The organism is Scytonema hofmannii PCC 7110 (assembly GCF_000346485.2).
In the GTDB taxonomy this organism is placed as follows: Bacteria; Cyanobacteriota; Cyanobacteriia; order Cyanobacteriales; family Nostocaceae; genus Scytonema; species Scytonema hofmannii.
Window position 1 is genome coordinate 8413381 of record NZ_KQ976354.1, and the last position, 115343, is coordinate 8528723.

Sequence of the window (115343 nt, forward strand, 5' to 3'; positions counted from 1 at the left end):
CCGGCATATTGGGCATTGATGTTATGGCTTCAATAGGCACTATAATCGCTTCTTGGGTGTGCCTCATGGGCAACACGGCGGATGTTTGTCTGTTTAACTGAAACTTGAGATAGCCATCTCCCAAGTTATTTTGAGTAACTTTTGTCGAAAGAGTAATTTTAGAACTGTTCATTAGAATTAAGTCGCCACAGATTTAATAGCCCGGAGGAGCTGCTCGCGAGTGTAAGGTTTTGTTACATAAGCATCAGCTCCTTGTCTCATTGCCCATAATCGATCGATCTCCTGGTTTTTAGAACTGCAGATCACGATTGGTACTTTTTGTGTTATCGGATTTCTTTTCAAAGAACGACACAGTTCAAAACCACTCATTCCTGGCATAACAACATCTGTCACGATCGCATCCGGGTTGTGTAAGTGGGCTTTTTCCAAAGCTTCTTTTGCACCATTCGCTTTAATAACGTTGTAACCACTTTCTTTGAGATAATGGCTCATCAACTCTAATTCACTGGGAGAATCTTCAACAATCAAAATTGTGCCTAACAAAGTAATGCTCACTTCTAAATCTCCTAAATAAATGACTAAATTTATCTTGTTTGTTACTTAACTACCAATGTGTTTAAACACCATTTTTAGCAAGTCTGACTGGGAAAAAGGCTTTGTTAAATATCCTGATGCTCTGACCATTTTTGCTTTGGCTCGGTCTATAAATCCCGTTCTGCCAGTCACCATAATTATTGGAGTATTTTTAAAAGCCGAATGCCTTCGCAACAAAGAGCATAGCTCGTAACCATCTAGGTTAGGCATCTCAACATCTAGTAAAATAATGTCAGGCTTGCTGCGAAGTATTTGCATGAGCGCTTTCACTGGATCGTTAATTGTCACCACTGAAAATGCGCTTTCATCTAAAAAGTGTTTGATAGAATTTAATACCGTTGGGCTGTCGTCAATACAAGCGACAGTGTACGTGTTTTTACTATTTTGTTGTTGGTATTTACTACCGTTGAAATGAGAATTGTCAAAATTGTTTGTGTTTTGCAATTGCTCCCCTAGTTTCAGTTGAGATGGTGATGGCTGAAGTTGGGGTTGTGAAACAGGTGTTGAATAGTAAGCTGGGGTATGAACTTGTGCTGTAACCGTCGCTTGAGGATTTTGTCGATGGCGAAGTTGCTTTTGGCAGTATTCTACAAGCAATCGCAAATCCAATCGGCAAAATCTAGGCATTTGATTCAAGGGAGATTCACCATTGAATTCGTAGTTCCCTTGTTTGATGGCAAGAAATGCCTCCAGTAATTCCTTAGCCATTTCATCAATCAATATGGCTGCTTGAGGAGGAGTTATATATTCCTCATTAACTAACCAGCAAATAGCTTGATAATCTGGTACGGACATGGATTGATTGTCACCGTTTGCTTCAAATATCAGCCGTACCTGCATCATAATTGTACTGTTGAGCGTAGGAAATTGCTGACTTAAGCCAGATGCATGATTCTCCAGTCGGTCGAACATTTTATCTGAGGACGCATAAATAAGTTTACCGTCCTCTAGATAAATTGACCAAGACACCGACTCTGTGAATACTTGTAAGCAGCCTGTAGCACGGCGACTGGTAAGTTGTGCTAATAGAGATAGCGGGTGCAGTTTTTGGAAAAACTTGTAGCTACCTATAGGAGTTGTGCTCATGAGTGCTGTTTTTGGCTAAATTCAATTAGGTGTGAGCTTATCTGTTGCAGAGTTTTTCCACAAGTCAAGAGAATTTGCTAGAATTCTTGTTGCAAAGAATACAAAATTTTGACTTTGAGGCTTGTAGAAAACTCAGTGGTAGCACCCTTCTTTTAAGATGAAAAATCTCAGTCAACACGTAAATTGCAATTAAATTTACTAATGATACTGAGATTAGCAGACATTTTTACACGGCAAGTAAAAAAAGTGTAAAGACTAGATGAATTCATCTACCTAAAGAGAACCTGTGTGACAGCAACCGAAATAATACTGTACGTGAGTGACTTTGACTTGCAAGGGTGAACCTGCTATTTTGAGTACTTATCTTTCAGTATAATACGGTTTCTTAGGACAGGATAAAGTCTCAGGCGATATTTACCCTGTCGTCAGTATTTTTACTTGCAAAACGTGTAAACCTAACATAAAAATGCCCTCACCGTAGAATAGTGCCACTGTCTGTTATATACCCTCTCAGGTACATTTGCCAGCTATGATATTAACTGCACGAATGAAAATCGTGAAGTTGAAGTTTATACGAAATAAAATTTAACAGTATGAATATCAAAAACCTTCCGGATAGCTTTTATTTGGTACTTCAGGGTATCAAATTGTTTCACGAACAAACTCTATCATTACACGTAGAAGACCAGCCAAATTTGACAAGACATAAGTTTAGGGCTTGGGGTATGGGAAAAGAATTATTTCACCAATCTCCTTTGCTCTAACGATGTTCGCGATCGTAGCTATACAAACAAAGCCCGCCTATGCGAGCTTCAGGAACTTATTAACTTAATTATGCGGATGAAAGGACTTGAACCTTCACACCTTACGGTACTAGAACCTAAATCTAGCGCGTCTGCCAATTCCGCCACATCCGCATTAATATCTCATGTTATCACAAGAAATTATTTTTGGCAATAATCTAAGGGTTAGTGGTTTTAACCAGTGACCAGTGACCAGTGACCAGTGACCAGTGACCAGTGACCAGTGACCAGTGACCAGTGACCAGTGACCAGTGACCAGTGACCGCTAACCACTAACCACTAATTATTACCCAATGTTACACGAGGCAAGCGATGCTTGAAGCTACAGAGAATTTCCCAAGAAATTGTGTTTAGCTGCTTTGCCCAATCTTCAGCAGAAATTTCTTCTTCTCCTTCTGTCCCCAGTAAAGTCACAACTTCACCTTCTTGTACATCTGCTGGTAATGCACTGATATCCAACATTAACTGATCCATTGTAATTGCACCAATTTGTGGCACTCGCTGACCTCGAATTAACACTTGCATTTTGTTGGAAAGATTGCGAGGTATACCGTCGGCATAACCAATTCCCACCACTGCCAAGCGGAGTTCTTGCGGTGCTACAAAATGATGGCTGTAGCTGACGCCAGTTCCGGGAGCAATAGTTTTTACTTGGGTAACTCGTGCTTTTACTTGCATGACGGGCTTCAGATCGATGCTGGAGTCTAAATGAACGGCTGGGTAAAGACCGTAAATCGCTAAACCCGCACGTACAATGTCATAATGTGATGATCGATTGCTCAAAGTGGCAGCTGAGTTTGCTAGATGCAAACAAGGAGGTTCTATCCCCAATGCTCTAATTTGAGCGATCGCAGTTTCAAACCTCTGCTGTTGCTGTTTCATCACTGTAGGGTCTGGGCTATCAGCTGTTGCTAGGTGAGAATAAATGCTTTTAATAGCAAGATGGGGCAAACGCTGCACTAACTGAACAAACTCAGCCGCTTCTTGCCAATTTGTTCCCAATCTGGACATTCCCGTATCTAACTTAATATGTACGGGTAGGGGAGAATCATATTTAATATCTTCTAGAGTATTAGAAAAGACTAAAGCTTGTTTGGGGCTTGTCAGTGTTGGTTGAAGTTTCCAACGGGCAATAGCTTGGATTTGTTCTGGCGTATGAGTTGCGCCTAGAATCAAAATGGGAGCTTCAATACCCGCTTCTCTTAATTGAATTCCCTCTGGAACTGTCGCAACTCCAAGCCAACTCGCGCCTGATTCTAAGGCTGTTTGAGCAACAACGATCGCTCCATGTCCGTAGGCGTCAGCTTTCACTACCGCCATCAGTTGGGTACTTGGTGACAGTAACTTTACCAGTTGACGCACGTTATGGGACAGCGCCGCCAAATCTATTTCGACCCAAGCACGTTGGGACATCCAGGCATAGCTATCACGCTGCTGATTAAAGGTAAGATGGTTTTTCTCGTGGCTTAGCATTTTTGCTTACTCTCCTATCACACCACTTTATTGGCTGCAAGTATTATTCCCAATACTCACAACTTTTCGCGCTCATCGGAAAGTTTAACAATAATTAGGGAATGGGGAGTAGGGAGTAGGGGGACAAGGGAGAAGTATTAATAATCAATCCCCAATTCAATATGCCCAATCCCCACTCCCTACTCCCTACTCCCTAACTCTTGACTATTTCCCCAATTCCTGCTTTTGTAGGAAGTATAATTTATCCTCATAACCAAAGTGAGAATAGATTTGTGTTAATATATGTAAAAATAATAGCCTGAGCGCTTATCAATGGGGAAGGTTTTAGTTCTAAACGCCTCTTACGAACCGCTCAATATCACGAGCTGGCGGCGAGCTGTGGTCTTGTTGATCAAAGGCAAAGCTGAACGGGTTGAAATCAATAACAAGCAACTCTATTCAGGCTTTCCACTTCCAACCGTTATTCGGTTGCGACACTACGTGCGCGTTCCATACAAGGAAATTCCTCTCACTCGAAGGAATCTCCTCCATCGGGATGGTCATACGTGTCAATACTGCGGTTACACGGGGGATGACTTGACTCTAGACCATGTTGTACCGCGATCGCGTGGGGGCGGCGATACTTGGGAAAACATAGTGACAGCCTGTGTTCGCTGTAATGTCAAAAAGGGAAACCGTACACCAAGTGAAGCTCACATGATGTTACGCCATTATCCCCGAAGACCTTACAGCAGTCTCTATTTCGAGGTCAGCAAACATCTCAAAAGCGGATTGCACAAAGAATGGCAAAAATACGTTATTGGACTCTGACAAACCTTGTTCCTATCTGAGAACGGCGGTACATTGTCAGGTAAAAAGCGCTGTTGCCCTAGCTTGGTGAAGCTTTGTTTGTCTGTGAGTTTCCCTAAAGTTGACAGAAGAGCCTGCGAAATTCTCTGCAAGCTTGCAAGCAACTTTGTTAATATAACATAGACTGGCGAAAATGCAACCAGGGTACGCTATAAATTTGCCAAGTTTGGGCGACAAAATTGTTTGGTCTTAGTAGCAACCCAATAATATCAAGTTGATTAAAAAACTTTGACCCAAAATCTAGACTGACAGATATAGTGCCAGTCTCCAAGAATTCTGCGAAGATTGTAGATGTGTGGCTAAAGTAGCAAATCACTAACTGTAGTAGTTCTTAACGAAAGTCAGTGAGCCCCACACTCTTAAAGACCTTACATATGCAATTTAATTCTTCCCTAACCCAGTTTGAAAATTTTCCACTGACAACAGATTCAATACCAGAGGATGGAGAGGTAGAGGATAAAGACTCAATTGAAGCTCCGCTCAATCGACACTCAATTACAACGACGTTGACTAGTGAGTCTGGCAATTCTTCAAATCAGCGTAACAATGTAGCGAGCGATCGCAAAGCGGAAGAGCTACGTGCCATGCTTCTAGCTCACAGACAAGAACGGCATCTTATCATCTTGCAAGATTTTCCCGATCCGGATGCTTTGTCTTCAGCTTGGACATACCAGCTCATCGCACAGCAATACGAGATCAAGTGTGACATTGTTTATGCGGGAGCTTTGAGCCACCAAGAAAACATCGCTTTGGTAAAGCTGACGAATTTACCTGCCCAGCGTTGGACGTTGCAAACACTAAAAGGCAAAGATTTGCCATCATCCTATCAAGGTTTTGTACTGATTGATAACCAAGGAACAACTTCTCAGCTAATGCCTGTGGTAGAGCAGGTCGGTATTCCATTGGTAGCAATTATCGACCATCACAGTTTGCAAAGCGATATCAAGTCAGAATTTCTTGATATTCGTCCTTCTGTAAGAGCAACAGCAACAATTTTTACACAGTACCTGCAGGCAGGATTGCTATCGCTAGATAGTAGTATCAACCAACACGTAAAATGTGCGACTGCCTTGATGCATGGCTTGCGATCGGATACGAATAGACTGATGCAAGCACAGGAAGATGATTTTATGGCAGCAGCGTATCTGAGTAGATTTTATGATGCACAACTGCTAAATGCGGTACTGCAAGCGAATCGTTCTAAACGAGTGATGGATGTTATAGAGCGATCGCTAAAAAACCGCATTGTGCAAAATAACTTTTCCATTGCAGGTGTTGGTTACTTGCGCTACGATGACCGTGATGCCATCCCGCAAGCGGCAGATTTTCTTGTTACGGAAGAAAATGTTCACACTGCCGTAGTTTATGGCATCGTTCACGATGAAGATGATGAATTAGAAGTTGTGATTGGTTCCCTCAGAACAACCAAGCTAACCCTCGATCCCGATGAGTTTATCAAAGAAGCTTTTGGAAAAGATAGTAGCGGGCGCTTTTTTGGTGGCGGTAGAACAAGCGCAGGTGGATTTGAGATTCCCATGGGTTTCTTATCAGGCAGCAATGAGAATTCTGCTTATGCGAAAATGAAATGGGAAGTTTATGATGCTCAAATTAAGCAAAAGCTTCTGAGATTGGTAAATCCTAAAGATAATCCAATTCAATCAGAATAGGGAGTAGGGAGTGGGGAGTAGGGAGTAGAGGAAGACGATTCTACTTTATCCTCCGTATCCCCAATCCCCAATCCAAAATCCAAAATCCCCAATCCAAAATCCAAAATCCAAAATCCAAAATCCAAAATCTCCAATTGACAAGTGGAAATATATTTAATCCGTCACGGCATAGCTGAAGAGAAACAACCAGAGATTAAAAAAGATGAAGAGCGATCGCTTACAAAAGAGGGAAAGCAAAAAACAGAAAAAGTAGCCCAGCGACTCAAGCAGATGGGTTTCCATTTTGATTTAATTGCTACAAGCCCCTTAGTGAGAGCGCGTCAAACAGCAGAAATACTCATAGCAGAGGGACTAAGCTCTCACATAGAAGAATGTACCCACCTGACACCAGAAGGGAATATCTATAATTGGGTGACAGAATGGCTAGAACCGAGAAATTACGCGACTGACACCCAACTAGCATTGGTTGGACATGAGCCAAATTTAAGCGCTTGGGCAGAAATTCTTGTGTGGGGACAAGACAAAGCATCCTTAGTCCTGAAAAAAGCGGGTATGATCGGGATAAAACTACCAGAAAAGGGATCTCCTCTGGGTTGCAGTCAAATGTTTTGGTTGACGCCACCCAAGTATTTGCTTTAGCAGTAGTGTAACGTTTTTGAAAGAAATTCCAAGGAAACGGATACTGTTATGGTGATAAGAATTTCTGGGATGTTGCTTTCTTAGAAATATTTTACTATTCAGATGGTGTTGCCATGATGGTGTGCGAATTCAAGCCTGGGCTGGATGGCATTCCCGCCGCCCAATCCAGTATTAGCAGTGTTGATGGGCATTCGGGAATATTAGAATACCGTGGCATTCGGATTGAGGAGTTAGCAGAAAAGAGTACATTTTTAGAAACGGCTTATCTCTTGATCTGGGGTGAATTGCCCACATCCGAAGAATTGGCAGCATTTGAGTCTGAGGTTCGCAGTCACAGGCGGATCAAATATCGCATTAGCGACATGATGAAATGCTTTCCCGAAAGTGGTCACCCAATGGATGCTTTGCAAGCCTCTGCGGCTGCATTGGGCTTGTTTTATTCACGCCGGGATTTGAACAATCCAATTTACATTCGGGATGCTGTTGTTCGCCTGATAGCCAAGATTCCCACAATGGTGGCGGCTTTCCAATTGATGCGAAACGGTAATGATGCGGTACGCCCCCAAGATGATTTGGATTATGCCGCTAATTTTTTGTATATGCTCAATGAGAAAGAACCCGATGCACTGGCGGCGCGAATCTTTGATATCTGCTTGATACTTCACGCCGAACACACGATGAATGCTTCCACATTCAGTGCTAGAGTCACAGCCTCTACCCTAACAGATCCATACGCTGTAGTTGCTAGTGCGGTAGGAACATTAGGGGGACCACTACACGGAGGGGCGAATGAAGAAGTGATTCAGATGTTAGAAGCGATTGGTTGTGTGGAAAATGTTCGTCCTTATATTGAGGATTGTCTCGAACGCAAAGCCAAGATTATGGGGTTTGGTCATCGCGTGTACAAGGTAAAAGATCCACGCGCCACAATTCTACAAAATATGGCAGAGAAACTGTTTGACAAGTTCAGTCCGGATAAATACTATGACATTGCCCAAGAAATGGAACGAGTTGTAGAGGAAAAACTGGGACACAAAGGCATTTATCCTAATGTTGACTTTTATTCCGGTTTAGTGTATTTGAAATTGGGAATCCCGACAGACTTGTTTACACCAATCTTTGCGATCGCCCGTGTTGCCGGTTGGCTAGCCCATTGGAAAGAACAACTCGAAGAAAACCGAATTTATCGTCCCACCCAAGTTTACAACGGCAAACATTCTATTCTTTACACCCCAATTGAGAAGAGGTAGGGGATTTTGGATTTTGGATTTTGGATTGGGGATTGGGGATTTTGGATTGGGGATTGGGAATTAAAAAACTTCTCTAACCCCTACCCCCTACCCCCTAACCTCTACCCCCGATCAAAAAATCCCTATTCATACCATAAGTAGAAATTCTCGTTGAGCGCGTAAGGGACTCAAACGATCCAACGATATACTAGGCATGGGAATCGCAAAAGATCTTAAATTTTGCGTGATTTAGACAGAAATAGTAAGAGGTGAATTTACAGTTATTAACATACAAGGGTCAAGGATAAGGATAAAGGATGAAGGATAAAGATGAATTCAGGAATTGATCTGCAAGGAACATTTATTGAATCCCTCATGGAGTTAGGGCTGCCCGCCGATGCCGCTAAAGCCATTTGGATGCCACTACCGATGATACTAATGATAATTGGTGCCACGGTAGGGGTACTAGTCTGCGTTTGGCTGGAACGAAAGATTTCAGCAGCAGCACAGCAGAGAATTGGTCCTGAGTACATAGGTCCTTTTGGTTTGCTGGCACCTGTAGCAGATGGTCTGAAGCTGGTTTTTAAAGAAGATGTGGTGCCAGCCAAGTCCGACAGAATACTATTTACCCTCGGTCCAATCATTGTCACAATTCCGGTATTTTTGTCCTATTTGATTGTGCCTTTTGGACAAAACCTAGTCATAACAGATGTTTCGCTTGGGGTCTTCTTGTGGATTGCCCTGTCTAGCGTTGCGCCGATTGGTTTGTTGATGGCTGGCTACTCATCCAATAACAAATACTCTCTCTTAGGAGGCTTGCGGGCAGCAGCACAGTCAATTAGCTATGAAATTCCTTTAGCACTCTCGGTGTTAGCTATAGCTATGATGTCCAACAGCCTCAGCACAATTGACATTGTCAATCAACAATCTGGTTATGGCATTCTTGGCTGGAACATTTGGCGACAACCAGTTGGCTTGATCATCTTTTGGATAGCCGCCCTTGCGGAATGCGAACGATTGCCGTTTGACTTACCCGAAGCAGAAGAAGAAATCGTAGCTGGTTATCAGACTGAGTACTCTGGTATGAAATTTGGTTTATTTTATCTGAGTTCTTACGTTAACCTAGTTCTTTCTGCCCTGCTGTTCGCAGTTTTGTACTTAGGCGGTTGGGATTTTCCGATTCCCCTGAATTTGATAGCCGGTGTGTTTGGAATTAGTGAAACAAATCCCATTCTGCAGGTTGTTACTGCCTCATTGGGAATCACCATGACCGTACTCAAAGCATACTTCCTCGTCTTTCTAGCGGTATTAGTACGTTGGACAGTGCCACGAGTTCGCATTGACCAATTGCTAGATTTAGGATGGAAGTTTTTGCTACCAGTAGGCTTGGTTAACTTGCTACTAACCGCAGCCCTGAAAATAGCTTTCCCCGTCGCTTTTGGCGGATAAACGAATTTTAGATTTTAGATTTTAGATTTTGAATTGGATCTGAAATCTAAAATCCAAAATCCAAAATCCAAAATTCTCAACAGAGAGACACAAAAAATGTTGAAATTCCTGAAACAAGTTGGTGATTACGCCAAGGAAACCGTGCAAGCAGGTCGGTATATTGGTCAGGGGTTATCTGTTACTTTTGACCATATGCGGCGGCGTCCGGTAACCGTACAGTATCCATACGAAAAACTTATTCCCAGCGAACGGTTTCGCGGTAGGATTCACTTTGAGTTTGATAAGTGCATTTCGTGCGAAGTCTGTGTTCGAGTGTGTCCCATCAACCTACCTGTTGTGGATTGGGAGTTCGACAAAGCAAGCAAAAAGAAAAAGCTTAAACACTATAGCATTGACTTCGGAGTTTGTATCTTCTGCGGTAACTGTGTGGAATATTGCCCAACCAACTGCTTATCAATGACAGAAGATTACGAACTTTCCACCTATGACCGTCATGAATTGAACTATGACAACGTGGCATTAGGTCGTTTGCCTTACAAAGTCACCCTAGATCCCATGGTGACACCTTTGCGCGAACTGGTTTACCTACCCAAGGGCGTCATGGACCCCCACGATTTACCAGCAGATGCACCCCGCCCAGGTGCCCGTCCAGAAGATCTTGTGGAAAAAGAGTAATGGGCAATGGGCAATGGGCAATGGGCAATGGGCAATGGATAACTTTGAGTAATTCTCAATGCCTCATGCCCTATGCCTAATTCCCAATTCACCATGCCCTATGCCCAATTCCCAATTAGCAAAGGAATAAAAAAGTGAATCTAGCAGCAGGAGTACAGTTTGTTTCTTTTGGCATATTAGCAGTGATGTTACTTGGGGCAGCACTGGGTGTTGTTCTCATCGAGAACATCGTTTACTCTGCCTTTTTGCTTGGAGGTGTATTCGTCAGCATTGCTGGTCTATACCTGTTGCTGAATGCTGACTTTGTAGCAGCAGCGCAATTACTCATCTACGTTGGTGCTGTCAACGTGTTGATTTTGTTTGCCATTATGTTAGTGAATAAGCGGCAAGCTTTTGTACCCTTTCCTACAGCTTGGATACGTAAAGCACTAACAGCAGTCGTAAGTGTAGGATTGTTTGCGCTTTTAAGTACAATGATTTTGGCAACCCCTTGGTCATTGTCCAATGCTCTACCCGTGGCAAACTCTATTGTTATCATTGGCGAGCATTTCTTCAGTGACTTTTTACTGCCTTTTGAACTAGCGTCTGTCTTGCTGTTAATGGCAATGGTAGGCGCAATTATTTTGGCGCGTCGCGAGTATCTGCCAGAACAAACTCTCTCTCAAGATCGGCAAACCGTTTTGACTTTGCCTGAACGTCCTAGAGAACTAGTCTCGGCGGGCGACGCAAGTCGAAATATACAGTGACCAATGACCAGTGACCAGTGACCAGTGAGCAATTAATAACTGATAACTGTTAACTGGTAACTGATAACTAAATAGAAGGGGTATTAAGATTCATGCAAATCCAGTACTTTTTGTTACTATCGGCAGCTTTGTTTTGCATCGGTATTTACGGATTAATTAACAGTCGCAATGCTGTGCGAGTCCTGATGTCTATTGAGTTGTTGCTTAATGCCGTTAATTTGAACTTAATGGCATTTTCTAACTACCTAGACCCAACCGCAATTAAGGGTCAAGTATTCACTATATTTGTGCTCACCGTAGCAGCAGCAGAAGCGGCGGTAGGTTTGGCTATTGTACTTGCCATCTATCGCAACCGCGATACTGTCGATATGGAGCAGTTCAATCTCCTAAAATGGTAAATTCGTGGATCTCAAGCAGGTAATTATTGCTTATAAAGCACGAGACCCCCAAAGCAAACGTTGGGCAGAAATGTGTGCAAAGCAACTGGAAAGTCGCCAATGCCAAGTTTTGATGGGACCAAGCGGACCAAAGGATAATCCTTATCCGGTATTTTTGGCTTCGGCTGGTCAGCCAATCGACATGGCTTTGATACTTGGTGGCGACGGTACTGTTTTAACTGGTGCGCGACACTTAGCCTCAGCTGGTATCCCAATATTAGCTGTTAATGTGGGAGGTCATCTGGGGTTTCTTACTGAATCACCAGATGAGTTTAAAGACACTGAGAAAGTTTGGGACAGATTGTTGGAAGATCGCTACGCTATCCAACGTCGGATGATGTTACAAGCTGCAGTGTTTGAGGGTAACAGTACCAATTTAGAACCAGTGAGCGATCGCTTTTTCGCTTTAAATGAAATGTGTGTCAAACCCGCTTCTGCCGATCGCATGATCACCTCAATTTTGGAAATGGAAATTGATGGTGAGGTTGTGGATCAGTACCAGGGCGATGGGTTAATAGTCTCTACACCCACTGGTTCAACAGGTTACACTGTTTCTGCCAACGGTCCAATCGTGCATGATGGTATGGAAGCGATTACCATCACTCCTATTTGTCCGATGAGTCTTTCGAGTCGCCCCCTCATTTTACCTCCTGGTTCCGTTGTGAGCGTTTGGCCTTTAGGTGATTACGATCTCAGTACCAAACTATGGACTGACGGGGTGTTGACAACTTCCATTTGGCCCGGACACCGTGTTGATATACGCATGGCAGATTCTCGGGCTAAGTTTATTATTCTACGAGAAAATAACTCGTACTATCAGACGTTGCGAGAAAAATTGTTGTGGGCTGGTACAAGGATTCACTACAGTAGTAACAACCACGCAAATTGATTTGTTGCAACGTTATCAGCATCAAAAAGCCCTCACCCCAACCCCCTCTCCCATGGGGAGAAGGGGGGTTTTAACCCCACAATCGCTTGTGCTTAGGGACTAGCGTGAAAACAGGGCATTGGGCATTGGGCATGGAAAAAGAATTATTTCCATTCCCTCGTTGTGAGCTATTGCCCGTGGGTGTCTAGCTTGAAAATAGAATACCAGTTTGTAGGGGCGCAATGCCTTGCGCCCCTCCAATTGTTTTAATGAACTGGTTGGTACATTATTTAAATGCGACGCGACTCCCTTATCAACAGGGGTTAATTAATTTTTAATATTTCTAAAAAAGTAGCAAAATATACTTTTTTTCAGATAAAAATAACACTAAGATTTCAATTCGATGATTAATACTATCAGCTGCATACCGTATTTAGCTGATTCATTTAAAGCCAAATTATTTAGATATGACAAAACAATTTAATCGACGCAAGTTTTTAGTTTACGGTTCTGCTTCCTTTGGTGCAAGTATTTTGTTAAAGGGTTGTGTTAACAATTCTTCAACTAATAACACAGAAAGTTTAGCACCTACTGCTTCTCCTGTCAGCGCTTCTAGTACTGGAAACGCAATTAAAGTAGGAATCTTGCATTCTCTCAGTGGAACAATGGCAATTAGTGAAAAAAGCGTTGTAGATGCTGAAAAATTAGCAATTAAAGAAATTAACGCTGCTGGTGGTGTTTTAGGCAAACAAATTGAAGCAATTGTTGAAGATGGTGCTTCTAACTGGGACACTTTTAGGGAAAAAGCCACCAAACTCATCGATGGGGATAAGGTTGTTGCCGTTTTTGGTTGTTGGACTTCTGCTAGCCGTAAGAATGTCAAATCAGTATTTGAAAGCAAAGACCATATGCTCTGGTATCCAGTGCAGTATGAAGGTCAAGAATGTTCCAGAAATATCTTTTATACTGGTGCTGCTCCCAATCAACAAATCGAACCATCGATTGATTGGTTGCTAAAAAATAAGGGCAAAGAATTTTTCTTGGTCGGATCTGATTACGTTTTTCCCCGTACAGCCAACACAATTATTAAATCCCAATTAGAAGCACTTGGTGGTAAAACCGTTGGGGAAGATTACTTACCACTGGGTAACACAGAAGTTACCCCTATTATTACGAAAATTAAGCAAGCATTGCCAAATGGTGGAGTCATTTACAATACGCTAAATGGTGATAGCAATGTTGCTTTTTTCAAACAATTAAAAGCAGCAGGATTAACAGCAGATAAATATCCTTCTATGTCTGTCAGTATTGCCGAAGAAGAAGTGAAGGCAATTGGCGTGCAATATCTCAAAGGTCATTACGCCGCCTGGAACTACTTCCAAACCGTAGACACTCCTGCTAACAAGAAATTTGTTGAAGCCTTTAAGAAAGAATATGGTGCAGAACGGGTTACAAATGACCCAATGGAAGCAGCTTACACTGGTGTTTATTTGTGGAAACAAGCAGTAGAAAAAGCTGGAACGACCGATCTAGCTAAAGTGCGTGTAGCAGCATACGGACAAACTTTTGATGCACCTGAAGGCAAAGTCACAATGAATACCAATCATCACATATCAAAAATTGTGCGGATTGGTCAGGTGAGAGATGATGGTTTGTTTGATATTGTCTATGCTACGCCTGCTCCTGTTGAACCAATTCCTTGGAATCAATTTGTGAAAGAAACCAAAGCCTTTTCTTGTGATTGGTCCGATCCAGCTAAAGGTGGTAAGTATAAGAAGGTGTAAGTTGTCATTTGTGATTTGTCATTAGCACTAACCACTGTACGGGCGCAAGGCATTGCGCCCCTACCTTATATGGAGGAAAAAGTGTTTGCAGGATTTTTAGAAGCCGTATTTAATGGTATTAGTATTGGTGCTGTGTTATTAATTGCAGCGCTGGGACTAGCCATTGTCTTTGGACTCATGGGCGTTATTAACATGGCTCATGGTGAATTGATGATGTTGGGAGCCTACACAACATTTGTGGTACAGAATTTTTGCAAACAACTGGGTGGAGTATGGTTTGAGGCTTATATCTTTTTTGCCCTGATTATTGCTTTTTTGCTAACAGCTGCTGTGGGATGGCTGTTAGAACGGGGGGTGATTCGATATCTCTACGGGCGTCCTTTAGAAACTCTGCTGGCAACTTGGGGCGTAAGTTTGATTTTGCAGCAGTTTGTTCGTAGTGTAAATTGGGTGCTTGTCATTGGAATTGCCCTGTTTTCTCTGCTGTTTTTTGGTGGTTTGTGGATTTTAAAGCGGCGCACAGATTTTGGCAGAATTCGTTCCTTGGTTGTGGCAGTAATATTGTTCCTGTCAGTGGGGGTGGCAATGGCAACAGGTAAGTTTTTGAGCGAAACTTATAAGTTAGCAATAACCCAACCTTGGTTTGGTGCTCAAAATTTGGATGTCACTGCTCCTAGTTGGTTGCAAGATGGAATATCTTTGCTCGGCGTGCAATTGCCTTATCCAAGATTATTTATTATTGCTTTAACGATTCTTTGTGTAACGGGCATTTATCTATTTTTGCAACGCTCTTCTTGGGGATTAAGGATTCGCGCTGTCACACAAAATCGGAGCATGAGCGCTTGTTTGGGCATTCCGACTCAAAAAGTTGATGCAATGACTTTTGCACTGGGTTCGGGATTGGCTGGTGTGGCTGGTTGTGCGATAAGTTTACTCGGTTCGGTGGGGCCAAATACCGGACAAAACTACATTATCGATACTTTTATGGTTGTTGTTGTGGGTGGTGTGGGCAACCTAGTGGGAACTATTGTAGCAGCGTTGGGAATTGGTACGGCAAATTACTTGATTGGTTCTGCAACTTTGGCTTCGTTGTTGACTCCTGTTAAACCTCTGGCTGATTTGTTTGCGTTCTTTGCAACAACTAGTATGGCAAAGGCGACGGTGTTTGTGCTGATTATTGTGTTTTTACAGGTGAAGCCTGGGGGGATTTTTCCACAAAAAGGTCGTACTGTTGATGTTTAAATTGAACCGCAAAGTATATGACAGGCATCTTGCCTGTCCCACAAGGACGCAGAGAATGAGAAGAGGAAGGTTCATTTTAATTGAGGCGGGGGTGGTGGTGGCGATCGCTCTCATCCTCATCTTGATTATGCCAGCTGTGCTTTCAGGGTTTCGTCTGAATTTGTTGGGGCGATTTTTATCTCTAGCTATTGTTGCTTTGGGGATTGATTTGATTTGGGGTTACACGGGGTTACTCAGTTTGGGACACGGGATTTTCTTTGGTTTGGGTGGGTATGCGATCGCCATGCATCTCAAATTGCAAGTTCCTCCAGGAGAGTTGCCTGATTTTATGGGGCTTTATGGTGTCACGGAACTCCCCTGGTTTTGGACACCTTTCTATTCGTTCCCTTTTGCAGTTATAGCTGTTGCGATTGTTCCTGCAATACTTGCGGGACTACTGGGATATTTGGTGTTCCGCAACCGAATTCGCGGAGTGTATTTTTCTATATTGACTCAAGCCGCAACGATTGTATTTTTCAACTTTTTTAATGGTCAACAAGGGCTGTTCAACGGTACAAATGGGTTAATCGATTTTACGACTTTATTTGGAGCAACAGTTAGCGATACAAAAACCCAATTTGTTTTCTACAGCCTCACGATATTGTTTCTCGCAGCTACTTACGGACTCTGTCGTTGGCTGACAAGTGGACGCTTTGGACGGTTGTTAATAGCGATTCGTGATGACGAAAGTCGGGTGCGTTTTTCTGGCTACGATCCGACTGATTTTAAAGTGTTAGTCTTTGCAGTTTCGGGTGCGATCACGGGTATAGCAGGAGCATTGTATACTGTGCAAAGTGCTTCTGTCTCACCTAGAGCAATGGACATCGCCTTTTCCATTGAAATGGTGATTTGGGTAGCAGTAGGAGGACGTGCTACTTTAGTTGGAGCCATTTTAGGCGCTTTGTTAGTCAACTATGCTCGTGCTTTTTTAAGCGAACAATTTGCCGAAATTTGGCTATTTTTCCAAGGAGCGTTGTTTTTGATAGTCGTTACGGTACTTCCTGATGGGGTAGTGGGGTGGTTCCGCACTCAAGGGATTCAGCTTCTCAAACGCCGTCAGCAAATTGCCACTTATCCCAGCTTAGAAGAAAACTCTGAGGTGCACCATGAAAGCCAAAATCTTAGAAACTAAAAACCTCACGGTTAGTTTTGATGGCTTTAAGGCACTTAATCAGCTAAACTTCAGCATGGATGTGGGTGAATTACGGGTCGTTATTGGTCCCAACGGTGCTGGAAAAACGACATTTCTTGACGTCATCACGGGTAAAGTGAAACCAACCGAGGGAAGAGTTTTTTTAAAAGGCAAAAGTTTGCATTCTTTATCAGAACATCAAATTGCCAGACGGGGAATTGGACGTAAATTCCAAACTCCTCGAATCTATCTCAACTTAACACCTCGCGAGAACTTGGAACTTAGCAGTAACCGCAATAAAAATGTGTTTTCTACTTTGTTTGGTCGTTCCAGTAATGCTGAAAAGAATAGTATTAAAGGGTTACTAGAAACCATAGGCTTAGCCGATAAAGCAGACAGACTAGCTGGTTTACTGTCTCACGGAGAAAAGCAACGCTTAGAAATTGGGATGTTAGTCGCGCAGTCTCCCGATGTATTACTTGTTGATGAACCTGTTGCTGGTTTAACAGATGAAGAAACTTACAATATAGGGGAACTGCTTTTAGCACTATCACAGAGTCATTCCATTTTAGTCATTGAACATGACATGGAATTTGTGCGTCAAATTGCTCGGAAAGTAACAGTCTTGCATGAAGGTTCAGTGTTATGTGAAGGCACTATCGAAGAAGTACAAAACGACAAGCGTGTCATTGAAGTTTATTTGGGATTGAGTTCCCAAATAGGTGCAAAACCAGATTGCTCTACTAGTCTTTGACCTTCAATGCTTAAGAGCAAGTTGGCATAAGCAGTACCAGCTTTCTCACTTTTACCGCCGTCTTTTTTGAAGATTACATAGAGCCTCCTAGTAATTGGATAAGAGTTATCGGCAAAAGCTTGCTCATTAACTAATTTGCTATTGTCATCCCTAAATGGAGGTACAAAAGGTCTTTATGCACCATCCGCTCCACCCAATCAGCTTCATCCTCACCTTCTTTAATTGAAAATTCATTGTTGAGGATGATTTGGAAAAGCTTTTGAGCAAGCACTGGTTCCGCTCTAGTCGGTGACAGTACTCGTCTAATGACAACTAAAGGGTTATTGCCTGTGCATCTACTAACTTTATTTGACCAGTCTCATCTTCAAAGACTAAGCCATTTTCTTGCGAGCCATGCCCGGAAAAGTGTACAATGTGAGGCTCATAGTCCAGAATAGCTCTATGTATGTCCCTGTAGCGTACTGCTTGCTTGTACAGTATCTATTAGATACTGGTCACGCTTTTTTGAGCGTCGCAATCCCTCCTTGATTTCTCGCATTTCCTCATCTAAACGAATCTGACTTGTATCTCTAGGATTAGCTGACAAAAGTAAGATTTTTCGGATTTGGCTGATATTATTACTCATTAGAAGTCCAGATTTTTAGAGACTGACACCTTCAGTAAATCGCAAAGTTTTCTATAAGCCTTGTCGGTAAATGATTTGAGCCTTCCAAGCCAATTAGTTAAAATGCCCGTATAATCAGCGCTTGAACTATTGCTTTGTAGCTAGGCTCTCCCGACTAGAACAGGCGTTCGCATTAAGCAGTTTTGGATAAAATCTAAATCTTCCTCATTTTTTTACTTACTTTGTAGAAAAATTAAGAATTTTTTCTAGTTATAACTACTCATCAAACTGATATATAGATGACTTGCACCTCTATTATGGCGATCGTACTCTGAACAACGAGAGTAAACATTGAGGAAAAAATTCGATTTGAGTGAGTCTGGAATTTAACTAGATTGATAGTATACTTTATTACTATTAATTTTGATGACCGAGAAAATTTGTGACGGAACAACAAGCTAGCTATGACTCCCCTTGGAAGGAGGCGCTAGAACTCTACTTTGAAGCATTTATTGACTTTTTCTTCCCTCAAGCTTACACAAATATTGATTGGCAACGAGGATACGAGTTTTTGGATAAAGAATTTCAGCAGATAGTGAGAGAAGCAGAGGTTGGTAAACTGTTCGTAGACAAGTTAGTGAAAGTCTGGCGACGAGATGAGGAACAAGCGTGAGTCCTAAATTTGCTGCTAACATAGGAAATACAGAATAGTACATAAGTAATTTCGGTCTAAGAACTAGTTAGTATATACATAGATTTGGTATAGCTAACAGTTTAGTATCTCTATAAATTATAAAATTGTCTTAAAACTATCCAGAGGGATGAATTAATGAGACCACAGAAACCGAAAAAGAAAAGTAGTCATCCACAAATATTTTATAAATTGAAAAAGGTCTTGAACAATTTTAAAAAAAAAATAAAAATACTGAACTAACTTACAAATCACGGAGTGTAATCAAACTTATAATATTTGCCATATTTTGTGTATTTATTATCGAGATTATACAATTTTTATTTGAATTAGCTCGACTTAACGAAATTCTTAAGAATTTTCCTTTAAAAATTCCTCAGATAGGATTTGATTTAATACCAGAAATTATAGGTTCTATTGGTGTTTACTGGGTACTAGATAGTAGTATTAAACAGTTGTTTGGTATATCCGAAATTCCGAAGCTTCCCCTCTCAACTTTTGTTGAAAATGTTAAGATTGCTAAACATATTCAGATTTTAGAAACTTTTACGGATTTGGCCAATAACGATATTCTCTTTGAGAAGTTTTCTGAAGCAATTAAAGAAGCTTTGAGGGGTGACTCAAGAATTGAAATACTTCTTATTCATCCCGAATCCGAAGCTGCGAAACAACGTGCTGAGGAACTTAGTAGAGCTATTAAACCTATCAAAGATGTGCCTGAGTTAATTCAGAAAACACTAGCTCGCTTTTACAGATTAGAGACAGAGAAAGTTGGAAAAGACAAAATAGGTACACTAGAAATTAAGCTGTACGATGCTTTTCCTACAATAGCAATGCATAAATGGGATCAAGAAGCTTATATAAGCTTTTATCCTGTAAATCAACGTTCTGATGAAGCTCCTAATCTCAAAGTTTCTACATTGACTACATTTGGTAGTTACGCTGCATCGAAATTTGACGAGTTGTGGAATGAAGATTCAGCGATTCCTTTGTCTTCATATATGAGGCTTAGAGTAGAAGTTCAGGGTGAGCCTGAAGAATTATTGTACTATGCCTTTGAAAACACTAATAGACAAGCTCTATACGCATCATGTAAATTTAAAGATAATTTCTTTAGTGCATTAGAGCGAGAAAAATTATGTATAGTTTCTTTTGGAAAAGATAAATATGAAGCCGAACATACTACATTAAGACTATTGGATGAAAAACTTCAAGCAATTGAATTGATTAATAAAAGGTATGACTGGAAAGAACGAGAAAAATATATAGATAGCGATCCCAGAGTTTTTCAGATAAAATTGTTAAAGAAAAAGACTAATTAACAAGCAATGCAAAGTAATATTTCACATTTAACTACTGGAAATTCAGCAGATAATAAGAATACCAAGATTCAAAGTTTATTTCTTAATTATTGGCAAGTGCTAGAGGAATATCCAAATTCTATTGATCTTGGGATGGGTATGCCTTCTACTAATATATTTAGATCCAAGTTAGAAGCGGACGAGGAATTTGTTGAGGGCAGACGGTTATGGCAAGCAGATTACCAACATCAGGCAGGAGATAGAAAGCTTCGAGAAGCATTCTCAAAGTTTGAAGAAAAGCGTACAGGGATTTCTTATACAGCCAGCAATGTTATGCTTGTCTCAGGAGGACTTCGAGGGTTTTCATTAGTTTTAGATTGTTTGGCAAAGAAAGAATCTAATATTGTTGAAATAGTCCCAACTTATCCCCTTCTTGCTGGTCAAGTACGCAATACTTTAACAAGATTAGGAGCTACACTCACTTCTATTATTCCAAAGGACACTAAAACTTTTCAAATAACGCTTGATGAAATCATACCATATATAAAATCTTCCTCCATAATCTATTTAACCAATCCTAACAATCCGACAGGACTTTATGTACCAAAGGATGTTTTATTTAAGATAATAACTACCTGTGAGCAAGTGGGAGCATATATTATTATTGACGAAGCGTGTGATATTTCTTTAAACTTAAATCAAGATGAAAAGACTTACTTGAACAGCCCAATAGTGATCCGTATTTTGAGTTTGTCAAAAACATATTTATTGGCAGGTTTTAGACTTGGATATATGGTTGCTCATTCTGAACTTATTAAAACCTTTTCAAACGCTTATTCATTTTCTGATGGGAATGCACCTCTTGTTGCAAATAAAGCAATTATGAGCTATCTCAATAACCCTTGGTTAATGCCATTTATTTCACAGGTAGTTGGTAGTAAGGTGAAACTGGCTTCGGATATATTTTCGCAGTGTCATTCAATTATAGAGTATATCAAACCAGAGGCATGTTTTTATATTTTTCTAAAGATAAAATATTACAATAATAGTTGGTTTCTTTTTAAGGAACTACTAGCAAAAGGAATTAATATTGTTCCTGGTTGTTTATTTGGTGTTGATGAAGACCCTTGGATTCGTGTTTGTTGTTGTAGGGAAGATGACATCTTGATAGACTATTTAGATAAACTTAATAAAGCTCTTGATACTTTGTAATTGTAGGCACATCTCTTTGATGTATTCACACCATTCAGATCCCCGACTTCTTTGAGAAGTCGAGGATCTAACTTTTCACGAATGATTTAGGAGCACTATAGCAGCGTTACCTAATTAAATAGATTTTGCTGTTCAGTCTGGTTACATGGATGCATCTACAGGACAAGAAATTTACGCCCACTACAACCAGGTTTTGTCTGGTGAGCGCAAATATGATTAATAATCCATCTCAAACCTTTTCAGCGCTACTGAAACTCAGATGCAGAAACTCGTCCTTCAATCGGCTCATATTCATCCTCAAGCAACCAAAGTTGAGCCTCTTCGTAAGTTGAACTGGTAAATATCATTTTGTATCCCTCAGCAGGATCGTATACACAACACTTTCCTGCTTGATCGCTTAAGAGCAGTAATACATAGGGAGGTGATAGCATTGCATCAATCCAGACTTCAACAAATTCCCAGTTACTCTTCACTGGGTCGAGTGCGAGGAGTGACGTGGTATCTATTTTCTGCATCTATTTTTACCTCTACGTAGAATAGGGGGATGGTTGACCCGTCGGGACTAATTCTGTAACCAACCGCTTCAGCAAAGAATAGACCATAACGCTCGTATCCCCGAACAGTTCCAGTATACTCTCCGATTTCGATAACGATTTGAGCAACTCTATTCATTGTAGCTTCATCATTAAAAACGTGAGCGGCTCTTCCTCGACTCAACAATCTTTGCATTTGAGGGGTATCAGGTAAATGCTTGGAAATGTGCCGAGAATCGAGAATAATTTCGCGTTCAATGCCACTCATACAGTCGGTTAGTCCCTTCTTTCTAAGACTGCTGACTGTAAGGCATTTTCAGCAACTGCAAGCGTTGATTTGTCAATAATTTGGAATAATCCTATGGAGAGCCCGTAGGTGAGGCAGTTTTTATCCATGCTCTTTAATCTACTACTTATATGTACCTATTCTTTGCAGTAGCGTTTGGGAATCCTGTGAACGGTTACAATCCTTCAGCTTTTCCGTTTGATTGACTGGATGATGGCTTTACCACCAGATTTAGAACGAGTGTTAGATAATAAAATAAATCTTTATGAAGAACAAAAGATGCCTTTGCGTGAGATTTTTATACTATTATTAAACTCAATACTTAAAACTTTTCGATGTTGCAAATCTCTAACCTTGACGTTTACTACGGCGAAAGCCATATTTTACGTAATGTAGATTTGAGTGTTCCAATGGGGCAAATGGTATGCCTAATTGGACGCAATGGCGTAGGTAAAACAACCCTCCTCAAAACAATCATGGGGTTACTTAAACCTCGCAATGGCACAATAACTTTTGCTGGAGAATTGATAAATTCAAAATCTCCAGATCGAAGAGCAAAGCTGGGAATTGGTTACGTTCCCCAAGGACGAGAAATTATTCCCCGTTTGACAGTAAAAGAAAATCTCTTACTGGGATTAGAAGCGAGACGCAGCCGGAGCAAAAATCAAGAAATTGCTGAGGAGATTTTTAGCCTATTTCCCGTGTTGAAATCGATGCTTTCGCGGATGGGCGGTGACTTAAGTGGTGGACAGCAACAACAATTAGCTATTGCTCGTGCTTTAATGGGACAACCCCAATTACTCTTATTGGATGAGCCTACCGAAGGTATTCAACCTTCAATTATCTTAGAAATTGAAGCTGCAGTTCGTGGCATAGTTGCTACCACTGGTATTTCTGTTTTGTTAGTAGAGCAACATTTACATTTTGTCCGCCAAGCCGATTACTATTACGCGATGCAAAAAGGCGGTATTGTTGCTTCTGGTTCCACCAATGAATTGAGTCAAGATGTGATTCAAAGATTTTTAGCTGTTTGATGGAACGATGTCAGAGCAATTAATACCAGTGTGGGCAAAATTTTTTGGCACTTCGGGAGCGACAATCTAAATTAAGGAACTATGGCATTTATTTTTAGTTTATCGACTGAATGTGGTAATCTTCAAGAAGATGCAGAAAGCTTTGCAAAACACTTTGATCAAATTTCTTGGCAGTTGAAGAGCGGAGTAAAGTCAAAATGTAACACGGGAATTTTTCAAGACAGTGAAGACAATTGGTGGGTTAGAGTTTATCCGAGTGGTGTTAGTCAAATTAGCATTACTACTCCTGAAGATGCTTATCAGATGACTGAAATCGGCATACTTTTATATCAACCTTTGCACTCCGCACCTCCATTTCGCTATGCTTTAGTGGGTGTAGAAGTTGATGAATTTAGAACCTACAGCGAACTACTATCAACAAATAGTAACACCAATTTAAATTTTCCTGGGCTGGTGTTGAGTAAGGCTTTATGGCAAGAAATGAATTGTCCTATCGGCTTCAGAATTTTTACTTCTGGTTACCTTTGGAAACCTTATGAAGGGGAAGTTTACAAACCTTTACTAGTATCTTCTGAACTGAGAGATAAACTTGACGAATTGTTTGCTATCCAATCCTACTCCCTTTCCGCCATAAGATTACCGATCTTCTTCTCCTCTTTCTTTGTGCTCTTTGCGTCTTTGCGGTTTATTTAATTAAGTAATCTTCAAGAGGGATAGGAGTAACCTTAGTTTTTTATAGCAATTTTTAGGTAAAGAGACCACAGTGGTTGCAATACTGCTCGGTTAAGAGAAAACGAGAACCCCGGTATCTTAAAGATACGGGGTTTTGGCACCTCAACTATCCTTAACCGACAAGTATTGACAGTGGTTGAACCAACCAAAGACATTATGAGTTGATCTTCGCTAAGTTCAAATCTGCCTGGATAAAACCGCTTTTGCGCCAATCAATGCTAAAAGCCATTGATGTGATTGTGGAACAGGATTCTACTGCCATTGAAACTCGATATCCTTACCAACCCACCAAAATCAGACTACCAAACGAAGAGGTGATGATTTACGCTCTCGAGCTTTATCATGAATGGTAGCAGGTGTGAGCAAAATCCCCCTGCAAACGTCCAACTCTAAAGATTGAGTTAGGAATTTAACAAAACTTTGCAAAATTCTTTATAAAGATAATAGTGAAATAACCATCGCCAAATTATTATGTCTACACGTTTCCAAGTAAAATTGGCGATACGGCTTTAGCCGTTAAGCTTCGCTTATCGCAATTGCAATTTAGTCGGGTCTTTCACTCTCGTCACTTTACACAAATTAATTGAGAAGCTGTTTATGCGGCAAATCAAGCTCGCTCCTTATTGGTTGCGGTTTCTAATTATTACGGTGTTTGCGATCGGTGTATTCTTTCGTTTCTATAATCTTGATACCAAGGTTTACTCCCACGATGAAACCCATACCTCATTACGTATTTCAGGATACACATTTACAGAAGTTCAACGACAAATTTTTAACAGTCGTGTCATAAAAAGGGAAGCTTTTGATAAGTTTCAAAGCCTTAATTCTGAAAAAGGTTTAGGTGATACACTCAAGTCTTTAGCTATCGATGACCCTCAACGTCCACCCTTGTATTACTTACTCATACAAGTGTGGACTCAATTTTTTGGCACTTCGGTGGCAACAATCCGAAGTTTTTCTGCAATTGTGAGTTTACTAGTCTTTCCCAGTATTTATTGGCTTTGCCGAGAATTATTTATTGTACCGCTATCTGTTCCCTACGTTGCGATCGCACTCACAACAGTCTCCCCAATTCATCTTGTCTATGCTCAAGAAGCACAAGAATATATTTTATGGCTGGTCACAATTTTAGTATCAAGTGCGTCACTGCTGCGAGCTTTGCGACTCGAAACCACAGAAGAACACAAGCAAGATTACATTTATGTATGGGGACTCTATACAGTCACCTTAGCACTAAGCCTTTACACATCTTTATTAAGTGGATTTGTCGCAGTTGCTCATGGAATTTATATCACTGCAACAGTAGAATTTCGTTGGACTAAAACACTCAAAGCTTATACGATCGCATCCCTAGCAGGATTTTTAAGCTTTATTCCTTGGATATTAATCGTACTCACAAATCTCTTGCAATTTCATCAAACAACAGCTTGGGCATCATCTAAATTACCTTTTTTTGATCTCTTTCAAGCATGGCTAATTCAATTGAGACGGATTTTTTTTGATTTAGATTTTGGACTTGAAAATCCATTTAGTTACTTGGTGACATTAACATTTTTCCTAGGAATAGGATACTCAATTTCTATTCTTTGTCTGACAACCCATCCAAAAGTTTGGTTATTTATCGTACTGTTAATTGCTGTACCAGCAATACCCCTCATGCTACCAGATTTAATGTTTGGAGGAATACGATCGACTGCCGAACAATATTTTATGCCTTCTTACTTAGGTATCCAACTCGCTGCTGCATATTTGTTGGCTACTCAACTCTATAATGGTAATATTTTACGCCGAAAAATATGGGAAATAATTTTTATTGTAATTATTTTGAGTGGCGTCATTTCCTGTGCAGTCATTTCCCAACAAGAAACTTTATGGAGTAAAGGTGTAAGTTATGGTAATGTACAAATTGCTAAAATTATTAATCAATCTTATCGTCCACTGTTAATAAGTCATGCTTCTAGTAGTCATTCTGGAAATACCTTTTCTCTTAGCTATCTTGTTCAGCCAAAAGTACGCTTTCTCTTGGTAAAGGGTAAAGCGCTTCCCAAACTTCCCAAAGGATTTACTGATGTTTTTTTACTCAATCCTTCAAACAGCCTACGTAAGGCAATAGAAAAAAAGTATAATACCAAAACTCGTAAATTATACAGTTATAAATATTACACATTTTGGAAATTAGCTAAATAAAACGACAAATGACGAATAACAAAACTCCAAAATGGTTGAAGTTTTTCGCTATTACCATGTTGGTAGTAGGTATCTTTTTCCACTTCTTCAATCTTAATAACAAAGTTTACTGGCATGATGAAGTCTACACATCTATGAGGGCTGCAGGCTTCACTCGTGACGAAATTGACAAAGAACTTTTTCAAGATCGCATAGTTCCAGCCACAGAGTTGCAGAAGTATCAACGTCCTAAATTAGGAAGTACTACAGAAGACACAATTAAATCTCTAGCAATTGAAGACCCGCAGCATCCACCTTTATACTTTTTGATAGCCCGGTTTTGGATGCAAACTTTTGGAAGTTCCTTAACAGCTTCGCGTTTTCTACCAGTACTATTTAGCTTGATGGGATTACCTTTAATGTACGCTTTGGGGCTAGAAGTTTTTGCCTCACCAATCATGGCAATATTAGCAACAGTACTTTTGGCTCTATCTCCTTTTGATATACTGTTTGCTCAGACAGCAAGGCAATACAGTTTGTTAACAACTCTTGTCATTGGGAGTAGTTTTACCCTCTTACAAGCTTTACGTTTACCAACGTTAAGAAATTGGGGACTGTACGCTTTATCTAGTGCTTTAGGTTTTTATTCCCATCCCTTTTTTGGTTTAACAACTATTGCTCACGGGGTTTATGTATTGCTGTTAAAAGTATCTTTCCAGAAACTCACCATGACTTCTCCACAAGCTGAGAGGAAGTTCTACCGTGCAGACTACAAAACTATTAACCAATTTTTCCTTGCGATCGCCTGCTCTCTACTGTTATATAGTCCTTGGATAGTTGTGTTGGTCACTAATTACCAACGTGCTGCTGCAACGACAGATTGGACTAAATTCAAAGTAGAATTTCTCTACCTGCTCAAACTGTGGATTCTTAGCTTTAGTTCGCTGTTGCTAGACTTAGACTTTGGATTTAATAATATCTGGACTTATGTTCCTAGATTGACAATTCTTGCAGTCATTGAGGTGGGAATCTATCAAGTTTGCCATCGTACCCCTAAAGCAACTTGGTTATTTATCGTCACGACAATTTTTGTGCCTTTCTTGCTGTTGGCTGTGCCAGATTTATTATTAGGCGGAAAACGTTCTGCTGTTAGTCGTTATCTCATTTCTTGCTATCCTGGGATACAACTGGTAGTCGCATACCTATTAGGTATTCATATTCTACAAGGATGCAAACTGTGGCGGGGTATTATGGTACTGCTAAGCGCAGGTGCGATCGCATCTTGTACGGTTAGCGCTTTTTCTGAGACATGGTGGAACAAAGACTTGAGCTATCATAACGCTGAAGTTGCGCGATACATCAACGCTTCGTCTTCGCCAAAAATCATCAGCGAGATTGGCGATGACTTCACAAATACGGGTGACTTAATTTCCTTAAGCTACCTGTTGCAAGACGATGTCTCACTGGTGCTGCTGAGCCAACCTCCGCAATTAGAAAATGTTAAATCTCTACTATCGGAAAGCATAGAGCCTTTTGTGTTCCGACCTTCTGGTAAATTTATCAAAAAGCTCAAGCCAGAGCAAGGTCAGTTAGTAGAGGTTTTTGCACCAGGAAGACTGTGGCAACTTAAGAATCAGTGACCAGTAATCAGTGACCAGTGAACGGGAATTGGCAAATGTATCTGGTCACTGATTCGGTCAAATATCGATCGTCTTAGGTTACCTGAGAAAAATTAGGTACTCCGGAACCTTTTTCCTTGGTGGCTACATCAGTTTTATTTGATACAAAAATTTGGGTTTTCTTAGTAAGAATTACAGATACTAGCTTCGGAAAAACAAGGCAAGCTATTGTATTGATAAGTGTCAGAAGTAAAGCGTCCATTAAGTTCATAGAGAATGTTCCTTTTATTAACGGGGCATAAAATACATTGTGAAGCAAAATTTCTCTGATAAATTAAAAATCATTTTAAATTTCTTTTAACCTATATACAAGTAAATTTAATATAGAAATTTCTGACTCTTACTATAGAGACAAGGAGTGGGTTTAGATTCCCGACTTCTTGAAGAAGTCGGGAATCTAGCCATTTAAGTTTGATTTACAATACTTAATAATGAAAACGTGTAAATATTTACACCCTCTCAAGCCATGTTTTGACCAAATGTAAAGTGGTACAAGTCCCAAAATTCATTGGAAAAAACAAGAAATTGCTTCGTTATTCAAATGATTTACTGGTCACTGGTCACTGTATATGCTGTATTGAGTACAATAGATTTTTTATTGGTGATGTGCTATGTTAAGAAAATACGATAACTCTTCTTTCCTATCTAATATTACAGAGCGAGAGCGGCGGGCATTAGCGTACATAGCTAATTATTCCAACGCGGAATCAATACCAGAAATTTGGACATTAGCAGCAAAGCAATTTGGTAATACTGTTGCCCTCCATAACCCCCATTCTCAACCAGAAGAAGTTATTACTTATACTCAGCTATCGCAACAAATTCAACAATTTGCTGCTGGTTTGCAAGCATTGGGTGTTAAAGAAGGCGATCGCATCTCACTCATTGCAGATAATTGTCCTCGCTGGTTAATTGCAGATCAAGGCATTATGGCTGCTGGGGCTGTGAATGCAGTGCGTAGTGCCCAGGCAGAACGGGAAGAACTTTTATACATAATAGCGAATAGCGGCAGCACCGCGTTGGTGGTTGAAGATCTCAAGACACTCAACAGGCTGCAAGAGCGTCTTTTGGAGTTACCAATTCAACTGATTGTTTTATTGACAGAGGATTCCCCACCAGAAAACACCAATTTGAACGTCTTAAATTTTTCCCAATTGATGGAAATTGGTGCAAAGCACACCCTAATACCGACAAAGCAAACTAGGGGAACTCTGGCTACTTTAATTTACACCTCTGGAACTACAGGTAAACCCAAAGGGGTGATGTTGACTCACGGTAATTTACTACATCAAGTCTTGGTGCTGAGGTCAGTCGTGCAACCACAACCAGGAGAAACTGTACTGAGCATTTTGCCTACCTGGCACAGTTACGAACGCAGTGGTGAGTACTTTTTACTTTCTCAGGGTTGCACCCAAGTTTACACGAACCTCAAGTCTGTCAAACGGGATTTAAAAAAATTTCAACCCCAATTTATGGTAGGTGTGCCTCGGTTATGGGAATCTATTTATGAAGGAGCGCAAAAACAGTTTCGCGAACAACCAGAAAACAAACAACGTCTAATTAACTTCTTTTTTGGAATTAGCGAAAAATTTATTAAAGCACGGCGAATTGCCCAAGGTTTAGATTTGGAAAATTTGAACCCCTCAGTATTCGAGCAACTAGCAGCGAGCGCACAAGCATCAACTTTGTTTCCGCTTCATGCGTTGGGAGAACGAATTGTTTATTCCAAGGTACGGGAAGCAACAGGGGGTAAAATCAAGCAGATGATTAGCGGTGGCGGTGCGCTTCCCAAGCATATCGATGATTTTTTTGAGATTATCGGTGTGGAAATTTTGGTAGGTTATGGTTTAACAGAAACCGCTCCCGTGACTCATGCGCGGCGTCCGTGGCGTAATTTACGCGGTTCTTCTGGACAAGCAATACCAGGAACAGAAACAAAAATAGTAGATTCTGAAACTCGCAAGCCATTACCTACGGGGGAAAGAGGGTTGGTGTTGCTGCGGGGACCACAAGTTATGGAAGGTTACTATCAAAATCCCGAAGCTACAGCTAAAGCAATTGATGCTGAAGGTTGGTTTGATAGTGGGGACTTGGGTTGGGTGACGCCACAGAATGATTTGGTACTAACCGGACGAGCTAAAGATACTATTGTATTAACAAATGGAGAAAATATCGAGCCGCAACCGATAGAAGATGCTTGTTTGCGATCGCCCTACATAGATCAGATTATGCTTGTAGGACAAGACCAACGCAGTCTCGGTGCGTTGATTGTTCCCAATCTAGAAGCCTTGCAGAAGTGGGCGATTTCTAAGAATCTTCATCTACGTCTACCGGGAGAAGTCACTGAAAAAACCCTCAGTAATACAGTGGCTACTGAAGTAGATCTAGAGAGTAAAATGATTCAGGATTTATTTCGGCAAGAATTGAATCGGGAAGTGCAAAACCGTCCTGGCTACCGACCTGATGACCGTATTGGTCTATTCAAGCTGATTCTGGAACCGTTTTCTATCGAAAATGGCATGATGACGCAAACACTGAAAACGAAACGGCACATCGTGATGGAACACTATCGCGATATTATTAACGGGATGTTTGCCTGATAATTTCCAGTAAAAATGACAGAGTACACGTGAAACATTTATGGATGTCTCCAAACCTCAATTGCTTCTAAAACGCGTTGTTAACGTAAAAGCCATCGTGACCCACCTTTGGAAAGACGAAGTTCAGCAGCAACTGCAAACCCAAATCAATCAAATTGACCAGCAGTTGCAACAGTTGGACGTTCAAGGACAAAGAGCGGTCGCAGAAATTCAAAAGCAGAGTCTACAACCTCCCGGTCCCCAGACACTGCAACAAATCGATAATGTGCAGGGTCAGATCAACCAAAAGAAGAGCGAACTTTTAGAACAGAAAAATCAAAGTTTGCAAAACCTCCAACAAGTCCAGTTTTTAGAATTGGATCAGGAAGTCAACCAATTCCAAATGGAAGGTTTTTTCCGCGTCGAACCAGGTGATAACCTGATCAGCAAATTGCAAGTCGAAATCGTGTTACGTGACGGCGTTGTCGAAGAAATTCGCGGTGATATTTAATTGAGCGTTGCTAGTTGTTAGTGGTTAGTTGTTAGTTGTTGATTGCCATTAGCAATTAGCCATTAGCAATTAGCAATTAGCCTTGACACTTCTTCTGAGAACTTTTAGCCAGACATTCCTGAGAACCAGCCCAAATAATTTGCCAAACCAGAGGTGAACTGACAAAAAGCGATCGCCCAAAGGTAGTCAGTTCAACTCGGTACTTGGCAGTTTTAGCTGAATTCTTTTCCTGCTTGGTTTGTGTAATTGTGACTAGTACCCGATTGGGTTGTGGGTAAGATACCTCTATCTTTTTGGGTCCTTTGCGTAATGCCAGGTCTCGCTCGAAGGCGTTGAGAGCAAGATCGGTAGGGTCACTACCTTTGAGGGATGAGTTGATACTTTCTAAAGGAATTTCTTGATAATTAGCCCGTTCGAGGTTAGCTACCATCCCCTCTTGGCTGGTTGTAAAAAAATGTTGTGGTTGTTGCCCATTGCTCGTTTTGGAAACAGCTGCTGATGGCTGGCGTTGGGTGATGTACATTCCAGTAGCAGCAGTGGCAAAGATACTAAAAACCACAATAAGTAACAATTTGAACTTTGCCGACATAAAATTTAAAGTGAATTAAACTCAAGTTAGTCGTCAACTCTGAATTTTAAATTGAGGTGTCACTATTCTTCGTCTAGCTAGTGAAGTGGAGATTGGGATTTTGACCAGTCGTGATGAGAAATACAAATTAATAGACATATTGGGCTTAATATAGTTCCTCACGTCCGAGGTCAAGTTACAATTCGATCTGGCACAAGCTAGTTTAAACTCGCCAAACCTCACCTATGAGCATTCACGAAGTATTCATGCCGGCGCTTAGTTCCACCATGACCGAGGGAAAAATCGTCTCTTGGGTAAAATCACCAGGTGACAAAGTGGAAAAAGGCGAAACAGTGGTGGTTGTCGAGTCAGATAAGGCTGATATGGATGTGGAATCCTTTTATGAAGGGTATCTAGCTCATATCATAGTGCAAGCTGGTGATGCCGCTCCCGTGGGGGCAGCAATTGCCCTGTTAGCAGAAACCGAAGCTGAAATCGAAACTGCCATTGCTCAAGCCCAATCTTCCGGTACTCAAAGCAAAGAAGTCGTAGTTGCTACCACTTCTAGCAAACAACTCGCAGAGGCAACAAGCGTTACAGAAAGAGCAACTGAATCTCAAAATGGCAGCCCTTCTCGCCAGAATGGACGGACTGTCGCATCTCCTCGCGCCCGCAAGTTAGCGAAGGAACTAAAAGTTGATTTAAGTGGTATTTCTGGCAGTGGTCCTTACGGTCGCATTGTAGCTGAAGATGTGGAAGCAGCTGCGGGAAGACCGAGCAAGTCACCTACCACAGTTACTCCTGTTGCACCGACCCCATCAGTACCAACACCGACTACACTTGCACCAGCAAGACCTACGCCCGCACCTGCGCCAGTTGTTGCAGCAGTTCCTGGTCAAATAACACCTTTGACGACCCTGCAAAAAGCTGTAGTGCGGAATATGGAAGCTAGCCTTGCCGTACCCGTCTACCATGTTGGTTACACAATAACCACCGATGCCCTGGACAAATTATACAAACAAATTAAGTCTAAAGGCGTAACAATGACAGCCCTACTGGCAAAAGCTGTGGCTGTAACATTACAAAAACATCCACTACTGAATGCCAGTTACTCAGAACAGGGCATTGTGTATCATTCCAACATCAACATTTCTGTAGCAGTCGCAATGGATGATGGCGGATTGATTACACCTGTATTGCAAAATGCGGACACGGTGGATATTTATTCTCTGTCGCGCAATTGGAAATCTTTGGTAGATCGTGCTAGAGCAAAACAATTGCAACCAGAAGAGTATAACAGTGGGACTTTTACGGTATCCAACTTGGGGATGTTTGGCGTAGATAAATTTGACGCGATTTTGCCTCCCGGACAAGGTTCGATTTTGGCGATCGGCGCATCTCGCCCGCAAGTCGTTGCTACAACTGATGGTTTGTTTGGTATTAAACAACAATTGCAGGTGAATATTACTTGCGACCATCGGATTATTTACGGTGCTCACGCTGCAGCATTCTTGCAAGAATTAGCACAATTGATTGAAACCAAGGCTGATTCTTTGGTGCTGTAGTTAAGTGAAAAAGGGAGTAGGGAGTAGGGAATTATTCCTTTTTCATGATTGGTTGTGGGGTTTTCCCGTGAATGACTGTTTTGTGGAACGGGCGAGGACGCCCGTCCCACAATTGGGGATAATTGGCAGTGGTGGAGGGGATGTTACTTGTAGTGGCGTACCAGGTTTCACTGGAGGTTGGACGTTAACGAATTCGGCGGAATTCATTAAAAGTAAGTAGAGTACAAACAAGTTTAAAACATATGGACAACAACAATAAAGAAATTTACAATTACACAGTTCTTCTGGAAAAAGAATCAGATGGAGGTTATCACGCTTTTTGTCCTATCCTAAAAGGTTGTCATTCTCAAGGAGATTCTTTTGAAGAGGCCATCGAAAATATTACAGAAGCTATTGAATTATATCTTGAAAGTTTAAAAGCTGATAATCAGTCCATTCCTATAGAAGATTTAATTGTTAAGCCATTAAGTATCAAGGCATGAGTAATTTTCCCAGTGTCAAAGCTAAAGATTTTATCAAAGTCCTCGAAAAATTAAGTTTTTATCTTGACCGTCAAAAGGGAAGTCACGCTATTTACAAGGATAGTCATGGAAAGAGGGTTGTTGTTCCTATTCATTCGGGAAAAGATCTAAAACAAGGGACTCTAATGGGCATGATTCAGGATATAGGTATTGACAAAGAAACTTTCTTTGAGTTATTAGGAAAATAAATCCGGTGTAATTTTCTTGAATTGGTCCTCATTAAATGCTTCTAAAACAGGCAATGTAACTCGCCCTTTCAGTAAAATCCGAGTCCAAATGTTAGTAATGTCAATTCCGAAATGTTTGCCTTTTTGGTCATATTTTATTACCAGTTTAATTTGCTCGTTTGCAAAGGAAACTAGCAGTCATCATAGACTCTCTTGCCATCACCTGGTAATATCAGTAGCGACCTGGGATTAATAAGCTCTCCAACAGTAACTTCCACTTCTCCATCCCAAATCTCTACTGACAGGACTTTGTTATTAAAACCTTCATAGTCAAAATATTTACAACGGGAAGCAACAGGTTTTTTAATTGTACCTTTGCGAGTCATTCTAGCTGTGCCAGAGTCAACACATCGAAAAGTCTCGCCTGCAAAGTTTAACTGCTTTGGTGGTTCTTCGCTGATATCTAATTGATTTGTAGATTCTAACAATGCAACCTCCACGCGATCGTCTTCCTCCACAGACAACCAATTAATGCGATCGCCATCCTGCAACATATACTCTGACCAAGTAAATTCGCCAACAGTATAAGTTAGGTGACCTTCCACAACCCAATCGATACCCATATGTTGCACAATATCACCAATTTGTAAATTAAATACCGTGCGATGTAGCGATGGCAGTTCTTTACGATGACTACCAGTCAAAAGTTTTCCTTGTTGCTGAAGTACGAACAAAACAACACCAACAGTTCCAACAAAAATAATTCCAAGCCAAATTAATGTCATAGTTTTTGGTTAGTGGTTAGTAGTTAGTGGTCAGTAGGGGTGCAATGCCTTGCGCCCTTAAACAATTAGTGGTTTTAGCAATTTTCTCCGAAAAACTTTGAATCCAGCCCGCGCAGGCGGGCTTCGCTTGTGTAGCCCCACACTTCCAGTGTGAGGGCATATTAAGCATAAGTTGACTAACCCTTATTAATAAGAAACCCAGCGAGAATCCAATTGGTAACGAACAATGACGGGATCGGATAAGCGGTTAACCTTAGTATTTCCTAGCAGCACATCTTTAGGCAGTTCAAATAAATGGTGCAGAATATTTGGAGTAAGAAAGCGTGTTGATACGGGAAGCTCAAGCTTATCGGACTCAAGAACAGCCCGCGAAGCCATCACAAAACCCCAAGGGCCAAAACTGGGAACATCGACTACATAAGGATGTACCGCTAGCCCGGTTTGGGCTAGAGTTTCAGCAATACAACTCAGAACTTTGGGAGCAAAAAATGGGCTAGATGCTTGGGTGACTAATACACCACTATCTGCTAGTCGTCCCATTAAACGCCGATAAAAACCATCTGAGTAAAGTTTGGCAAGGATTTCTTGATCTGGATCGGGAAAGTCAGCAATAATAACATCAAAGGTGTCTTTCAAGGCTGGGGCTGTTGTAAAAGCATCGGCGTTGATGACTTCAACGCGAGGGTCAGTTAAAGCATTGTTATTAACCTGCACGAGTTGCGGGTGACGAGTCGCTAACTTAACAACGGCTGGATCGAGTTCAATCAGTACGACTTTCTCAACTTCACGCCACTTTAACACTTCCCGTACTGCCATACCATCTCCAGCCCCTAACACGAGTATCCGTTTTCTGTCGGGAGTTGCACTCATTGCTGGATGCACGAGTGCTTCGTGATAGCGATATTCATCTAGTGTAGAAAATTGTAAATCGCCGTTCAGGAACAGCCGCACGTCTTGTCCTTGTCTTGTTAGGACAATACGTTGATAGGGTGTTTGAATACGCTTAATAACAGGTGCTTTATATAAGTTATTTTCTAGATTGTTGCTAATAGGTATGGAAATTGGTGCCAAAGTACATAGCAGCACACCTACCATTAATCCTATATAAGCCCAGCGTCGCAATTGGGGAAACGATCGCCCAATCGCAAAGACCATAAAAGCGGGAAATGCACCCAGTACGAAAGCTGTGGGAAACATCCCCAACCATGGTAACAAGAGTACTGGAAAAAGGAGTGAACCGATCAGTGCGCCTAGATAGTCCAGTGCTAAAACTCCTGCTAGGGCTTCTCGGACTCCTTCCGATACTTCTACAAGCCTTGTTAAAAGTGGGACTTCTAAACCTGCTAGTAACCCCAACAAAAGAGTGACGAGAACTAACCCCAACCATATGGAACCATCAAGCACAAATAGGGCAAATAACCCTAAAGGTAACAAGGCTGTCAGTGGTGCGATCGCAAGTTCTACTTGTACGAAAGCGAGTAGTAACTGATTTTGAAGAAAGCGCCCTTCTGTTTTTGCTGCAATAAATCGGCTGAGGTAAGAACCAGCACCCATTGCTGCTAAAAAGCCCCCTACTGCAATACCGTAGGACAAGGCTTGATTGCCAACTAGGTAACTTGCAAGGGTTCCCAGTAAAAGTTCTACAGCTAATCCGGAAGCAGACGAGATTGCTGCTGCAGCTAGCAAGAGTTTGCGCTGCTTGTTGTTTAAGAAACTGCCGTTAGTTTGAGTATTTTCCGCATCTAGTGAATCTGGAGATGTTCCTATTTCTTGTTCCATGTATTGTGAATCGTTGATTGGTGAGTGGTGAGTGTGGAAATATTTTTACTTTCCACTACCAGGACCTCCACCTTGAAAGTCACTGTAGTAACTTCGGGTTGTAGAGGTATATATCCAAACCCCGTGGCTGTTGTAGGAACCCGATAATTGGGTTTCATAACGGGGTGTATAGTTTTCTTGTTTTTCTTCTCGCAGTGCGAAAGCTGACTTTTGACTGTAGCTATCGATTATAGACATGAGGGCGAGTAGGACTGCTATTCCAGCAAAAATTTTCGCAAACATAAACCTCTTGAATTTTGGATTTTGGATTTTAGATTTTGGATTTGACAACTTTTTAACTAGTAACTAATTACTGGTCACTGGTCACTGGTCACTGGTCACTGTGTTAGCGTTGATACGTATTACTTCTACAGGTTGTAGGGTACGGACGCTGTCTCGAACAAACAGTGATGTTCGATATATTGGTTCATCAGGTAAAACTTCTACGTGAAAACCGTAAGAAGCACGCTGTTCGAGGATGAAAAATTTTTCCAACTTTCCTGTAACCTTTGTAATTTTTCCTTTCTCTTTTGTAAAGGAGAGTTTTACGGGAAAAGAGCCAGCGTAAACTTGTTCGCCATAAGAATCATTAATGGACAGGTAAACTTCTAATTCAGGCGGAGAAGTTTCGTCAGATTGGATATTTACATTGACGCGCACGAGGCGATTGGCACCACCAACTGTCTCGCGCCCATTTGGGTCGCTATCGTTAATTTTTGCGGAAATTGCTTTTTTACCAATGCGGCGTGTGGCGAACAATGCCATGACAGAGAAAAAAGTAGACCAAAAGACACCTCCCCAAAGAGGACGTGTATCAATGACTCCATTTTCTACAGTCATTATAAAAGGTACGGCTTCAGCTAGTTCTTTCCCACTGGTTTCTCCATAGCCTAAGACTGCCAAAGCAAGGGTGACTTCTTCGTTTTTCTTTGCCCGAACGTCTAAACCGGCTGTCAAATCTTCTTCAGACCAAGTCCCTGTTTCCCCTTCTTCAGACCAATAGCCAGATTCCTTCCAAGCTTCTTTAATTCCGGACGCCAAAACCTTACCTTGTTTGTCTAAAAGCTGAATTTCGTAGGTCACCCATCTGTTATCGGGTATGATCGCATTCACATCAACTCGCAATGCACCTATTAGCTGAGGTGCTAATTGTAGTGATTTGATTTTGAAAGGCTCCTCTTCTTTAACTTGTACATCTTTGTGAATAAGGGTTTGCTTAAAAAATGGAGCCGTCATCAACGATAAAAATACGAGTGCAGAAGCACCAAGAGCAACGTAAGACCACCAATGGATAAAGCGCCCTGTACGTTGAGTATCAACAGTCACTGGCATAAGTGTTTTTGGAGTAACTTTTACAACTGGATGATTGATATATTAACCTCACTTAAATATTTGGCAAGGAGATTTATAGCGATTTTCAATAAAATGCAATACATTTATTGATTAAGAATTATTTTTGTATCTGCCTAGCCATTAAGTTTGCAAATAGCCATTTCTGTAATGCCAGTTCATTGAAAATACTTAAGTAAAATTACTGTCATACCAAACTAGTGCAAAAAAAGGATGAAGCCGTTTACGACCAAGTCACCAATGTCGCAACACTTCCTGGAGTGACCAAGTACGCTTTGTGTATGCCTGACGGACACTTTGGTTATGGTTTTCCCATTGGGAATATTAAAGGATAATTGGTATTAAAATGAATGTGTAAGCTTTGAGATTTGTTTAGGTTTGATTATAAATGAGTCAATTTATTCAGCCAATAAACTTGCAAATATCACCTGGTTCCTTAAATCAAGGGGAATCTGCTATTCGTCAGGAATTAGCCTTACAACTCTACGTGCAGAATATCTTTACCTTTAGTCAAGCACGTCACTTAGCTAACTTGTCTGTATGGGAATTTCAGAAACTTTTGGGGCAAAACAAAATTGAACGTCATTACAATGAAGCAGATTTAGCGCAGGATATTAAGATAATTGAAGTAGGTTTTTAAAAATCGTGACGGTTATTTGTAATGCTAATGTAAGCCATTCCACCATAACGAGTTGTGCGGGAGGACTTGAGTTAGATGCAGATGCGGCTCAACGAGTAGGACATTCGCGAAAAACTGTAGGGTTCTTTTGTGATTATAGATACAAAAGCGCACTAGTCTCAGCCTACTTCCTGGTTAACTCCGCCGCCGCCAAACTCACGTCTCTCAGACACCAATTTCCGATCTATGTGAAATAAATAAGGGCTGCGCGGATGGCGATGAACCACACCGCGAGCGTGGCAAATAGGTAGAGGTAGAACCGAAGTATGATGAGATTGAATGTGCAATGGACAGCGCTATGCAATGCGCGAAACACAACGAAGACCCAGGCGGCGTTTACATACACTGTATCCACCTGCTTCGTGATGAAGAGGTATAGGACAAGCGCATAGAAAAGTACCGGAATCTCGAACAGGTTCTTTAGGTTATCTGATGGATTGGATACGTTTGGTGGCGAGATCTGCGCCAGTGTACCAGGTACAGCAAGATCCTTCGGTAGGATCTTTCTACTTGTGATGAAACTGATACGGCGGATGTACATATACACCCAGACTACGAATGTCAGAAACATTGTTGCAAAGAATGGACTGAAGATTGCATCTTGCGTCATTTCTACCTCTCAAACTTAATTATTCTGATGGTTGGTGGCGATAAAATTTAAAGACTATTGAAGTCGCATAAAAGATAATATAAACTGATCACTTCAATGCTTCTAGACCTCGATCGGGTACACTTCGGACAAATTGATCTATGACAAGTCCCTTGAAGCTTCTTTTTGAAGCTATCAACCAGACCGATAGTGAACACGATATGCGATCGCATATCATGCCAAAAATTGGTGAGTATTTTTCAGCTAAACGATGGGGAATTTTTTTCTTTGACCAACTTCCGTTAGCAGATAGCAATTTTCAAAAAATACTGAAAGTTGGGCTATCAATCGAACATAATCCTGTTGTGCGTTATTTAGTGGAACGCCATACTCCCGTCCATGAAGCATTAGTGACGTCACCAAAGGCTTGGACAATAATTTGTCCCCGTCCCGATCATTGGCATGTGATGGCAGGACCGATTGTAAATTGCGGTCAATTAGCGGGTGTAGTGGGCTGCACCCGTGAAAAGTCAATGCCTACCTTTGATACACAAAATTTAGCTGATTTGAGTGCCATCTGTTTGCACTTATCTATTTGGGCTGCAACAGTGCGAGCACAAAGTGTTTTCGTTGATACAGCAATTCCGAAGGACATAGGAAACTCGCCGCAACAGTTCTTCAAAACCCATCGCTTAACGCCTCGTGAATTGCAGATTGCAGAATTAGTGGCTTTGGGGCGAACAAACGCACAAATTGGGAATGAACTTTGGATTACTGAGAATTCTGTAAAGCAAGCTTTAAAGCGAATGTTCCGCAAGCTTGAGGTTTCATCCCGTGCAGAGATGGTAGCACAGCTTTTTCAATCCAAAATGTTGGAAAGATGATCCCTACTTCTCGTCAACAAACCTATACTGACCTACTGATTCAGTATCAGCCGAAGCCAATAAAAACAGAAGAAGAGTATCACAGAGCCTTGACAACAGTGGAAGGTATGATGTCTGACGAATTAACGGAGGCTGAAACTACGCTTCTGGAGTTATTGGTTCTTCTTATTGAGACCTACGAACAACACCATTATCCGATGGGTAAGTCTACACCTGTGGCTACTTTAGAATCCCTCATGTACGAATTTGACGTGGAGCCTGTTTCTTTAGTAGAAGTCTTTGGCTCTCTTGAGCTTGTTAAGGAAGTAATTAATGATCAACGGGAAATTAGCCAATCTCAGGCGGAATCCCTAGCTAAGTTTTTTAATGACCTCAGTTCTGGTCTTTCTCTAACTACTAAAGATTTTCAACATGATGTTTCTCTAAGCATTTAAAAACTGAGGAGTTTATTGCAGTATAAGCTCAATAAATCAAGTAAAAGCACAGCTTTCTCAATCCAAAATTGTATGATAAAGGACGGGCATCTTGCCCGTCCCACAAGAGCAATATCTCATAAAAGAAGCTAGTAATTTCCACTAACTAGAGATATAAAGTTATACCAGTTTGAACAAAGAATGCAATAGATAGTTGGTTGAAATCAAGTCTAGGCATAACTTTCTCAATCCCAAATCCAAAATCCAAAATGGTATTAGCCAATCAACGACTTGACCTTACTGATAATGCCATCGGGGTCAATTCCTTGATGGGGGAACTGTTCCCAAAGACCACCGCAACCCTCATGATGAGTTCCGAGGTGAGCGAACTTTGGTGTCAATCCACGCTCAAGTAACCAAGTTCCAAAGCGGATACCCAACCCGTTACGACGGCTCATGGATTCTACAACCAGTACAAAAGGTGCAGCACCGATTTTGGCAAGGGTTTCTTCATCTACGACGTTAAGTGTGGGTTTATTGATTAAACCAACATCAATTCCTTGCTGCTTGAGACGTTCTACTGCATCAAGGGAGCGGTACAATCCATCACCATAGCTAACGATATAACCTGCAGTTCCTTCCCGTACTACTTCATCTTTCCCAGGAACAAAGGTGTAACCTTCGCCAAACAAATCTTTGCCATTGGCATCAAGAATGTGGGGAACTTTGGAACGGGTGGAGAAGATAAACCGCAAACCTGGATCGAAGAAAACTGCGTCAACACACGCTTTCATTTGAGCCGCATCAGCAGGGAAGTAAAGCCGTGTTTCGTAGCCATCATCTAACCCGTTATCGGCAAACATATTGTTTAAGCCGAAATGACAGGTATTGTCTGCCATGTCATCGATTCCAGAGTGGGAAAAATGACACAAAACGTTAGAATAGTTCAACCGCGCCATTGTGATTTCAGAAATACACATTTCTAAAAAGGCGCTGAAGGTACCGAAAATACCTTGCTTTCCTTTTTCCATACCAAATCCGGCAGCTGCGGAGAAGTTTCCTCTCTCCATAATTCCAGAACTGATGAAGATTTCTGGGTAAGCATCGTGAATTTTCTTCAATCCGCAGGAACCTTCTAGGTCACTATCGATACACAGTACCTTTTCCTTGCGTTCTGTTTCACTCAAGCGGCTGAGGACGGAGACTACCGCTTCGCCAAATACGTTCCGGTTGGAACCCCATTTGTCGCTGACGCCAAGGAATGTGTAGCTCTGCTTGGGCTTGGGTATGCTCTTGAGGTAGTTGACAGCTTCGGTTAATCCACGCTTTTCTAAGTAAGCGATCGCTTTATCCACAGGAATCACATCATGACCGTGAGTTGAGCCTTCGATGCCTTCAATTCCTACAGCCATCTTCCGCTTGTTGACTAAAGCAACAGGTCCTGGCTGGGTAACTGCTGCACAAAGGCGACGGTACAGATCGTCTAAGTCTTCGCCATCACCTTCGTTTACACTAAGTCCGTGACCTTCAAGTGTTTTGGCAACACTAAAACCTGGTAAATACTCTGAAGGATGTCCAGCAATGGTCACATCGTTATCATCAATGATGAGTTTAATGTTAAGATTTTGAGCAACCGCCAAACGTGCTGCTTCGGCATCATTACCTTCCTGCTGCGAACCATCAGAACCCAAACAGACTAAGACTTTATTGGGATTAGCTAACGCCACACCATTAATGTAAGGCCAAACGTGTCCCAAGCGTCCGGAACTAAACTTAACACCTGGTGTCAAACCGAGTTCGGGGTGTCCGGGTAATTTTGCATGAGCTTCACGGTAATGGACAAGGCTTTCAGCATCTAACTCGCCGTGCAAAACAGCCATCAGGTATTGGGTAGCAACACGGTGTCCTGCTTCATCAAAGAAGATAGGTACAAATTTATCGGGTGCTCCCCGGAAAAATGCATCAAGAATCACTACTTCTGGTACTGTATCGTAAGCACCACCAGTGTGTCCGCCTACACCCCTAGCAGCACCTGTGGCGGTGAAGAAAACAATTGCATCGCGGCAAAGCTGAATGTTAGCTTTGAGTGTTTCTCGTTGCTCACTAGTCAGGTTAGGATTGCTTGGGTCTAGTGCTAATTTTTTGTAAGCGCTAAGATTAATCGGAAAGCTAGCAGCTACAGCAGTAGTCATGGTTAATATTCCTGAAGGTCAGTGACTTACACACCGAACCGTTATCAATTGCGGTTCGCCGCGAAAGAGAACAGTACGTTTATGGTAGATTTTGGGAAAAATTTACTCGCGTTCGCGAAGCGCAAGCTGTACCCAGCTTATCGTGAAGCGCAAGCCGTACCCGGCTTATCGCTTTCAAACAAACCTATTTGAGTGTACCGCGAATACACTCTCGGAATTCGCTCCTCACATTGATATTTTGCAACAGAACGTCAGCCATTGTGAGCAATCTTAAGACTGCTTTAAATAGCATGAAGCACTGCAAAGCTTTTTCTATGGAATGGCAACGATTTATCAAAAAGTATAAATGCTTATTTGCATTTTAGGCAAGAGCAATGGCAAAAAAATCTCCAATTTGTGTTGTTCAACACAGCAATTCCCTACTACTTATGTAAAGCGAATGGGATTTTACCTCAATCTTGCTCTCATGTATTAATTTAAGGTGTGCAATTTTGCGTCTTACTCGTCGTCTGGTGTGGTCATTACTAAACTTGTCCATTAACCGCTAAGTGGGTATTGAGCACCATTGTTGTTTTATTAAAATCTTTAGAACGACATAATAGCCAAAACGTGTAATGTCTGCTATGTGTAGCGAACTGCAATGTTCAGGTGATTCGTAAACGTTCAATATCCTTCATGGGTGGGGCACCAAATAAACGGGAATATTCACGACTGAACTGTGAAGGACTCTCATAACCAACCTGATAAGCCGCATGGGTTGCATCAGCGTTTTCAGTCAGCATCAGACGACGTGCTTCCAATAATCTCAACTGTTTTTGATATTGCAATGGACTCATTGAGGTGACTGCCTTGAAATGGCGATGGAATGATGCAGGAGACATACTCGCTTGCTGAGCCAAATCATCAACGCGCAATGATTTTGTAAAATCAGCTTTGATCCGTTTAATTACTTCTGCAACGCGCTGCATATTGCTACCGGATGTCGCAATCTGCCGAACTGCTTCGTCCTGTTCGCCAATTAAAAGGCGGTAATAGATTTCGCGAATAATCATCGGTGCCAGAAATGGAATATCCAGGGGCGTATCCAGCAGCCGTGTTAGTCTGCTGGCACAATCAATCAACGATGCATTAGCATCACTAACGAACAAGCCTCTAACCGAAGTTTCTTTTTTATCTGGGCGGCGCTGGATTTGGTCAATAATATTCCAAAGTTGAGTTGCGTCCAGGCTCAGCTTAAATCCTAGATACGGTTTGTCTGGTGTCGCTTCGACAATGTATCCACTGAGGGGTAAATCCACTGTGACAACGATATATTGAGCCGCACCATACTGATAGGTTTCTTTTCCTAGTAAGGTTTCTTTTTTGCCTTGAAGAATAATGCAAAGAGTCGGTTCATATAGGGCACAGAGTGCTGTAGGAGCAGCAGATTCACGCAGAAATTCCAACTGAGCGATCGCAGTTGAATGGATACCGTTCCCCAAGTCATCTGTATGGCGAGTTACTAGTTCCACCAGTTCTTGACAAGCATGAATCGCCGTCTCGCGTTTCAAGGGTTCAATTGCCATAGCAGTTTCTGGATCGCTCCGATCATTTTGCTGCGCTTATTATAAAGGATTCTTTTGAGTATCATCTGACTGCTTGAGAGGATCGGGCAATAATCTGCGAGATTTATGTATTTAAAACCCTTCTGCTTAAGCCTATGATGAACTTATACTAGAAAGACAATGAAAGAATAAGGCAATAGAACAGGGCACAACAAGCAAATCCAAATCGCTTTGATTACAAAATCGAGGTGAGGACGGAGCAAAAATACCGCTTTTGCAACTGCCACTGAAAGGAATTGATGTCGGTTCAAGAATCTAGCTGTGTTATTAACTTAATGTAAGGAGATTTACACATGACTCAGAGAACATGGTTCATTACAGGTGCATCCCGTGGAATTGGAGCCGAAATCGCACTAGCAGTTTTGGCAGCAGGTGACCAATTAATTGCAACCGCGCGCAACAAAACCGATTTGCATCAGTTCGAGTCCAGTCAAAATGTGTTGACGCTCAGCCTGGATATTACCGACGAGGCTCAAGTGAAAGCAGCAGTTGCAGCAGGACTGGAACGCTTTGGGCAGATCGATGTGTTAGTCAACAATGCGGGATTCGGTTTGCTCGGAGGCATCGAAGAAACCAGTGCTACTGAGGTTGAGCGGGTATACCGCACGAACGTCTTCGGGCTGTTGAATGTGACCCGTGCCGTGTTGCCCAGTATGCGTCAGTTCCGCTCCGGACACATTATTAACCTATCGTCCATCGGGGGCTACCGCTCCACTCCAGGGTGGGGCATCTACTCCTCAACCAAGTTTGCAGTTGAAGGCATTACCGAAGCTCTGCACGATGAATTAGCTCCTCTGGGCATCCATGCCACTGTGGTCGAGCCGGGATACTTCCGGACCAATTTCCTCGATGGCAGCTCGCTCCAGCGCACTGCCATGGAAATTTCCGATTACGCCCAGACGGTCGGTAAAATCCGTAACCACGCATCTGAACTGAACTATCAACAACCGGGAGATCCCACCAAACTCGCCCAGGCGATCCTGGAGCTCGTCAATGCAGATACCCCACCTCTGCGGTTGCCTCTAGGGACAGACACCCTTCAGGCAATTGCTGAGAAAAACGCTTACGTCGAGCAAGAAACGGCACAATGGCGGACTCTGGCGGAATCCACTGATTACAGATAAGGAGTGGAAGACTCAGCCATGAAAAAGCAGCCCGATCTCTAGTGTTTTTGATTGCATGGGAAATACTGATAGATCGGGCTGCCTGACGTGTCGATTCGATAACAAAAACAAAATAGTGTTTTCTATACAGACTTAATCCAGAAAGAGGATTTATGAAAAAATACACCACCGCCCCCCACCGTAAATTACTAATTAGCTTTGGATTAATTGGCTTTGGTTTGATGATAGCCGCTTTAGCATCTGTGACCAGTGCTCTTGCCGAGCCAAAGCAAGGAGAGATTCACAAGATTGTGCAATCTAATGAGAGCCAGAATAAAGAAATAGTACGCGTTGGCTTTGCCAAATGGGCAAATAACACTGGTAGTTTCTTCTCACTGCTAGCGGATGATGTGGAATGGACGATTACAGGCAGAAGTCCAATTTCCAAAACCTACACCAGCCGCCAGCAATTTTTGTCGGAAGCCATAGCGCCAATTAACGAGCGATTGAGCGTCAGAATAGTACCCAGTGTACGAGGCATTTATGCCGAGGGCGACATGGTAATTGCCCTATGGGATGGAACAGCTACAGCCAAAGACGGCAAACCCTATACCAACACCTATTCCTGGTATATGACCATGAAAAACGGGCGTATTGTCAAGGTAGTAGCATTCTTCGATACCATTGAGCTTACCGATCTGTGGAAACGCATTCCTGTAAGTAAAAAGGAATTGACAAACTATTGAAGTTCAAGACGATCGCTAACATTTTGAAGCTCAAGCTATGATAGACCAAAAAACAGGCAATGTAAATTCTTGTGGGGTGGGCGTCCTCGCCCGCCCAAGTTCTGTGAAAATTAAAACTGGTATTCTTCTCCTACTCTACCGCATCTGGGTCAATGCCCATTGCCCGTAACCGTTCTGCTAGTTGTACAACTCTTCGCTCTGCAGCAAGAGCTCGTTGTCGTTCCTGCTCAGCAATTTCATTGCCAATTAGTAACAGATTTCCATATTCATCCCACCAACGTAACCAGAGTTGCTCTGGATTATTCAAGTAGCTCCCTTGCCATAGTCCTAATTCTACTCCTAAAGGTGGAATGGGATAGTGATTTCGCTCATTAGGTTGTATCTTTTGGTAGGAAAAATCTACCAAGTGATAGACTTCCAGCTTAGCATGATTGATTTCATAAATAGCATAGTAAGGAATTCTGATAATTTGTTGATATACCCAAAATTTACCAGGCTTCGCACTTTCTCGACGACGGGCGAAGGGTAGAGGAGTTGCATCTCGTTCTTCATCGCCATTGCCACTTGCTAGTTCTATAGCAATGAGGGGGGGGATGTATTCCCGCCAAAAAACATAGGAACGACGAATTTTGCCATCAAGCATTGGCGGTACACCTGGTACATAAAACCAATCAGGTGCTTCGGCTCCTTTTTCAGGTGGTTCAGTTTCTCGCCAGTATATACCAGAGTCTTGACCAATGCAGTACTGTCCATCTGGGTGTAGTTGCTGCAAAACAGGAGCGATGGAGTCAGTCAAAATTAGGCACTGAGGATGTTCTTGGAAATTTTTCACAAACGTACCATCTGACTCTGGCAGTTGAGTATGATCGGGGAACTGGGGTGGTATATCAATTTCAGTAAGTATTTCACTCATGTTCTTATACCTTTAAATCATTGTCTAAATTATCCTCAACCATCCAAACAAATCCCCCACTGTTAAGCGGAAATCTTTCACTAAATCTGGAACAGGTAACACATCCTCTGGTTGCTCTAAGAGTTCCGGTTGCTGTCCTGGTGGGTAAACTAGCACGGACTTTTCATCAGGATCGACTAGCCAACCTAATTTAGTACCATATTTTAAGCAATGTAATATCTTTCCAGTTACTTTGGTTTGACTTTGGTCTGGTGAAAGAATTTCAATTGTCCAATCCGGAGCAGCAGCGAATACGTTAGCAATATCCCCACTTTCATCAAGGGGAATTCTTTCCCAAGCAAATACCACTACATCTGGAACGATTGAACGTCCACCAAAAGTACACCTTAATTCAGGGAAAGCAAGTGCAATTTTCTGCTCTTCTACTATGTTATTAATAGTAGTGACTAGTTTACCTTGTAACTTGCTGTGCTTTCCTTGAGGCATAGGTTTTTGAATGATTTCACCATCAATGTATTCACTTGCAGGTTTCGTTTCTGGTAGTTTCAGAAACTCTTCCAAGGTCAGTGTTTGCGTTGGTGCTTGTACCATATGCGATGTGAATCAAGCGATCTTGTTTACAAATTATAGCTTTTTCTAAGAATCTATATCTTTTAACTTGTTCCACAGCTCAAGTACAGGGATGTGACAAGTTCCTGAAAATTGAGCATCACCTACCTCCACAACTACTCACTCTCTACTTTCTAACTGTCCGATATCAATTGCGATATAAGGAACATTGAGATGCTAGGCTAGCTAAGTTTAAAACTTCTTTTTCTTCTTGTTGTGAAAGTTGGCTTAGCTCGTCATTGCCATCCCAATAGTATCCATATTCTAAAACTCGCTTATTATAAATAAAAACTCTATACTCTCTTCCCATAGGAAAGCCGTTTGGAGCTAAACGCTGAGATCGCAAATTTACAAATTTTCTGGCGATCGCTCTCCCACGCGAACTATATTTTAACTTTAATAACCATTCTGTTAGCGTTACTAATTCTTCTAAGTTATTTGCTACACAAGATAGTAGTCTTAACTTTACGATTCTACCCGATACACCAAACATTTACGGCTATTGGCGTAGATTAGTAGTGAAATACGAAGTTAGGGGAGTTAACGTACATGATGCAAGATTAGTTGCTGCTATGCTAGTGTATGGGCTGATGCATATCTTAACGTTTAATACAAGGGATTTTGCTCGTTATAAGGAAATAACTGCCGTAAATCCTACAGAAATTACTTCACAATCTTCATAAAAATATACTCTAAACGAGGCAGAGCCTCTAAGAATGCATTCCCAGGCTCCGCCTGGGAACGAGAGTCAAGAAAGCCTCGGATAACGGGTAACGCCTCTCATTGACCAGCTGTATCCGTAAAAGTTGCCCTAGGATCTAACCAAGCTAACCTTTTACACAAACAACTTGCTTGAGAGTGGCCACAACTTCAACCAAATCGGCTTGATTGTTCATCACCTCGTCTATAGGTTTGTAAGCACCTGGAATTTCATCCAAAACACCTTCATCTTTACGACACTCTACGCCTTTTGTTTGCTCAATGAGATCGTCAAGAGTATAGACATTCTTTGCCTTATTTCGAGATAGCAAACGACCAGCACCATGAGAGCAAGAACAAAAACTATTGGCACAACCTTTGCCTTTAACAATGTAAGATTTTGCTCCCATTGAACCGGGGATAATGCCATAGTCGTCTTTTTCTGCACGTACTGCACCCTTACGAGTGACGTATACATCCTCGCCAAAATGCACTTCTTTTTCAGCGTAATTGTGATGGCAATTGACCTCTAATAAAGGTTTAATTGATTTACCACCTGCTAAATGTTTCTCAACGATGTGCTTGAAACGTGCCATCATTACCTCACGGTTGACACGCGCATAATCCTGCGCCCATTGCAAATCGTGCCAGTATGCTTGGAATTCTGGCGTACCAGCAATAAAATAGGCTAAATCTGGGTCTGGCAATTTATTGTCTGCCATTTTTGCTAAATTTTTAGCAGTGTTGATGTGGCATTGAGCGAGATTATTGCCAATATGACGCGATCCGGAATGCAACATCAGCCAAACTTGGTTCTCTGTATCGAGGCAAACTTCTAGAAAATGATTTCCACCGCCGAGAGAACCCATTTGTTTCATCGCTTTACTTTGTAAATCTTGCACCCCTGGATGCAAGACCTTAAAGTCGCACCAGCTTTGCCAGTTGGTAACAGTTTTTTCAACCTCTTTATTTTCGTTAAATCCAGTAGGAATCGCTGCTTCAATATCCAAGCGGATTTTTTTCAGTTTTCCTTCTAGTTTGTCCCCATTAAATGGTGTTTTTATCGCCATCATGCCACAGTTGTGAACAAAGACACCTGCTTTCAAAGCAAAGTTGTGATATTCAGGTACTGTAAGGCAATAAACATCTTGTGTATAGTCTAAAGATAGAACAGCTACTACTTTGTGATTACACTGATGTTCTTTTTTTCTGTGATTGTCTAAACCAATTGGTGTCTTAACTTGTGCATTATAAATGTCACAGGTATAGTATCGATTGGCGATTTCCTGAGATTTCTTTCTACCCTTCTCACTTTGATTGTATTGCACTAAATAATGCTGACCGCGCTCACCATTACTAGCAACTGCTTGCTTAAAGTGTTCTGACTGTTGCTGCATATAATTCAGGATATTTCGAGTTCCTCTAGCAGCGTAGTACTCATATCCTTCTGGTGTTGCTGCTTTTCTGGCAAGTGCCGCTAGTAGGTTTTTTTCAAACTCTGGAGATTGCCAGTGTTGGTTACGTTCAACTAAGCTACGATGATAGGCGGAATGCTCCCGCTCTCCCATGAATTTCAAATTCTCAGGTCGGTTATCTGATTCATTAAAGTTGTAATGATGAATAACTGTTCTTTGTCCTTCAAATCTGGGGACTTTTCCTAACAAACCCGATCTAGCAATAATCCAATGTGCTTTTTGCCATCTACCGGAGTAGGGTTGAGAGACTAAGGTATAACCATCTGTGTCTGTTTTAGAGTAGAATGGCATCAAAGATGTTCCAGATTGAAGATGTTGTGCTTCCTCATAGTTTCCATCTCTAAGCATAAATTCATGATCTGGTGTGCAGATAATTTCTTCACCATTATCCAGAATGACTTTTATGAGACGAGCATTACGTCTCGTTAACCTTGCTTTTGCCTTAGCTGCTACAACTTTTCCAGTAGAGGTGCATGAGTAAACTATAAACTCTTCATCACGTTCGGCTAAATCTTTTATAGAATACAATTTACCATCGACTAAAGGAATAAGAGTATCACCTACAAAGCAGCCAATATCCACGCCGACAGCAGCTGGAATAATTGCTTCTTTTGTGGCAATCACTGAACCAACTAAGGCTCCTTTACCTAAGTGAACGTCCGGCATCAATGCTACGTGTTTAAATACAAATGGTAGTGATGCTACATTCTTTGCCATCTTGGTTTCTTCTGATCCCAATGGATGGTTTGCCCAAGACAGGACAGGTGATGGCGTGGAAAGTTCTAATTCTTCGTAGGGCATAATTAAATTTTGGATTTTGGATTTTAGATTTTGGATTTTGGATTAATGGAATTGGACTTTTTTACACGAGTTGATGGCATAAATTTCTCGTTTACACAATATGTTCAGAAGCTAAGGTCAAGTAAAAAGACCTCTAACCTTAACTAATTTTTTGTAATATAATTGTAGTATAAATAAATTAGCAATGACAAGCCCTTAACCTTCGCCCACAACCAAGCACATCCCTATTTCCTAACCCCTACTCCCTAACCCCTAACCCCTATTCCCTGTAAACAATGTAACATTAGTTATAATAGGTAAATAAAACTAAACAAACTTCTATGGCAGTTCGTCAAGATACTATCTGGGAACGCTTTTTATCCCCTGTGGTGCGTCTTCTAATTGATGAACAGGGGTTGCAGCGATATGCAGAAAGTGTTGATTGGGAAAAAGAAAGCGATCGCTACCGACGTGCTGATGTGACAGTTCCCACATACTACAGTAGTCAAAACTTTCATGGAATTAAGCAGGGGTATCTTAACCCTGGTGCAGCTGTTTCTTATGACCCTATCACCCAGTACGTTTTACCCCCTAACGAAACGATTGTCCGTCAGGCGTTAATTGATACGATTCAGGTACAACCGCGAAGAATACTAGATTTGGGTTGTGGGACGGGTTCTACAACCTTAATGTTAAAGCAGGCATTCCCTCAAGCCGAAGTCATAGGTTTGGATTTATCGCCTTATATGCTTGTGAGGGCTTCACACAAAGCCCAAAATGCTGGTTTGGAAATTTCCTGGCGACACGGTAATGCTGAGAAAACTAGTTTTCCAGATGCTTCCTTTGACTTGGTAACCGCTTCTTTGTTATTCCACGAAACACCAACTGTAGTTTCTCAGGCAATTTTACGGGAAGCCTTCCGCTTACTAGTATCTGGCGGACAAGTGTTGATTTTGGACGGAAATCAAAAAACTATCCGACAGTTGGATTGGCTGAACAATGTTTTTGAGGAGCCGTATATTGAGGAATATGCTACCGGAAGTGTCGATGCTTGGATGGGTGCTGCAGGATTTGGCTCCGTACAAACTCGGGATGTTTGGTGGATCAATCAAGTGACAAGCGGAGTCAAGCCGATTCTGTCTAGGGATACCAGCATCCAAAGAAATGCCATGCGTTACACTCCTACACAAGGGGACACCACAGTAGATAATGGAGAGTTGCAGGGATTTCCATCACCAGCTTTTAATATACTTCCATGAGTCTAAAGGCGATTCTGTTTGACTTTAATGGTGTCATCATTAATGATGAATCCATTCACGAGCAACTCATAGAGCAACTTTTGATTGAGGAAAACCTGACTATAAAACCAGGTGAGTACCGCAAAATTTGTTTGGGGCGTAGCGATCGCGCCTGTGTAAAAGAATTGCTAGCCAAACGAGGGCGTGTGGTGAGTGAAACTTATCTCACTCAGTTGCTCAATCGTAAAGCAGAAAGTTATGTTCGGGAGATAGAAAAAATTACAAAATTGCCTCTATATCCTGGTTTAGACGACTTAATTTTTCAAGCGCGTTCTCGTAATTTAAAAATAGGAATCGTCAGTGGTGCTATTCGTAAAGAAATTGATTTAATACTCAATCGCGCCAACCTAGCAGAACATTTTAAACTGATTGTTGCAGGTGATGACATTACCACCAGTAAACCAGACCCGCACGGTTATTTGCTGGCAGTAAAACGGCTAAACCAGGAATATCCCGATTTAAATCTTTTGCCAGAAGAGTGTTTGGCGATAGAAGATACCTTCGCTGGTATACAAGCAGCAAAACAAGCGGGGATGCAAGTGGTTGGAGTAGCCCATACTTACCCATTCCATATGCTACAGCGCCAAGCTAACTGGACAATAGATTATCTGAGCGATTTAGAACTCGAACGGGTACAGGAAGTTTATGAGCAGAAAACTGGTTAAGTTACTGTTGATGGGATAAGTAAGTCGTCACAATTAAAGTCAACTAGTCAGGATCGTCATTGGTCATTTGTCCTTGGTCATTTGTAAGAGGTTTAACGTATTTACATACCTTTACATAGTTCGGTTTTTTCTCACCTACCTACTTAGTGTTATTCTTTATAAAGAGCTTTTAAGAGGCTTTAATGGAGCCAACCCCTAAGGGTGGATAAAAACACTCGTTGTTACACTGCGGCTAGCGAGGATTCAGTAAAGCTTCAATGGAGCCAACCCCTAAGGGTGGATAAAAACCTGCTTGTTGTTGGCTGTTTACTAGGGCGTCAATGTCTAGCTTCAATGGAGCCAACCCCTAAGGGTGGATAAAAACCAGCGATCGCCAGTGCAGAAGCGATTACGAACTGGCTTCAATGGAGCCAACCCCTAAGGGTGGATAAAAACTTTTGTTTATGGGGATTTGGTTTTTGAATTAACCTGCTTCAATGGAGCCAACCCCTAAGGGTGGATAAAAACTCCATATATCCACAACATCTGTTGTTGCTTTAATGCTTCAATGGAGCCAACCCCTAAGGGTGGATAAAAACCTCTGATGCATCTTCTCCTTCTGCTAACATACTAAGCTTCAATGGAGCCAACCCCTAAGGGTGGATAAAAACCTTATTAGGAACAAACGCTAGAGAGTGCATCTACTGCTTCAATGGAGCCAACCCCTAAGGGTGGATAAAAACCTTGTTGATTCTCTGTGAAAGTGGCGCAGCTAACGCTTCAATGGAGCCAACCCCTAAGGGTGGATAAAAACTCAATGGTTATGAGCAATGGCTAGATATTTCTCTGGCTTCAATGGAGCCAACCCCTAAGGGTGGATAAAAACTGTTTGGTGTATGGCTAGCTTTAGCTATCCGTCGCTTCAATGGAGCCAACCCCTAAGGGTGGATAAAAACGTACCTAGTTGGCAAAATGACTACGATTATTAATCGCTTCAATGGAGCCAACCCCTAAGGGTGGATAAAAACTTGGTTTTGGCTCTACTTCTGGCTCTGCAATTTTGCTTCAATGGAGCCAACCCCTAAGGGTGGATAAAAACGTGCCTTTATGAGCAATGGTACTGATTGGGATCTCGCTTCAATGGAGCCAACCCCTAAGGGTGGATAAAAACCTGGTGAATATATTGGAGCACAAGTTCAAATTGCTTCTGCTTCAATGGAGCCAACCCCTAAGGGTGGATAAAAACTTACTTGTTCCGTTTGTTTTTCCAAGCCACCAAAATAGCTTCAATGGAGCCAACCCCTAAGGGTGGATAAAAACCTTATATGTATCGTTTGGTACGGATTAAATTATGGCTTCAATGGAGCCAACCCCTAAGGGTGGATAAAAACGCTGAAGCACGGGAGCATTCGCTCTCTTGCCCAGGCTTCAATGGAGCCAACCCCTAAGGGTGGATAAAAACTATCATCCCACTGCTAATTAGCAGCATAGTTGGCTTCAATGGAGCCAACCCCTAAGGGTGGATAAAAACAAGAATTTACATTTTGGGAAATTGGAACACTCAAGCTTCAATGGAGCCAACCCCTAAGGGTGGATAAAAACCTCATGAAGGCGCGATCGCGTCTCAAAACTATTGGGAAGCTTCAATGGAGCCAACCCCTAAGGGTGGATAAAAACGTCTAGCGTTTGCTTCACCAAATCTTGAGTTTTGAGCTTCAATGGAGCCAACCCCTAAGGGTGGATAAAAACCTGCTGGGATTTGGAAGGAACTAAGTTAGAAAATTGCTTCAATGGAGCCAACCCCTAAGGGTGGATAAAAACCTCAGATGGTAGCGAATGTAGCAGGGTGCGATCCAGCGATGCTTCAATGGAGCCAACCCCTAAGGGTGGATAAAAACGCTCCTCCAATGGCTTGCCTGTAGCCAAATTCTACCGGCTTCAATGGAGCCAACCCCTAAGGGTGGATAAAAACCCCTGACATACGAAAAGCTTATCATATCTGGTTTGTGGGAGGTAAAATCGCGGATGTTCAAGCAAAACCTTGTTTCAGCCATCAAACACATCAAACCTATCCTGTCAAAAATCGCCATAAGTCTTGTAGGGCAAGCATTTGAGCACTGGCGCGGAACTCTTTTGAAACCAATTGGCTGCGATCCTGACAGAGTAAGCAATTTCAGCATTTTTACAACTAGAGCAAAGTTACAGCCACCCATCCGCGCAATTTAGTTGAAAACTGGGGTAAACACACCCAATCCAAAATGTGCGGCGTACCCAAGTGCGATTGGTCCCAACTGTACTTCTGTAAATTCTATCTCCAACCAGTACCCCTTATCCGATGATTTTTGTCCCCTGCCATGATATCTACGCCTTTGGAAGGAAAAGGCAGGTTTATCCAAAACACCACGATCGCAGCATCTAACTTTGACAATCGTTTCGCCGTTGTGCCTTTGCAAACACAACCACTCATCGTCTGATGCAATGGTACTATTAGCTGGTATATTTAAATAATCAAGCTGAGTCAATAATTTCAGTGCTTGGTGTTCTACTCCATCTAGCTGAAAACTCGTATCTGGAATACATCTTTTGTTACCATTTTTATAGAATTTGGGATGACGTGGTAGCACCATTGGAGTCAAACTGCGCCACTTTCTACTTTTGCCAATAACACGAAAATGTTTATCATCAAGCTGTCGAGAAGTCACAACGTACTCTTCAATTTGACCTAGCGATACCAAAACCGTCTGAAGGTCAAATCCTTCTGTTCCCCATACTTTATACAGATTTTTGAGTTTTGGTAATGCTTGGTTGAAGTCAAACCCACTTGCAGCATAAATAACCATATGGTCGATTTTTCCTCGTGCATTCACTTCAGGTAAGTACCAAGCGTGCTGCTGTCCCTCAAGATACGGCTTGGATCTATCGCCTTCATCAGCATTATTATCAACAGAATTCCTTCCCGAAAAAACGCTTAAAGGTAATTGATTTTCGTCTTTTTTCGATGACATGAGTGCTTGCCGAAAACGTTCGCCAATCGATACAACTTCAGTGATATTGGGTAAGACATTCGAGGCGAGTGCGAATCTAGCAAAGTTCGGTAGTTTATCTTCACGGCTTGTCACCACAGCTTGCACGTTGCGACTGTGAGATGTCGGTAAAACATAGCTTACCCAGCGCGTACCGGGAATTCCATTCCACCCTGAGGAGTGCAGATCGCTGATATCCAACTCCAATGCTTCTAATATATCCTTTGGAACTTTCCACTTACTTTTTTTACCTTTCTTAGTAGGTAAAGGTACAGTCGCAAGTGCAGCTTTAAATCCTTCCATTTCAGCAGAGGATAAGGGAACTAATACCCTCACCTTCTCGCCTGTCAAATCCGCGTCACCTTTCAAATCACTAGGTACAGCATTAAATTCTACTTTCGCCTCACTCCATTCTTCAATAACTTGCACTTCTGCCCACGATTCGGCACGTCCCAGATAACTAATCTGGCTGCAAAGCTGCTTGAACAAAGCTTGCTGTGACAAGTTCAATTCCACATTCTGCCAAACTACCTGTATTACGGCATCTGGTGATAGTACTCCTCCCGGTAGTGTAATAAAAGTGTCTAAGACTTTAGTTGTGGTAACCTTACCTTCCTTCACTATCGGCATATAATGCCGCGTATGAGCAGTTGCATATTCAGGCAAACAGTAACAAGGCAAGCATTCGCTTAACGTTGCTAACAAACTGTATAATTCATTACGTGCAGGGGGATTGGGTAGGCGGTAGTATGCTGCAACTAACGCCCTCAAGATGCGCCAGGGGGACGGCGGCCACTCAACAACACCTTCATTAACTTGATGGTTCCACGGTGTTGCATGGTAGCGACCGCAAAGAAATTGAATCGAAATTCCAACACTCATGCTTTGCTCTTAGCCTCACTTGCTTCATACTTCACTTCAGTCACCGGAGGGTCAGCAAACACCAATTTGGCAGCAGCAACCAAGGACGGTAATGCTTTTTCTAATGTTTTCAGATCTGGCAATTTGAATCCTTCGGGACGTTTAACTGTTAAGTGCGTATACTCAAGGTCGCAAGCAGTCCGCAACCGCAACCCTCTTGCCAAAAAAGATTGGATTTTGTAGAGTGCGATCGCAATGAGTAAATCTTCAACTTCTTGCCCTAAGCGATAACCTCGAATTTGTGCCAAGTCAAGGTTGAAGTACGCTTTAATTTCTTCAGCAGTATATTCAACGCGAGAATAAGGAACATTACCACCACGTTCTTTTGCTTCAGCTTTTGGGTTGATGCGATCGTTTTTCACACCACCAGACATAACTCGTGCAACATTCCGTGCCTCGATAAACCCAGAGATGGCTCGTGGTAATTTAAACCTACCTCCGGCAAAATCTTTTTCGGCAATAAAAATACCATGGAGTAGCGAATTGATATCGTATCGTGCCAAAACTTGCGCCAACCTCTGAAAATCTACTGGAGTGTCATCACGTACATCAAGTTCTTTTTTCAATCTCTCGATAAAGCTGCGGTCTTTAGCTTTTAAATTGATGATGTAATTTGAACTAAGACGGTGTGCTTCGAGTAAAGAAGTTGTTATTACTTTATCTGCTTGTTTGACGACTACATAGGAAATTCCTTTCAGAGGTGTCACTACAGCTTGATGGCTCTCATCCCAGATTGTTGCTTCCAAACGATTGGCTACACTTTGGGCTGATTCTACGTCTCTTTATTTGCTGTTACCTGGTTTTCTCTATGCTTTCTTCCAAACGATTGGCTACACTTTGGGCTGATTCTACCAACAGCATTTCGGTTTTCTCTTTTCCTGGAAGCGTATAAGTGGCTGCATCCAAATCGGGAAAACCTGTAGGTTGAAAGCGCGTACCTTGAAGGGGTATAAGTTCGGCTTCAATCAGCAATCGAGATTCATTTTGAAGTTTTGTAAAGTCCATTATCTATCTTCCTCTTGCTCAAATTCGCAAATTTGGTTCAACAAGCAAACAACATCCCATTCGGAAATAGGGAATACCAATGAAGCTGCAATGCGGCGAGTTTTTTCGGGCGATTCGTATATTCCTCGTTCAATCGCCGGATTAAATCCACTTGCATGCAACCGACGCGTTGCTAATTCGGTAGCACTTAAACAATCACCGCTAGCGAGCTGGTTTAACAATGCTGGAACTCTTGGTAAAGAGACATCTTTAGAAAAATTCTTTTTCAGAACGCGATGAAGTAGTTCTTTTTTCAAAGCGCGGTGGTGGGTAACTTTAACGAGCGTGTAAGCAGCAGGTACAGGTAAAGAATCGCTCTTCTTTAAACATCTGCGATACATTTTAACCAAAGACAACCCACGAGCTATGGCTTCAACGCGAGCATCATCAACCTCACCCCAAATCCAACGCACGATATCATCAAGTGCTACAGTCACTAAATTTTTATCTTGAGATTTGGTAGATTTGTCGTCGTTCGATTTAGCAACTAGTTCATCTTCATCTTCACTATCCGAGGACTGGGCTTGTTGCTTTTCTTTTTGCTCCCGCTCCAAATCCTCGCGCTGCAATAAATCAATTAAGTTATCAATTAAGGAACCATTATGCCAAGTTGTTTTACCATCACGCTCCTTAACCCAAACTAACTTGCCATGTTTCTCTTTATCTTGCCGCACCTGCACCAACCTCTGACGCAACCCCCGACTTGCGAGTGCCAATGCCAAACGGAATTCAACCGACGAATCATCACAATCTTTTACCCACGTACTTTTTAAAGAAGGAAGGGGTGGAATAGATTTTTCTTCGATAAATTTCAATGAACGGTTGAGAACCGCCTCGACTTCACCTAATGCAATCAGTACGTCTAGCAATCCCCGCTTTCCCAAGCTAAATTCAAACAATGCTGTTTGTAAAACCCGATGCACGCGCCTTACACTAGCAGGAGCCTTTGCATCGCTTGCAGCACTTTGGAAGAAAGCTAACCAAAAATCCAACTCAACAAGTCGGTCAACTTTTGGATTGAGCTTCGGTTGAAAACGCCCTAATGGAATTGCAAAATATGATAGCCCATTACGCACCTGAAAACCATAACGGATAAATTCATCAATACCTCGCACCACACCTCTGCTGGAAATTGCCCGTGCAAAATCAATAGCATCGCGTGCGGTCTTTCTGCCGACTTTTGCTCTACCCTCATTAAAAAGCAGTTGCAATTCTCGCAGCCCGGTTGGTGCAGACCATAGGGGTATCCACAACTCAGCACGGGCTTCATCACCATCAGCAGCACTGCCATACCCAACAAATGATGGACGCACAGCAAAAGGGTGAGAAACTGTAACTTAATAACTGGACATAGTTACCCATTATTAGTCATTTTTGGGGAGCTTTTCTCTTGCCATCCGCTCAATGACATCACTTAAGCTTCCGGCTTGCATCTGAATCTGTTTTTGTTCAAGCCATTGAATTGCTGTTTCGGTCAAGGTCATTGTAAATCTTCGTTTTGATTCTGAGTAAGTCTTTTTTCTAGCCATGTTGTCAATTCTTAATAGCTCATATATAATATGAGTATAACATCCTTTAAAGGTCGAATCAATGACAACTCTCACGTATGTGAAGGGATTACCGACAAGAGCAGAAGAATTGAATAGTTTAGGACTCACTGAGTTTGAAATGTTTCTGGCTGCTTACAGTTCGGTATTCTATAAAGCCGCGTGTGAAACAGCTAACCACCTTTTAGCGAATAAAAACTTTAATAAATCTAACTGGAACACTTATTTACAAGTTACTTACGGGATTTCAAAACGTCATGCTAATGGTGTTATTAGCCATGCTCAAGGTGCGGTGGATGCTTCTATTGATCATAGAAAGCGTCATATCAAAATTCTTGAAGGTAAACTTAAGTCTATTAACTCTTGGATAACTAAGTCTGAGAAGAAGTTAGCAGATTCCTTCAAATTTTATGAGAAAAAGAACTGGAAAGAATCTAAGACGGGATGTAGGCTACCCATAGCATCTGATTTAAAAACACGTGAAACCAATTGGCATAATCTTCACTTTCAGATTCACAACAAGAAACGACGCGCTCACCAGTTGAGTAAGCAAATTGAACATTTAAAGGTAGCACCAATTCAAACAGTTATTCCCAAAGACCAAGCTTTTGTAGTTGGTTCTAAAGATGAATCATTTGGCAATCAGGTATGTCAATGGGATGGTGATCTTCTTAAATTTCGTGTACCTGCTTGCTTGGAATTAAGGTTTGGTAAGTACGTTCAGACTCAGTTAGGTAACTTTGACCGCAACATTAACAGATTGCCCAAAGATGGTTGCAAAACATGGCACTTCTACCGTAAGGATGGTAAGTGGAATGCCGCCGTACAATTTACTCCTTCCCCAGTAAAGCGCGTCTCCAGACACTCTGCTTATGGCTGTATTGGCATTGATTTGAATCCTGGCTCAATCGGTTGGGCATATGTTGATCATGATGGTAATCTCAAAGCGCATGGACAAATTCCATTACAAATGGGACTACCATCAGGACAGCAAGATGCCCAAATTGTTGATGCTTGCTTACAATTAGTAGTATTAGCTGATACATATGCTTGTCCTATTGTCTGTGAAGAACTAGACTTTTCAACGAAAAAAGAACAACTCAGAGAACGTGGCAGCAAATATGCTCGGATGCTTTCTGGCTGGGCTTATAGTCGATTCTATAAACTACTAGAGAGCATTTTGAGTAACCGAGGAATTTACCTAATGAAGGTAAATCCTGCTTACACCAGCGTCATCGGATTGGTCAAATACGCACGTCAATATGGTTTAGCCAGTGATGAAGCAGCTGCGTTAGCGATTGCCCGACGTGGTATGCGTTTAAAAGAAAAAATGCATGGCTCCATAACCGCCTCAACTTCCGTGAAGGATGGAAAGCACGTATGGAGCTTTTGGTATCAACTGAATAAAATTCTTAAGTCTCGTGTTGTAATATCATCTCGTCATGACTATTACAACATCTCTAACTGGGGATTAGTGGTCAAGGAACCTGAGTCACGGGGCTCATGTTCCAAGCAGCAATGCACTTCTAATTGAGCGAACTTACACCGTGGAGTTGGGTTTGTCCAAAGTTGTCTAATTGTAGGTAACTTTGTCCAGACTTTTAGAATCGGTAGGCAAAATCTCCGACATCAGAATACTCGTAACGACGGGTAACGCCACCCGCAAACAACATCACACCTTCAAGCATGAATACGTAGTCCCAAGGATTAACTCGTGAATCCGCATCATAACCAGGTGCAGCATTAGCCCCTCCTGCCGCTATGGGATTAAACTGTCCAATTTTTCCCGCAAATTGCAGTCCCGGCACTACTTCATCAAACAGCGCCGCCCGCAGCATCAATTCTGCAGCAGCACTTGGCTTACCCGTTGCAAAATCAATTAACTCTTGCAACTGTTGCATAAATGTACGGCTAAATTCAAAGTTTCCATCATTTCCACCTGTTCCAGTCAAGGCTGGAAACTTTAAGTTATCGGCAGTAATGACTGCACACGCATCAAGCCAAATGACGGTTTCGTCGGGTAAATTATTCCGCAGGTGCTCAAACAGGCGACTTTTTTCTTCTTTATCTTTGGGTTGAACTGTGAGCTTTAGGTCTTCTACGACCTGTTGAGCGACTTGAACCGTATGGCGGTAAATATTTAATCTTGTTGCAGTACTTTTACGAACTGCATCTATGGTTTTTTTATTATCTTTGGGATAATACCCCGTACTACCATTCCACGGTGCAACCAACGGCGTGGGTTTATAGTCGTAGAGGAAAAATTGTACCAAGTCATTTGGTGACAACTCAGTTGCAAGTACAAAGGAATCATCCATCCAAAAGCCCTTGGCATTGGGATCGAACCTCTGTTCGACAACAAGCCGCAATACTCCCAATGCTTTGAGGTAATGAGAGAGTGGTATTGGAGTACAACCTGATAATCTAAGCATCGGTTTCTCCTAAAATATCGTTACGATATGTCTCCGAAGCACGCCAATCAGCAACGCGGATAATAGTTTCCAGAAATGCCAGTTTGAAGGGACCGTATTCGTTGAGTAAAGCGATCGCTCTTGCTGTCCAAGAAGAACTTCCTTCCACATCACCGATGGTCATGCAATCTAGGCTCAAGATTTGCTCTGGTATTTCTAAGCCCCCACCTAAATCAACAGCAGGTATCGTATCGCCTTCCCAAACACCCCGTGCAAACTTTCGATTGGGTTCATCAGGTTGTTTTTCATAGGGTACAGGCTGAATAGTCATGCGAATCCTACCGTGATGTGCTGCTACTAAATAAGCAAGTAAATCTGGCTCGTTCTGTTGCAACGCCACCAATGCACTTACCAATTCGTGGCGAAACCCAGGACGTTTTGATACACCACGATTCATTTTGTCAGATTTTGCCCATGGTCCGCCTGTTTGTTTATCTAAACGGTTGTCTGTCAGTAGTGCTTGAAAAACTTCATGAGCTTTACCTAAGTCGTGCCATCGCCCACTGCGTTTAAGTAATGGTACGGGCAAGCTGGAGTCATTTAATTTTAAGCAAAGTTCTTCTGTACGTAATTCAACATCATGCGAATGCTGAGATAAAGTAATGTATATTTTTATTTCAGTAAGCCAATCGCTATCATCCTTTTCAGGTTTAATAACCGGAGCATTCACCGCATTGGGTTCGTCTGTCGGATTGCCAGTAAATCCAAGTGTTGTTGAATAACCACCATCCTTGCGTTTTACAAGTATGGCAATACCCGGATACAATCTGGAAGCCTTAACCCAATCACCTTCTGACCCATCCCAAACCCAAGCGCTACTTTTGTTTTTTATCAAGCGATCCAAAAATGCTTGTGCTTGCCGAAGACTGACGCGACACAGTTCTTCCTGGCGCAAAGCACCTGATACTGAATCTTTTGGCTTACCTTCTTCCCAATCACGCCATGCGATCGCTACATCAAGTTCGTTGCTAGAGCGAATAAATGGAGAAATATCGATGTCGTGTCCAGCTAAATCTGTTGATGTGTCAAACAGTTGCAACAGGTCATTCTTCCGGGGAATTAACCCTTCAACCGACTTAAGTTCGGGTTTAACCGACCCCAATGCAAGTGGACCTACATCTTTAATCCCTTCTTCAATCTGACTCAACAGTTTTCGTGCTTCTTCCAGAAATTCTACTTGATAGGGAGCAGCAAGCTGTTTTTTATGAGTGTCAATATCGACCCAATAAACAGTAGCACCATCAGAATATTCGCCGTAGCGGTTGCAGCGACCAACTCTTTGGACGAAGGAAAACCAAGATGTCAGTTCGGATATTAAGGTTTTTGCTGAGATATCAATTCCAGCTTCAATAGCCTGAGTCGCAACTATAATACCAACTCGAAATTTGTATAGCTTCTGATTGAGTTCTTGTCGTTCGCAAGGTCGAAACCGGGAGTGCAAAAGCAATAAAGAATCACTAGTCAGATGAGAAAGTTCTTGGTAAACTGCTTGGGCGCGGGTGACACGATTGCAAATCAGAATTGTTAGAGTCCCTGGAATATGTAATTTTGCTACTTCAGATGCCAATGCTTTAGTATCTTCTTCTTTTCCTTGAATGACTGTCTCTGCCCTCACCAATCGCTTTTTTGCCTGTAATCGCTTTTGCAGAACTGGATGAGATTCATCTTCTTCACTCAAACGATGAATTCGATTCAAGTCAGGCTGATAATCAACTGTTTTTAACAATTCTGAATCAAGGGTAGCGCTCATCCACAAGGAAGCAACGAGTCCGTAAGTCCCAAATTTTTCACGAAAGCCTTGCAGTTGTGCTGTTGTTCGAACGCCTGCTCCCATCAATTGCACTTCATCCATAACCCAAAGGCAATCGTTATTCACAAGTGCAAACTGAACAGGCCAGCGATATCGACTCATTGCATACCCCCGGTTCAAAGCACGACTAAGCAGTTGGTCTTGAGTACCAACGAGAATACAATCTTTTTCTGGATGGATGTCCCAACGCTTGCTAATTGCACCACCCATAAGTAAGTGCAATTCAGCATCTCCTTCCAATCCTGCCTTCTTAAGCCATTTCTCAATTTCTGCATAAGTTTGCTCGACGAGAGTTCGCATTGGCAAGCAATAAACTAATCGTCGTGGAGTGCGATCGCGAATTCTTTGGTCGGGATAAAATCTACGCCGCCACAACCACCCCAAAACAACCGTTGCAGTCTTACCTGCACCCGTGATGACATCCAACAAAATGGGTAATTCACTTTGTGTTGCGAAATGTTCTTGATACGGGAAGGGAGGCTTTCCGCTAGTTTGTTCAAACCAGTCTCTAAATTCAACCATTCCGGTTTAGCCCTGCACTCGTAAACAACTGAGGGCATAAAATATGAATCATAAACAGCAATCCTTGTTTTAACTGTCCGTCTAATTGATGTCAGACAACTTTTGGTTGCCTTATACCCATTGATAAAGGCAAAATAATCAAGTTATACTAAAAACGGTTTAGAGCTTTACTTTTCAAGAATTCCTAAACGCTTATTACTTAAGGCTTATAGCGTTTAGAAAAAGTTCAGATATTAGCCGTTTGCAGTATAACAGTGAGTATATACAGTTACCTCCAGGAATGTCAAAACATAATTTTTCCTTTAACAATATGAATAAAAACTAAATAGTTGCTTATGCTTTTTTGATTGGGTACAATACATCCAACAGTTCACGAACAGTACCCTGTAAAGGCTGAATGCAGCTAGATTTGCTACAAAAGGAAATGAACTGAGCAGCATCATTCATAACTCCCTGAAGGAAGTGCTGGTAAAAGTTGACTGGCAAAAACGTTCAGACAGGATCGAGCCAGTAAAGCCAATTAGTTCAAGAGAGGATTAAGATGCTTAAGATGCTTACAGATAATATTTGAAATGTGTTTGTTATTCATCCAATTCCACAAACGTGTTTGACAACAATCGTTAAAAACAATTGTTTTTCCATCAGGGCTAATACTTAACAATTCTAGTGAACTACTACTGAAACAAGCATTTTCTTTTCTTGTGGTACGGGCGTCCTCGCCCGTTCTAGACAAGAGAGCGGGCGAGGACGCCCGTTCTAGACAAGAGAGCGGGCGAGGACGTCCGCCCCCACTCCATGTGGTCTATTAATCTGAAAATTATTGTAAGTAATTCAACTAAAATACGCGATCGCGGTTAAAATCAAATAGTGGAGCCAAAGAATATACAGTATGCCTTACAGTCAATTTGATTCTATAGGAAAAGTGAAATCTGCTTTTGGAATCTCCACGGTTGAGGGAGTTCGTTTTTTTCCTCAAATATCACCTTGTGAACCATCCTCAACTTTAACGGAATTTTTAGAAGAAAGTTTACCCTTAGCTATCGCCACTGGAAGCGAGAAAGCTCGTTCAGAATTAATTATCAGCCCTGTCCTTTTAGAAGTACGTAAGCTTCTTAAGCGTCAAATTAGTTTATTCTCCGGTGAAAATTTTGATGTAGACGCTTCAGTTGGTTTAAATGGTAGATGTGACTTTCTCATTAGTCGTTCACCGGAATTATTAGAGATTGAAGCTCCTACAGTTATTATTGTTGAAGCAAAACAAGCTGATTTAAAGTTAGGAATAGGTCAGTGTGTTGCAGAAATGATAGCCGCTCAAAGGTTTAATGAGTTAAAAGAAAATCCTACTAACACAATTTACGGCAGTATTACAAGTGGTACTCAGTGGCGATTTCTTAAGTTAGAAGGGAAAATTGTCACAATCGATCTCACAGATTATTCTTTGTCACCAGTAGACCAACTTCTCGGTCTTTTGGTCTGGATGGTACAAAATGCATAACTAGTGGTCAAGATCCCCGACTTCTCAAAGAAGTCGGGGATCTTGTAGTCAACTTTTCAGTAATTACCCACTACCACCCGCTCTTTAATGTGCTACAGTTGGTAGTAAGATAGTAATACATCAGCAAAACTATGGTTCGGGTTCTATATACCCGACTGGTGCGCCAACCTTTGGATTGAGCGTATACCGTTCTTGCAATGCGTTACTACTTGCTGTTTGATTAGCTCAGTTGGTTAGAGCAACCGAAGCCATCGGTCGGACGTAGGTTAAAATCCTACATCAAACTCCCCTCTTTGAAAGTTAGCTCACTGGTAGAGCGCTCGACTCATAATCGATTGGTTACAGGTTCGATTCCTGTACTTTCCACCAAAGACAGTCTGGGTCAAAAGACACTACCCTTTTAAGGTAGCCAACTTACTTATATGGTATGGGAGAAATCCCAAGACGGTTCGACTCCGTTGTTGTACAAACTCTGCAATGTAGGTGTTCGCGGCTGCTCGTCACTTTGTGATGCTCAGTCGTCACAGTCAAGGAGCCAGTGCAATTGTCTTCTCCTGAATTTGAGTTTGTCACGAGCGTTTGTTATATCCAGTTTCTCTATCAGAATTCTGGAACTGGCAAATGCAACGGCAAATTTGAGTGCTGTTTTTTCTTGTAAGGGAAATTATAGCATGATGGCGATAAGCTGGGTACAGCTTGCGCTAAGAGCGAACGCTACAACTGGTAATAACCAGAGTAATGCCCTGCCTTCTTAATCAGTGTTTTGGAGACACAATTTGCCCGCAACTGAACTGTAAACACCCATACTTGTAGAGTTTCAATTAATCACTGGTCACTGGTTACTGGTCACTGGTCACTGTATTATGTGGAAAACGTTTTATATCAAACCTAACGAAATCGGAATTTTATATCACCGAAGTGATTTTAAGAAAATTTTGCAGCCCGGTACTTACAGATATATCGGACGCCATTGGCAAGTCAAAACCTATGACCTCAACCAACCAGAAGCCAAGATTGAGAACCTCGAACTTTTGCTGCGAAACCACAGTTCCGAGTTACAACAACATCTCTTAGTCGTGCGAACAGCCTTCAACCAAGCAGCTTTAGTACGCTTGGGCCAAAATTGGGTGAGCATTGCACCCAATCAACTACGGGCTTTTTGGCGCGGTTTTATTGAGGTAGAACCTCATGTCTTCAACTTAGAAGAAAGCTTGGAATTACCAACAGAATTCGTACAGCAAGTACGCGGAATCGCCTTGAATGGACTGAAAAAGTTCCAAATCTCGGAGTTTGAGATTGGTTTGCTTTATGTGCAAAATAACTTTGTCCGACCCCTAGAACCAGGTGAGTATGGTTTTTGGTCGCAAGACAAAGATGTTTCACTGCGGACTCTTAGTCGGATTGTACCTAATCCTAGTTTTCCCCTCGAAGATGTCTTGATTGAAAAACATCCCGACTTTGTTGCGGCTTACTGTGAAATCGTACAATTACTGACTTACCAAGTAGCAATTGTGCGGTATCAAGGGAAAGTTATTTCCATCCTACCACCGTGCAGTCGCAAGCTGTTTTGGCAAGGTGTGGAAGTAGAGGTTATTGACATCAGCACTGAAGCTAAGTTGCCACCTCGCTTAGTTGCTGAGTTAATTTCAGGTTTGCCAGAAACTCTAGCTTTGAGCCGCAATTCTTTGCATATTCGCGAAGTTCCAGCTCAACACCTGGGGTTACTCTACATCAATCAAGAGTATCAAACACAACTCCAACCAGGAATGCATGCATGGTGGCTATTTGGGCGTTCTTTGCAAACGGAAATCTTTGACCTTCGTTACTCAACGATGGAAGTATCCGGTCAAGATATTCTTTCTAAAGATAAAGTGCCTTTGCGTTTGAACTTAACGGCTGGCTACCGCATTCTAGATCCACTGAGAGCCAAAAACGGTTTATCGGATATTACCAGTTACCTGTACAAAGAACTACAGTTTGCTTTGCGTGGTGCTGTTGGGGAAAGAACTCTAGATGCGTTGCTGGAAGATAAAGGTGCAATTGATAGAAGTGTCTCTGAATACATTCGCTCCAAAACAGCAGACTATGGAATTGAAGTAGATTCGGCTGGGGTGAAAGATATTATTCTCCCTGGTGAGATTAAGACGATTTTAAGCAAGGTTGTAGAAGCAGAAAAAACTGCCCAAGCTAACGGAGTCCGTCGTCGTGAAGAAACTGCTGCTACTCGCAGTATGTTGAATACCGCCAAGGTAATGGAGGATAACCCCGTGGCGTTGCGTCTGAAGGAATTGGAAGTTCTCGAACGAATTGCCGAGAAGATTGAGAAAATTCAAGTCAATGGCAGTTTGGATAGCATCTTGACGGATTTGATTCGGATTAATCGGCAGTAAAGCTAAGGGAGTGGATTTTAATTTTGTCATGTTACCTAATTGCGTCTTACTACTGAGGGACTAGTATAGCCAGCCTGCGTTTTGCTAGACTAGGAATATATTTTCGTACCGATTTAGGAGCCATGAGCGCTATAACTCTCCAATGCCCTACCCTGGAGGAGTTTCTGAAGCTCCCAGAATCTAAGCCAGCCAGCGAATACATCAACGGTGAGATTATTCACAAGCCAATGCCGAAGGGGAGACACAGCCGCTTGCAAGGTAAACTCTGTGCAGCCGTCAATCAAGTCGCAGAAGACAAAAGAATTGCTTATGCTTTTCCCGAATTAAGGTGTAGCTTCGGGGAACGCTCAATTGTACCCGATGTGGCTATATTTCTGTGGGGACGCATACCATTTCTGGTCGAGGATGAAGTTCCTGATAACTTTGAACTCCCGCCAGATTGGACGATTGAGATTCTCTCACCAGAACAAAAACCCAACAAAGTGATTGGTAACATTCTGCACTGTCTGAAATATGGTAGTCGCCTCGGATGGTTTATTGATCCTGATGACCTAAGTATCTTAGTATTTCTCTATGAGCAACAACCTTTGCTACTTATGGGAAATGATTTATTGCCTGTGTTACCAGAAATTCAACTAACACTAACCGTCAATCAAGTGTTTGCATGGTTAAAGATGGGTGGCTAGTACTACAACGAGACTTTGACGAAGTCAAAACAAACCTCACCCCAAACCCCTCTCCATTTAGTAGAAGTTTTTGGTTCATCTGATATTGTTGATCGAGTTATGAATGGGGATTTAGAAATAGGTTCACAACAGGCTTTAGCGTTGGGGAAATTATTACATGTTGATTCTAGTTTATTTTTCAATGAGTAGAATTTTCGGATTAATCGCGATCGCCAATAGCACATCCTTCTTTGGCGTTACTAGTACAGCAGGGCGTAAATAAGGCAACCATTAGTAACAGACAAAAAGCTTTTGCGCCTTCTGCTTTCATGTACTAGTGGTTTGCTCATTAATTTTGAAGGGAGCTGCTGCAATACTGCTCGCATAAGACAATTTTGCTCAGTCATAAACTCTGTAAAGACGCGCCATGGCGCGTCTCTACATTTTGACAATTGTGCTAACAAAACTTAACCGAGCAGTATTGGGAGCTGCTGTTCCAACCACCACAACTTAAAGTCATTAGTTTAGAAGAAGTGATCGCTAAATTTAGAGCTTTTTTCCAATGTGTTTTGTTTCGCCAACAGCATCATGCTCAGATCGGACGCTTATTTTTCCCTTGAAAACGTAATTTTGTCTCCTACTTCAGCATATTCTTCATTTAAGTATATTTTTTGCTTTATTACTTAAAATAAATTACGTAATAACACTCAAATTTGATTTACTTTTTTTTAAAAAAAATACTTAAAAATACTGAGGTTAATTTTCAATAAAAAACTTTAAAAAGACCTTTAGACAGACTTCACTATAAGTTTAAATCAAGTGTCAGGTTTTTAAAAGTCTGATAAAAATAATACATTTTTAGAGACGTTCGTTTTCAAGAAAGAGTAATATAAGTGACATAAGAAAGGAAGTCGAAAACAGTTCAACTGCCACTTCCCCACTATCTTGAAAAACTACCCAAATTGCTAGGATAGCCAGCTAATATGAAAAACACAATTTCTATACTATTCGGTTCTGCACTGTTAGCGACTGGAATCGTTTCTGCACTCGTTACCGCACCTGCTCATGCAGCTACCTTAAGTTGCTCCTCCACAGTTGCTAGTAAAGTGTCAGATACCACTGGCTGTGAATACAGCGACACTGCTACTCAAGATTTTCTGAATACCAATCCAATGACTGTGAACGCTGAAAAATTCTTTGGTCTCACTGACTGGGCATTTGGCGGCAAAATTGGTGTAAATGCGGGTTATGCAGGTAATGGAACGGGACAGTCTGGAAATTGGAATATTTCCAGCGTGTTCCAGAATACTTGGAATGATGTCATGCTCGTCTTCAAGAGCGGCAACAATACTACACTTACTGGTTATATGCTTGAAGACGGCGTCACCTCTGGCACCTGGAACAGCCCATTTCTGACTAATAAAAATCCTAAAGATGTTTCTCACATCAGTGTTTACTACAGAAGTGGAAATCAACCCCCTGTAACTCCCGTTCCCGAACCTGCTACCTTGATGGGCTTGGGTCTAGTAGCAAGCGGAATGGTTATTGCTCGCCGTCGCAAATCTAGCCAGTCAGTCTAAAATTGAGGCACCAGGACAAACAGTTTTGGTGCTTCAGTTTCACTAAAGTAGAATATAGAATTTTCCATGACAAGGCTAATAGCTCGGAATCTAAACCACAAAGACACAGAGGACACAAAAGAATGTGACTCTGTGTTTCTTGTATTTTCCTCAACAGCTTGATGTAAATTATATTGCGTTTGTAAATTTAACCGAACTGAGCGCTGTTACCAAAATAGCGGGATAGAAGCAAAGCTGTGTCTGCTGTAATACTGCGGATAGCTGCATCAACTTCGCTACTTGGTAATTAAAAAACAAGTGTTGGCTTCGATGTTTTTGCGTGCTAAAGGAGAGATCTAGCATTAGCATTGTTACAATCCATCTGTACCACACAATTTCTCCCTTGTGCTTTCGCCTGGTAGAGTCCCCGATCAGCAGCAGCAATTAAGGCTGCACTTGATGATTGGCTACGAGGAATTATACTTGCGACGCCAAGACTGAGCGTGATGAATTGACTGACCAGGGAATTCGGATAAGACAGTTGTAATGCACTCACATTGGTTTGAATCTTTCTTGCAACTGCAATGGCCTCTTCAATATCAGTATTCGGCAAAATGACTGCAAACTCTTCTCCACCATACCGAGCAACTAAATCAGCAGGGTGTTTAACTGTCTGAAAGATTGCCTTGGCAATGTGTCTGAGTGCATCATCTCCAGCCAGATGTCCATAGGTATCGTTGTAAAGCTTAAAGCAATCGACATCACACAAAATCAAAGATAGTGAGGCTTGCTCTCGTGCCAACCTTTGCCACTCTGCGTTGAGTATGTCATCAAAGCAGCGTCGATTTGCCACTTGGGTCAGACCATCTGAAGAAGCAAGGCGCTGTAATTCCTGGTTTGCTTGCTGTAGTTGGTGGTAAAGTTCCGATTGCTGAATGGCGATCGCCGCTTGACCTGCGAGTTGGTTAAACAAGTTAATTTCCGATTGCTGCCATTGTCTGGTGTTACTACATTGATGAGCGATTAATAGTCCCCACAAACGCTCTTGCTGCAAGATGGGTACGATCAGATTTGCCCGGATGTGCAAACTCCGGAGGAGGTCAACATGGCAAGGTGATAGTCCCGCAGTTTCAATATCTTCAATTGCTCTAGTATTACCTTGTTGGTAGTAAGCCGCATGGGTAGATTTAAAGCACGTATCCATGACGTGAAATCCAAGAATAGATATGCACTTTTCTGCTAGGGATTCTACAGCAACCAACCCACTCCAGTCTGCCTCAAACTGATAGATCACCACTCGGTCTACCTCAAACAGTTGCCGTACTTCCGAAGCCGTAGTTTGCAGGATATCGTCTAACTCCAATGATTGTCGAATGCGCTGTGTCACAGCAGCTACAATTCGCTCAGACGCACTTTGGTGTTGAACACGCTCCTCTACCTGCTTATAAGATTCCGATGCTACAGTTAAAGCGATTTTATCAAAGTGAGGGGTTGCACTAACAGGCACTTCACTGGGTTTGGCAATCAAATAACCTTGAGCAAACGTTGCTCCTCGTTCTCGCAGCCAGTTCAGTTCTTCAATGCACTCAATCCCTTCCGCGACAGTCCGAATATTTAACTTTTGAGTAATCTCTAGAAGTTTTTCGGTAATTGAAGCTTTGTACAGATCTTGATGCACGTCTCGAATTAACTCCATGTCCAACTTAATAAAGTCTGGTCGTAACTGATGGAGCAAATTCAAGCTAGAATAACCAGAACCGAGGTCATCAAGAGCCACTAAAAAACCTGCATCTCGGTAGTACCTAAGTACTGCTTTGAGGTGGGCTAGATCTTGAGTATTGTCTGACTCGACAACTTCAAAGACAACCCGCTCAGGGGAAATGCCTGCTCGCTCGATTGCTTCTACCGTAGTGCGTAGGCAAGAAACGGGGTCATAAAGCGCCGTTGGCGAACAATTGATGAAGATTTGTCCGCTTACTTGATGGCGGCGGACTTGTGCGATCGCACTCAGGCGAGCAACTCGGTCGAGTTGCGGCAAAAGACCGGATTCTGTTGCTAACTCCAGGATTGGTCCGGGTGGCACTAAATTGCCTTGTTCGTCGAGTCCCCGCAACAAAGATTCATATCCATAAATCTGGGATGTATCGTTAATTAAGACGATCGGTTGGAAGTGACTGGTGAATCGCTCTGTTGCCAGCATATCAACCAGCCAGTCTGACTGGCTAAACTTAATAAAGCGTTGCAGTGAGGCAATGTCACTAAAGTCCTGAAGTTGAGGTTGGATAGCGCCTCGAATGAAAAGGACTTGTGTTTCTCTTAATTCTCTCGGTGCAAGGAGTTGAGCCAGGTTACGAGCAATTTCTTGGGTCTGTCCGGCTCTACAGTCCAAACTCAGACCCGGTCGCTCTTGCATCAGTTCATACTTTAGCTTGAACTGCTGCAGGTATGAGGTGACTTTTTTCAGGGTATGTGGAATGGGGAACCAGAGAAAGAGCCTACCTGCTTCCTTCGTCCGGCAGGGTGCAACATTTTGACAACGACAAGTCTTAAAGATAGGAGATGTTTGATTCATAGATAATCACCGTGCTTAACCCAATTGACTCTAGTATTCCCCTCAACCTTCTTGTAATAAATAAACTGCTCTTTAAGTACATAAAGATTTGATGAGTCTGGGAAACTGGACTTACCAATATATGCCCCATCTCACGCGTTGGACTCGTCCCAGTTTACTCGATATTTATAAAGAATTGATGAAGGCTGGGAAAAATACGGATTTGATGCTTGCAGGTGGAGGAGTCCCGATAGATGCGATCGAGCAACATTTGGATTAGCATTGGGAGAGGCGGTTCCGACAAAACTTTCTACGAGCGCTTTGTTGACAAGGTAGTTTGTCAATTAGTCAGCGTTTCGGGAAAACCCTCCAGTAAGCTGCGTGTTATTGCTGTTTTAGGAATTTTGGAAAAATCAACTTTCCAAGGAATTCTAGCTATCATTGATGCAGACTTTGAACGCCTTGAAACTTTGACATACAGCAGTCCTAATCTGCTTCGCACCGACACTCATGACCTTGAAACTATGCTAATCAACTCACAAGCACTCAACAAAGTAGTCGCTGAGTTTGGATCTGAAGAGAAAATTGCCCAGTTTAGTCGAGACGTAAGATTAGCATTACTTGAAACTGGGATGTCAGTAGGTTATTTGCGTTGGCTTTCTCAGCGTAATGGGATGAACCTGACCTTTGAGGGTATTAGATTCAGCAAATTTATTGATGAGCAAACTCTACAAATTGATGAGCTTAAACTGATTCGAGAAGTGAAAAATAAATCTCAAGCCTTCTCCTTGAAAGATGAAGATCTGCAACAACAGCTAATGAGCCAAAAAAACAATAGTTACGATCCCTGGCAAATCTGCTGTGGTCATGATCTAGTGCAACTTCTGTCACTTGGCTTACGCAAAGCGATTGGCTCTAATAAAGTTGCTGATGTTGAACCTAACAGTCTTGAGCGTAATTTACGGCTTGCCTATGAAGAAGTGTACTTTTGGAAGACACATCTCTACGTACATATTCGCACATGGGAAAGTAAGAATCAGCCATTTAGGGTTTTACGCAATGAGGTTTAACTCTTGTATGAAAACTCCGCATTACCTTGGTAATTGCCAACACAAGGAGTAGTAGACCGTATCTCAGTTCATCTATGATTAGAGCTATAAGCACTGAGGCGAAAAGAAAGACGCAATTTTTGCGATAATTAATCAAGCAGACTTCAGTCACATCTTATATCATGTTCGCCTCATGACTTATAAACTAATTAGTTTGTAGTTGCGCTGTTTAGCCTGCGGCAAGCCTAATGGCGAACGCATACATCGCAACTACAAACGTAGTGTAAGTGTTTATCCGAACGCGATATTACTCACCTTGCTGAAGTTTCACTGCTCCTAGATTAACTGAAGGTACATCGATCCCACCTTCAGTTTTAGTTTCAGATGGAAAACAGGGATTATTTACATTAACTAGCTCTCGTGATGAACACGTCACATCAGGACCGAAAATTGAGTAACCGTAAATTGTCTGTCCTGGACTTACAAGTTGGCTTGTTTTGATAACAACTCCTCCGAGAGTTTGTCCCGCAGGGACTGTCAGAGCAGGATTTTGAGCAGTTCCTGTCCCTCCATTAGCAATATTGTTGAGGAAATAGGTTTGAGGAATGGGTGTGACCAAAGGAACTTTTCCCCAGGTATTTACTGGTACTATGAAGACAGAACCGTAGCCTATCGGTTTACCAGAGGAATTCACTTTCGTAATTGCAGCAATTCCGAAACCATCGTGACCAGCGACTGCACCTCTTTCAAGGACGATAAAAGCAGTATCATTACTGGCTTCTACGGAAGAATGTAAAATAAAGTCTACACGCTCAATGCTTGCGTTTCCATTGTAAGGTGTACCGCCAACATTGGCTCCTGTATTGGTGAAAACGTTATCAAAGCCTGCAAGTATGTTGTTTTCTGAAAAAAGCTGCTCTTGTGAAAGTGGACCTGGAGCCAAAAATGTAAAAGTATTGTTAGAAGAGTTGAATGTACCAAAATACCAAGCTAACTGCCTATCGTCTGCACGCGGTTTGCGGCGAACGTATACATTTGCAGGTATGGCTTCATCTACGGTGGCTTTTCCTCCATTAAAGGAGAAACCTGTAATTGATTGAGTTAATCCCAGGAAATTCAGCTTGTAAGTACTGCCCTCAAACTCACTGTCACCTCTCACATCAGGGACAGAGTTGATAGAACCAGCTGTTGTTTTGACGGTAACAGAGGTAATATCAGTGCCAGTGAGTTGCTCCTGTGCCACGGATCGACTAGAAAATAAGCTCGATAGTAAGACGGGAAACAAGCCAAAAAATAACAAAATCTTACTGCTCTTAAGAATGCGATCGCCTGAATAATTCATAACTCTGCTTTACCTAAAAACCCAAAACTTTTGTCAATTATTTTGCCAATTCAGCAACTCAGTTTTTTCAAACCGCTGAATCCATCATTTGTATGCGAACGCGTGCAAAGATGTTACGTCGAACGTCTCTACAAAGAGTTTTGAATTTGCGATTTGCAAAACCCGAACACTACAGATTTTACTATGACTAGGCAAGTGTTTATTGCAACTAAGTAAAAAAGTAAGTGACCAGACATGATTAAGAATAAGGCACGTAGATTAAGCTTTAAACCATTTATTTATAAATTTTTGATAAATTTTTCCGACTTTACTCCTTAAAATCAAGGTTTTTAAACCTACTTTCTAGCTATGAAGTAGTAAAAGAAAAAAATAAGTATGATAAGTCATTTATTTGTAAATTTTTATTTTTAAATAAGTAAGACACGATATCCATCCGTGACAACTTATGATATTGGACTCCAAAACCAGTTACGTAAGGATTCAGGATCGTTACCATAACAAAACTCATCGAAATGCTGCAAAACTTCTTTTTTTGTAAGCAAACCATCCCCATTGAGGTCAAGCTATGAACCACCCCACCGCATGGGGAATTCCGCGAATATGTTAAAAATGTTTCGCCAGCCTCGCTTTCACTGCAATTCCAACAGGTAGCGAATTGTTTATACTGTTTTACTGTAATTTCCCCATCCCTATCAGCTATATTTTCTCTGAAAAACCTATTCAAAAAAAATATTTGCTGCTATGCTAATTATGTAAAAATATACCACATCCCACTTTTCGGATGCTGTTACATTTAATAATCTGGAATCTAGACATTGATTTTTACTAATAAAAATAAAGTTCAAAATTCTCAAAATTAAGAATAAAAATCATTTTTTTTGCGACTCATGTGTAGCCACCTAAATGTGAAACGACATAACTAGAAAAATAAGTAAACCTAACTTTGATGTAAATTTATGCTAGCAGATAAAACACTTGTTTCTACATCCGCATCAACCTTTATCGTTTTTGCGTCCGATGCTCACTATGCACCTGCTATGCAGCTGATGAGTTTGTTGACAGATGCTCCTTCTTCAAAAATACGTGCATTAAAACGTTTTGGTATTGTGGCATCAGCCAATTCAGCCATTGAATGGTTGAATATTAACACTGTTTCTCTAGATGTCATTCAAGAATATTTTCGTGGTGCTGAAACGGCATTTGTATTTATCATGCCCACGGATTTATCTGATGTTAATCAATTGACGCGATCGCTCTTGGAAATCGCCACTGAAGCCGGAGTGCGCCGTTTTGCTTGGGTTGCACCAGCCTGCGGTGCGGGAACAGAACTAGGATCTCGCCTAACTGAAGCAGCAAATCTTGTGCGTTCCTCAGGATTAGAAACATTAGTGCTGACTCATGCACCCTTACTGTCCGATTTACTGGAGCACAAGAAGGAATTGAAGTTCCGTCGCACCCTATCTCTACCCCTAGGCAACAGCAGTTTACCTTGGTTAGCACCAGATGTAATTGCCAACGGACTGTATAAGTGGGTGTTGGGTGAACTGAACAATCAGCCGCCAGAACTGCTGACAGGCTCAACCCAACTCATCGGACAAGATATTGCCAGAGGACTATCAGATGTGCTGACACAAACAATGAATCCGCGTCAGTTTGCTCAACTGCGATTTCAGGCGATCGACCTAGATCGAAGCGGACATATTGATGCAGCAGAACTGTTTCCCTATCTACTGGATTTAGCTAAAACCAAAAGAAGCCTCTCACTCAGTCCGCAAGGACGAGTGATGAGATGAATTTTGGGGCAATCAGCTTGCGTCCTCCGACCTATGTTCATCGTAGATGGACGCGGGAGTGAGGACAGCAAGCTGATTGCCAAGTTCTGTGTTGGGGAGACGGTCAATCCAGTCCTCAACCATGGAAGTGATTGTTTTATCCGAAGGAAGAAGTTTGAAGGAAGGACCGAAGTTGGAATTTCTATGCCGTTCGCGAAGCGTGCCGTATTCGGCATAGACGGCACGCTTCGCGAACAAACTTCTTTCTATAGGGGTTTAAAACCCCATCCCCTTAGGGTTGCCCGTTTTGAGTTGGGGTCAGAATCCACATATAAAAACAAAACAACTTCGGTCTTTCTTCTTTCTTCTTCCTTCGTTCAACCTTGCTTGCCGCATATAACCGTAGCTTATTTAATCTCCCTTGTTGATATTCTTAAATTCAATCTTGATTCTTTCATAACGGGTAGCCAGTGTCTTTACCGCCATGCTAACATAAAAGAGTGATGGTAAAGCTTAAATTGCTAACCACATACTGCACCTTGAAAACTGAAGATAGGGGGTTTCGCCGGGAAGTGTTGTTTTAAATATGCTAACGACTGCCTTCGGCGTGTAAAATCTTCAAGGAATGTAGGTAATCTTGTTTGCTTGTCATTCAAGGGTCGGGCAGGATACGCACCTGACCTTAAACAGCCGTACCGGGAAACAGTTGGAGTACCGGGAAGGAAGTTCTAGAAAGATAAAATCTGCTAGAAGCCTACACTCACAGCTTGCTGGAGTGTAGGAGTATCACGATACAGCCATGACGATGCCCAAATAATTTTGCAACAAGCAGATAGAGACGGCAGTGGAACAATCGATTTTGAAGAATTCATCCACGGTTTAGAAGAGCATCTCAACAAAATCTTGGCAGACGTGCCAAGGGAGGTGCGTTACTTCGATGTACCTGCATCTGCTGCATTGCATGACTGGATGATGGGCGGCATGAATGATAAAGCAGCCCAGTCCCGCTTAGAGTGGCTCACAACATTGACTCAGTATGGCTTACCAGCACAAGGACAAGCTGTCACCCAATGGCTGAATTTGCCCAATCTGTCTCTTACAGATTGGGCTAGCCAACATATTTTAGAATTGATCAACGTCTACATTCTGCCGGGAAGAGGTATTCTAACTGTCAGTGAAGGATTATTAGAAGGAAGACCTGCACTCGTTACTCGTCTGCTGCAAGCCAATAACCAGATGCTAATTGGTCAGCGCACTCTTGATGGCGAACTTTTGGAGTGGCGAAGGGCAGATGAGGCGATCGCCAATGTAGAGGAGGTTCGTTATACAGCAGAAAATGGGGGCGAACGAGTTCTTAAATTGCGAGACAGCAAGCTCTTGAGCCTGTCGGTCAAAGGACGTTGGGCGGGGCGACGGTTGGCAATTCAACTGTTCTTTCAAGATGAACCTTTGCCACGTTGGCAGGTTGCTTTATTCCGGGAACTAGGAGAACTGCAAATAGAAGAAGCGATCGCGCTGGGTTCGGATAGTGATATCGTTTGCAACTGTACAAAAACGACCTGTGGCAAAGTGCGAGAATTGCTGGATACAGGTCTGGATACGCTAGAAGGAATTGTTGAACAAACCCAAGTGACAATGGTCTGTGGCAGTTGCCAACCGCTAGTTGAAGAAATACTGGGTTCGGCAAATTTGGCAGTTGCCGAACTTATTGCCAAGCATGACTTAGGACGACATATGGTGTGCTTCCAGTTTCGTCCAGTGTACGAAGAAATCGTTGCCTCTAAACCGGGACAACATATTTTGATTCAAGGACGGGTCGATGGTAACTGGGTGACTCGCGCTTACACCTTGAGTTCACCTGCCGATCAAACAGAGTACTACGAAATCACAGTTAAACGCGAGGAGTTAGGATTATTTTCCCGGTGGTTGTGCGATCGCGCCGATGCCGAAGCCCTGATCCGCATTTCCCAACCACGCGGCGAGTTTGTTTTAGAAGATGAACAACCCGTCGTGTTCTTTGCTGGGGGGATTGGCGTTACTCCCGCGATCGCTATGATGCGAACCCTTGCCTGTTGTAGCGATTCCCGTCCGTTTCACCTCGATTGGTCGGCTCCCCATGGGGAAGATTTCGTGTTTAAATCAGAATTGGAGCAACTCACGGCGGCTCACCCGAATTTGACCTTCACCTTACGAGCAACGCGATCGGGGGACAGACTGAATGCAGAAGCAGTCCAACGTCTGTATCCTTATGCCAATAACACAGTTGCCTTCATGTGCGGTCCTCAACCTTTCATGGATGCAATGCGCGACTATTTGCAGCAAGCAGGCTGGCTGGATACCGCCATTCGTCAAGAGTTATTTTCCTCGAAGTTGGATGAAGAGGGTAACGTTAAAGCTCCTGTTCGGCAGGTCATTCAACTAGCAGGAGGAATTACGCCGATTGAGCAATACAGCATATATGTTGAGCCGATCGCTTCGGTCATGCAGGAAGCAGAAGTCTTTCTTAAACAATGTTACTTGGAACAAGGACTAGCAGAAGTATTTATACCGCGCTGGCAATTCGTGAAAGCTGCCATTGAGCAAACAGGAACTTACGAACATACCTATGATGAACTTGCTTATGGAACAAAGCTAGCTTGGCGCAATAGTAACCGTTGCTTGGGACGAAATTTTTGGCAAAGTTTGCAAGTGCGCGATCTGCGACATCTACAAACCGAGTCAGAGATTTTCCAAACTCTGGTGGAACACATTCAGTTTGCCACTAATAATGGCAACTTGCGATCAACCATTAGCATTCTCAGTCCTTACTTGAAGATTCGGGTATGGAACAACTTGATGTTGCGCTATGCAGGTTATCGGCAACCAGATGGTACAATTTTAGGCGATCCGGCAAATGTGGAATTGACTGAGCAAGCACTGAAACTTGGTTGGTCTAAAGAATCTCGAACCTGCTTTGATGCGCTACCGTTAATTATTCAAATTGGAGAACGAGAGCCAAAATGGTTTGAAATTCCGCCAGAAATCATTATGGAAGTGCCTCTTTCCCATCCCCGCTACGACTGGTTTGAGGAATTAGGATTGAAATGGTTTGCCTTGCCTGCGGTTACTAACATGATGTTAGATATGGGTGGCATTCAATACCCCACACCGTTTAACGGCTTCTATATGGGTGCAGAAATTGGGGCAAGAAACTTCAGCGATCGCGAGCGCTACAATATGCTACCGATTATTGCCGAGAAAATGAGCTTAGATTGCAGCGAAACGATGACACTTTGGCAAGATTTAGCATTAGTAGAACTGAATGTGGCTGTGCTACACTCATACAAAAAACATGGAGTCCGGATATTAGATCACCATGCATTGACTGCTTCCTTTATGCAATTTGTGGATGATGAACAAAAGTGTGGTCGTCACGTTTATGGCGATCGCATTTGGCTAATTCCACCCATATCAGCTTCAACAACTCCGGTATACACCCTAGAGTTTGAAAACCGTCTCCTAAAACCCAATTATTTCTATCAACGCGATCCGTGGCAAACAGAATCTACAACTGCTAAGTGTCCATTTCACCATCAGGCTTAAGCACAAAAGACAAACAAAGAAAAGAGTATTTCAGGTACAAATGTAACGCTATGAGCTATGAAAAAAATTGGTTTCAATTAGTTCTGAGTTTGCGGGGTTCCGTTATTGCAAATATTAAATATCAGGTAGCAGTGAGTATGTTCATTGCTCTGATCGTTACAGCCATCTACGAAAAAGGATACACCGGACTCAGCCAACCTACTCTAGCTGGATTGATTCCAGGTATTGTGTTAGGCTTACTGCTGGTTTTCCGCACTAACACCGCCTATGAACGCTTTTGGGAAGGTTGGCAGATTGCTGGGATGACAATATTTACAGGTCGCAATCTTTCCCGGCAAATGTGGATGAATATCATCGTTAAAAATTCTGAAAAGAAAGAGGAGAAAGCAGCTTATCTGCGATTAATTGCCGCATTTTTTGTGGCTATGACACAACATTTGCGGCGAAAAGGAGTAGACGAACGCCTCAAATCTCTCTTAGTTCCAGAACATTATTTGAAATTGGAAAATGTAAGCAATATGCCACTCAAAATCACGCAATGGCTTGGAGCTTATTTAACTAAACAATATACCTATCAACACATAGATAGCTTTCAATTTGCTGCTCTCAACCGCTTACTTGACCAATTAGTTGAGTGTTTATCGCGCTGCGAACGTATTCTAAATGCACCAATGCCCAGAGCTTATTCAATGCATTTACGGCATTTATTGATTTTGTATTGTTTCGCCCTGCCTTTTCAAATGGTCAAAGATTTGCATTGGTGGACAGTTCTAGTTGCTGGTGTTGTTGCTTTTGCATTGTTTGGCATTGAAGCCATTGGTTTAGAAATTGAGAATCCGTTTGGTTACGATGCAAATGATATTCCTTTAGACACTCTTTGTCGCAAACTGCACAGCGATATTGAGGAGTTAATTGCTTCTCATGAAGATGAGATAGTTAATTTAGAGTCCAATGCCTTATGATTATAACATCTATAACTTTTAAGCATATCAAATCTATTTATGGAATTACGACATCTCAAATATTTTGTGACTGTTGCAGAAGAACTGAGTTTTAGTCGTGCTGCTGTCCGACTGTTTATTTCCCAACCTGCGTTAAGCCGTCAAATCAAAGACCTTGAAGATGAACTGGGCATTTTACTGTTTCTGAGAAAATCTCATGGATTGATACTTACAGCAGCAGGGAAATTTTTTCTCGAACAAGCAAAAGATATTTTGAATCGCAGTCATGTTGCTGTGCAAAGCATCAAGAATAATTCTACTAATATAGATGAGTTTTTGGTTGTTAACTGCACCCCAACTATCCTCCAGACTTTTCAGGATAATCCTCAGACAATTGAAACAACACCAGCAATGCCGTCGGCGGGCTTTCCTAGGTCACGCTACGTTGTTCTAGAATCTCCAGAAGGAGCGGTTCCCCTTGCTTCCTGTCTGTACATTGAGCGCTCGAACATCGAACAAACCTGTTATCAAGAAATTCTTCAACCCCGTGCGTTCATTCGCATCTTTGCACCTCGAAACATGGGAAAAACTTCCCTGATTGCACGAATTCTGGATTATGGGATACGTCAGAATTACCACACAGTGCGACTCAGCTTACATCACGCCGGAACACAGGTGTTTGCTTCGAGCGATCGCTTCTTACGCTGGTTTTGTAAAAATGTCACTCAACAGTTGGGTTTGGAATCTAGATTAAATGACTACTGGGACGAGGAAATGGGAGCTTTGATTAACAGCACGATTTATTTTCAGGGCTATCTCCTTAAGGAAGTCTCTAACCCTATCGTTCTAGCACTAGATGGCATCGACCAATTATTTGAGTACCCAGAAGTTGCTAGTGATTTTTTTGTCCTTTTGCGTTCCTGGTATGAGGAAACAAAAGACATTTCAGTTTGGCAGAAGTTACGAATTGTTATCGCTCATGCCGTTGAAGTTTACATTCCCTTACCCACCCATCGCTCTCCATTTAATGTGGGATTGGCGATCGAATTGCCAACCTTTAGCCCAGAACAGGTGCAGGATTTAGCCGAACGTCACGGACTTCAACTCACGACGCCTGAACTTGAGCAGTTAATAAAGCTGACTGGGGGCTTCCCGTATTTAATTCAACTAGCATTGTATCAAAGTACACGTTTAGAGATGCCTCTGCAAACGTTACTGCAAGATGCTACGACCAATACTGGAATCTATCAACAACATCTTCAGTATCAGTTGTGGAAGCTTCAACAATATCCTCAATTAGCCGACGCCTTTCAACAGGTTTTAAAGGCTCCAATCCAGTTAGAAATTGAGGTGGCATTTAAGTTAAAAAGTTTAGGATTGGTGCATATAATTGAGAATCAAGCAACTGTTAGCTGCGATCTCTATCGAGAGTACTTCCGCAATTATTTTTCTTAACTGCCATACAGGCTTAACTTGTTACCAATAGTATTATCCTAGCTAACATAACTTATTTACAAAATCATCAGCTAGTGTAAGTACGTAAACTATGTGATAATAAATATAAAATATTCATGCATTTTTATGGCAATTAATGAATTTAGATACGTAATTGGTGTGCAAGAAGAGATTCTATTAGGTTTACGACTTTGGCAGACAAAAATTACAGAATACATCAATCTTTACTATCAAGGGGATATAGAAAATGTTAAGAATACTATTTTCTATGGTTGTGTATCAAAAACGAGAGAACTTTATAGCTATTTATTGAGTAGACCAGAAGATTATAGGAGTGCAATAGACGACCAAGGTTTATTAGCATGTGCTTGCATTATTCAACCAACAGATATTTATCTTGATAATGGAGAAGTGTTACAAGGATTAGAAATCGAACATTTGACTAACTCGCCTTGGAATACGCTCTTATACCCACAACTAGAAACAAGAAAAGGTTCAGCTACATCATTGGTTGAGGAATTAGTTAAAGAGAGTCAAGCTTTGGGTTTTAGTGGTATCCTAAAAGCAGTAACAATACCAAGCGTTCGTGAATTCTATAAAAAGATAGGATTTATCGAAGATAATGGTACAGGTTGGATGACACTTACCTTAGATGCAGCAGAAAGATTTTTAAATCGACAACAGAGAAGGAGAAATAACCGTGAATAACTACAATAAAACAGAAAGTATAGAAGATATAATCAAATGGCAAGAGGAACTGTACGAACTTGAAAAATATGCAGTTTCAGGAAGGGGAATGAGTCAAGAGAGGATGGATAAAAATGTTAAAGAATTACTCGACCCTAACTTTAATCATATTTTGTTAGAGGAAGCAAAAGTACATAAGCAAAAGCTGTTAAAAAACCTTGAATGGACTGAAAAAAGAATACAGTATCTCACCAACCAAATTGAAGAAGAAGCAAACAATAAAACTGAATAGAATCTTAGAGAAATAAATTACAAATAAAATAATAAATACTGAGATAAGAATTTGCTAGTAGGAAAAATAAACACACTAAAGTTAGGGGAAAATCAAGTAAACTTACCCAAATTACAAGCCGATAACTATAATTTAAATCAGCCCAAAATCAAAGGAGCTAGGACAATCCCTCAAAAGCTATTATGGAGCTTTCTTTTAAATAACAGTAAAGCTTTGGCGTTTGGCTTCGGTTTTGAATCACTTTACCGGGGTTCTAGTTTCCGATTATCTTTACATAGTTTGGTTTTTTTCGCGCCGACTTACTTATTGGTTCAATTGTTGCTCGAAAACTAAATATTATCAGGGTCAATATTCAACTCGCGTAATTTGGCAGCCAGTTTTTCAGCCCGTTGTGCTTCGGCTTGAGCTTGCTGTTCAGCTATTTTGACCTGTTCTTGGGGTGTTGGATATCGCTGTTGGTGTTCGTTGTACCAATACAGCCACTCGCGAGTAATTCCGCCATAACTTCCCCGTTCACAGCCAATTCCCAACACTATTTCTGGCATCCAAACTGGGTTTCCCTGCTGTAATACGTACTCACCGTTTACTAGTTTATGTACTTCTAAGCGAGGTTTGCGACGGCGTCGCGATGAGTAAATTACATAGTAGAGTACGCCTAGTGTTGCATACTCATCTTTTTTGGCACTGTATTCTTTACGATAAGTTTGGGATACCACTTCTAAAGCTAAAATTGGGACTACATTTTCATCCCAAAGTGCATAACTTGGACGTAACTCTTCATCATAAAATCTTTCGACACCCAAACTCAGAAATCCATCTGGTACTATTGGCGGTTCATCTGGGTGACTATAAATCCCCATATCAATGCCGAAAAACCAGTCCATCCGCTCTGACCAAAGCATCAGCAGGGTGGCTTTTAACAGTCCTGGTAATAATTCTTGCAGTTCGTTATCCACAGGTGTTTCGTCCGAGTCGGGCAGTTCTTCTGCCGAAGGTAGATATCGCGGCAATTTGTACTCTAGCATGGCTGCGGATCAAGTTTGGTTTGGGGTTCTCAAATTATTTTCAATACTAGCAAGAACATCAGACGCTTCAACAACACCTTGGAATTTCTCTTCGTCATCAACCACAGCAACCGTCCTTTCTTGTTGGTAGAGGTGAAAAATATTTTCTAGGCTGGTATTAGCATTGGCTTTAGGAAAGTTTTGCAGCATCACACAAGTCAGGTCTTCACTTCCTTGTCGGATTGCGTCAGAAAGCAATTTTTTCGTAACCATGCCAACGAGTTTACCATCCCCATGAATAAATTTCTTCTAGCAGTAAATCCCGCAGTTCGTTAGCGATCTCATCAGGCGGATTACCTGCAAGCGCCCGTCCAATCAACTTTTCAGCCTCTCGTAATTCTGAACATTCTACAGCAAGGGTTGCGGCACTGCGATGGAGAACCGATCTATATAGTACGTATATAGTTAATTTAAAGTCTTATGCCTTATAATTCTTTTAATTATAACTTTTAAGCATATCAAATCTATTTATGGAATTATGACATCTCAAATATTTTGTGACTGTTGCAGAAGAACTGAGTTTTAGTCGTGCTGCTGTCCGACTGTTTATTTCCCAACCTGCGTTAAGCCGTCAAATCAAAGACCTTGAAGATGAACTGGGCATTTTACTGTTTCTGAGAAAATCTCATGGATTGATACTTACAGCAGCAGGGAAATTTTTTCTCGAACAAGCAAAAGATATTTTGAATCGCAGTCATGTTGCTGTGCAAAGCATCAAGAATAATTCTACTAATATAGATGAGTTTTTGGTTGTTAACTGCACCCCAACTATCCTCCAAACTTTTCAGGATAATCCTCAGACAATTGAAACAACACCAGCAATGCCGTCGGCGGGCTTTCCTAGGTCACGCTACGTTGTTCTAGAATCTCCAGAAGGAGCGGTTCCCCTTGCTTCCTGTCTGTACATTGAGCGCTCGAACATCGAACAAACCTGTTATCAAGAAATTCTTCAACCCCGTGCGTTCATTCGCATCTTTGCACCTCGAAACATGGGAAAAACTTCCCTGATTGCACGAATTCTGGATTATGGGATACGTCAGAATTACCACACAGTGCGACTCAGCTTACATCACGCCGGAACACAGGTGTTTGCTTCGAGCGATCGCTTCTTACGCTGGTTTTGTAAAAATGTCACTCAACAGTTGGGTTTGGAATCTAGATTAAATGACTACTGGGACGAGGAAATGGGAGCTTTGATTAACAGCACGATTTATTTTCAGGGCTATCTCCTTAAGGAAGTCTCTAACCCTATCGTTCTAGCACTAGATGGCATCGACCAATTATTTGAGTACCCAGAAGTTGCTAGTGATTTTTTTGTCCTTTTGCGTTCCTGGTATGAGGAAACAAAAGACATTTCAGTTTGGCAGAAGTTACGAATTGTTATCGCTCATGCCGTTGAAGTTTACATTCCCTTACCCACCCATCGCTCTCCATTTAATGTGGGATTGGCGATCAAATTGCCAACCTTTAGCCCAGAACAGGTGCAGGATTTAGCCGAACGTCACGGACTTCAACTCACGACGCCTGAACTTGAGCAGTTAATAAAGCTGACTGGGGGCTTCCCGTATTTAATTCAACTAGCATTGTATCAAAGTACACGTTTAGAGATGCCTCTGCAAACGTTACTGCAAGATGCTACGACCAATACTGGAATCTATCAACAACATCTTCAGTATCAGTTGTGGAAGCAGGGTGTTTCATCAGAAATTCCAAATCTTCCTGAGAGTTAATCACCTTTATCCAGTGGTTTGCCGTATCCCCACTGGAATTTGGCGTTTTCTGTTAACAATGATGAGTCTGGTAAAGGATCTGGTGAGTGGCGATCGGTAAGAAATTGACCGATAAGAACATGCACAGATTCAAAATCAGAATTACCTTCGCTTAAATAACCAGAACGCAACCGCCAATTCTTAGGGATTACTGGTTGATAGACAGTTCTATTGGTTGTATTTGTAATTAAATTTTTTTCTGTTGTTACAGTCATCTATAGCTAATTATATTTTGTGAGAGCAAATTTAATTTTTGAGAGTAAAATCTCTAGAAATCCAGTGTAATAGGACACCTCCGTAAAGTCTAATGCTTTATCAGCATAACAGCTATAACTTTTAGGCATAGTGACTAGAACTTCAGTAATTACTCCCTTCCCCACCATGAAGATTATTTAAATACGTAGGTAGGACTATACCGCACATTTGCGCTTTGTAGAGCATAGCCCACCTACAAAAATCGCTCATTTTAGAGTGTAAAGGGAGTACATCTCCATAAAGGTCTTACATAAAAACGTATAAAATATAACTAAAAGCGATTTGCTTAGAAAATGTGTAAAAGCACAAATTCGTTAGATAAGTAGGATAAGCAAGATAAGTAGGATAAGTTTAATATTTATCATCTTGTTTAGTAACTAAGAAAATCTTTAATAGACAAAAGATAACAAGGCTTAACTCATACATAATTCTTTGAAAAAATATTCCTTAGAACTGCAAGCTAGCTTGCACCAACAAATTCCAACCAGCCTTGTGGATTTATATCAATTGCCTTTGGAAGAGTTTTTACAACAAGAGCAGGCGGCGGAGTGGTTGCAGAAGTGGTGGGAGCGCTCGCAAAGACGGTGGCATATAGATGATCCGGTAATAGCAAATTTTTGTGATGGTGTGTTGTTGGTACCTATGTTAATAACACTCCAACAGCATCAGAAGCAAACAGACAAGATGACTGACTGGTTCAGCAAATGGAATCTACCAGTCCAAAAGGTGTTGCAAGAGATACTTTTGTGCCTGGGTTGGGTTCGCATGAATTCAGGAACGCTAATATTGACAGAAACTGGTGGTTTTTTGGTGGAAAGAGCTTTAATGATGGGAGTCACTGCTTCCTATGGACCAATGTTGGCGAGAATGGAACAGTTATTGTTTGGCGATGCAGGTGCAGTGCTGTTGCACGATAAAGACGGACACGAGAGTCATTTGGAGCGAACTTTGAATGTTGTCGCCAGTACTTTTCAACACAAGCGCTACTTTAGCGATCTTGATGAAATAATCGTATCGATTTTCAATCGCCACCCCATAGAAAAACAGCCTAAATACATAGTTAATATAGGTTGTGGAGATTTGAATTTGACGGGCTACGTCTAACTCTGCTCCCATTCGCAGGTTTTCTTCCTTTAGTCTTGCATTGAGCATGATAATTTCTTCATTGGCTGTTGCGAGTTCAGCGGTGCGATCGAAAACTTTGGTCTCAGAAGACGTTATGAGTGATCAGCTTAAAATAGAAAATGCTCCAACACTGGTCAATGATGCCAACCAACTGGTATCGGTTGGAGGAATCTCCTGAGACAATGATGTCAATGGACTAAAACAAACTGCTGCCATGCCGACGTAGTGCATTATCGGTACAGCGCAACCCATTAATGCTGAAGCACCAATTTTCTGCCACCAGATAACAGGTTTTTGTTGACGCAGGTAACGGATTAGCCATAGGGCAACCAGTGATACAGCGATCGCAATCCCGGCAGAAAGGGTGACAAGGCGCAAATCGTAATGAGCGATCGCGGGTAGTCTCATGGCTGCCATGCCTGTATAGTGCATTGTGGTAATACCTGCCCCCATCAGCAGACTTGCACCTAACAGGCTGAGAATCTGTATTGTTTTGCGGCTAGTAATCCATAGGGCTAGCCCTGATGCCAAAATCGCAGGCAAAACAGATACGAAAACAATCGTTTCCTCATAACGAATTGGCACAGTTACATGAAACGCCAACATCCCAATAAAATGCATAGACCAGATGCCAATTCCCATGGAACTTGCACCACCAATTAACCAACCAATCCAGGTGTGTCCAATAGCCGTTGTGATGCGTTCTGTGAGATCCAAAGCAGTGTAGGCACAGAGAATAGCAATGATAACGGAGAGAATGACTAAGTTTAGATCGTAGGAAACAGGCATAGCTTAACTAAATTGTCTTGAATCTCATTAATTTTTGCAGATAAAGCGAAGGGGTTTTCAAATCTTCTCTCCTTATAGGAGAAAGGTTTTGACTAAACTTTGCCAATTTTCAAACATCCTCTAATATCAATTAATGGGACTTAGACAAAAAACACTCATAAAAAGGCGACAGACGGAAATCTGAAAACCCAGATCGCATCTGAATTTCTTAATTATGAATTACGAATTAATCTTACAGAATTTAATTACCGACAATTAAATACTTACAACAGTTTAGGGTAATAAAACATATATGTAAAGTCTAATACATTAGAATTTATAATTATGGAAGCTATACCTTTTAGGCATACACTATAAAATTTCTAAGCGTCCTGGAGTGGGGGTACGCAAAGAACCCACAATATTGGCATTCCCCCCAACCGTTTTCTGTTTGTTATTTCAATAAATAGGAAAATTAGGAAAAGTGATTTTTCAAATGAGTACGGGTAGAGGAAGAGACTGCGGTGAAGATTCCAGAAGCATTAATTCTTGTTGCAAAGTTTTTCAAAGGCGTCTTTGCGCCTTTTCGTGACTTTTATCGATACAAGTAGGATTGCCGCAACTGCCGAATAACTTCACCTTGCACTTCGCTTTTGACCCGATAGCCACGCTGACATTGTTCCAATTTAATATTGTCTACAAAGAACCTAACAATATATTCCACTGATGCGACTTGTTGAGTATTGTTCTCCTTTATTTTCTCCATCCAAATTTTTGGAGCTTGCCACAACGGTTGAGGACTTTTGAACCTTTCGTTAAGCCAATTAGCTAATTCTAAGACATAGTCGTCCAGTTTCCTTTCATCAACTTTGTGTTGGTAAATATTCTGATACAACTTATTAACTCTTAGCTTCAGCAATTCAATTTTTCTCTCCCATTCTTCTTGTAAATTATCGGGATCTTCCTCTGTCAAATCTGGGTCTTTTAGCCATGTTTTATACCATGTTCTCACTGAATTAATCAGCATATCTTCTTCGACTAATTCTTTTATTGTAAATAATCTTCGCTTGCCTTGGCAATCGCCTACCACCTCTAACCCAATTTCTTTGATAATATCTAGATAATTGTTTTGAATATTTCGCCTTTCCTCTATGTCCAATCCATCCTTTTCTAGAATCTTGATTTTCTCGCTCAAATCTCTGAGTTTTTGGTTGATTTCTTCGAGAATTTTGTTGACTTTCTTTTCCGCCAATAGGCGTTCTCGTCCAGTTTCTTTCTTTAAGCGTCTGCGTTCATCGAACTCTGTCTCTTTCTCGAATTTATAATAGTTATCCATAACTTGAAGCTTGCAATCGATATTTCCTAGTGTATCTGGATGAGCTAGGACAACTTCTTTGAGAATACTTATGGCTTGACCTAGCTCTACATCTACTCGTAAAGGAACGCTGAGTGAATAGCAGTAGTGCGGAGCCGGACGACTCAGATTGATGATCTTTTGACTTTCCAAACTTCCGTTGGGAATATAGATTTCACAATTGGTATCAATTAGCAGCAATTTAGTTAAGCGCACACCTATCTTTTTAATCACCGCGACTGAGCCATCTGATAGGCTAATGACATCCCCAAACTGAAAGGGTGTATCAATCAACAGGACTAAGCCGCTAAAGAAGTTTGCCAAAATATCCTTCAGTGCAAAACCTAGCACAAACGTAGCGCCCCCAAATGCCACCCACAGCCCAGTTAAATCCAGTCCTAAAGACTGTAAAAACAAAAAGCCTCCAATTATGTAGATGAGCAGTGGTAAGGTAGTTTCTAGCAGTGGTACTAAGACATCATCCCACATAGCCTCAGTATTTTGGGCGTATTTTTTCAAGTAGTAAGCAATAACTTGAGTAAATAGTTGAGCGCTCCAATAACTAGCAGCCGCGACAATTAAAGCCGATAACACTTTCTCAAATAAAGGAATGAACTGAGCGTTCCCAAAACTCAGCATCGAGATTTTCAAAGCGCTAAGAATGAGAATTGTTAGCAGCGGAACCTGTGAAACATTCAAAGCAACAATGGCAATCTCCCTTTCCCGGCGGCGAAAGAATAGACGCAACCCATAGAACAGGGTTATGTATATTAAGAAAACGACAATTGCCCAAGTGACTAGGCTCGATAGAAAAGAACTGAATTGACCCACCATAGGCAGAGGAAGTTGTAGTAAGCGAGTTGTAAAGTTTAAGGTTTCTCTCAAATTATCTATCATTTGAAATTTAAAGAGGTTTCCCAGCTAGAGTCGGTTGGTTGACGGCAAATCCTTTGTGATAGGCGATCGCAATTAGAAAGGCAAATATCATAGTGGCTAGTACTCGTCGCCAAATGGCACGAATCACAGAACTTCTGAAATCAATTGCTAAATCTAACCACGTCGATCTCCTGATGAGTTTCATCTTCCCTCGTCTTCCTACACCTAATTTACCTTGAGAGCGTTGCATATTTGCGTTATTGGTTTCGTGGGACAGCCCTTCCCTTGTACTGACGGGCTGTTCTGCTCATCCCACAAGATTTATGTCATTAATCAGCAACGCTGGATTTAGAATTAAGCTTACCTAATGTTACACCCAATTGCACACCAAGCATCCCAACTAGCATACTGCCTAACCAATAGATTAAAGCTACTGTTGTATTACCTTTATCTATTTGGGTAAAAATCTCTAATCCGTAAGTCGAAAAAGTGGTATAAGCTCCACAAAAACCAGTTGCGATCGCTAACCGAACTTCCGGTGAAAATTTTTGAAGCCTTTGCTCGTTTAAGGTGTAAAACCAAGCAATAATAAAACAGCCTGTTACATTAATAAAAAACGTTCCATAGTAGGAAAAATCTTTACCAATCATTGCTTTGGTAAATTCAGTTATAAAGTAGCGCCCTAAAGCACCTGGAATAGCACCTAAGGCGATCGCGATGACAGTGCGAATAAAAGTGTTTTGCATTATCAAAAGTTTCCTTGACAATTAAGTGATTAAATACAGGTTAGTATTTTTGCTAAAATGAATCGCTACTATCCCACCATTCCCTTCGCTAAATAGCTCCCTAATACAATACCAATGACTACTAAAACTGCACTGCCTGCCCAATAAAAAATGGTGCTTCCCTGCTTGCCATTTCGCCACAGCGTCAATGTATCGTATCCGTAGGTTGAGAAGGTTGTATAAGCTCCCAAGAAACCAGTTCTTACCAGTAAATCTATCTCAGGTGGAAATCCTTTAATCCCTTTAAATAAGGTGAAGAAAAAGCCCATGAGTAAACAGCCTGTGAAATTGATAATAAAAGTCCCGTAAGGAAAGTTTGTACCTATGGCTCTTTTACAAAATTCAGTTAGATAATAGCGACTCACAGCACCAGGAACTGCACCTATCGCGATCGCAAGCACACCGAATAAAGTAACATTCTGCAGCAATTTGCACACTCTTTAGCTAATTACATTCTATGAGATTAAATTTAATTTTTGAGAATAAAAACTTTATTGAATTTTAATGTAATAGGACACCTCCGTAAAGTCTAATGCTTTATAAGCATAATAGTTATAACTTTTAAATATATCATGCTGGCTCTTTAGTATTAAATCTCCATAAAAGTCTTGCTATAACAGGTTTCTATAACTTTTTACTTCTAAAATTTTGTTGGTAAAATTTGTCAAAGTGCAAATCAGTAAAATAAGTAGGATAAGTAGGACGATTTATTATCATTTTTTTTGAATAAGAAAATCATGAAATCCAAAAGTGCTAAAGCTAGAAAAGCTTAACTCATATATAATAAGGATTTTAAAAAATAAGAAATAGAAGGATAAGTAGGTTTTCAAAATACTTTTGACAAAATATAAACAGTTTAGCGAGAGTTTTCTTTTTTGGATACTTGTGTTACTCTTTCAATTGAGAGAAATAAGTGATTGAAAAAATTCAGCGAGGGCTTGAAGGTTGTTAAAGATAGAACAGTTTATCAAGGATTTATTAACTTCGTAAGCGTAGGAACGCTATTAATTATAGCTGGTACGTTGAACAACCAAAGGCTTATCAAACGATGAGGAAAAACAATGACTAAAATTATTTCAATTCACTCCTATCGAGGTGGTACGGGAAAATCTAACACCACCGCGAACTTAGCAGCAACTGCTGCTTTATTAGGCAAGCGAGTTGCCTTGGTTGATACAGACATCCAATCCCCTGGTGTGAACATCCTTTTTGGGTTAAAAGATGACCAAATCAAGCATACCCTCAATGATTATTTGTGGGGACGCTGCGAAATTAAAGAAGTCACCCATGATGTCAGCGCTGTCCTCAACGGCGAAGGCGGAAGCATTTATCTCATTCCTTCAAGTATGAAAAGCGACAACATTGCCAAAGTTCTCAGCGAAGGTTACGATGTCGAGTTACTTCAAGAAGGATTATACCAACTCAATAACCTGCTAAATTTAGACTATCTCTTTATTGATACTCATCCGGGAATTAACGAAGAAACTTTACTCTCAATCGGCATTTCCGATACCTTAATAATTATCCTCCGTCCCGACCAACAAGACTATTTAGGAACAGCAGTAGTCATTGAGGTTGCAGAAAACTTAGAAGTTCCCCAAATGTTGTTAGTAGTCAATCAAGTATTACCAGACTTTGACCTCAAAGCGTTGCGACAGAAAGTAGAAGCAACCTACAACAAACCTGTTGCGGGAATTATGCCCCTTTCTACTGAGATGATTCGCTTAGGTAGTCAAGGATTATTTTCCTTACAGTATCCCGACCACGAATTAACGGCTGGATATAAAGAGATTGTTTCTCATATTTAATGCCACAGCTAACTCAATTCGTTAGAAATCGTTCACCACACGAACAAAAGAACCACCTTCCGGTGCATAAAATAGAGCTTGTAAAACAGTTTTTTTGACTGGTTATCTGACATTTTTTAGTTGCCATTTTGGGATTTTTTATACTATGCTAAGTATAGAGTTTAAGACGAAGAGGAAGATTCAATAAGGTGACCTGTGCGCTCCAATTAACAGTGTAAACATTAATAATGTAATTATATAGCAACGACATAGGATTAGCGTATTTGACAAAGTTTAGCGCTGTGTTTGGCTTGCCAAAAAAACTTCACTTAGTTTTTATGAAAAAAGTAACCTTTCCTTTAATAAATACAGATACTTATATGCCTCTCAATTTAGAGAATCTTTGTTTGCTAGCACCCCAGGATTTACTCAGCAGTTACCCATTAAGTCAGCCCGTTGCCATTCAGGTACATCAGGCAATAACGCAACTTCAACAAGCCTTGTCTCAAGAGGAATCTTTGCAGGCGAATACTATCAATACCGCCTTACAGCAACTTACCCCATTGGAAGTCATTCCCCTGGCGAAAGAATTCTCCACTGGCACTAACTTGAAGTACCAGCAAGTTCAAGAGTTTGACCGCTATATGGAAGTCCAACACATTCAAGCCGAAGAACCTGCTAAGTTAATAGTTACGAGCCTATTGAGAGTTTATTTAGGTTTTTTAGAAATTAGTACATATCTTCCTTTTAATTCTAACAAAGCATCTGTTAAAGCTGGATTTAAAACTTATGCTCTTCTCTTAAAAAGAGCGTTTAAATTAGACGAATACAATTTAAATAATATTTTCAATATGATTGTTTTAAAAAACGATCAGATCGAGTTAAATCTTGATCCAAACCAAAAGCTTTCTTCCCTTCATATATGGAAGAAAGGACATTGGGTATTTTTAGTATTTAGCCAAGCCTTAATTATAAGTTTAAATCGCTTGGTTGCTGCCATTGGTAACGACCAACTCAACCAAGCAAAAGTTGAGTTAGAAACGGCTACTGAACTTATGTATGCATCGGGAGCGGCAATGAAACTTACTGGTAATTTTACTAAAGAGAAATATGAAAGTGAAATCCGCCCTACTATGACTCCTGGTCATCCCCAGTCGTTAGTACAGTCAGAAAATTTAAGTGGGTTAATGATGTGGGATCACGATTATCTGATTAATGTTATTTGCAAGCAAAAGCTATTACCCATCATGAAAACTCTACCTGCAATTCTCGAAACCGAACACGAAAAATTTGTCCGAGCTTACCAAGGTGGAATATCTGATGGACACAAGAGTATTTGTGCAGAATTTGGAGGAGGAGAGATAGGGTCTTTGATAGCTACTTCTGAAAGTAGTGCTGCCATCAAAAATTTGCAGAAATTTGAAAAGAACCGAGCTAAAATACTCGATCCACAGGGTCGGGTAACGGGTGACTGTCCGTTAAATCAGACTCTGAGAGCTAAAACGTCTCTACAAATGATTCAATCTTGGAAGAAAAGAAAAAAAACTCAACATCCTCCCAATCTCGAATCCTGAATCTTCCCAAAATTTTACAAGGAACCAACTTATAAACTGATTCTGGCACTCAAATGCTGATAATGTCTGTATAAATTCACAACAGGATGCCAACAAATGATATTAGAAAAAGAAAGTTTAGGATTACTTCAAGAAGCACTAGCACGACTAGAAGAAGGTTTTCACAATCTGCCAAAATGCGATCTCTCTCCTAACTTAGATGCTTTGAGACTCATCCTTTTGGAAGTTGCAGACCGGATGCAAGACAATTATCCCTATCCCCATCCCCTCTACGCTGGGCAAATGCTCAAACCTCCCACGGAAATTGCCCGTCTTGCTTACACCCTATCCCTTTGGATCAATCCCAACAATCACGCTCTTGATGGTGGACGGGCAAGTTCGGCAATGGAGAGAGAGGCGGTTGCAGAAATTGCCAAAATGTTTGGTTGGGAAACCCATTTGGGACATCTGTGTAGTGGTGGGACAATGGCGAATTTAGAGGGCTTATGGGTTGCAGAAAATTTACAACCAAACAAAAAAGTTGTCGCTTCTAATCAAGCACACTACACCCATTCAAGAATTTGTGGCGTGCTTCGCCTTCCCTTCCAATCCGTTCCCTGTGATAGTCACGCCCGAATGGATGTAGCAGCCCTGAAAAAACTTCTACAAGAAGATGATATTGGGACGGTTGTTGTCACTATTGGGACGACGGCAACTGGTTCCATCGATCCGCTACCTGAGATTCTCGAACTACAGGCTGAATATGAGTTCCGCATTCATGTAGATACTGCCTACGGCGGCTACTTTACTTTAATCGATAATCTTGATACCGAAACCAAAGCCGCTTTTGACTGTCTCAAACGGGTTGATTCTATTGTTGTCGATCCGCACAAACATGGACTCCAACCCTACGGCTGTGGCTGCATTCTCTTCAAAGACCCCTCTATAGGGAAGCTTTATAAACATGATTCACCCTACACCTACTTTAGTTCTGAGGAACTGCATTTAGGTGAAATTAGCTTGGAATGTTCAAGACCGGGTTCATCGGCAGTAGCACTTTGGGCAACTCAACGGTTACTACCTCTCATTCGGGGCGGTCAGTTTGCTGCTTCTTTAAGTCAGTCGCGAAAAGCAGCACTGACTCTTTTTGAAAAGCTGCAAAATGATTCGCGATTTATAGTAATTTTCCCGCCACAACTGGACATTGTTGTTTGGGTGGTAAAATCTCAGAGTGCAAGTGAATCTTCACGACTGGCAAAGGAGATTTTTGAAGCGGCGGCACGAGAAAATCTCCATCTAGCTATAGCGAACTTACCGAAAGAGCTATTGTTAGAGACTGGGGAAGAAATCAATTGGGATCGGGACTCTATTACCTGTCTGCGCTCCTGTCTGATGAAACCCGAACACCTGGATTGGATAGACCATATTTGGCAAATCCTTAACTCGGTAACGAACAAAGTACTTCAGACTGGGGAATTTAAACGGGCTTCATAAAGTTTATTAATTCCAATAGAAGAAAAATAACATAACTGTCACGAGGGAAATAGAGTTGGTATCATTCGAACGCTCCAAAGTATTTTTAGAAGCTCAAGCCTGTTTAAAATTGGCAATTCCTTTAGCTGCCGCACAGTTATCTGAAATTTCTACTAGCTTTACTGATACAGTGATGATGGGCTTACTGGGGAGCAAAACTCTCGCAGCAGGAGCATTAGGCTCTACGACCTACATTGCCCTCCTTTGGACGAGTTCAGGTATGGTTTCGGCGGTGGGAGTCCTCACTGCGATAGCCTTCGGCGCGGGTCAACTCCAACACGTCCGTAATATCGCCTATCAAGGACTTTGGTTAGCTGTTCCTTTATCGATTCCCATCATGCTACTGCTGTGGAATATGGCTCCTATTTTGCTGCACTTGGGACAACAAGAAAGCACTGTCCTCCTCACTCAGTCTTATCTACGAGCAATTGTCTGGGGCTTTCCTGCCTTGATTGGCTTTTCTGTCCTGAAAAACCTTGTGTCTGCCCTCAACCGTCCCCAACTCATTATGGTGATTATGGTAACTGGAGTAGTTGTTAATGCCGTTGCCAACTACATCCTCATGTTTGGCAAGTTGGGTTTACCTGCCCTTGGTTTAGCGGGGATAGGTTGGGCAAGTACTCTGACGCTTTGGGGTCAATTCATCGCTGGAATGAGTTTGATCGGCATAGACAAAGAACTTAGAACCTATCAATTGTTCGGTCATTGGTATCACTTTGATGCTCTAGCCTTTATTGAAATTATCAAAGTCGGTTTACCCACAGCTATTGTTTTTGCCGTAGAAATCAGCCAAAATACCTTTGTAGCCTATCTTATGGGTTATTTAGGGACTATTCCACTTGCCGCTCATCAAATTGCCATCCAAACTGTAGGAATCGTCTTTATGGTTCCTCTAGGCATTTCCTACGCCACTACTATGCGCGTGGGACAAAAGTTGGGGGAAAACGATCCAAAAGGGGTGAGACAAGCAGGGTTTGTGGGGATGGCATTGGGGGCAATATTTGTGAGTATCGTAGCTTTGATTTTTTGCTTATTTCCTGACTCCATTGTAGCAATTTATCTAAATACTAAGAATCCAGATAACGCAGAAGTTGTGCGACTCGCTATCACTTTGTTAGGTCTAACCGTCGCTTACCAAATCTTCGACGGAATGCAAGTCATTGCAGGTGGAGCATTACGGGGATTAAAAGATACTCGTGTTCCCCTACTAATTGGTCTGTTTGCCTATTGGTTAATCGGGTTAGGGAGTGGTTATTTGATGGGAATCTATTTGCATTGGGGCAGCACTGGTTTGTGGTTTGGTTTAGTTCTAGGACTCTTATCAGCTGCTGTGAGCTTAACCTGGCGTTTTTACTGCAAAACTACTGCGCTGTTGGAGTCTAGAGCGATCGCTATTCAAGAGAATTAATGAGACTTAATTAGCAAAGATGGACAATCTATTAAACCAGTGCATTCACCATCTCTTCCAAGAACAGGCTTCCAAAACCCCGGAAAAAATCGCCCTTGTTATGGAAAACAGGAAGCTCACCTACTCAGTAGTGAACAAGCAAGCGAACCAGCTTGCAAACGCGCTGCGATTTCTTGGAGTACGGTTAGAAACCCCAGTAGGCATCTGCTTGCGACGCTCGCCAGAAGCAGTGGTCGCCATTCTGGGAATCTTAAAAGCAGGCGGTGCTTACGTCCCCGTAGATCCACACTTCCCAGAAGTCAGAAAACAGTACATTATTGAAGATTCTGGTTGTGAAGTTCTGATAACAGAAAAGTCACTTCTGAATACTCTTCCCCCCTTTGAGGGACAGATTCTCCTGGTAGACAACGAATCTCTATCCAAACAAGAAAGCAGCAACCCAGACGTTGCCGTTACTCCCGATGCCTTAATGTACATTTTGTACACCTCCGGCAGCACTGGGATTCCCAAAGGCGTTTGTGGAATTCACCGAGCCACCGTTAATCGCTGCATTTGGATGTGGAATCAGTATCCTTTTACCTCTAACGAAGTGTGTTGTCACAAAACCACCCTCAACTTTGTGGACTCAGTTTGGGAGATTTTTGGGGCATTGCTCAAAGGATTAAAAGTCGTCATTCTACCCCATGCCTCCAGTGCCAATCCTCAAGAAATGATTGGCTTCCTTCACAAAGCCAAAGTGACTCGCATCATCCTCGTACCTTCTTTGCTACAAGAGCTGCTCAATACTCGCCCAGATTTGGGAGAAGCCCTTCCTGCTCTCAAAATTTGGACGGTCAGCGGAGAGCGACTGACGCGAAATTTGTTGCAGAAATTCAGAGCAAGTGTGCCTCACGGGATTTTGCTGAATCTTTACGGAAGTACCGAGGTAGCAGGTGACGTCACTTGGGCTGAGTTTGCGGGGGATATAGGAAACCTAGAACGGGATGTGCCAATTGGTCAACCCATCCTTAATGCCGAGATTCATATCTTGGATGAAAATTTGCAGTCAGTTCGCCCAGGCAAGGTAGGCGAACTGTGGATAGGAGGTGTTGTGCTAGCACGCGGATACCACAAAAAGCCTCAAGAAACCAAAGCTCGATTCATACCCAATCCTTGGTCTGGCAACGGTATTCTCTTCAAAACAGGAGACCTAGTAACCAGAGACAATAATGGCGTGCTGTACTATATAGGTCGGGTTGACAATCAGGTGAAAATTCGGGGATTTAGAGTAGAACTAGAGGAAATTGAAAAAGTCTTAGCGCAGTTCCACCCAGAAGTATCTAATGTCACCGTTATCTTTCAGGAAAACGAGGAGACACCAGAAACAAAACAGCTAGCGGCATTTGTTGTTCCTTCTACAGTTAATGTGGATGCAATGAAACAGTACGCCCTCGCCAAGCTGCCCCATTACATGGTGCCAGTGAGACTCGTCGCTGTAGATGAACTACCCCTAACTCCCAATGGTAAAGTCGATCGCCAAGCCTTGTCTGGCATGAGTGGGTGGAGATTCAGAATCATTGATTCGGAAAAGCAGCCTCAAACCGAAACAGAAAAGTTGTTAGCAAACATTTGGCGGCAGATGTTTCTTGTTTCTCCTGTTAGCAAAGACGATGATTTCTTTCACCTAGGTGGGGACTCTTTGTCTGTTGTATCATTGCTGAACAAACTAAAGCAGGAATTTGAGGTACACATTCCCCTTTCCAACTTTGTCAATGAGCCGTCCCTCGCATCTTTAGCAAAGCTTTTCGACAACTACAAACAGATAAAGCCTTGGACAGTGGTTGAGGTGCACTTGAGTGATGTTGAAATCGTTCCGTTCGAGAAGCAATATTTAGAACAGACTGTGGCATTAGTCAGCGAATCCTTCACCTCAAGAGAACCCTTGGGAGTCAGTTTGGGTCTTCAGAAAGAAGAGTTCAATATCTTTTCTGAACAACTTTGTAGAAACTGCCTCTGCGAGAGTTTATCCTTTGTTGCGTTCCATCGGCTTTCTGGAAATGTTATTGGATTTTGTTTGAGTGAAGATTTTGCTAGTTCCCTGGCGGAGGAATTTGAGATTCCTGAGTTCTTGAATCCAATTTTTGCGCTATTGAATTCTTTAGAGCAGATGTACATCAAAAGTTATGGGGAGGTGAAAGTAGGAGAAATTGTCCATATATTTATGTCAGGTACGTCTTTCGATGTAGACGGTGCTGCTATTGCCTTAGCTTTGGAAAATAAGATACTAGAAGTAGCAGCAAGTTTAAACTACAAGCGTGCTGTGACAACTTGTACGCATTCGGTTACGAAATATATTGCTCAAGAGTTGGAATATCAACGAAGATATGCCGTGCAGTACGAGTCTTTTGAGTTTGAGGGCAAGCGCGTTTTTTCTAATGTTCCTGCCCCTCATAAAGAAGCCGTTCTGTTTGAAAAAGTGCTTGAAAAACAATCATTCCATTGACATATACAGGAAAAAAATAATGGCTAGAATTAGACTGCTGCACGCCAAACTACATCAAGTGCGCGTAACGGATGCAAATGTTAATTATGTAGGCAGCGTCACGATTGACAGTGAATTAATCGATAAGGTGGGAATTCTGCCTTTGCAGGAGGTGGAAATTTGGAATGTTAGCAATGGCAACCGCTTGTCAACCTACGTGTTGTCAGGAGAGCCTGGAAGTGGTGTCATTTGTCTCAATGGTGCAGCAGCTCATTTGTGCGAGCCAGGAGATTTTGTGATTATTGCTGCCTATGAAGAACGCGATCGCGCTGAGGTATTCCGCACCGGACACGAGGCGCGAGTGGTGATTGCCGATGAACACAATCGCTGTAAAAAGTTTTTCTCCCAGACTTTAGATCCTTGTCAGGGCAAACTCCTATTTCACGCCGAGGTAACCGAAATAACAGCAACAACCAATTTCTGAGATTTTCTTAGCAAAAACAGCGGATTATTTGCGCTCGCACCAAGTTCCCTTCGCCGAACTGACAACCAAGCCAGAACAACAGCGAGCAGAAGCAACAGCTTGTGTCATAAATTCCACAACATTACGACGTTCGTACCTTAGGGTAGTAACCACGGTCATCATTCGCGCAAAAAAAGTACTACCAGTGCGCGTTTGAGAACCAAAGCTAGTACGTCCCTTTTCGGACAGCAGGACGAATAGCTCTTTCAGCCGCGTTATTAGTTGGTTCCACGCCTTCTGTTGTGACAAATAGCCACATTGCTTTTTCAACCTTGAGTAGTTGGCGACAAGTGCGAACTGTTTTTGTCCGTAAAAGCCAATACTTTACTGTTCCAAAGCGTAGCAACTTATCCCAATCTAGCACGATAATCCTGATAAGAAAACTGTCGCCATAAAATGAAACTACCATCTTTTTTGAGCGTGCCAATGGAAGGATGCACTACCCCATTAAACATGGAAGTTTTGACCATTGTATAGTGCATCATATCTTCAAAAATTAAGCGATCGCCAATAGATAAATCTTCAGCAAAAGCATAATCTCCTAGAAAATCTCCTGCTAAACAACTCGATCCCCCCATGCGATATACTTTTTCACTGTCTTGAGGCTCGTGCGCCCCCCGAATTACGGGTTTATAGGGCATTTCTAAACAATCTGGTGTATGAGCAGTAAAAGAGATGTCTAACATAACATTAATAAGTGCAGGAGTAATAATTAAATCTTGCACTGTACTCAGTAAAAACCCAGTTTCCCAAGCGATCGCCGAACCTGGTTCAATAATTAACTTAATATGGGGGTAGCGTTCGTGAAAAGCCTTAATCACCTCAATCGCGTGAGCCACATTGTAATCTTTACTAGTCATCAAATGACCGCCGCCAAGATTTAGCCATTTTAATTGAGGTAGAAAACGCCCAAATAACTGCTCTATTTGTAATAAGGTTTTCTCCAACGCATAAGAATCGCTTTCACATAAATTGTGAGACAAAAACCCCTCAATTCCCTGTGGTAAAGTATCTCCAAGCTGATTTTGTGAGACCCCAAGACGTGTATGGGGCATACAAGGATTATACAGCGAGGTTTTCACTGGGGAGTATTCAGGGTTAATTCGCAAGCCTATCGACAGATGAGACGATGATTTCGCAATAATAGGCGCAAATCTTTCCCACTGCGTCACTGAATTAAAGGTTATATGAGAAGCTAAGGGTAAAATCTGCGGTAAATCTTCATTTCGGTAAGCAGGGGAATAGACATGAACTTCCCCGCCAAATTCCTCCGCCCCCAATTGCGCCTCCCATAATGAACTTGCTGATACACCCTGAAGCGTTTTACGAATAATGGGGAAACTATGAAACAGAGAAAACCCCTTTAATGCCAGCAATACATTGATAGGGGCTTCCCGTTGTAATCTTTCAAAAATAGCCAAATTTCGTTCTAAAAGTGCCTCTTCCAACACAAAACAGGGCGAAGGGATATTTTTGAATAAATCGCTAGTTTGGGTCATGATAAACTATGCCTCAAAGGGTGAGTCTCCATCAATGACTTCATGCCAGGGTAAACCAAGTTTTGCTACCAATTCCATAAAGGGATCTGGATCGAACTCTTCTACATTAAATACTCCAGGCTTTTTCCATAGTCCAAGTACTAACATTAATGCACCAACTACTGCTGGAACCCCTGTAGTATAAGAAATTGCCTGAGAACCTACTTCTTTATATGATGCAGCATGATCGCAATTGTTATAGATGTAATATTGACGTTCTTTTCCATCTTTTAACCCACGAATATGACAACCAATAGAAGTTTGTCCTGTATAATTCTCTGCTAGAGAAGAAGGTTCCGGTAAAATTGCTTTTAGGAATTTGAGGGGAATGACTTGTGTCCCTTCATAATTAACAGGATCGATCCGTGTCATCCCTACAGCCTCTAAAACGCGCAAATGAGTAATATAGTTTTCTGAAAATGTCATCCAGAAACGCGCTCTTTTAATTGTGGGAAAATTTTTTACTAAAGATTCTAACTCTTCATGGTACAAGAGATAAGACTCTCGAAAACCTACTTCTGGGTAATCAATTGGGCGATGAACGGAAAGAGCAGGCACTTCTACCCATTGCCCATTTTCATAATATCGACCATTTTGAGTAATTTCACGAATATTAATTTCTGGATTAAAATTGGTGGCAAAAGATTGTCCGTGATTGCCTGCATTACAATCAATAATATCTAAATAGTGGATCTCATCAAAATAGTGTTTGAAGGCATAGGCGGTATAAACTCCTGTCATCCCAGGATCGAACCCACAACCAAGAATTGCTGTAATTCCAGCATTTTTGAACCGTTCTTGATACGCCCATTGCCAACTATATTCAAATTTCGCTACGTCAGGAGGTTCATAGTTAGCCGTGTCGAGATAATTGACTTTTGTTTCAAGACAAGCATTCATCAAGGCTAAATCTTGATAAGGAAGCGCTACATTAATAAGAATTTCGGGGCAAAATTCTTGAATGAGTTTAACTGTATTACTAACAACATCTGCATCTAAAGCAGCGGTGGTTATTTTCGGGGAATTGATGTCTTTGGCAATTTGATTACACTTTTCCAACGTGCGGCTCGCTAACAGAATATCAGAAAATTCTGGTTGTGCGGCACATTTGTGAGCAACTACCCTACCAACACCGCCTGCTCCAACTATCATGACTCTTGCCATATCCTCTCCTTAAACTACATTTGGCTAATCAACGACGTACAGCAGATTTCAAGTCAATGAAGTACAAAGCGCTCATCAACACAAATATTGTAAGATGGGCATCCCTGCCCCTCCAACTGTACCTCACAAAGATAAAATATGCTGTATCATCCAGGCAAGTTTAGCAGTAATTTTTGTTCCTCAATTTATCACAAAAACAATCTTGGTAGTTAAGAATCAAAAATTTTCTCTTTTTCGGACAGTTTCATATTCCGCGTCGAGAATACAACCACTATTGTCCATGGGTGGCAGAACAATTACCCATCTGTCGGTTTGGGGAACGAGTAGAAGCTCTTTCTTGGGACGAAAATAGACATGATTTTGCGGTGAAAACCCAGAGAGTTGATGGTACTAATTTTACCTATAGGACTAGTATTTGATTTTTACAATATACGTAGGGTGGGCATTGCTAGCCCTGTCAAAGTGACTCATAAAATTGTGATTCAGGCGGCAATTCCTCATCTTTTTTCTCCGTACTCTCTGCGTTTAGTGCGGTTTACAAGTAATTTATTTAACTGCACTAGACGCAGAGAGTACGCAGAGGTAAGAGGAGAGAGAGCTATTGATTGCTTGAAGTTTTTATCCACCTTGACAGGGCTAGTAGGGCTAAAGCCCACTATATAAGGCTTTTGTGCGGCATAGCCCTACCTACAGTACTGAAAACTTTTCATAGAAAACACAAAGTCGTCAGTTGTCAGCCTCACAGCCAGTTCTGCCACTACTAGCGTGACGGACTTACCTGCTATTAGCATCGTTTTTAGTACTTTGGAAAATTACGAACAGCATTTTGAATACCAATTGGTAGCTGATTATCGGCGCTGATAAACCATAAAAATATGTGTGTGTCAAGAAGAATTTTCATTGCCCTTCAAATCTGCTGATAATATCTTCTGGCAATGGTGCATCAAAATCATCAGGAACCGTAAATTCTCCAGCACATCAGCCGAATGGTCGTAACGGTTTTACAGAAGAAGTAACAGGTCTAAGTTCAGCAATAGGTTTATCTGCTTCGATAATTACGAAGCTTTCACCTGCCTCCACTTTACGGAGGTACTTTAAAGGGTTGCTCTGGATTTCGTCAATCGTTATATTTAACATCAAGATTATTTCACCTTAAAGCTTAAAGATATATACTTTACCTAACTCAATTATAAATTATTATGCTACTGTTCAAACGAAACTAGAAGTTTGCGTGACTAAGCCTCTTCCATCACTCATTGTACCCACACTCGAAAACATTGCTCAAATTCTTTTGGGTTAATTCTCTCAAACACTCTTCTAAAAGTATCGAGGCTGGGGATTCCAAACGGTAGTTCTAAAAATGTTTCCAACCATTCTTTTTTAGTCGCACTCAGTCCCGATGGCACAACTGATGCATTAGTTTCTTTTGAATTAAAAGATGTTGTGATTCCAGCACAGTCCAGTGTCGCCAACGTTACCGTCAATCTAGACTACAAAGCAGGAGTAGACTATACTCAGTTCCGCGCAATTGGACTAGTTGCTGAGTTTGTCAAAGATCGCCTGACGAATTCTCAAAATCCGAATGAGTTCTATGAAGTCATTAATAAAAATGTAGCCGAGCAGACGTTCTCCGATTTAGGATTGGCGTCTGATTTGGACTCCCTGACTATGACGTTGGGTGTGGCACCAAATTCAGGCATTCCTTTCCCCTTTGCTAACACAGTTACCGTCACCCCAAACGGGATGACTCAATGCCACGGGGATAATTTACTTGCACTCAACAGTGTGACTGCCGATCAGAAATGAGAAAATATCCCCGAAGCGATCGCGCCGTCGTTGTAGAAGTGCGATCGGGTTGCGATGAAACTCAAAAGCATGTCCGAGATAAGGCAATGAGAATTGCGATCGCAAGATTATAAAGATATTCCCCTGTTAAAACTGAGTTTTTCCTGCCTGAAATAACATTTGCCAAGTAATAGAATGGATACTACGCGGGCGATTTTTAACAGCATCAAAAATAGAAACTGGATCGAGTGCAATCCCCTCCCATTTGACCATCGTTGAATTTTGTAAACCAATCAGGTCAATAACCATCTGGAAATAGTTATCATCTTGTGAAATATCTCCGTACAATTTCACAAGTGGCATAAAATCTATGATGTGGAGGGGATAAGGAGAATAAAAGTCTGGACTAAAATTGAGGCGTCAACGTAAAGCATGGCTACCGCAGTGTCTGATTGGGATCATGATAAGCGGTTTGAGATGTTGGGACATAATTATGAAAAACCCTTATAGTACAATCTATGTATTATGTATTGACAAAATTATAATTCTGCGTGACTGTTATCGATACAAGTAGGATTGCCGCAACTGCCGAATAACTTCACCTTGCACTTCGCTTTTGACCCGATAACCACGCTGACATTGTTCCAATTTAATATTGTCTACGAAGAACCTAACAATATATTCCACTGATGCGACTTGTTGAGTCATGTTCTCCTTTATTTTCTCCATCCAAATTTTTGGAGCTTGCGACAACGGTTGGGGGCTTTTGAACCTTTCGTTAAGCCAATTAGCTAATTCTAAGACATAGTCGTCCAGTTTCCTTTCATCAACTTTATGTTGGGAAATATTCTGATACAACTTATCAACTCTTAGCTTCAGCAATTCAATTTTTCTCTCCCATTCTTCTTGTAAATTATCGGGATCTTCCTCTGTCAAATCTGGGTCTTTTAGCCATGTTTTATACCATGTTCTCACTGAATTAATGAGCGTATCTTCTTCTGCTAATTCTTTTATTGTAAATAATCTTCGCTTGCCTTGGCGATCGCCTACCACCTCTAACCCAATTTCTTTGATAATATCTAGATAATTGTTTTGAATATTTCGCCTTTCCTCTATGTCCAATCCATCCTTTTCTAGAATCTTGATTTTCTCGCTCAAATCTCTGAGTTTTTGGTTGATTTCTTCGAGAATTTTGTTGACTTTCTTTTCCGCCAATAGGCGTTCTCGTCCAGTTTCTTTCTTTAAGCGTCTGCGTTCATCGAACTCTGTCTCTTTCTCGAATTTATAATAGTTATCCATAACTTGAAGCTTGCAATCGATATTTCCTAGTGTATCTGGATGAGCTAGGACAACTTCTTTGAGAATACTTATGGCTTGACCTAGCTCTACATCTACTCGTAAAGGAACGCTGAGTGAATAGCAGTAGTGCGGAGCCGGACGACTCAGATTGATGATCTTTTGACTTTCCAAACTTCCGTTGGGAATATAGATTTCACAATTGGTATCAATTAGCAGCAATTTAGTTAAGCGCACACCTATCTTTTTAATCACCGCGACTGAGCCATCTGATAGGCTAATGACATCCCCAAACTGAAAGGGTGTATCAATCAACAGGACTAAGCCGCTAAAGAAGTTTGCCAAAATATCCTTCAGTGCAAAACCTAGCACAAACGTAGCGCCCCCAAATGCCACCCACAGTCCAGTTAAATCCAGTCCTAAAGACTGTAAAAACAAAAAGCCTCCAATTATGTAAATGAGCAGTGGTAAGGTAGTTTCTAGCAGTGGTACTAAGACATCATCCCACATAGCCTCAGTATTTTGGGCGTATTTTTTCAAGTAGTAAGCAATAACTTGAGTAAATAGTTGAGCGCTCCAATAACTAGCAGCCGCGACAATTAAAGCCGATAACACTTTCTCAAATAAAGGAATGAACTGAGCGTTCCCAAAACTCAGCATCGAGATTTTCAAAGCGCTAAGAATGAGAATTGTTAGCAGCGGAACCTGTGAAACATTCAAAGCAACAATGGCAATCTCCCTTTCCCGGCGGCGAAAGAATAGACGCAACCCATAGAACAGGGTTATGTATATTAAGAAAACGACAATTGCCCAAGTGACTAGGCTCGATAGAAAAGAACCGAATTGACCCACCATAAGCAGCGAAAGTTGTAGTAAGAGAGTTGCAAAGTTTAAGGTTTCTCTCAAATTATCTATCATTCGGATTTTGAAAATTTGTGAGGCTATCTTTGACAAACTCAGCAACTGGGATAATATGGCGGAACTGAGTATTGTCTACTCCCGCTTTGTAGTCTAAGCTAACAGTGACGTTGGCGACACCTGACTGTGCAGGAATCACAACGCTTGTTGATGTCATTCAAAGTACTCCTAAAGTATAGACGACCTGGAATCAAACACTTGGTGAACAATCCACGGCTTTTCACAACTTTAAGCCAGTGGTCACCTCTTGATTGGCTAAGGTTAAGGTGAAAATAATATTTTAAAGTAGTTTATTCTTGCATCCCTTCGTAATTCTCAATACTTCTGTTTCTTAAATGTAATTTAATTGCAATTATTAATATTCCTACTAATCTAATATGAGAGATTTTCCTTTTCAAATCTTCAGGATTATTGACTGGAACCATTATCCAAATATTTCGACACAAAATACGACAGGCATTGAGCAAGTTATACCAAATTTTACAACCTTCCCAAAATCTGTCATAGGCTGTATTTGTTCTAAAAACCAGTAAAAGACCAAGGACGACTCCAGGGATTAAGCTAGCGAGAGTCGGTTGGTTGACGGCAAACCCTTTATGATAGGCGATCGCAATTAGAAAGGCAAATATCATAGTAGCTAGTACTCGTCGCCAAATGGCACGAATCACAGAACTTCTGAAATCAATTGCTAAATCTAACCACGTCGATCTCCTTATGAGTTTCATCTTCCCTCGACTTCCTGTACCTAATTTACCTATTTGTATTTGCCAGTCCATACCAAACAAAGCAGAAGGACTCGCTTCTCTCAAAGTTGTGTTTATGTCGCTATATGTTAGCTTAATTAGATTTAGGGCGTTGCATATTTGCGCGATGATTTTACTGGTTTCGTGGGATGGTAGGACAGCCCGTCCCTTGTACTGACGGGGCTGTCCTGCCTACCCCACAAGATTTATCTCATTAATCAGCAACGCTAGATTTAGAATTAAGCTTACCTAATGTTACACCCAATTGCACACCAAGCATCCCAACTAGCATGCTGGCTAACCAATAGATTAAAGCTACTGTTGTGTTGCCTTTATCTATTTGGGTAAAAGTCTCTAATCCGTAAGTCGAAAAAGTGGTGTAGGCACCACAAAAACCAGTTGCGATCACTAACCGAATTTCAGGTGAAAAATTTTCTAACTTTTGTTCGTTTAAAGTGTAAAACAAAGCAATAATAAAACAGCCTGTTACATTAATAAAAAACGTGCCATAGTAGGACAAATCTTTACCAATCATTGCTTTGGTAAATTCAGTTATAAAGTAGCGTCCTAAAGCACCTGGAATAGCACCTAGAGCGATCGCTATGACAGTGCGAATAAAAGTGTTTTGCATTATCAAAAGTTGCCTTGGCAATTAAGTGATTAAATACAGTTTAGTATTTTGGCTCAAATGAATCGATATTATCCCACAATTCCCTTCGCTAAATAGCTACCTAATACAATACCAATGACTGCTAACATTGCACTGCCTGCCCAGTAAAAAATGGTGGCTCCCTGCTTGCCATTTCGCCACAGCGTCAATGTATCGTATCCGTAGGTTGAGAAGGTTGTATAAGCACCCAAGAAACCAGTTCTTACCAACAAATCTATCTCAGGGGGAAATCCTTTAATCCCCTTAAATAAGGTGAAGAAAAAGCCCATTAGTAAACAGCCTGTGAAATTGATAATAAAAGTGCCGTAAGGAAAGTTTGTACCTATGGCTCTTTTACAAAACTCAGTTAGATAATAGCGACTCAAAGCACCAGGAACCGCACCAATAGCGATCGCAAGCACACTGAACAAAGTAACATTCTGCAGCAATTCACACACTCCTTAGCTAATTACATTCAGTGAGATGAAATTTAATTTTTGAGAGTAAAAACTTATAGAACTTTAGTGTAATAGGACACTTCCGTAAAGTCTAATGCTTTATAAGCATATATAGTTATAACTTTTAGGTATACCATGCTGGCACTTATTAAATCTTCATAAAGAGATTGGTAGAACCGTTTTTTGTAACTTCTTACTTCTGATAAAATTTGTAAAAGCACAAATAAGTAAGATAAGTAGGATAAATAGTATAAGTAGGATTATTGAGCGCATTTTTTATTGACTAAGAAAGTCTTGCAATCCCCAAAATGCTCAAAAATGGTAAAAATAGAAAGGCTTAACTCATACATAATTACTTTTTAAAACGAAAAAATAGAAGGATAAGTAGGTTTTCAAAAAAATACTTTGAACCAAAATATAAATTTAGTTAAAGAACGCTATAAAATTATCACAGTTTTTTATTCACAGCAAGTTCTAGAAAATTTATGATGGCAACTTTAAGGTAATAGGTACTAAAAACCTATAAAACCTAAATTTTGTGTTGTTTTGCCCTGCCTTTTCAAATGGTAAAGGATTTGCATTGGTGGACAATTCCAGTTGTTGGTGTTGTTGCTTTTGCATTGTTTGGCATTGAAGCCATTGGTTTAGAAATTGAGAATCCGTTTGGTTACGATACAAATGATATTCCTTTAGACAATCTTTGTCGCAAACTGCACAGCGACATTGAGAAGTTAATTGCTTCTCGTGAAGATGAGAATTAATCGCTCTCTCACCTCTTATCTCTGCATACTCTGCGTCTCGGCGGTTAAATAAATTACTTTTGAACCGTAAAGACGCGAAGAGCGCGAAGAGAATACTTGTTTTTCAATCATCACCTTGACAGGGCTAGCATTGCCCACCCTACATATATTTCAAAAATCAAATATTAGTCCTATTATCTTATAGAACTAATAAGTAAAGTCAAATGCTTTATAAGCATCGCACCTATAACTTTTAGGCATAAGAGGCTGGCTCTTTAGCATTAAATCTCCATAAAAGTCTTGCTATAAAAGGTTTCTATAACTTTTTACTTCTAAAATTCTGTTGGTAAAATTTGTAAAAGCACAAATCAGTAAAATAAGTAGGATAAGTAGGATAATTTATTATCATTCTCTTGAATAAGAAAATTATGAAATCCCAAAAGTGCTAAAGCTGGAAAAGCTTAACTCATATATAATAATGATTTTAAAAAAATCTGAAACAGAAGGATAAGTAGGTTTTCAGAATATTTTTGAAAAAAAATATAACCAGTTTAGCGAGAGTTCTCTTTTTTTGATACTTGTGTTACTCTTTCAATTGAGAGAAATAAGTGATTGAGAAAGTTCAGCGAGGGCTTGAATGTTGTTATTGTGTAGGTCTAAGTAACTAAAACTTATTGATAAAGCTTTGTTTCCATATATGGTCTTAAATCATATAGGCTCCTAAATTCGTACTTGAAATTTTCTTGAAATGATAGTTAATTTTTAGTTAGTCGATAGAGTTCTAGGTTGCTTCAATATTTACACAACAACACGCTTTGCTTCTCTTGGCTTCAAGTTGGAAAAATTAGTAAATTTTTCAACAAGCTTTTGTTCTATGTCTATATTTTAGGAGAACTTTAAATGACATCAACAACCGAACAAGTAGATAAAACTACTTTTGACATTCTAGAGAATTACTTAAGTGAAAATTCGGCTGTTTTTGGTGCTGCTGTTGCATTTAATCCAGAGATTCAGAATGCAGCACCTTTTGTCTTTCGAGGTGAAACCGGTTTAGAACGAACCGATATTGGCAATGCCATTGACTATACTACCGCTGTTTGGTACTCTGTTCCTGTAGAACAACAACAAGCCTTTTGGAGTGTTCCTTATTTTGATATTGGTGGTGCTGGTACAGTCAATACACCCTGCTTGTAGATATTGGCAATTCTGAGATTAGTTCAGCAGACTCAATCAACTTAACTGGCTTCCCTGGCTATCGCGTGGAACTGCTAGCAGACGGTGAGGTGATAGGAGTAGACAACAACAGCCTGACAATTGAGGAAGGCAAGTTTGCTCAGGCTACCGTTTCCTTTACTGCTGCTAGTGGTGATTCAATTCTCGGTAAGAACCTGGGGATTCGCTTGCTTAACTTGAACATAGCAGAGGGTACAGAGGTTAACTTTGATAATGTCAGTCTCAAAGCCGAAAGTCTAATTGCTCATCCGATTACAGCCGATCAAACATTATTCGGTAAGGATGGAGTTCAATACTGCTCGGTTAAGGGAAAGTGAAGCCTAAAATTCCGAAGAAACTGTTCTCGTTTTATTTACGAGAACAAAAATGAGAGAAATTTGTATAAATGAACCCACAAGAGATGAGCAAGTATCTCTCAAGAATGTTTATATTTAATTGAAAAAATCTCTAAACCTTGTCCCTTTTAATTTTCTATCTAGTTCAACTATCTTCTACTACTAGATGATGTCAACTAGCGGTTGTAAAAATTGTAAAAGATAGTTGTTGCCGGGGAGTATAATTATTTCTATGACATCGTTTTTTAGTTTTAAATTTAGAACGAGTTTTCTTGATTACCCTCGGATTAGTTCTGCCTGAGGTTGGTGGTATTTGTAAGTCTAAGATTTCCCAGATTAACCAGCTAAAATATATATTCATATTCTCAAGAGAATGATTAACTTGCTGTTGAAACTGAGGAATAGCACGTCTGACAACTCTTAGAGAACTGGTAAAACTTAAACTTAGGGGAGATATTCCCTTGATTGCTGCACTTTGAAACATTAAATAACGTATACAATAGTGTCCTAGTAACCAACCATAAATTTCTTGGATAACTTCACGAGGATTCTTCGAGCGGATAGGAATTTTACGACCGTTCAGATGGACTTTTAACTCATCCAAGGTGTTCTCAGCTTCCCACCGTTGATGGTATTCTTGGGCTAAGAGCAATGCAGGAAAAGTTGAAATATCCATCAAATCAGTTACTAAACGATACACCTTTTCTACACCCTCAACTTCAATAATATATTCAATGACACGAACAGGTATTTTCGTCGCTCCCTTCTTTCTTGACTTTCCATCAGGAGCAAGCCAACTTAGATAGGAACCATCAGGAAAAGCTTTAACAAACTCAAATTTTACATGAGATGGCACGCGACCAAGAATATGACATTTTTGTTTGATTGCAGCATGAATCATTTTAAATGAGTGCAGTCCTCTGTCCCACATTAACAACATACTCTCCTCAACACTTCTTAATAGCTTTAAAGCTCCTTTTCTCTCTCCAATTCGATATGGACAACAAAATATGTCGATAATTAAATGAGTTCCTGCTTCGACTAAAAAAGTTAACCTAGCTTTGGGAAAAGCCGGATTTGTACCAGGACGAGAACCAGGGTAACCAAATACTTTAGCATTAGTTTCTGTATCAGGAACATCAAAAACTGTGCCATCCAAAGCCATTATTCTCAGTCCACCCAAAAAAGCACCTGGTGTTTTAATTGTTGCTAAAGGTTTTGCAACAATTTCAAATAAACGAGTCATAACAGCAGCACCAATTCGTTGTCTAGCTTCACTTATTGATGAAGATGTTGGTATCTTAAAACGTCTCTTAAAGGGGATTTGCAAAGAATTAAAACCCTGAATGAGATTTTTCAATACATCCACGATTGAATCGGAGGACCAAAAACTCATGGCGATTACTAGAGAGATTACTACGTGTGTAGGAAGTATTCTTTGACGCCGTGCGGTACTACTCGTTGTTGTAATCGCTGCCATAATCGACTCGGTAGGGATGATCTGGTTAAGAGCCAGCAGTAATTGTGCCCGATTTAGGATTTGATTGTTGAATTCAAAGTTAACTAGCATCATTAGCACTCAGTTTTGAAGTGAAATTTCGTATAAGATAATATTGATTAAAACACTTTTTGTTCTCGTAATCTATTCGAGAACTCTATCTTTCCCCAATTCCAATTGATGCCTACGAAAACTGACGATATTATTGCCAGAGCCGAACTCTTACAGCAAGCGATCGCTACTCTACAACTACAAATTCAACAAATTCAAGCTTCAGGAGAAGTTGCACCCGAAGGTTGTTGTGTCCTGCGCTACCAGGCACGCGGTCAAAAAGGAACTTACTGGTACTATAAGTTGCACGCTCAAATGCCGATTTTCCCTACGCAAACTCCTAATAAATTAAGTAAATATAAGCATTTGGGGAAAGCTGGAAGCCCCGCTCATATTGATGCTGTTATGCAAGTTACACGAAGAATGCAAATCGACACCTTAAAAAATACGATTCATTCTCTCAGACAAAACTGGATAGATTTGTACGAAAGTCTCAAAGACAAAAAATAACCTTGCCCATCCGCTTTCAGTTATCGTTTTTAATACGCGAACACATTTGACACTGTTTTACCCTTTATTTCCCTTAACCGAGCAGTATTGCGAGTGGAGTGAATTGCAATGGCATGGAAGGTTAAATATCGTGATACGAAAGGCATTATTAGGATTTCACCAATCTTTTTAAAAAAGAACAGTGCCGAAGTTTGGTTTTTATATTTAAAATGCTGGAATGAAATGGTGGAAGGTTGGATTGAAGAAGTTTGAGGTTGATATAAGTAGCTAGGCGAAAATCAACAGAATTACATTACAAAATGTCAATATGCCTGAAATTCTTACCAGTGACAAATGACAAATGACTAATGACGATCCTGACTAGTTAACTTTAATTGTACTGACTTACTTACCATATTACTCGGATAAGCGGAAATTAGAACCCCGGTTTCGCAGAAGAAACCGGGATTCTGACACCTCAATTATCGTATCCCTTGTAGTATTAAGTTAGCATTACCATTTCCCACCATTTTTCTATTTGGGAAGGAAAAGTAGGAAAAGTAGGAAAAGTGGTTTTTCAAAAGTAGATACATAATGCTACAGTTTTTTGATGTTATAATTTCAGTGCCGTAAGGCATTTAAACCAGAACAGAAAAACTTGCGTTGGAAGGAAATTCAGGAAGAGGTACAAGCCACAGGGACTTACACCCATACCTATGAAGAACTTGCTTATGGTGCTCAACTGGCTTGGCGAAATGCTTCCAAATGTATAGGTCGGATTCAGTGGAACAACATGGTGGTACGCGATCGCCGTCATGTCACTGACCCCGATGAAATGTACCAAGAGCTGTTAGAACACCTCCGACTTGCTACCAACGGCGGTAACATCCAAATCACTATGACTGCCTTTCGTCCAAAACAGCCCAAAGAACGCTGGGGTCTTCGTATTTGGAATCAGCAGTTGGTTCGTTATGCAGCATACGAAGAGGAAGATGGTAGTGTCAAGGGCGATCGCGCCAATCTCAATTTAACTAAAGCGATCGTGAAGTTGGGGTGGAAACCTCCAGAAGTTCGTACACCATATGACATCCTACCACTGGTGATTGAAGTACCGGGGATGGAACCAAAGCTGTATGAATGGCCCACCGAAGAAGTCTTAGAAGTTGAAATCGAACATCCCTTTATTCCAGAGTTTAAGTCATTGGGCTTTAAGTGGTATGCCGTCCCTGCCATCACTAACTTCCGTATGGACATTGGCGGCATTACCTACTGCTGCATCCCCTTCAATGGTTGGTACATGGGGACTGAGATTGCACGGGACTTTTTGGAAGACTGGCGCTACGACAAGATGGAAGAAATCGCCAAGGTTCTAAAACTGGACACTAGTTCGGAACAAACTCTGTGGCGCGATCGCGTAGCTTTGGAATTGAATACTGCCATCTTGCACTCGTTCCAGAAAGCCAAGGTAACAATGGTGGATCACCAATCTGCCTCCCGTCAGTTCCTCACCCACGATTTGCGAGAAAAGAAAGCAGGAAGAGAATGTCCTGGAGACTGGGGTTGGGTGGTTCCGCCTGCAGGTGGTAGCGCTTGCCCAGTGTGGCACCATCAGATGCGTGACTTCTACCTCGAACCAGCATATCACCATGCTGCTGACCGTTATGCAGTAGAAGATGGTATAGATTTGGAAAGATTTGTTACTAGTACAAATGAGGATGAAGACAAGCAAGATCGCATTCTGATTCTCTACGCCTCTGAAACTGGAACAGCAGAAGGGTTTGCTCGGAAAGCCGCCCGTCAGTTGCAGCGTTACCGTCCCAAGGTAATGGCGCTAGATGAGTACAACACTGATTCCTTAGCTTCGGAAAAAT

General features: G+C 41.4%; 107 protein-coding genes, 3 tRNA genes, 6 pseudogenes and 1 CRISPR repeat array (2 of these 117 only partly in view). Of the genes and pseudogenes, 68 read left to right on the forward strand and 48 right to left on the reverse strand.

From position 1 onward, the window contains the following. From WA1_RS35575 to alr, 5 genes are all read right to left on the reverse strand, one after another. A protein-coding gene (locus tag WA1_RS35575) for a chemotaxis protein CheW (RefSeq protein WP_017745864.1) crosses the window boundary here: on the reverse strand, positions 1-172 show its 5' end (the start). The gene continues 326 nt to the left of window position 1, outside the view; 172 of the gene's 498 nt are visible here — the first part of the coding sequence; the start codon lies at positions 170-172; the stop codon falls past the left edge of the window. A 5-nt stretch (positions 173-177) separates the two neighbouring features. After that, on the reverse strand, positions 178-555 hold the full coding sequence (locus WA1_RS35580; RefSeq protein ID WP_017745863.1) for a response regulator: 378 nt from the start codon (positions 553-555) through the stop codon (positions 178-180). Positions 556-600: 45 nt separating this feature from the next. Continuing rightward, on the reverse strand, positions 601-1680 hold the full coding sequence (locus WA1_RS35585; RefSeq protein WP_017745862.1) for a response regulator: 1080 nt from the start codon (positions 1678-1680) through the stop codon (positions 601-603). 835 nt (positions 1681-2515) lie between these two features. Further along, positions 2516-2597 (reverse strand) — tRNA-Leu (locus WA1_RS35590). Between the two features lie 165 nt (positions 2598-2762). Then, on the reverse strand, positions 2763-3956 hold the full coding sequence (gene alr, locus WA1_RS35595; RefSeq protein ID WP_017745860.1) for an alanine racemase: 1194 nt from the start codon (positions 3954-3956) through the stop codon (positions 2763-2765). A 312-nt stretch (positions 3957-4268) separates the two neighbouring features. Between alr and WA1_RS35600 the strand changes: the two genes are divergently transcribed. The 13 genes from WA1_RS35600 (at position 4269) to urtD (ending at position 17466) form a co-directional block, all read left to right on the forward strand. Further along, entirely contained in the window at positions 4269-4766 is a 498-nt protein-coding gene (locus WA1_RS35600) for an HNH endonuclease (protein WP_017745859.1), read from the forward strand. A 413-nt stretch (positions 4767-5179) separates the two neighbouring features. Next, positions 5180-6472 (forward strand): DHH family phosphoesterase, encoded by a 1293-nt coding sequence (locus WA1_RS35605; protein ID WP_017745858.1) that lies wholly within the window; start codon positions 5180-5182, stop codon positions 6470-6472. Positions 6473-6613: 141 nt separating this feature from the next. Next, positions 6614-7111 carry a phosphohistidine phosphatase SixA gene (gene sixA / locus WA1_RS35610; protein ID WP_017745856.1) on the forward strand — a complete coding sequence of 166 codons (498 nt, stop codon included), beginning with the start codon at positions 6614-6616 and terminating at the stop codon, positions 7109-7111. Between the two features lie 113 nt (positions 7112-7224). Further along, a complete protein-coding gene (locus WA1_RS35615) occupies positions 7225-8361 on the forward strand; it encodes a citrate synthase (RefSeq protein ID WP_017745855.1) in 1137 nt (378 codons plus the stop codon). A 309-nt stretch (positions 8362-8670) separates the two neighbouring features. Then, positions 8671-9789, forward strand: coding sequence for an NADH-quinone oxidoreductase subunit NuoH (gene nuoH, locus WA1_RS35620; RefSeq protein WP_017745854.1), 1119 nt, complete (start codon positions 8671-8673; stop codon positions 9787-9789). 96 nt (positions 9790-9885) lie between these two features. After that, complete coding sequence (ndhI, locus tag WA1_RS35625) at positions 9886-10464, forward strand: NAD(P)H-quinone oxidoreductase subunit I (protein WP_026134932.1); 579 nt, start codon at positions 9886-9888, stop codon at positions 10462-10464. A 134-nt stretch (positions 10465-10598) separates the two neighbouring features. Further along, complete coding sequence (locus tag WA1_RS35630) at positions 10599-11210, forward strand: NADH-quinone oxidoreductase subunit J (RefSeq protein ID WP_017745852.1); 612 nt, start codon at positions 10599-10601, stop codon at positions 11208-11210. Between the two features lie 92 nt (positions 11211-11302). Beyond that, entirely contained in the window at positions 11303-11608 is a 306-nt protein-coding gene (gene nuoK / locus WA1_RS35635) for an NADH-quinone oxidoreductase subunit NuoK (protein ID WP_017745851.1), read from the forward strand. A 4-nt stretch (positions 11609-11612) separates the two neighbouring features. After that, positions 11613-12536: an NAD(+) kinase gene (locus WA1_RS35640; RefSeq protein ID WP_017745850.1), complete on the forward strand. Its 924-nt coding sequence runs from the start codon at positions 11613-11615 to the stop codon at positions 12534-12536. A gap of 446 nt (positions 12537-12982) precedes the next feature. Continuing rightward, entirely contained in the window at positions 12983-14299 is a 1317-nt protein-coding gene (gene urtA / locus WA1_RS35645; protein WP_017745849.1) for an urea ABC transporter substrate-binding protein, read from the forward strand. Positions 14300-14380: 81 nt separating this feature from the next. Beyond that, positions 14381-15541: an ABC transporter permease subunit gene (locus WA1_RS35650; RefSeq protein ID WP_026134931.1), complete on the forward strand. Its 1161-nt coding sequence runs from the start codon at positions 14381-14383 to the stop codon at positions 15539-15541. A gap of 55 nt (positions 15542-15596) precedes the next feature. Continuing rightward, the gene (urtC, locus tag WA1_RS35655) at positions 15597-16712 is read left to right on the forward strand and encodes an urea ABC transporter permease subunit UrtC (RefSeq protein WP_017745847.1); all 1116 of its coding nucleotides are present in this window, start codon (positions 15597-15599) and stop codon (positions 16710-16712) included. Further along, complete coding sequence (gene urtD / locus WA1_RS35660) at positions 16687-17466, forward strand: urea ABC transporter ATP-binding protein UrtD (RefSeq protein WP_017745846.1); 780 nt, start codon at positions 16687-16689, stop codon at positions 17464-17466. The genes urtC and urtD overlap by 26 nt, the downstream gene beginning before the upstream one ends. 130 nt (positions 17467-17596) lie before the next feature. On the opposite strand, the gene WA1_RS57495 is transcribed toward urtD, so the two are convergent. Further along, positions 17597-17737, reverse strand: a complete 141-nt coding sequence (locus tag WA1_RS57495; protein WP_017745845.1) for a hypothetical protein — start codon at positions 17735-17737, stop codon at positions 17597-17599. 168 nt (positions 17738-17905) lie between these two features. After that, positions 17906-18091 carry a hypothetical protein gene (locus WA1_RS60615; protein ID WP_026134930.1) on the reverse strand — a complete coding sequence of 62 codons (186 nt, stop codon included), beginning with the start codon at positions 18089-18091 and terminating at the stop codon, positions 17906-17908. Between the two features lie 421 nt (positions 18092-18512). Between WA1_RS60615 and WA1_RS35670 the strand changes: the two genes are divergently transcribed. The 3 genes from WA1_RS35670 (at position 18513) to WA1_RS35680 (ending at position 21274) form a co-directional block, all read left to right on the forward strand. Next, positions 18513-18743 carry a hypothetical protein gene (locus tag WA1_RS35670; protein ID WP_017745844.1) on the forward strand — a complete coding sequence of 77 codons (231 nt, stop codon included), beginning with the start codon at positions 18513-18515 and terminating at the stop codon, positions 18741-18743. 473 nt (positions 18744-19216) lie between these two features. Then, a complete protein-coding gene (locus WA1_RS35675) occupies positions 19217-20083 on the forward strand; it encodes a hypothetical protein (RefSeq protein ID WP_017745843.1) in 867 nt (288 codons plus the stop codon). 6 nt (positions 20084-20089) lie between these two features. Next, positions 20090-21274, forward strand: a complete 1185-nt coding sequence (locus tag WA1_RS35680; RefSeq protein ID WP_017745842.1) for a pyridoxal phosphate-dependent aminotransferase — start codon at positions 20090-20092, stop codon at positions 21272-21274. 245 nt (positions 21275-21519) lie between these two features. Here the strand turns inward: WA1_RS35680 and WA1_RS35685 are convergent, their stop codons facing one another. Continuing rightward, on the reverse strand, positions 21520-21789 hold the full coding sequence (locus WA1_RS35685; RefSeq protein WP_026134929.1) for a hypothetical protein: 270 nt from the start codon (positions 21787-21789) through the stop codon (positions 21520-21522). Then, positions 21737-22075, reverse strand: a complete 339-nt coding sequence (locus WA1_RS35690; RefSeq protein WP_017745840.1) for a DUF6972 family protein — start codon at positions 22073-22075, stop codon at positions 21737-21739. Before WA1_RS35690 ends, WA1_RS35685 begins: the two co-directional genes overlap by 53 nt. Positions 22076-22428: 353 nt before the next feature. Between WA1_RS35690 and urtE the strand changes: the two genes are divergently transcribed. The 7 genes from urtE (at position 22429) to WA1_RS35720 (ending at position 30794) form a co-directional block, all read left to right on the forward strand. Continuing rightward, positions 22429-23127 (forward strand): urea ABC transporter ATP-binding subunit UrtE, encoded by a 699-nt coding sequence (gene urtE / locus WA1_RS35695; RefSeq protein ID WP_017745839.1) that lies wholly within the window; start codon positions 22429-22431, stop codon positions 23125-23127. A gap of 81 nt (positions 23128-23208) precedes the next feature. Beyond that, positions 23209-23820: a hypothetical protein gene (locus tag WA1_RS35700; RefSeq protein WP_017745838.1), complete on the forward strand. Its 612-nt coding sequence runs from the start codon at positions 23209-23211 to the stop codon at positions 23818-23820. A gap of 254 nt (positions 23821-24074) precedes the next feature. Further along, positions 24075-24212, forward strand: a complete 138-nt coding sequence (locus WA1_RS57500) for a hypothetical protein (protein WP_017745837.1) — start codon at positions 24075-24077, stop codon at positions 24210-24212. Positions 24213-24456: 244 nt separating this feature from the next. Next, entirely contained in the window at positions 24457-26046 is a 1590-nt protein-coding gene (locus tag WA1_RS35705; protein WP_017745836.1) for a glycosyltransferase family 39 protein, read from the forward strand. A gap of 8 nt (positions 26047-26054) precedes the next feature. Further along, on the forward strand, positions 26055-27665 hold the full coding sequence (locus WA1_RS35710; protein WP_017745835.1) for a glycosyltransferase family 39 protein: 1611 nt from the start codon (positions 26055-26057) through the stop codon (positions 27663-27665). 650 nt (positions 27666-28315) lie between these two features. Further along, positions 28316-30304: an AMP-dependent synthetase/ligase gene (locus tag WA1_RS35715; RefSeq protein ID WP_017745833.1), complete on the forward strand. Its 1989-nt coding sequence runs from the start codon at positions 28316-28318 to the stop codon at positions 30302-30304. Positions 30305-30344: 40 nt separating this feature from the next. Continuing rightward, on the forward strand, positions 30345-30794 hold the full coding sequence (locus WA1_RS35720; protein WP_017745832.1) for a YlqD family protein: 450 nt from the start codon (positions 30345-30347) through the stop codon (positions 30792-30794). A 76-nt stretch (positions 30795-30870) separates the two neighbouring features. On the opposite strand, the gene WA1_RS35725 is transcribed toward WA1_RS35720, so the two are convergent. Continuing rightward, positions 30871-31383, reverse strand: a complete 513-nt coding sequence (locus WA1_RS35725) for a hypothetical protein (protein ID WP_017745831.1) — start codon at positions 31381-31383, stop codon at positions 30871-30873. Between the two features lie 224 nt (positions 31384-31607). Between WA1_RS35725 and WA1_RS35730 the strand changes: the two genes are divergently transcribed. The 3 genes from WA1_RS35730 (at position 31608) to WA1_RS35745 (ending at position 33636) form a co-directional block, all read left to right on the forward strand. Then, positions 31608-32927 (forward strand): dihydrolipoamide acetyltransferase family protein, encoded by a 1320-nt coding sequence (locus WA1_RS35730; protein WP_081403005.1) that lies wholly within the window; start codon positions 31608-31610, stop codon positions 32925-32927. Between the two features lie 242 nt (positions 32928-33169). Then, the gene (locus WA1_RS35740) at positions 33170-33409 is read left to right on the forward strand and encodes a type II toxin-antitoxin system HicB family antitoxin (RefSeq protein WP_017745828.1); all 240 of its coding nucleotides are present in this window, start codon (positions 33170-33172) and stop codon (positions 33407-33409) included. Then, a complete protein-coding gene (locus tag WA1_RS35745; RefSeq protein ID WP_017745827.1) occupies positions 33406-33636 on the forward strand; it encodes a type II toxin-antitoxin system HicA family toxin in 231 nt (76 codons plus the stop codon). The genes WA1_RS35740 and WA1_RS35745 overlap by 4 nt, the downstream gene beginning before the upstream one ends. 170 nt (positions 33637-33806) lie before the next feature. Here WA1_RS35745 and WA1_RS35750 read toward each other — a convergent pair whose 3' ends face one another. The 4 genes from WA1_RS35750 to WA1_RS35765 form a co-directional block, all read right to left on the reverse strand. Next, on the reverse strand, positions 33807-34400 hold the full coding sequence (locus WA1_RS35750; RefSeq protein ID WP_017745826.1) for a DUF4178 domain-containing protein: 594 nt from the start codon (positions 34398-34400) through the stop codon (positions 33807-33809). 186 nt (positions 34401-34586) lie between these two features. Then, entirely contained in the window at positions 34587-36179 is a 1593-nt protein-coding gene (locus WA1_RS35755; protein ID WP_017745825.1) for a polyamine aminopropyltransferase, read from the reverse strand. A gap of 45 nt (positions 36180-36224) precedes the next feature. Further along, positions 36225-36461, reverse strand: coding sequence for a hypothetical protein (locus tag WA1_RS35760; protein WP_017745824.1), 237 nt, complete (start codon positions 36459-36461; stop codon positions 36225-36227). A gap of 81 nt (positions 36462-36542) precedes the next feature. After that, positions 36543-37550, reverse strand: a complete 1008-nt coding sequence (locus tag WA1_RS35765) for a hypothetical protein (RefSeq protein WP_017745823.1) — start codon at positions 37548-37550, stop codon at positions 36543-36545. A 218-nt stretch (positions 37551-37768) separates the two neighbouring features. Here WA1_RS35765 and WA1_RS55860 point away from each other — a divergent pair, with 218 nt between their 5' ends. Together WA1_RS55860 and WA1_RS35770 are read left to right on the forward strand one after the other, a co-directional pair. Beyond that, on the forward strand, positions 37769-37903 hold the full coding sequence (locus WA1_RS55860; RefSeq protein WP_272819309.1) for an RtcB family protein: 135 nt from the start codon (positions 37769-37771) through the stop codon (positions 37901-37903). Positions 37904-37956: 53 nt separating this feature from the next. Next, positions 37957-38208 (forward strand): UPF0175 family protein, encoded by a 252-nt coding sequence (locus WA1_RS35770; protein WP_017745822.1) that lies wholly within the window; start codon positions 37957-37959, stop codon positions 38206-38208. A 223-nt stretch (positions 38209-38431) separates the two neighbouring features. Here WA1_RS35770 and WA1_RS35775 read toward each other — a convergent pair whose 3' ends face one another. After that, a complete protein-coding gene (locus WA1_RS35775; RefSeq protein WP_017745821.1) occupies positions 38432-38857 on the reverse strand; it encodes an MAPEG family protein in 426 nt (141 codons plus the stop codon). A 140-nt stretch (positions 38858-38997) separates the two neighbouring features. Here WA1_RS35775 and WA1_RS35780 point away from each other — a divergent pair, with 140 nt between their 5' ends. After that, on the forward strand, positions 38998-39720 hold the full coding sequence (locus WA1_RS35780; RefSeq protein ID WP_017745820.1) for a LuxR C-terminal-related transcriptional regulator: 723 nt from the start codon (positions 38998-39000) through the stop codon (positions 39718-39720). After that, positions 39717-40154, forward strand: a complete 438-nt coding sequence (locus WA1_RS35785) for a helix-turn-helix domain-containing protein (protein WP_017745819.1) — start codon at positions 39717-39719, stop codon at positions 40152-40154. The genes WA1_RS35780 and WA1_RS35785 overlap by 4 nt, the downstream gene beginning before the upstream one ends. Before the next feature lie 254 nt (positions 40155-40408). Here the strand turns inward: WA1_RS35785 and WA1_RS35790 are convergent, their stop codons facing one another. Together WA1_RS35790 and WA1_RS35795 are read right to left on the reverse strand one after the other, a co-directional pair. After that, on the reverse strand, positions 40409-42325 hold the full coding sequence (locus WA1_RS35790; protein ID WP_017745818.1) for a transketolase C-terminal domain-containing protein: 1917 nt from the start codon (positions 42323-42325) through the stop codon (positions 40409-40411). A 644-nt stretch (positions 42326-42969) separates the two neighbouring features. Further along, positions 42970-43890, reverse strand: coding sequence for an AraC family transcriptional regulator (locus WA1_RS35795; RefSeq protein WP_017745817.1), 921 nt, complete (start codon positions 43888-43890; stop codon positions 42970-42972). A 332-nt stretch (positions 43891-44222) separates the two neighbouring features. Here WA1_RS35795 and WA1_RS35800 point away from each other — a divergent pair, with 332 nt between their 5' ends. Both WA1_RS35800 and WA1_RS35805 read left to right on the forward strand, forming a co-directional pair. Next, the gene (locus WA1_RS35800; protein WP_017745816.1) at positions 44223-45053 is read left to right on the forward strand and encodes an oxidoreductase; all 831 of its coding nucleotides are present in this window, start codon (positions 44223-44225) and stop codon (positions 45051-45053) included. A 152-nt stretch (positions 45054-45205) separates the two neighbouring features. Then, entirely contained in the window at positions 45206-45778 is a 573-nt protein-coding gene (locus tag WA1_RS35805) for a nuclear transport factor 2 family protein (RefSeq protein WP_017745815.1), read from the forward strand. A 130-nt stretch (positions 45779-45908) separates the two neighbouring features. On the opposite strand, the gene WA1_RS35810 is transcribed toward WA1_RS35805, so the two are convergent. The 4 genes from WA1_RS35810 to WA1_RS35825 form a co-directional block, all read right to left on the reverse strand. Further along, a complete protein-coding gene (locus WA1_RS35810; RefSeq protein ID WP_017745814.1) occupies positions 45909-46691 on the reverse strand; it encodes a Uma2 family endonuclease in 783 nt (260 codons plus the stop codon). 24 nt (positions 46692-46715) lie between these two features. Continuing rightward, positions 46716-47282, reverse strand: a complete 567-nt coding sequence (locus WA1_RS35815) for a Uma2 family endonuclease (RefSeq protein WP_017745813.1) — start codon at positions 47280-47282, stop codon at positions 46716-46718. Between the two features lie 166 nt (positions 47283-47448). Then, on the reverse strand, positions 47449-47793 hold the full coding sequence (locus tag WA1_RS35820) for an ATP-grasp domain-containing protein (RefSeq protein ID WP_017745812.1): 345 nt from the start codon (positions 47791-47793) through the stop codon (positions 47449-47451). 334 nt (positions 47794-48127) lie between these two features. Then, on the reverse strand, positions 48128-50275 hold the full coding sequence (locus tag WA1_RS35825; protein WP_017745811.1) for an intein-containing RctB family protein: 2148 nt from the start codon (positions 50273-50275) through the stop codon (positions 48128-48130). A gap of 320 nt (positions 50276-50595) precedes the next feature. Here WA1_RS35825 and WA1_RS35830 point away from each other — a divergent pair, with 320 nt between their 5' ends. The 3 genes from WA1_RS35830 (at position 50596) to WA1_RS35840 (ending at position 54422) form a co-directional block, all read left to right on the forward strand. Next, positions 50596-51513, forward strand: coding sequence for a class I SAM-dependent methyltransferase (locus WA1_RS35830; protein ID WP_017745810.1), 918 nt, complete (start codon positions 50596-50598; stop codon positions 51511-51513). Next, entirely contained in the window at positions 51510-52217 is a 708-nt protein-coding gene (locus tag WA1_RS35835; RefSeq protein WP_017745809.1) for an HAD family hydrolase, read from the forward strand. Before WA1_RS35830 ends, WA1_RS35835 begins: the two co-directional genes overlap by 4 nt. Positions 52218-52393: 176 nt before the next feature. Beyond that, a CRISPR array of direct repeats spans positions 52394-54168; the repeat unit is 37 nt; unit sequence GCTTCAATGGAGCCAACCCCTAAGGGTGGATAAAAAC. Between the two features lie 53 nt (positions 54169-54221). Then, a complete protein-coding gene (locus WA1_RS35840; RefSeq protein WP_017745808.1) occupies positions 54222-54422 on the forward strand; it encodes a hypothetical protein in 201 nt (66 codons plus the stop codon). Here the strand turns inward: WA1_RS35840 and csb2 are convergent. The 4 genes and pseudogenes from csb2 to cas8g1 (WA1_RS35855) form a co-directional block, all read right to left on the reverse strand. Beyond that, complete coding sequence (gene csb2, locus WA1_RS35845) at positions 54419-56101, reverse strand: type I-G CRISPR-associated protein Csb2 (RefSeq protein WP_017745807.1); 1683 nt, start codon at positions 56099-56101, stop codon at positions 54419-54421. The genes WA1_RS35840 and csb2 overlap by 4 nt on opposite strands. Beyond that, positions 56098-56904 (reverse strand): annotated as a pseudogene (cas7g, locus tag WA1_RS35850) (type I-G CRISPR-associated RAMP protein Csb1/Cas7g); the annotation flags it as partial. The gene csb2 and the pseudogene cas7g, both read right to left, overlap by 4 nt. A gap of 28 nt (positions 56905-56932) precedes the next feature. Beyond that, positions 56933-57145, reverse strand: a complete 213-nt coding sequence (locus tag WA1_RS58895) for a type I-G CRISPR-associated protein Cas7 (protein WP_201789144.1) — start codon at positions 57143-57145, stop codon at positions 56933-56935. After that, positions 57145-58506: pseudogene (gene cas8g1, locus WA1_RS35855) on the reverse strand (type I-G CRISPR-associated protein Cas8g1/Csx17); the annotation flags it as partial. The gene WA1_RS58895 and the pseudogene cas8g1 (WA1_RS35855), both read right to left, overlap by 1 nt. A gap of 268 nt (positions 58507-58774) precedes the next feature. Here cas8g1 (WA1_RS35855) and WA1_RS35860 point away from each other — a divergent pair. Further along, a complete protein-coding gene (locus tag WA1_RS35860) occupies positions 58775-60265 on the forward strand; it encodes an IS200/IS605 family element transposase accessory protein TnpB (protein ID WP_017745804.1) in 1491 nt (496 codons plus the stop codon). 67 nt (positions 60266-60332) lie between these two features. On the opposite strand, the gene cas8g1 (WA1_RS35865) is transcribed toward WA1_RS35860, so the two are convergent. Then, positions 60333-61163 carry a type I-G CRISPR-associated protein Cas8g1/Csx17 gene (cas8g1, locus tag WA1_RS35865; RefSeq protein WP_017745803.1) on the reverse strand — a complete coding sequence of 277 codons (831 nt, stop codon included), beginning with the start codon at positions 61161-61163 and terminating at the stop codon, positions 60333-60335. Continuing rightward, positions 61156-63534: a CRISPR-associated helicase/endonuclease Cas3 gene (locus WA1_RS35870; RefSeq protein ID WP_017745802.1), complete on the reverse strand. Its 2379-nt coding sequence runs from the start codon at positions 63532-63534 to the stop codon at positions 61156-61158. Before WA1_RS35870 ends, cas8g1 (WA1_RS35865) begins: the two co-directional genes overlap by 8 nt. A gap of 889 nt (positions 63535-64423) precedes the next feature. On the opposite strand from WA1_RS35870, the gene WA1_RS35875 reads away from it, so the two are divergent. From WA1_RS35875 to WA1_RS35900, 7 genes are all read left to right on the forward strand, one after another. Continuing rightward, entirely contained in the window at positions 64424-65029 is a 606-nt protein-coding gene (locus tag WA1_RS35875) for a hypothetical protein (protein WP_017745801.1), read from the forward strand. A gap of 214 nt (positions 65030-65243) precedes the next feature. Continuing rightward, positions 65244-65315, forward strand: a tRNA-Gly gene (locus WA1_RS35880). A gap of 8 nt (positions 65316-65323) precedes the next feature. Then, a tRNA-Ile gene (locus tag WA1_RS35885) sits at positions 65324-65398 on the forward strand. A gap of 494 nt (positions 65399-65892) precedes the next feature. Beyond that, entirely contained in the window at positions 65893-67419 is a 1527-nt protein-coding gene (locus tag WA1_RS35890; RefSeq protein ID WP_017745800.1) for a slipin family protein, read from the forward strand. Between the two features lie 122 nt (positions 67420-67541). Beyond that, on the forward strand, positions 67542-68105 hold the full coding sequence (locus WA1_RS35895; RefSeq protein ID WP_017745799.1) for a Uma2 family endonuclease: 564 nt from the start codon (positions 67542-67544) through the stop codon (positions 68103-68105). Between the two features lie 15 nt (positions 68106-68120). Beyond that, complete coding sequence (locus WA1_RS55870) at positions 68121-68294, forward strand: hypothetical protein (protein WP_017745798.1); 174 nt, start codon at positions 68121-68123, stop codon at positions 68292-68294. Positions 68295-69067: 773 nt separating this feature from the next. Continuing rightward, a complete protein-coding gene (locus WA1_RS35900; protein WP_017745796.1) occupies positions 69068-69664 on the forward strand; it encodes a PEP-CTERM sorting domain-containing protein in 597 nt (198 codons plus the stop codon). Positions 69665-69986: 322 nt separating this feature from the next. Here the strand turns inward: WA1_RS35900 and WA1_RS35905 are convergent, their stop codons facing one another. Then, a complete protein-coding gene (locus tag WA1_RS35905) occupies positions 69987-72215 on the reverse strand; it encodes an EAL domain-containing protein (protein ID WP_017745795.1) in 2229 nt (742 codons plus the stop codon). Positions 72216-72306: 91 nt separating this feature from the next. Here WA1_RS35905 and WA1_RS57505 point away from each other — a divergent pair, with 91 nt between their 5' ends. Together WA1_RS57505 and WA1_RS35910 are read left to right on the forward strand one after the other, a co-directional pair. Beyond that, a complete protein-coding gene (locus WA1_RS57505; RefSeq protein ID WP_158516733.1) occupies positions 72307-72474 on the forward strand; it encodes a hypothetical protein in 168 nt (55 codons plus the stop codon). After that, the gene (locus tag WA1_RS35910; protein ID WP_017745794.1) at positions 72449-73264 is read left to right on the forward strand and encodes a DUF4435 domain-containing protein; all 816 of its coding nucleotides are present in this window, start codon (positions 72449-72451) and stop codon (positions 73262-73264) included. Before WA1_RS57505 ends, WA1_RS35910 begins: the two co-directional genes overlap by 26 nt. A 286-nt stretch (positions 73265-73550) precedes the next feature. Here WA1_RS35910 and WA1_RS35915 read toward each other — a convergent pair whose 3' ends face one another. Further along, positions 73551-74585 carry a hypothetical protein gene (locus WA1_RS35915; protein WP_017745793.1) on the reverse strand — a complete coding sequence of 345 codons (1035 nt, stop codon included), beginning with the start codon at positions 74583-74585 and terminating at the stop codon, positions 73551-73553. A gap of 956 nt (positions 74586-75541) precedes the next feature. Between WA1_RS35915 and WA1_RS35920 the strand changes: the two genes are divergently transcribed. From WA1_RS35920 to WA1_RS35950, 6 genes are all read left to right on the forward strand, one after another. After that, entirely contained in the window at positions 75542-76378 is an 837-nt protein-coding gene (locus tag WA1_RS35920; RefSeq protein WP_017745792.1) for an EF-hand domain-containing protein, read from the forward strand. A gap of 798 nt (positions 76379-77176) precedes the next feature. Next, positions 77177-79939, forward strand: coding sequence for a nitric oxide synthase oxygenase (locus WA1_RS35930; RefSeq protein ID WP_017745790.1), 2763 nt, complete (start codon positions 77177-77179; stop codon positions 79937-79939). Between the two features lie 50 nt (positions 79940-79989). Beyond that, positions 79990-80901, forward strand: coding sequence for a bestrophin family protein (locus WA1_RS35935; protein ID WP_017745789.1), 912 nt, complete (start codon positions 79990-79992; stop codon positions 80899-80901). A 39-nt stretch (positions 80902-80940) separates the two neighbouring features. Beyond that, the gene (locus tag WA1_RS35940) at positions 80941-82335 is read left to right on the forward strand and encodes an AAA-like domain-containing protein (protein ID WP_081403006.1); all 1395 of its coding nucleotides are present in this window, start codon (positions 80941-80943) and stop codon (positions 82333-82335) included. A gap of 126 nt (positions 82336-82461) precedes the next feature. Further along, positions 82462-83043: a hypothetical protein gene (locus WA1_RS35945; RefSeq protein ID WP_017745787.1), complete on the forward strand. Its 582-nt coding sequence runs from the start codon at positions 82462-82464 to the stop codon at positions 83041-83043. After that, positions 83036-83314, forward strand: a complete 279-nt coding sequence (locus WA1_RS35950) for a hypothetical protein (protein WP_017745786.1) — start codon at positions 83036-83038, stop codon at positions 83312-83314. The genes WA1_RS35945 and WA1_RS35950 overlap by 8 nt, the downstream gene beginning before the upstream one ends. 329 nt (positions 83315-83643) lie before the next feature. Here the strand turns inward: WA1_RS35950 and WA1_RS35960 are convergent, their stop codons facing one another. Both WA1_RS35960 and WA1_RS35965 read right to left on the reverse strand, forming a co-directional pair. Further along, positions 83644-84339, reverse strand: coding sequence for a Uma2 family endonuclease (locus WA1_RS35960; RefSeq protein ID WP_017745784.1), 696 nt, complete (start codon positions 84337-84339; stop codon positions 83644-83646). Between the two features lie 9 nt (positions 84340-84348). After that, positions 84349-84591 (reverse strand): CBS domain-containing protein, encoded by a 243-nt coding sequence (locus WA1_RS35965; protein ID WP_017745783.1) that lies wholly within the window; start codon positions 84589-84591, stop codon positions 84349-84351. A 281-nt stretch (positions 84592-84872) separates the two neighbouring features. Here WA1_RS35965 and WA1_RS61430 point away from each other — a divergent pair. After that, positions 84873-85022 (forward strand): annotated as a pseudogene (locus WA1_RS61430) (LysR family transcriptional regulator); the annotation flags it as partial. Positions 85023-85199: 177 nt separating this feature from the next. Then, positions 85200-86108 (forward strand): AAA-like domain-containing protein, encoded by a 909-nt coding sequence (locus tag WA1_RS35970; protein WP_336389851.1) that lies wholly within the window; start codon positions 85200-85202, stop codon positions 86106-86108. Here the strand turns inward: WA1_RS35970 and WA1_RS35975 are convergent. Next, entirely contained in the window at positions 86105-86362 is a 258-nt protein-coding gene (locus tag WA1_RS35975) for a hypothetical protein (RefSeq protein WP_017745782.1), read from the reverse strand. The two genes, WA1_RS35970 and WA1_RS35975, sit on opposite strands and share 4 nt — an antisense overlap. 472 nt (positions 86363-86834) lie before the next feature. Between WA1_RS35975 and WA1_RS55875 the strand changes: the two genes are divergently transcribed. Then, positions 86835-87506: an AprA-related methyltransferase gene (locus WA1_RS55875; RefSeq protein WP_017745781.1), complete on the forward strand. Its 672-nt coding sequence runs from the start codon at positions 86835-86837 to the stop codon at positions 87504-87506. A 123-nt stretch (positions 87507-87629) separates the two neighbouring features. Here the strand turns inward: WA1_RS55875 and WA1_RS35985 are convergent, their stop codons facing one another. From WA1_RS35985 to crcB (WA1_RS36005), 5 genes are all read right to left on the reverse strand, one after another. After that, positions 87630-88316 (reverse strand): MHYT domain-containing protein, encoded by a 687-nt coding sequence (locus WA1_RS35985; protein WP_017745780.1) that lies wholly within the window; start codon positions 88314-88316, stop codon positions 87630-87632. Positions 88317-88890: 574 nt separating this feature from the next. Further along, complete coding sequence (locus tag WA1_RS35990; RefSeq protein ID WP_081403009.1) at positions 88891-90546, reverse strand: mechanosensitive ion channel family protein; 1656 nt, start codon at positions 90544-90546, stop codon at positions 88891-88893. A gap of 7 nt (positions 90547-90553) precedes the next feature. Further along, positions 90554-90775, reverse strand: coding sequence for a bestrophin family ion channel (locus WA1_RS35995; RefSeq protein WP_017745779.1), 222 nt, complete (start codon positions 90773-90775; stop codon positions 90554-90556). Between the two features lie 79 nt (positions 90776-90854). Beyond that, positions 90855-91271 carry a fluoride efflux transporter CrcB gene (gene crcB / locus WA1_RS36000; protein ID WP_017745778.1) on the reverse strand — a complete coding sequence of 139 codons (417 nt, stop codon included), beginning with the start codon at positions 91269-91271 and terminating at the stop codon, positions 90855-90857. Positions 91272-91339: 68 nt separating this feature from the next. Then, positions 91340-91738, reverse strand: a complete 399-nt coding sequence (gene crcB, locus WA1_RS36005; protein WP_026134924.1) for a fluoride efflux transporter CrcB — start codon at positions 91736-91738, stop codon at positions 91340-91342. Between the two features lie 633 nt (positions 91739-92371). Here crcB (WA1_RS36005) and WA1_RS36010 point away from each other — a divergent pair. The 6 genes from WA1_RS36010 to panD all read left to right on the forward strand — a co-directional run bounded on the left by WA1_RS36010 (position 92372) and on the right by panD (position 100536). Continuing rightward, on the forward strand, positions 92372-93118 hold the full coding sequence (locus WA1_RS36010) for a MinD/ParA family ATP-binding protein (protein ID WP_017745776.1): 747 nt from the start codon (positions 92372-92374) through the stop codon (positions 93116-93118). Between the two features lie 317 nt (positions 93119-93435). Next, the gene (locus WA1_RS36015; RefSeq protein ID WP_148662839.1) at positions 93436-94671 is read left to right on the forward strand and encodes a hypothetical protein; all 1236 of its coding nucleotides are present in this window, start codon (positions 93436-93438) and stop codon (positions 94669-94671) included. A 96-nt stretch (positions 94672-94767) separates the two neighbouring features. Then, complete coding sequence (locus tag WA1_RS36020; RefSeq protein WP_017745774.1) at positions 94768-96144, forward strand: pyridoxal phosphate-dependent decarboxylase family protein; 1377 nt, start codon at positions 94768-94770, stop codon at positions 96142-96144. 55 nt (positions 96145-96199) lie between these two features. Further along, a complete protein-coding gene (locus tag WA1_RS36025; protein ID WP_017745773.1) occupies positions 96200-97591 on the forward strand; it encodes an MATE family efflux transporter in 1392 nt (463 codons plus the stop codon). Positions 97592-97610: 19 nt separating this feature from the next. After that, positions 97611-100073: a non-ribosomal peptide synthetase gene (locus WA1_RS36030; protein ID WP_017745772.1), complete on the forward strand. Its 2463-nt coding sequence runs from the start codon at positions 97611-97613 to the stop codon at positions 100071-100073. Positions 100074-100092: 19 nt separating this feature from the next. Next, positions 100093-100536, forward strand: a complete 444-nt coding sequence (panD, locus tag WA1_RS36035) for an aspartate 1-decarboxylase (RefSeq protein WP_017745771.1) — start codon at positions 100093-100095, stop codon at positions 100534-100536. Positions 100537-100560: 24 nt separating this feature from the next. On the opposite strand, the pseudogene WA1_RS53775 reads toward panD, so the two are convergent. The 3 genes and pseudogenes from WA1_RS53775 to WA1_RS36050 all read right to left on the reverse strand — a co-directional run. Next, positions 100561-100879 (reverse strand): annotated as a pseudogene (locus WA1_RS53775) (IS66 family transposase); the annotation flags it as partial. A 43-nt stretch (positions 100880-100922) separates the two neighbouring features. Continuing rightward, entirely contained in the window at positions 100923-102074 is a 1152-nt protein-coding gene (nspC, locus tag WA1_RS36045; RefSeq protein WP_017745769.1) for a carboxynorspermidine decarboxylase, read from the reverse strand. Positions 102075-102080: 6 nt separating this feature from the next. Next, positions 102081-103277 (reverse strand): saccharopine dehydrogenase family protein, encoded by a 1197-nt coding sequence (locus WA1_RS36050; protein WP_017745768.1) that lies wholly within the window; start codon positions 103275-103277, stop codon positions 102081-102083. A gap of 215 nt (positions 103278-103492) precedes the next feature. Between WA1_RS36050 and WA1_RS61935 the strand changes: the two genes are divergently transcribed. Next, positions 103493-103696, forward strand: a complete 204-nt coding sequence (locus tag WA1_RS61935; protein ID WP_081403010.1) for a SidA/IucD/PvdA family monooxygenase — start codon at positions 103493-103495, stop codon at positions 103694-103696. 837 nt (positions 103697-104533) lie between these two features. On the opposite strand, the pseudogene WA1_RS53785 reads toward WA1_RS61935, so the two are convergent. Further along, positions 104534-104659, reverse strand: a pseudogene (locus tag WA1_RS53785) (transposase family protein); the annotation flags it as partial. A 61-nt stretch (positions 104660-104720) separates the two neighbouring features. Here WA1_RS53785 and WA1_RS36055 point away from each other — a divergent pair. Further along, positions 104721-105083 (forward strand): hypothetical protein, encoded by a 363-nt coding sequence (locus tag WA1_RS36055; RefSeq protein ID WP_017745766.1) that lies wholly within the window; start codon positions 104721-104723, stop codon positions 105081-105083. Between the two features lie 126 nt (positions 105084-105209). On the opposite strand, the gene WA1_RS58900 is transcribed toward WA1_RS36055, so the two are convergent. From WA1_RS58900 to crcB (WA1_RS36075), 6 genes are all read right to left on the reverse strand, one after another. Then, positions 105210-105425, reverse strand: coding sequence for a hypothetical protein (locus WA1_RS58900; protein WP_026134923.1), 216 nt, complete (start codon positions 105423-105425; stop codon positions 105210-105212). Between the two features lie 195 nt (positions 105426-105620). Then, on the reverse strand, positions 105621-107276 hold the full coding sequence (locus tag WA1_RS36060) for a mechanosensitive ion channel family protein (protein WP_081403011.1): 1656 nt from the start codon (positions 107274-107276) through the stop codon (positions 105621-105623). Beyond that, entirely contained in the window at positions 107266-107433 is a 168-nt protein-coding gene (locus WA1_RS57515) for a hypothetical protein (RefSeq protein ID WP_017745764.1), read from the reverse strand. The genes WA1_RS36060 and WA1_RS57515 overlap by 11 nt, the downstream gene beginning before the upstream one ends. 133 nt (positions 107434-107566) lie before the next feature. Then, positions 107567-108085 carry a bestrophin family protein gene (locus WA1_RS36065; RefSeq protein WP_017745763.1) on the reverse strand — a complete coding sequence of 173 codons (519 nt, stop codon included), beginning with the start codon at positions 108083-108085 and terminating at the stop codon, positions 107567-107569. A 148-nt stretch (positions 108086-108233) separates the two neighbouring features. After that, positions 108234-108650, reverse strand: a complete 417-nt coding sequence (gene crcB, locus WA1_RS36070) for a fluoride efflux transporter CrcB (RefSeq protein ID WP_017745762.1) — start codon at positions 108648-108650, stop codon at positions 108234-108236. A gap of 68 nt (positions 108651-108718) precedes the next feature. Then, on the reverse strand, positions 108719-109117 hold the full coding sequence (crcB, locus tag WA1_RS36075; RefSeq protein WP_017745761.1) for a fluoride efflux transporter CrcB: 399 nt from the start codon (positions 109115-109117) through the stop codon (positions 108719-108721). Between the two features lie 545 nt (positions 109118-109662). On the opposite strand from crcB (WA1_RS36075), the gene WA1_RS36080 reads away from it, so the two are divergent. From WA1_RS36080 to WA1_RS36090, 3 genes are all read left to right on the forward strand, one after another. Further along, positions 109663-109887 carry a bestrophin family protein gene (locus WA1_RS36080; RefSeq protein WP_336389822.1) on the forward strand — a complete coding sequence of 75 codons (225 nt, stop codon included), beginning with the start codon at positions 109663-109665 and terminating at the stop codon, positions 109885-109887. Positions 109888-110766: 879 nt separating this feature from the next. After that, on the forward strand, positions 110767-111060 hold the full coding sequence (locus WA1_RS36085; protein WP_017745759.1) for a PDC sensor domain-containing protein: 294 nt from the start codon (positions 110767-110769) through the stop codon (positions 111058-111060). A 35-nt stretch (positions 111061-111095) separates the two neighbouring features. Beyond that, positions 111096-111416: a hypothetical protein gene (locus WA1_RS36090; RefSeq protein WP_419183627.1), complete on the forward strand. Its 321-nt coding sequence runs from the start codon at positions 111096-111098 to the stop codon at positions 111414-111416. Positions 111417-111606: 190 nt separating this feature from the next. Here WA1_RS36090 and WA1_RS36095 read toward each other — a convergent pair whose 3' ends face one another. Continuing rightward, positions 111607-113007, reverse strand: a complete 1401-nt coding sequence (locus WA1_RS36095) for an IS4 family transposase (protein ID WP_026135398.1) — start codon at positions 113005-113007, stop codon at positions 111607-111609. Positions 113008-113112: 105 nt separating this feature from the next. Here WA1_RS36095 and WA1_RS36100 point away from each other — a divergent pair, with 105 nt between their 5' ends. From WA1_RS36100 to WA1_RS36105, 3 genes and pseudogenes are all read left to right on the forward strand, one after another. After that, positions 113113-113493, forward strand: coding sequence for a hypothetical protein (locus tag WA1_RS36100; protein ID WP_017750188.1), 381 nt, complete (start codon positions 113113-113115; stop codon positions 113491-113493). A 108-nt stretch (positions 113494-113601) separates the two neighbouring features. Beyond that, the gene (locus WA1_RS57520; RefSeq protein ID WP_017750149.1) at positions 113602-113745 is read left to right on the forward strand and encodes a hypothetical protein; all 144 of its coding nucleotides are present in this window, start codon (positions 113602-113604) and stop codon (positions 113743-113745) included. A 382-nt stretch (positions 113746-114127) separates the two neighbouring features. After that, positions 114128-115343 (forward strand): annotated as a pseudogene (locus tag WA1_RS36105) (nitric oxide synthase oxygenase) (its annotated part continues 1103 nt past the right edge of the window); the annotation flags it as partial.

Coding starts and splice junctions, on each gene's coding strand:
- WA1_RS35795 (WP_017745817.1), bottom strand. CDS start 43,890: ATGGCAATTGAACCCTTGAAACGCGAGACGGCGATTCATGCTTGTCAA.
- nuoK (WP_017745851.1), top strand. CDS start 11,303: ATGCAAATCCAGTACTTTTTGTTACTATCGGCAGCTTTGTTTTGCATC.
- WA1_RS35815 (WP_017745813.1), bottom strand. CDS start 47,282: ATGGTACAAGCACCAACGCAAACACTGACCTTGGAAGAGTTTCTGAAA.
- WA1_RS36015 (WP_148662839.1), top strand. CDS start 93,436: ATGAAAAAAGTAACCTTTCCTTTAATAAATACAGATACTTATATGCCT.
- WA1_RS57505 (WP_158516733.1), top strand. CDS start 72,307: ATGAGTCTGGGAAACTGGACTTACCAATATATGCCCCATCTCACGCGT.
- crcB (WP_017745778.1), bottom strand. CDS start 91,271: ATGCAAAACACTTTTATTCGCACTGTCATCGCGATCGCCTTAGGTGCT.
- csb2 (WP_017745807.1), bottom strand. CDS start 56,101: ATGAGTGTTGGAATTTCGATTCAATTTCTTTGCGGTCGCTACCATGCA.
- WA1_RS35685 (WP_026134929.1), bottom strand. CDS start 21,789: ATGCAGAAAATAGATACCACGTCACTCCTCGCACTCGACCCAGTGAAG.
- WA1_RS36050 (WP_017745768.1), bottom strand. CDS start 103,277: ATGGCAAGAGTCATGATAGTTGGAGCAGGCGGTGTTGGTAGGGTAGTT.
- WA1_RS36100 (WP_017750188.1), top strand. CDS start 113,113: ATGCCTACGAAAACTGACGATATTATTGCCAGAGCCGAACTCTTACAG.
- WA1_RS35710 (WP_017745835.1), top strand. CDS start 26,055: ATGACGAATAACAAAACTCCAAAATGGTTGAAGTTTTTCGCTATTACC.
- WA1_RS60615 (WP_026134930.1), bottom strand. CDS start 18,091: ATGAGTAATAATATCAGCCAAATCCGAAAAATCTTACTTTTGTCAGCT.
- WA1_RS36095 (WP_026135398.1), bottom strand. CDS start 113,007: ATGATGCTAGTTAACTTTGAATTCAACAATCAAATCCTAAATCGGGCA.
- WA1_RS36085 (WP_017745759.1), top strand. CDS start 110,767: ATGACATCAACAACCGAACAAGTAGATAAAACTACTTTTGACATTCTA.
- WA1_RS35600 (WP_017745859.1), top strand. CDS start 4,269: ATGGGGAAGGTTTTAGTTCTAAACGCCTCTTACGAACCGCTCAATATC.
- WA1_RS35780 (WP_017745820.1), top strand. CDS start 38,998: ATGACAAGTCCCTTGAAGCTTCTTTTTGAAGCTATCAACCAGACCGAT.
- urtC (WP_017745847.1), top strand. CDS start 15,597: ATGAGAAGAGGAAGGTTCATTTTAATTGAGGCGGGGGTGGTGGTGGCG.
- urtA (WP_017745849.1), top strand. CDS start 12,983: ATGACAAAACAATTTAATCGACGCAAGTTTTTAGTTTACGGTTCTGCT.
- nuoH (WP_017745854.1), top strand. CDS start 8,671: ATGAATTCAGGAATTGATCTGCAAGGAACATTTATTGAATCCCTCATG.
- WA1_RS36010 (WP_017745776.1), top strand. CDS start 92,372: ATGACTAAAATTATTTCAATTCACTCCTATCGAGGTGGTACGGGAAAA.
- WA1_RS35995 (WP_017745779.1), bottom strand. CDS start 90,775: ATGCAACGCTCTCAAGGTAAATTAGGTGTAGGAAGACGAGGGAAGATG.
- WA1_RS35860 (WP_017745804.1), top strand. CDS start 58,775: ATGACAACTCTCACGTATGTGAAGGGATTACCGACAAGAGCAGAAGAA.
- WA1_RS35765 (WP_017745823.1), bottom strand. CDS start 37,550: ATGCCAGTGACTGTTGATACTCAACGTACAGGGCGCTTTATCCATTGG.
- WA1_RS35920 (WP_017745792.1), top strand. CDS start 75,542: ATGCTAGCAGATAAAACACTTGTTTCTACATCCGCATCAACCTTTATC.
- WA1_RS35945 (WP_017745787.1), top strand. CDS start 82,462: ATGGCAATTAATGAATTTAGATACGTAATTGGTGTGCAAGAAGAGATT.
- WA1_RS35805 (WP_017745815.1), top strand. CDS start 45,206: ATGAAAAAATACACCACCGCCCCCCACCGTAAATTACTAATTAGCTTT.
- WA1_RS35970 (WP_336389851.1), top strand. CDS start 85,200: ATGCCGTCGGCGGGCTTTCCTAGGTCACGCTACGTTGTTCTAGAATCT.
- WA1_RS35875 (WP_017745801.1), top strand. CDS start 64,424: ATGCCTTACAGTCAATTTGATTCTATAGGAAAAGTGAAATCTGCTTTT.
- WA1_RS35900 (WP_017745796.1), top strand. CDS start 69,068: ATGAAAAACACAATTTCTATACTATTCGGTTCTGCACTGTTAGCGACT.
- WA1_RS35975 (WP_017745782.1), bottom strand. CDS start 86,362: ATGACTGTAACAACAGAAAAAAATTTAATTACAAATACAACCAATAGA.
- WA1_RS35690 (WP_017745840.1), bottom strand. CDS start 22,075: ATGAGTGGCATTGAACGCGAAATTATTCTCGATTCTCGGCACATTTCC.
- WA1_RS35755 (WP_017745825.1), bottom strand. CDS start 36,179: ATGGAACAAGAAATAGGAACATCTCCAGATTCACTAGATGCGGAAAAT.
- WA1_RS35715 (WP_017745833.1), top strand. CDS start 28,316: ATGTTAAGAAAATACGATAACTCTTCTTTCCTATCTAATATTACAGAG.
- WA1_RS35825 (WP_017745811.1), bottom strand. CDS start 50,275: ATGCCCTACGAAGAATTAGAACTTTCCACGCCATCACCTGTCCTGTCT.
- WA1_RS35835 (WP_017745809.1), top strand. CDS start 51,510: ATGAGTCTAAAGGCGATTCTGTTTGACTTTAATGGTGTCATCATTAAT.
- nspC (WP_017745769.1), bottom strand. CDS start 102,074: ATGACCCAAACTAGCGATTTATTCAAAAATATCCCTTCGCCCTGTTTT.
- WA1_RS35725 (WP_017745831.1), bottom strand. CDS start 31,383: ATGTCGGCAAAGTTCAAATTGTTACTTATTGTGGTTTTTAGTATCTTT.
- WA1_RS35740 (WP_017745828.1), top strand. CDS start 33,170: ATGGACAACAACAATAAAGAAATTTACAATTACACAGTTCTTCTGGAA.
- WA1_RS57515 (WP_017745764.1), bottom strand. CDS start 107,433: ATGACATCAACAAGCGTTGTGATTCCTGCACAGTCAGGTGTCGCCAAC.
- WA1_RS35810 (WP_017745814.1), bottom strand. CDS start 46,691: ATGAGTGAAATACTTACTGAAATTGATATACCACCCCAGTTCCCCGAT.
- WA1_RS35910 (WP_017745794.1), top strand. CDS start 72,449: ATGCGATCGAGCAACATTTGGATTAGCATTGGGAGAGGCGGTTCCGAC.
- WA1_RS35700 (WP_017745838.1), top strand. CDS start 23,209: ATGGCATTTATTTTTAGTTTATCGACTGAATGTGGTAATCTTCAAGAA.
- WA1_RS35940 (WP_081403006.1), top strand. CDS start 80,941: ATGGAATTACGACATCTCAAATATTTTGTGACTGTTGCAGAAGAACTG.
- WA1_RS36060 (WP_081403011.1), bottom strand. CDS start 107,276: ATGATAGATAATTTGAGAGAAACCTTAAACTTTGCAACTCTCTTACTA.
- WA1_RS35615 (WP_017745855.1), top strand. CDS start 7,225: ATGATGGTGTGCGAATTCAAGCCTGGGCTGGATGGCATTCCCGCCGCC.
- WA1_RS35800 (WP_017745816.1), top strand. CDS start 44,223: ATGACTCAGAGAACATGGTTCATTACAGGTGCATCCCGTGGAATTGGA.
- alr (WP_017745860.1), bottom strand. CDS start 3,956: ATGCTAAGCCACGAGAAAAACCATCTTACCTTTAATCAGCAGCGTGAT.
- WA1_RS35605 (WP_017745858.1), top strand. CDS start 5,180: ATGCAATTTAATTCTTCCCTAACCCAGTTTGAAAATTTTCCACTGACA.
- WA1_RS35830 (WP_017745810.1), top strand. CDS start 50,596: ATGGCAGTTCGTCAAGATACTATCTGGGAACGCTTTTTATCCCCTGTG.
- WA1_RS35960 (WP_017745784.1), bottom strand. CDS start 84,339: ATGCTAGAGTACAAATTGCCGCGATATCTACCTTCGGCAGAAGAACTG.
- WA1_RS35770 (WP_017745822.1), top strand. CDS start 37,957: ATGAGTCAATTTATTCAGCCAATAAACTTGCAAATATCACCTGGTTCC.
- WA1_RS35905 (WP_017745795.1), bottom strand. CDS start 72,215: ATGAATCAAACATCTCCTATCTTTAAGACTTGTCGTTGTCAAAATGTT.
- WA1_RS58900 (WP_026134923.1), bottom strand. CDS start 105,425: ATGCCACTTGTGAAATTGTACGGAGATATTTCACAAGATGATAACTAT.
- panD (WP_017745771.1), top strand. CDS start 100,093: ATGGCTAGAATTAGACTGCTGCACGCCAAACTACATCAAGTGCGCGTA.
- WA1_RS57520 (WP_017750149.1), top strand. CDS start 113,602: ATGGCATGGAAGGTTAAATATCGTGATACGAAAGGCATTATTAGGATT.
- WA1_RS35985 (WP_017745780.1), bottom strand. CDS start 88,316: ATGCCTGTTTCCTACGATCTAAACTTAGTCATTCTCTCCGTTATCATT.
- WA1_RS35895 (WP_017745799.1), top strand. CDS start 67,542: ATGAGCGCTATAACTCTCCAATGCCCTACCCTGGAGGAGTTTCTGAAG.
- WA1_RS35790 (WP_017745818.1), bottom strand. CDS start 42,325: ATGACTACTGCTGTAGCTGCTAGCTTTCCGATTAATCTTAGCGCTTAC.
- WA1_RS35915 (WP_017745793.1), bottom strand. CDS start 74,585: ATGAATTATTCAGGCGATCGCATTCTTAAGAGCAGTAAGATTTTGTTA.
- WA1_RS35935 (WP_017745789.1), top strand. CDS start 79,990: ATGAGCTATGAAAAAAATTGGTTTCAATTAGTTCTGAGTTTGCGGGGT.
- WA1_RS35820 (WP_017745812.1), bottom strand. CDS start 47,793: ATGTTTGGTGTATCGGGTAGAATCGTAAAGTTAAGACTACTATCTTGT.
- WA1_RS57500 (WP_017745837.1), top strand. CDS start 24,075: ATGCTAAAAGCCATTGATGTGATTGTGGAACAGGATTCTACTGCCATT.
- WA1_RS35775 (WP_017745821.1), bottom strand. CDS start 38,857: ATGACGCAAGATGCAATCTTCAGTCCATTCTTTGCAACAATGTTTCTG.
- WA1_RS35720 (WP_017745832.1), top strand. CDS start 30,345: ATGGATGTCTCCAAACCTCAATTGCTTCTAAAACGCGTTGTTAACGTA.
- urtE (WP_017745839.1), top strand. CDS start 22,429: ATGTTGCAAATCTCTAACCTTGACGTTTACTACGGCGAAAGCCATATT.
- WA1_RS35890 (WP_017745800.1), top strand. CDS start 65,893: ATGTGGAAAACGTTTTATATCAAACCTAACGAAATCGGAATTTTATAT.
- WA1_RS35840 (WP_017745808.1), top strand. CDS start 54,222: ATGTTCAAGCAAAACCTTGTTTCAGCCATCAAACACATCAAACCTATC.
- WA1_RS35990 (WP_081403009.1), bottom strand. CDS start 90,546: ATGATAGATAATTTGAGAGAAACCTTAAACTTTACAACTCGCTTACTA.
- WA1_RS35745 (WP_017745827.1), top strand. CDS start 33,406: ATGAGTAATTTTCCCAGTGTCAAAGCTAAAGATTTTATCAAAGTCCTC.
- WA1_RS36030 (WP_017745772.1), top strand. CDS start 97,611: ATGGACAATCTATTAAACCAGTGCATTCACCATCTCTTCCAAGAACAG.
- cas8g1 (WP_017745803.1), bottom strand. CDS start 61,163: ATGCTTAGATTATCAGGTTGTACTCCAATACCACTCTCTCATTACCTC.
- WA1_RS35730 (WP_081403005.1), top strand. CDS start 31,608: ATGAGCATTCACGAAGTATTCATGCCGGCGCTTAGTTCCACCATGACC.
- WA1_RS35705 (WP_017745836.1), top strand. CDS start 24,457: ATGCGGCAAATCAAGCTCGCTCCTTATTGGTTGCGGTTTCTAATTATT.
- WA1_RS35585 (WP_017745862.1), bottom strand. CDS start 1,680: ATGAGCACAACTCCTATAGGTAGCTACAAGTTTTTCCAAAAACTGCAC.
- WA1_RS35785 (WP_017745819.1), top strand. CDS start 39,717: ATGATCCCTACTTCTCGTCAACAAACCTATACTGACCTACTGATTCAG.
- WA1_RS35750 (WP_017745826.1), bottom strand. CDS start 34,400: ATGACATTAATTTGGCTTGGAATTATTTTTGTTGGAACTGTTGGTGTT.
- WA1_RS35965 (WP_017745783.1), bottom strand. CDS start 84,591: ATGGTTACGAAAAAATTGCTTTCTGACGCAATCCGACAAGGAAGTGAA.
- WA1_RS35870 (WP_017745802.1), bottom strand. CDS start 63,534: ATGGTTGAATTTAGAGACTGGTTTGAACAAACTAGCGGAAAGCCTCCC.
- crcB (WP_017745762.1), bottom strand. CDS start 108,650: ATGCAAAACACTTTTATTCGCACTGTCATAGCGATCGCTCTAGGTGCT.
- ndhI (WP_026134932.1), top strand. CDS start 9,886: ATGTTGAAATTCCTGAAACAAGTTGGTGATTACGCCAAGGAAACCGTG.
- WA1_RS35760 (WP_017745824.1), bottom strand. CDS start 36,461: ATGTTTGCGAAAATTTTTGCTGGAATAGCAGTCCTACTCGCCCTCATG.
- WA1_RS35680 (WP_017745842.1), top strand. CDS start 20,090: ATGCAAAGTAATATTTCACATTTAACTACTGGAAATTCAGCAGATAAT.
- WA1_RS36020 (WP_017745774.1), top strand. CDS start 94,768: ATGATATTAGAAAAAGAAAGTTTAGGATTACTTCAAGAAGCACTAGCA.
- WA1_RS58895 (WP_201789144.1), bottom strand. CDS start 57,145: ATGGACTTTACAAAACTTCAAAATGAATCTCGATTGCTGATTGAAGCC.
- urtD (WP_017745846.1), top strand. CDS start 16,687: ATGAAAGCCAAAATCTTAGAAACTAAAAACCTCACGGTTAGTTTTGAT.